General features: G+C 70.5%; 91 protein-coding genes and 5 pseudogenes (1 of these 96 running past the window's edge). 71 read left to right on the top strand and 25 right to left on the bottom strand.

The window, feature by feature from the left end; genetic code table 11:
* Positions 1 to 45, bottom strand: the start of a protein-coding gene (locus LZ604_RS10955; protein ID WP_234514647.1) for a winged helix-turn-helix transcriptional regulator. Its footprint begins 342 nt before the window's first position; the window shows 45 of its 387 coding nt (coding positions 1–45); its start codon is at positions 43 to 45; its stop codon lies beyond the left edge, outside the window.
* Positions 46 to 204: 159 nt separating this feature from the next.
* On the opposite strand from LZ604_RS10955, the gene LZ604_RS10950 reads away from it, so the two are divergent.
* Entirely contained in the window at positions 205 to 789 is a 585-nt protein-coding gene (locus LZ604_RS10950) for a flavodoxin family protein (protein WP_234514645.1), read from the top strand.
* A 146-nt stretch (positions 790 to 935) separates the two neighbouring features.
* Here the strand turns inward: LZ604_RS10950 and LZ604_RS10945 are convergent, their stop codons facing one another.
* A complete protein-coding gene (locus LZ604_RS10945; RefSeq protein WP_234514643.1) occupies positions 936 to 1,472 on the bottom strand; it encodes a hypothetical protein in 537 nt (178 codons plus the stop codon).
* A 522-nt stretch (positions 1,473 to 1,994) separates the two neighbouring features.
* Entirely contained in the window at positions 1,995 to 3,023 is a 1,029-nt protein-coding gene (locus tag LZ604_RS10940) for a PP2C family protein-serine/threonine phosphatase (RefSeq protein ID WP_234514640.1), read from the bottom strand.
* A gap of 436 nt (positions 3,024 to 3,459) precedes the next feature.
* Between LZ604_RS10940 and LZ604_RS10935 the strand changes: the two are divergent.
* A pseudogene (locus LZ604_RS10935) lies at positions 3,460 to 4,122 on the top strand (tyrosine-type recombinase/integrase); the annotation flags it as partial.
* A gap of 20 nt (positions 4,123 to 4,142) precedes the next feature.
* Here the strand turns inward: LZ604_RS10935 and LZ604_RS10930 are convergent.
* Positions 4,143 to 5,117 carry a CAP domain-containing protein gene (locus LZ604_RS10930; protein ID WP_234514637.1) on the bottom strand — a complete coding sequence of 325 codons (975 nt, stop codon included), beginning with the start codon at positions 5,115 to 5,117 and terminating at the stop codon, positions 4,143 to 4,145.
* Between the two features lie 153 nt (positions 5,118 to 5,270).
* Between LZ604_RS10930 and LZ604_RS10925 the strand changes: the two genes are divergently transcribed.
* From LZ604_RS10925 to LZ604_RS10910, 4 genes are all read left to right on the top strand, one after another.
* A complete protein-coding gene (locus LZ604_RS10925; RefSeq protein ID WP_234514635.1) occupies positions 5,271 to 5,552 on the top strand; it encodes an acylphosphatase in 282 nt (93 codons plus the stop codon).
* A gap of 375 nt (positions 5,553 to 5,927) precedes the next feature.
* Entirely contained in the window at positions 5,928 to 6,131 is a 204-nt protein-coding gene (locus tag LZ604_RS10920) for a hypothetical protein (RefSeq protein ID WP_043444185.1), read from the top strand.
* Positions 6,132 to 6,353: 222 nt separating this feature from the next.
* Positions 6,354 to 10,181, top strand: coding sequence for an SMC hinge domain-related protein (locus LZ604_RS10915; protein ID WP_234514633.1), 3,828 nt, complete (start codon positions 6,354 to 6,356; stop codon positions 10,179 to 10,181).
* Between the two features lie 265 nt (positions 10,182 to 10,446).
* Positions 10,447 to 11,865 carry a sugar porter family MFS transporter gene (locus tag LZ604_RS10910; RefSeq protein WP_234514620.1) on the top strand — a complete coding sequence of 473 codons (1,419 nt, stop codon included), beginning with the start codon at positions 10,447 to 10,449 and terminating at the stop codon, positions 11,863 to 11,865.
* A 183-nt stretch (positions 11,866 to 12,048) separates the two neighbouring features.
* Here LZ604_RS10910 and LZ604_RS10905 read toward each other — a convergent pair whose 3' ends face one another.
* A complete protein-coding gene (locus tag LZ604_RS10905; protein WP_234514617.1) occupies positions 12,049 to 13,020 on the bottom strand; it encodes an LLM class flavin-dependent oxidoreductase in 972 nt (323 codons plus the stop codon).
* A 136-nt stretch (positions 13,021 to 13,156) separates the two neighbouring features.
* On the opposite strand from LZ604_RS10905, the gene ftsY reads away from it, so the two are divergent.
* Complete coding sequence (gene ftsY, locus LZ604_RS10900; protein ID WP_234514615.1) at positions 13,157 to 14,359, top strand: signal recognition particle-docking protein FtsY; 1,203 nt, start codon at positions 13,157 to 13,159, stop codon at positions 14,357 to 14,359.
* A gap of 209 nt (positions 14,360 to 14,568) precedes the next feature.
* Here the strand turns inward: ftsY and LZ604_RS10895 are convergent, their stop codons facing one another.
* On the bottom strand, positions 14,569 to 15,252 hold the full coding sequence (locus LZ604_RS10895) for a bifunctional DNA primase/polymerase (RefSeq protein ID WP_234514613.1): 684 nt from the start codon (positions 15,250 to 15,252) through the stop codon (positions 14,569 to 14,571).
* A 427-nt stretch (positions 15,253 to 15,679) separates the two neighbouring features.
* Between LZ604_RS10895 and nsdA the strand changes: the two genes are divergently transcribed.
* The 6 genes from nsdA (at position 15,680) to ftsH (ending at position 25,453) form a co-directional block, all read left to right on the top strand.
* A complete protein-coding gene (gene nsdA, locus LZ604_RS10890) occupies positions 15,680 to 17,155 on the top strand; it encodes a transcriptional repressor NsdA (protein WP_234514611.1) in 1,476 nt (491 codons plus the stop codon).
* A 437-nt stretch (positions 17,156 to 17,592) separates the two neighbouring features.
* Positions 17,593 to 18,933 carry an ammonium transporter gene (locus LZ604_RS10885; protein ID WP_234514598.1) on the top strand — a complete coding sequence of 447 codons (1,341 nt, stop codon included), beginning with the start codon at positions 17,593 to 17,595 and terminating at the stop codon, positions 18,931 to 18,933.
* Positions 18,930 to 19,268, top strand: a complete 339-nt coding sequence (locus tag LZ604_RS10880) for a P-II family nitrogen regulator (RefSeq protein WP_165263595.1) — start codon at positions 18,930 to 18,932, stop codon at positions 19,266 to 19,268. The genes LZ604_RS10885 and LZ604_RS10880 overlap by 4 nt, the downstream gene beginning before the upstream one ends.
* A gap of 26 nt (positions 19,269 to 19,294) precedes the next feature.
* Positions 19,295 to 21,739, top strand: coding sequence for a [protein-PII] uridylyltransferase (locus LZ604_RS10875; RefSeq protein ID WP_234514585.1), 2,445 nt, complete (start codon positions 19,295 to 19,297; stop codon positions 21,737 to 21,739).
* Positions 21,740 to 21,854: 115 nt separating this feature from the next.
* The gene (ffh, locus tag LZ604_RS10870) at positions 21,855 to 23,405 is read left to right on the top strand and encodes a signal recognition particle protein (RefSeq protein WP_234514583.1); all 1,551 of its coding nucleotides are present in this window, start codon (positions 21,855 to 21,857) and stop codon (positions 23,403 to 23,405) included.
* 116 nt (positions 23,406 to 23,521) lie between these two features.
* Positions 23,522 to 25,453: an ATP-dependent zinc metalloprotease FtsH gene (gene ftsH, locus LZ604_RS10865; protein WP_234514580.1), complete on the top strand. Its 1,932-nt coding sequence runs from the start codon at positions 23,522 to 23,524 to the stop codon at positions 25,451 to 25,453.
* 37 nt (positions 25,454 to 25,490) lie between these two features.
* On the opposite strand, the gene LZ604_RS10860 is transcribed toward ftsH, so the two are convergent.
* Positions 25,491 to 26,351 (bottom strand): class I SAM-dependent methyltransferase, encoded by an 861-nt coding sequence (locus tag LZ604_RS10860; RefSeq protein ID WP_234514577.1) that lies wholly within the window; start codon positions 26,349 to 26,351, stop codon positions 25,491 to 25,493.
* Positions 26,352 to 26,570: 219 nt separating this feature from the next.
* Here LZ604_RS10860 and LZ604_RS36020 point away from each other — a divergent pair.
* The 18 genes and pseudogenes from LZ604_RS36020 to LZ604_RS10770 all read left to right on the top strand — a co-directional run bounded on the left by LZ604_RS36020 (position 26,571) and on the right by LZ604_RS10770 (position 41,133).
* Positions 26,571 to 27,671, top strand: a pseudogene (locus tag LZ604_RS36020) (His/Gly/Thr/Pro-type tRNA ligase C-terminal domain-containing protein).
* A gap of 259 nt (positions 27,672 to 27,930) precedes the next feature.
* Positions 27,931 to 28,527 (top strand): hypothetical protein, encoded by a 597-nt coding sequence (locus LZ604_RS10850; protein WP_234514573.1) that lies wholly within the window; start codon positions 27,931 to 27,933, stop codon positions 28,525 to 28,527.
* A 307-nt stretch (positions 28,528 to 28,834) separates the two neighbouring features.
* On the top strand, positions 28,835 to 29,254 hold the full coding sequence (rpsP, locus tag LZ604_RS10845) for a 30S ribosomal protein S16 (RefSeq protein WP_234514571.1): 420 nt from the start codon (positions 28,835 to 28,837) through the stop codon (positions 29,252 to 29,254).
* Between the two features lie 2 nt (positions 29,255 to 29,256).
* Entirely contained in the window at positions 29,257 to 29,496 is a 240-nt protein-coding gene (locus LZ604_RS10840) for an RNA-binding protein (protein WP_003973401.1), read from the top strand.
* 83 nt (positions 29,497 to 29,579) lie between these two features.
* On the top strand, positions 29,580 to 30,122 hold the full coding sequence (gene rimM / locus LZ604_RS10835) for a ribosome maturation factor RimM (protein ID WP_234514567.1): 543 nt from the start codon (positions 29,580 to 29,582) through the stop codon (positions 30,120 to 30,122).
* Positions 30,122 to 30,955 carry a tRNA (guanosine(37)-N1)-methyltransferase TrmD gene (trmD, locus tag LZ604_RS10830; protein WP_234514927.1) on the top strand — a complete coding sequence of 278 codons (834 nt, stop codon included), beginning with the start codon at positions 30,122 to 30,124 and terminating at the stop codon, positions 30,953 to 30,955. The genes rimM and trmD overlap by 1 nt, the downstream gene beginning before the upstream one ends.
* Before the next feature lie 135 nt (positions 30,956 to 31,090).
* Positions 31,091 to 31,441 carry a 50S ribosomal protein L19 gene (rplS, locus tag LZ604_RS10825; RefSeq protein ID WP_234514565.1) on the top strand — a complete coding sequence of 117 codons (351 nt, stop codon included), beginning with the start codon at positions 31,091 to 31,093 and terminating at the stop codon, positions 31,439 to 31,441.
* Between the two features lie 45 nt (positions 31,442 to 31,486).
* Entirely contained in the window at positions 31,487 to 32,227 is a 741-nt protein-coding gene (lepB, locus tag LZ604_RS10820; protein WP_234514563.1) for a signal peptidase I, read from the top strand.
* The gene (gene lepB, locus LZ604_RS10815; protein WP_234514550.1) at positions 32,220 to 33,308 is read left to right on the top strand and encodes a signal peptidase I; all 1,089 of its coding nucleotides are present in this window, start codon (positions 32,220 to 32,222) and stop codon (positions 33,306 to 33,308) included. Before lepB (LZ604_RS10820) ends, lepB (LZ604_RS10815) begins: the two co-directional genes overlap by 8 nt.
* Complete coding sequence (lepB, locus tag LZ604_RS10810) at positions 33,193 to 34,149, top strand: signal peptidase I (protein ID WP_234514548.1); 957 nt, start codon at positions 33,193 to 33,195, stop codon at positions 34,147 to 34,149. The genes lepB (LZ604_RS10815) and lepB (LZ604_RS10810) overlap by 116 nt, the downstream gene beginning before the upstream one ends.
* A gap of 78 nt (positions 34,150 to 34,227) precedes the next feature.
* Positions 34,228 to 34,983, top strand: coding sequence for a signal peptidase I (gene lepB / locus LZ604_RS10805; RefSeq protein WP_234514545.1), 756 nt, complete (start codon positions 34,228 to 34,230; stop codon positions 34,981 to 34,983).
* A 157-nt stretch (positions 34,984 to 35,140) separates the two neighbouring features.
* The gene (locus LZ604_RS10800) at positions 35,141 to 35,635 is read left to right on the top strand and encodes an NUDIX hydrolase (RefSeq protein ID WP_234514926.1); all 495 of its coding nucleotides are present in this window, start codon (positions 35,141 to 35,143) and stop codon (positions 35,633 to 35,635) included.
* A gap of 56 nt (positions 35,636 to 35,691) precedes the next feature.
* A complete protein-coding gene (locus LZ604_RS10795; RefSeq protein WP_067395620.1) occupies positions 35,692 to 36,000 on the top strand; it encodes a DUF2469 domain-containing protein in 309 nt (102 codons plus the stop codon).
* A gap of 88 nt (positions 36,001 to 36,088) precedes the next feature.
* The gene (locus LZ604_RS10790) at positions 36,089 to 36,490 is read left to right on the top strand and encodes a YraN family protein (RefSeq protein ID WP_234514542.1); all 402 of its coding nucleotides are present in this window, start codon (positions 36,089 to 36,091) and stop codon (positions 36,488 to 36,490) included.
* Positions 36,490 to 38,115 (top strand): YifB family Mg chelatase-like AAA ATPase, encoded by a 1,626-nt coding sequence (locus LZ604_RS10785; RefSeq protein WP_234514540.1) that lies wholly within the window; start codon positions 36,490 to 36,492, stop codon positions 38,113 to 38,115. Before LZ604_RS10790 ends, LZ604_RS10785 begins: the two co-directional genes overlap by 1 nt.
* A pseudogene (gene dprA / locus LZ604_RS10780) lies at positions 38,112 to 39,273 on the top strand (DNA-processing protein DprA). The gene LZ604_RS10785 and the pseudogene dprA overlap by 4 nt, the downstream one beginning before the upstream one ends.
* 269 nt (positions 39,274 to 39,542) lie before the next feature.
* Positions 39,543 to 40,385, top strand: a complete 843-nt coding sequence (whiG, locus tag LZ604_RS10775; RefSeq protein ID WP_234514528.1) for an RNA polymerase sigma factor WhiG — start codon at positions 39,543 to 39,545, stop codon at positions 40,383 to 40,385.
* A 190-nt stretch (positions 40,386 to 40,575) separates the two neighbouring features.
* Complete coding sequence (locus tag LZ604_RS10770) at positions 40,576 to 41,133, top strand: TetR/AcrR family transcriptional regulator (protein ID WP_234514925.1); 558 nt, start codon at positions 40,576 to 40,578, stop codon at positions 41,131 to 41,133.
* A gap of 55 nt (positions 41,134 to 41,188) precedes the next feature.
* On the opposite strand, the gene LZ604_RS10765 is transcribed toward LZ604_RS10770, so the two are convergent.
* A complete protein-coding gene (locus LZ604_RS10765; protein WP_234514526.1) occupies positions 41,189 to 41,827 on the bottom strand; it encodes a murein hydrolase activator EnvC family protein in 639 nt (212 codons plus the stop codon).
* 273 nt (positions 41,828 to 42,100) lie between these two features.
* Here LZ604_RS10765 and rpsB point away from each other — a divergent pair, with 273 nt between their 5' ends.
* The 5 genes from rpsB (at position 42,101) to LZ604_RS10740 (ending at position 46,826) form a co-directional block, all read left to right on the top strand.
* Entirely contained in the window at positions 42,101 to 42,988 is an 888-nt protein-coding gene (rpsB, locus tag LZ604_RS10760; protein ID WP_234514512.1) for a 30S ribosomal protein S2, read from the top strand.
* A 186-nt stretch (positions 42,989 to 43,174) separates the two neighbouring features.
* On the top strand, positions 43,175 to 44,011 hold the full coding sequence (gene tsf / locus LZ604_RS10755; RefSeq protein ID WP_234514510.1) for a translation elongation factor Ts: 837 nt from the start codon (positions 43,175 to 43,177) through the stop codon (positions 44,009 to 44,011).
* A gap of 207 nt (positions 44,012 to 44,218) precedes the next feature.
* A complete protein-coding gene (gene pyrH, locus LZ604_RS10750; protein WP_234514508.1) occupies positions 44,219 to 44,977 on the top strand; it encodes a UMP kinase in 759 nt (252 codons plus the stop codon).
* A 167-nt stretch (positions 44,978 to 45,144) separates the two neighbouring features.
* Positions 45,145 to 45,702: a ribosome recycling factor gene (gene frr, locus LZ604_RS10745; protein WP_059129097.1), complete on the top strand. Its 558-nt coding sequence runs from the start codon at positions 45,145 to 45,147 to the stop codon at positions 45,700 to 45,702.
* Positions 45,702 to 46,826: a phosphatidate cytidylyltransferase gene (locus LZ604_RS10740; protein ID WP_234514506.1), complete on the top strand. Its 1,125-nt coding sequence runs from the start codon at positions 45,702 to 45,704 to the stop codon at positions 46,824 to 46,826. The genes frr and LZ604_RS10740 overlap by 1 nt, the downstream gene beginning before the upstream one ends.
* Before the next feature lie 255 nt (positions 46,827 to 47,081).
* Here the strand turns inward: LZ604_RS10740 and LZ604_RS10735 are convergent, their stop codons facing one another.
* Positions 47,082 to 47,537: a MarR family winged helix-turn-helix transcriptional regulator gene (locus LZ604_RS10735; protein ID WP_234514503.1), complete on the bottom strand. Its 456-nt coding sequence runs from the start codon at positions 47,535 to 47,537 to the stop codon at positions 47,082 to 47,084.
* Between the two features lie 107 nt (positions 47,538 to 47,644).
* Here LZ604_RS10735 and LZ604_RS10730 point away from each other — a divergent pair, with 107 nt between their 5' ends.
* Entirely contained in the window at positions 47,645 to 48,574 is a 930-nt protein-coding gene (locus LZ604_RS10730; RefSeq protein WP_234514501.1) for an alpha/beta hydrolase, read from the top strand.
* 196 nt (positions 48,575 to 48,770) lie between these two features.
* Here LZ604_RS10730 and LZ604_RS10725 read toward each other — a convergent pair whose 3' ends face one another.
* Positions 48,771 to 49,124, bottom strand: a complete 354-nt coding sequence (locus LZ604_RS10725; protein WP_234514499.1) for a DUF6233 domain-containing protein — start codon at positions 49,122 to 49,124, stop codon at positions 48,771 to 48,773.
* Positions 49,125 to 49,476: 352 nt separating this feature from the next.
* Here LZ604_RS10725 and rlmN point away from each other — a divergent pair, with 352 nt between their 5' ends.
* From rlmN to LZ604_RS10705, 4 genes are all read left to right on the top strand, one after another.
* Positions 49,477 to 50,583: a dual-specificity RNA methyltransferase RlmN gene (rlmN, locus tag LZ604_RS10720; protein WP_234514497.1), complete on the top strand. Its 1,107-nt coding sequence runs from the start codon at positions 49,477 to 49,479 to the stop codon at positions 50,581 to 50,583.
* A gap of 221 nt (positions 50,584 to 50,804) precedes the next feature.
* Entirely contained in the window at positions 50,805 to 51,926 is a 1,122-nt protein-coding gene (locus tag LZ604_RS10715) for a thiamine ABC transporter substrate-binding protein (RefSeq protein WP_234514488.1), read from the top strand.
* Positions 51,927 to 51,964: 38 nt separating this feature from the next.
* A complete protein-coding gene (locus tag LZ604_RS10710) occupies positions 51,965 to 53,566 on the top strand; it encodes an ABC transporter permease (RefSeq protein WP_234514486.1) in 1,602 nt (533 codons plus the stop codon).
* A 2-nt stretch (positions 53,567 to 53,568) separates the two neighbouring features.
* Positions 53,569 to 54,600 carry an ABC transporter ATP-binding protein gene (locus LZ604_RS10705; protein WP_234514483.1) on the top strand — a complete coding sequence of 344 codons (1,032 nt, stop codon included), beginning with the start codon at positions 53,569 to 53,571 and terminating at the stop codon, positions 54,598 to 54,600.
* Between the two features lie 86 nt (positions 54,601 to 54,686).
* Here LZ604_RS10705 and LZ604_RS10700 read toward each other — a convergent pair whose 3' ends face one another.
* From LZ604_RS10700 to LZ604_RS10675, 6 genes are all read right to left on the bottom strand, one after another.
* Entirely contained in the window at positions 54,687 to 55,373 is a 687-nt protein-coding gene (locus LZ604_RS10700; RefSeq protein WP_234514481.1) for an LAETG motif-containing sortase-dependent surface protein, read from the bottom strand.
* A 225-nt stretch (positions 55,374 to 55,598) separates the two neighbouring features.
* Positions 55,599 to 56,006, bottom strand: coding sequence for a VOC family protein (locus tag LZ604_RS10695; protein WP_234514479.1), 408 nt, complete (start codon positions 56,004 to 56,006; stop codon positions 55,599 to 55,601).
* Positions 56,007 to 56,181: 175 nt separating this feature from the next.
* On the bottom strand, positions 56,182 to 57,441 hold the full coding sequence (locus LZ604_RS10690) for a hypothetical protein (protein ID WP_234514477.1): 1,260 nt from the start codon (positions 57,439 to 57,441) through the stop codon (positions 56,182 to 56,184).
* Positions 57,423 to 58,160 (bottom strand): ABC transporter ATP-binding protein, encoded by a 738-nt coding sequence (locus LZ604_RS10685; protein ID WP_234514471.1) that lies wholly within the window; start codon positions 58,158 to 58,160, stop codon positions 57,423 to 57,425. The genes LZ604_RS10690 and LZ604_RS10685 overlap by 19 nt, the downstream gene beginning before the upstream one ends.
* A 238-nt stretch (positions 58,161 to 58,398) precedes the next feature.
* Positions 58,399 to 59,781: an aspartate aminotransferase family protein gene (locus LZ604_RS10680; RefSeq protein WP_234514468.1), complete on the bottom strand. Its 1,383-nt coding sequence runs from the start codon at positions 59,779 to 59,781 to the stop codon at positions 58,399 to 58,401.
* Complete coding sequence (locus LZ604_RS10675; RefSeq protein ID WP_234514466.1) at positions 59,766 to 60,281, bottom strand: Lrp/AsnC family transcriptional regulator; 516 nt, start codon at positions 60,279 to 60,281, stop codon at positions 59,766 to 59,768. The genes LZ604_RS10680 and LZ604_RS10675 overlap by 16 nt, the downstream gene beginning before the upstream one ends.
* Positions 60,282 to 60,446: 165 nt before the next feature.
* Between LZ604_RS10675 and LZ604_RS10670 the strand changes: the two genes are divergently transcribed.
* Together LZ604_RS10670 and LZ604_RS10665 are read left to right on the top strand one after the other, a co-directional pair.
* Positions 60,447 to 61,886 (top strand): gamma-aminobutyraldehyde dehydrogenase, encoded by a 1,440-nt coding sequence (locus LZ604_RS10670; RefSeq protein ID WP_234514463.1) that lies wholly within the window; start codon positions 60,447 to 60,449, stop codon positions 61,884 to 61,886.
* Positions 61,887 to 62,071: 185 nt separating this feature from the next.
* Positions 62,072 to 63,262, top strand: coding sequence for a polyamine ABC transporter substrate-binding protein (locus LZ604_RS10665; RefSeq protein ID WP_234514461.1), 1,191 nt, complete (start codon positions 62,072 to 62,074; stop codon positions 63,260 to 63,262).
* 91 nt (positions 63,263 to 63,353) lie between these two features.
* Here LZ604_RS10665 and LZ604_RS35685 read toward each other — a convergent pair whose 3' ends face one another.
* Complete coding sequence (locus LZ604_RS35685; RefSeq protein WP_267971210.1) at positions 63,354 to 67,346, bottom strand: LamG-like jellyroll fold domain-containing protein; 3,993 nt, start codon at positions 67,344 to 67,346, stop codon at positions 63,354 to 63,356.
* Positions 67,347 to 67,746: 400 nt separating this feature from the next.
* Here LZ604_RS35685 and LZ604_RS36015 point away from each other — a divergent pair, with 400 nt between their 5' ends.
* The 9 genes from LZ604_RS36015 (at position 67,747) to LZ604_RS10610 (ending at position 81,709) form a co-directional block, all read left to right on the top strand.
* On the top strand, positions 67,747 to 76,326 hold the full coding sequence (locus LZ604_RS36015; RefSeq protein WP_234514458.1) for a polymorphic toxin-type HINT domain-containing protein: 8,580 nt from the start codon (positions 67,747 to 67,749) through the stop codon (positions 76,324 to 76,326).
* Positions 76,327 to 76,375: 49 nt separating this feature from the next.
* Positions 76,376 to 76,993, top strand: a complete 618-nt coding sequence (locus LZ604_RS10645) for a DUF6000 family protein (protein ID WP_234514456.1) — start codon at positions 76,376 to 76,378, stop codon at positions 76,991 to 76,993.
* Between the two features lie 362 nt (positions 76,994 to 77,355).
* Positions 77,356 to 77,616, top strand: a complete 261-nt coding sequence (locus LZ604_RS10640) for a type B 50S ribosomal protein L31 (RefSeq protein ID WP_234514453.1) — start codon at positions 77,356 to 77,358, stop codon at positions 77,614 to 77,616.
* A gap of 34 nt (positions 77,617 to 77,650) precedes the next feature.
* Positions 77,651 to 77,773, top strand: a complete 123-nt coding sequence (gene ykgO, locus LZ604_RS10635) for a type B 50S ribosomal protein L36 (protein WP_234514451.1) — start codon at positions 77,651 to 77,653, stop codon at positions 77,771 to 77,773.
* A 451-nt stretch (positions 77,774 to 78,224) separates the two neighbouring features.
* Positions 78,225 to 79,709 carry a sensor histidine kinase gene (locus LZ604_RS10630; RefSeq protein WP_234514449.1) on the top strand — a complete coding sequence of 495 codons (1,485 nt, stop codon included), beginning with the start codon at positions 78,225 to 78,227 and terminating at the stop codon, positions 79,707 to 79,709.
* A 21-nt stretch (positions 79,710 to 79,730) separates the two neighbouring features.
* Complete coding sequence (locus LZ604_RS10625) at positions 79,731 to 80,138, top strand: roadblock/LC7 domain-containing protein (RefSeq protein ID WP_234514447.1); 408 nt, start codon at positions 79,731 to 79,733, stop codon at positions 80,136 to 80,138.
* Positions 80,139 to 80,141: 3 nt separating this feature from the next.
* Complete coding sequence (locus tag LZ604_RS10620) at positions 80,142 to 80,534, top strand: DUF742 domain-containing protein (RefSeq protein WP_234514444.1); 393 nt, start codon at positions 80,142 to 80,144, stop codon at positions 80,532 to 80,534.
* Positions 80,512 to 81,183, top strand: coding sequence for a GTP-binding protein (locus LZ604_RS10615; protein ID WP_234514442.1), 672 nt, complete (start codon positions 80,512 to 80,514; stop codon positions 81,181 to 81,183). Before LZ604_RS10620 ends, LZ604_RS10615 begins: the two co-directional genes overlap by 23 nt.
* Positions 81,098 to 81,709 carry a GAF domain-containing protein gene (locus LZ604_RS10610; RefSeq protein ID WP_234514440.1) on the top strand — a complete coding sequence of 204 codons (612 nt, stop codon included), beginning with the start codon at positions 81,098 to 81,100 and terminating at the stop codon, positions 81,707 to 81,709. The genes LZ604_RS10615 and LZ604_RS10610 overlap by 86 nt, the downstream gene beginning before the upstream one ends.
* 185 nt (positions 81,710 to 81,894) lie before the next feature.
* Here the strand turns inward: LZ604_RS10610 and LZ604_RS10605 are convergent, their stop codons facing one another.
* A complete protein-coding gene (locus tag LZ604_RS10605; protein WP_234514437.1) occupies positions 81,895 to 84,663 on the bottom strand; it encodes a helix-turn-helix transcriptional regulator in 2,769 nt (922 codons plus the stop codon).
* Between the two features lie 476 nt (positions 84,664 to 85,139).
* Between LZ604_RS10605 and LZ604_RS10600 the strand changes: the two genes are divergently transcribed.
* The 3 genes from LZ604_RS10600 to LZ604_RS10590 all read left to right on the top strand — a co-directional run bounded on the left by LZ604_RS10600 (position 85,140) and on the right by LZ604_RS10590 (position 87,723).
* Positions 85,140 to 86,336 (top strand): epoxide hydrolase family protein, encoded by a 1,197-nt coding sequence (locus LZ604_RS10600; protein WP_234514434.1) that lies wholly within the window; start codon positions 85,140 to 85,142, stop codon positions 86,334 to 86,336.
* Between the two features lie 292 nt (positions 86,337 to 86,628).
* A complete protein-coding gene (locus LZ604_RS10595; RefSeq protein ID WP_234514432.1) occupies positions 86,629 to 87,222 on the top strand; it encodes a sigma-70 family RNA polymerase sigma factor in 594 nt (197 codons plus the stop codon).
* Positions 87,223 to 87,351: 129 nt separating this feature from the next.
* Complete coding sequence (locus tag LZ604_RS10590; protein ID WP_234514430.1) at positions 87,352 to 87,723, top strand: ArsR/SmtB family transcription factor; 372 nt, start codon at positions 87,352 to 87,354, stop codon at positions 87,721 to 87,723.
* A gap of 75 nt (positions 87,724 to 87,798) precedes the next feature.
* Here the strand turns inward: LZ604_RS10590 and LZ604_RS10585 are convergent, their stop codons facing one another.
* From LZ604_RS10585 to LZ604_RS10575, 3 genes and pseudogenes are all read right to left on the bottom strand, one after another.
* The gene (locus LZ604_RS10585) at positions 87,799 to 89,304 is read right to left on the bottom strand and encodes an LCP family protein (RefSeq protein WP_234514427.1); all 1,506 of its coding nucleotides are present in this window, start codon (positions 89,302 to 89,304) and stop codon (positions 87,799 to 87,801) included.
* Positions 89,305 to 89,465: 161 nt separating this feature from the next.
* Positions 89,466 to 90,149: a glycerophosphodiester phosphodiesterase gene (locus LZ604_RS10580; RefSeq protein WP_234514425.1), complete on the bottom strand. Its 684-nt coding sequence runs from the start codon at positions 90,147 to 90,149 to the stop codon at positions 89,466 to 89,468.
* A gap of 20 nt (positions 90,150 to 90,169) precedes the next feature.
* Positions 90,170 to 91,295, bottom strand: a pseudogene (locus tag LZ604_RS10575) (adenosine deaminase).
* Positions 91,296 to 91,443: 148 nt separating this feature from the next.
* On the opposite strand from LZ604_RS10575, the gene LZ604_RS10570 reads away from it, so the two are divergent.
* Positions 91,444 to 92,097, top strand: a complete 654-nt coding sequence (locus LZ604_RS10570; protein ID WP_372482123.1) for a DUF4190 domain-containing protein — start codon at positions 91,444 to 91,446, stop codon at positions 92,095 to 92,097.
* Positions 92,098 to 92,176: 79 nt separating this feature from the next.
* Complete coding sequence (locus tag LZ604_RS10565; RefSeq protein ID WP_234514418.1) at positions 92,177 to 92,632, top strand: DUF4190 domain-containing protein; 456 nt, start codon at positions 92,177 to 92,179, stop codon at positions 92,630 to 92,632.
* Positions 92,633 to 92,701: 69 nt separating this feature from the next.
* Here LZ604_RS10565 and ybiA read toward each other — a convergent pair whose 3' ends face one another.
* Positions 92,702 to 93,262: a riboflavin biosynthesis intermediates N-glycosidase gene (gene ybiA, locus LZ604_RS10560; protein WP_234514395.1), complete on the bottom strand. Its 561-nt coding sequence runs from the start codon at positions 93,260 to 93,262 to the stop codon at positions 92,702 to 92,704.
* A gap of 210 nt (positions 93,263 to 93,472) precedes the next feature.
* On the opposite strand from ybiA, the gene LZ604_RS10555 reads away from it, so the two are divergent.
* Genes LZ604_RS10555 through LZ604_RS10530 form a run of 6 tightly spaced genes read left to right on the top strand, consistent with a single transcriptional unit; the run spans position 93,473 to position 100,668 of the window.
* Positions 93,473 to 95,026 carry a gamma-aminobutyraldehyde dehydrogenase gene (locus LZ604_RS10555; protein WP_234514393.1) on the top strand — a complete coding sequence of 518 codons (1,554 nt, stop codon included), beginning with the start codon at positions 93,473 to 93,475 and terminating at the stop codon, positions 95,024 to 95,026.
* 51 nt (positions 95,027 to 95,077) lie between these two features.
* Positions 95,078 to 96,325, top strand: coding sequence for a polyamine ABC transporter substrate-binding protein (locus LZ604_RS10550; protein WP_234514392.1), 1,248 nt, complete (start codon positions 95,078 to 95,080; stop codon positions 96,323 to 96,325).
* Between the two features lie 5 nt (positions 96,326 to 96,330).
* Positions 96,331 to 97,482, top strand: a complete 1,152-nt coding sequence (locus LZ604_RS10545) for an ABC transporter ATP-binding protein (protein ID WP_234514391.1) — start codon at positions 96,331 to 96,333, stop codon at positions 97,480 to 97,482.
* A complete protein-coding gene (locus LZ604_RS10540; RefSeq protein ID WP_234514390.1) occupies positions 97,482 to 98,411 on the top strand; it encodes an ABC transporter permease in 930 nt (309 codons plus the stop codon). Before LZ604_RS10545 ends, LZ604_RS10540 begins: the two co-directional genes overlap by 1 nt.
* Entirely contained in the window at positions 98,412 to 99,212 is an 801-nt protein-coding gene (locus tag LZ604_RS10535) for an ABC transporter permease (RefSeq protein WP_234514389.1), read from the top strand.
* Positions 99,213 to 99,249: 37 nt separating this feature from the next.
* Complete coding sequence (locus tag LZ604_RS10530; RefSeq protein ID WP_234514388.1) at positions 99,250 to 100,668, top strand: NAD(P)/FAD-dependent oxidoreductase; 1,419 nt, start codon at positions 99,250 to 99,252, stop codon at positions 100,666 to 100,668.
* A gap of 105 nt (positions 100,669 to 100,773) precedes the next feature.
* On the opposite strand, the pseudogene LZ604_RS10525 reads toward LZ604_RS10530, so the two are convergent.
* The 3 genes and pseudogenes from LZ604_RS10525 to gabT all read right to left on the bottom strand — a co-directional run.
* Positions 100,774 to 100,890: pseudogene (locus LZ604_RS10525) on the bottom strand (alkene reductase); the annotation flags it as partial.
* Between the two features lie 349 nt (positions 100,891 to 101,239).
* A complete protein-coding gene (locus LZ604_RS10515; protein WP_234514387.1) occupies positions 101,240 to 101,923 on the bottom strand; it encodes a phosphatase PAP2 family protein in 684 nt (227 codons plus the stop codon).
* 391 nt (positions 101,924 to 102,314) lie between these two features.
* The gene (gene gabT / locus LZ604_RS10510; RefSeq protein ID WP_234514386.1) at positions 102,315 to 103,649 is read right to left on the bottom strand and encodes a 4-aminobutyrate--2-oxoglutarate transaminase; all 1,335 of its coding nucleotides are present in this window, start codon (positions 103,647 to 103,649) and stop codon (positions 102,315 to 102,317) included.
* A gap of 305 nt (positions 103,650 to 103,954) precedes the next feature.
* On the opposite strand from gabT, the gene LZ604_RS10505 reads away from it, so the two are divergent.
* The 8 genes from LZ604_RS10505 to LZ604_RS10470 all read left to right on the top strand — a co-directional run.
* On the top strand, positions 103,955 to 106,084 hold the full coding sequence (locus LZ604_RS10505; protein WP_234514385.1) for an ATP-binding protein: 2,130 nt from the start codon (positions 103,955 to 103,957) through the stop codon (positions 106,082 to 106,084).
* A gap of 210 nt (positions 106,085 to 106,294) precedes the next feature.
* Positions 106,295 to 107,962 (top strand): PucR family transcriptional regulator, encoded by a 1,668-nt coding sequence (locus LZ604_RS10500; RefSeq protein WP_234514924.1) that lies wholly within the window; start codon positions 106,295 to 106,297, stop codon positions 107,960 to 107,962.
* A gap of 144 nt (positions 107,963 to 108,106) precedes the next feature.
* Positions 108,107 to 109,552 (top strand): aldehyde dehydrogenase family protein, encoded by a 1,446-nt coding sequence (locus LZ604_RS10495; RefSeq protein WP_234514384.1) that lies wholly within the window; start codon positions 108,107 to 108,109, stop codon positions 109,550 to 109,552.
* 145 nt (positions 109,553 to 109,697) lie between these two features.
* On the top strand, positions 109,698 to 110,156 hold the full coding sequence (locus LZ604_RS10490) for a hypothetical protein (RefSeq protein WP_234514383.1): 459 nt from the start codon (positions 109,698 to 109,700) through the stop codon (positions 110,154 to 110,156).
* A gap of 185 nt (positions 110,157 to 110,341) precedes the next feature.
* Entirely contained in the window at positions 110,342 to 112,288 is a 1,947-nt protein-coding gene (locus LZ604_RS10485; protein ID WP_234514382.1) for an acyl-CoA dehydrogenase family protein, read from the top strand.
* A 150-nt stretch (positions 112,289 to 112,438) separates the two neighbouring features.
* Positions 112,439 to 113,695, top strand: a complete 1,257-nt coding sequence (gene dxr, locus LZ604_RS10480) for a 1-deoxy-D-xylulose-5-phosphate reductoisomerase (protein WP_234514381.1) — start codon at positions 112,439 to 112,441, stop codon at positions 113,693 to 113,695.
* Positions 113,692 to 114,996: a M50 family metallopeptidase gene (locus LZ604_RS10475; RefSeq protein WP_234514380.1), complete on the top strand. Its 1,305-nt coding sequence runs from the start codon at positions 113,692 to 113,694 to the stop codon at positions 114,994 to 114,996. The genes dxr and LZ604_RS10475 overlap by 4 nt, the downstream gene beginning before the upstream one ends.
* Positions 114,997 to 115,164: 168 nt before the next feature.
* Positions 115,165 to 115,343, top strand: a 179-nt coding sequence (locus LZ604_RS10470) for a flavodoxin-dependent (E)-4-hydroxy-3-methylbut-2-enyl-diphosphate synthase (RefSeq protein WP_190151100.1), incomplete at its 3' end; no start/stop codon positions are given.

The following is a 115,343-nucleotide window of genomic DNA, read 5'->3' as shown; positions in this document are numbered from 1 at the left end:
GCAGAACACGTCGTACGGGAGGTTCTCCTCCTGCGTGGTCGTCATGACCGCAGCGTACTCCAGCACAGCGCTAACTCGCAGGTTGCGCTAACTGAAGGTTAGTGCTTTCCTTGGGTCATCGCCCGATCGAGGGGCGCCGCTGCGCCGCGGCCCTCGTCCCCGTCCCCTGCGGACGTCCTTCCGTTCCCATCAGGAGAACCCATCGTGACCACCCCTGTTGTCTCCATCGCCTACCACTCCGGCTACGGCCACACCGCCGTCCTCGCCGAGGCCGTGCGGGAGGGTGCCGCCGAGGCCGGCGCCCAGGTGCACCTGATCAAGGTCGACGAGATCACCGACGAGCAGTGGGCGGCCCTCGACGGCTCGGACGCGATCGTCTTCGGTTCGCCGACCTACATGGGCACCGCGTCCGCCGCGTTCCACGCCTTCGCCGAGGCCTCGTCGAAGCGCTGGTTCGGGCAGGACTGGAAGGACAAGCTGGCCGCCGGTTTCACGAACTCCGGATCCAAGAGCGGCGACAAGCTGCACACCCTGCAGTTCTTCCAGGTGCTGGCGGCGCAGCACGGTATGAACTGGGTCAGCCTCGGACTCCACCCGGGCTGGAACAACAGCGCCGGCTCCGAGAACGACCTCAACCGCCTCGGCGTCTTCCTGGGTGCCGCCGCGCAGACGAACGTCGACGAGGGCCCCGACGGCGTCCACAAGGCCGACCTGGAGACCGCCCGCCACCTCGGCCGCCGTGTCGCGGAGACGGCCCGGCTGTTCGCCCTGGGTCGCGCGGCGGCGTAGGCGCCGCACACGGCCCGTGCCCCCGACCGGGAGACCGGTCGGGGGCACGCGCGCAGGGCGAGGGGGCGTCGCAGGAGCCGAGGAACGGCCCAGCGACGGGCCGGAGCCGGTCCGGTCATGCGCGGCCTGGCCCGGTCATACGCGGCCTATGCACCCCGCAGGCCGAGGTCGGCGCCGCTGCGAAGATCCGGGAAGCCCTGGGCGATGAGTGCCGCGGGCTCGAGGCAGGCATGACGAGTTGACGCTTTGGCCGGGTTGCCGGCGCAGCCAAGCCGCTGGTACCTGGCGACAGCGGTCCGGAGCTTCTCCGCGACAGAACGCAGCGTGGCAAAGCCTTCGTGCCGCCCGATCTGCTCCAGGGCGATCGATGCATCCGCTCCTGTGGCTTCGGCCGCGGAGACGCACTCGGCAGTGAACATCCCCGCCGACGAGGTGGAGCAGGGCGACCCCGTTCCGGAACCGAACCGCGTCTCGCCGGGCGAGAGCCGGTCCTCCAGGATCGTCTTGACATGCTCGGCGACAGCCGCCTGGGACGACCGGGGAGCCTCCGCCCGGCCTGCCGACGCGGCCGGTGAAGCGGCGGCTCGGCCGGGTTTCGGCTCGGCGGGGGCAGCGCTGCACCCTGCCGCCAACGCCAGAGCCGTCATTCCACCGCAGGCCATCCAGATCAGCTGCCGCTTCACCAGGTCCCGCCCCTCACCTCGCATGTTCGGGGCGGGATCCCATCCGTGCCTTGGCCGCGTCCAGCCAAGGTCGCCCGGGCGGCGGCCCAGGGAGGTTCTCGAGCCTCTGGCCTGCGGTTGTCTGCGGTTGTCTCAGTAGCCGAAGAAGTGAAGGGCCGGGTCTATGACCTGCGGCCGTGTGATTGATCCACGCTGCGACCTGCGACTTAGCTGTCGGTGGTTGTCAGCGTTGGTCGTCGTTGAGCACCCCCGCACGGCCCAGAGACGGCCCGGGGGAAGGTGCCGCAGTGTGCCCCCTCGAAGCGAACTATGGGCAGGATGGTCATTGAGGTCAGGTGGGCTGGTCAACTGGTCGCCAAGGACCGTTGGCGGTCGGTGGCGGTCGTGGTGGTTGCTGTACTTCACTGCTGTACTGCACTGGGTCGTTCCCCCAGGTCAGAAGTGCTGCGTGACCGCATATCGAAGGACATCGAGACGCCGCACTCATCACAGGTCGATTGGTCAACCGATGGCGCTATGCCGTCAGCGGGTGATTGCGATCAAGGCGGCGTCGTCGTCGAGTCGGCCGCCGACGTGGTTGAGAAGGTCGCCGCGGAGGTGGTTAAGGAGTGCCGTGGGATGGCGGTGGTTCGGGTGGGTGAGTCGTTTGGCGAGCGGGTAGAACTCGCCGTCGGTATTGCGGGCTTCGATGGCACCGTCGGTGTAGAGGAGGAGGGTGTCTTTGGCGCGTAGGGCGAAGGTGTCGAGGTGATAGGTGGTTTGCGTCAATGCGCCCAGTCCCAGCGGGGGCGCGGGTTGGCCGGCTTCCAGGGTCACGACGTCGTGCGCTCGTAGGAGCAGCGGTGGGGGGTGTCCGCAGGTGACGCTCCGCACGAGGGGCTCGGCGTCGGGGATTTCGAGGAGAGTGGCGGTGACGAACGCCTCTTCGGTCTGTTCGGGGCTCACTGCTTCGGATGCGTCGCTGCGGATACTTGAATCCAGGTAGGCGGCGAGTTCCGGCAGCGTGGTCAGCCGGCGGGCGGCGTCGCGGAAGGTGCTGATGGTGTGGGCGGCGTTGCCGACCGCCGCCAGGCCTTTGCCTCGAACATCGCCGATGATCAACCGTGTCCCCGTGGGCGTGCGCACGGCGGCGTAGAGATCTCCGCCGATGCGCGCTTCATCCTCTGCCGCCAGGTACGTCGAGGCCAGGCGAAGCGGGCCGAGTCGGTGGGGGAGAGGAGGCAGTATGGCGCGTTGCGCGGCTTCGGCGACTGCGCGCAGCTGGACCAGCTTTCGCTGTCCGTGTTCCGTCAGGTACCGGGCGATCACGACGGCCACCGAGGTCGCAATGAGGGCAGCCGCCTGTGGCGGGTTCACCGATTGGCGGACCAGGTAGATGGCCATCAAAGCCGACACGGCCATGATGGCGACAAGTGAGGTCACCCGGGAGCTCGCGTACCAGGAAGTGAGTACAGGCACCATGATCAGCAAGTCGCCGAGATGAACTGAGTAAGGCACCTGAAGATCGATGAGTGTGATCGCGAGAATGAGCAGCAAGGCGATGGTCAGCATGGATCGTGGTTGCGGCAAGGTGCGCGAGTGAACGAGTGACGGCCTAGCTCGGTGATGCATCAGGTGTGGATCCTGCATGCAACCTGGAGCCGTATACGCACGGTCGAGGAACGTGAATGCCATGTGCTGCTCCGTCTCTAAGGGATCATATCCTCGGTTCTGATGATTCTATCAATCAAAACGGACATATGCGGGCATGCGGGGTCATGTGTGGCAGGTCACAAGTGCTGTGGATGCCGGCCGGGCTTGATCAGGGCGAGTCTCCGCGGCTGGGGTGACGACTGACCCGCCGTCCCTCGTGGTGCACGGTACCGAGCGGTCGGACTTTGGCCGGGAGCTGCTTTGGAGCGAGTGATCATGGCCCCGTAAGCTTCCGGCGCGTCGGGCAGTCTGTGGACCTGCCCGGTAAAGCACGACGTGGGGGCCATGATCTTCGAGGCTCGCCGCGGTTCGCTCGGAGCTGCCGGAGCGCTACCAGGCCCTCGTGAACGTGGCGGCCGGATGCGGCCTGCGTCAGGGCGAGGTCTTCGGCCTGGCCGTGGACGACGTGGACTTCCTCGGGGGAGTGGTGCACGTGGTCCGGCAGGTCAAGCTACTGCGGTTACATCGGCCAGTGTTCGCGCCACCGAAGGGCGGCAAGGAGCGTGATGTTCCTCTGCCTGAGTCCGTCGCCTTCGCGCTGGCTGGTCACCTGAAGCGCTACCCGGCCACAAGGATCACGTTGCCCTGGAAGACGCTCGACGGTCCGCCCGTCACCGCATCCTTGCTCTTCACCGGGCCCATGGACCTGGCTCTGGACCGGAACCGCTTCAACGACCGCGTATGGCGGCCGGCACTTCGGGCTGCTGACGTCGAGACCGGGCGGGACAACGGCATGCACGCGCTGAGGCACTTCTACGCCTCGGTGCTCCTGGACGCGGGGGAGAGCATCAAAGCCCTCAGCGAGTACCTGGGCCACCATGACCCCGGCTTCACGCTGCGCACCTACACGCACCTGATGCCGTCGAGTGAGACCCGAACCCGGGCCGCCGTTGATCGCGTCTTCCAGGGTGACGAGCCTGCGGATGACGGCCCCGAGACGGCCCAGGAAGGGTTCTAGGTCGCTGACCTGCGGTTATCTCAGTAGCCGAAGTCCTGGGTCCACCAGGGGCCACCGGCGCCGTGATGCACGCCGACGCCCAGCGTCTTGAAGTCGCAGTTCAGTATGTTCGCGCGGTGACCGGGGCTGTTCATCCAGGCGTCCATCACCTCCTGGGCGGTCGCCTGGCCGCGGGCTATGTTCTCGCCGCCCAGGTCCGTTATCCCCAGTGTGGCGGCCCGGTCCCAGGGGTCCTTGCCGTTCGGGTCGGTGTGGTCGAAGAAGTTCCGCGTGGCCATGTCATCACTGAACGCCTGGGCCAGCACCGTCAGCTCACTGCTCGGGGACACCGGGGTGCAGCCCACCTTGGCCCGCTCCTCGTTCACGAGAGCGAGCACCGCGGCCGTGGCCGAGGCCGGGGCGGACCTGGGCGGCGGAACGTGGGTCTTGGGATCCTTCGGGGGCTTCTTCGCAGGTGGAGCGGTCGTCGCCGTCTGCGTCTCGGCCGGGGACGGCGACTGCGACTGCGACTGCGACTGCGAGGGTTCGCGCGTCTGGCCGGTCGAGGACGCCGGAGCCGAGGGGGTCGCGGTCGGCGAGGTGGCACGCCCGCGGTCGTGGTCGCGGCTCGTGGACGTCGAGCCCCGCCCGTCGGCCGTGCCGCTCGTGCCGCCTTGCTGGGTGGCGAAACCCGACGGGGTGGTGCCGCCGGCCTGCACATCGCCGGCGTCGCCGCTCACCGTGAAGGTCTTGGCGCCGGGCAGAACGCCCGTCGCGACCGCCGCGGTGCCCAGCGCGACGGCCGCCGAGACGCCCAGCAGACCCGTGCGCACCGGGGTGGCGGCCTTCTTTCTGCGGTGCGAGCGTGTCGCCTGCCGCTCGGCCTCCAGGACCGCGGCGAAGCCGTAGAGGTTTTCCGGACCGTAGCGCTCCGTGGGGGTTTCGTTCTTCTGTGTCACCCCGGTCGCGCGGCCGGTGGTGGCGCGTCCGGCGGCGGAGCGTCGGTGGCGTCCCATCTGCTGGCCTTCCTGGTCTTGCGGTCAGCGCTACTCGATCGAAACTCCCTCGATCGAGGGAGTTTCACATGAGCTTCATATGGGTGGGGACGGTACAGCATGGCGCGTGGGGAGGAAGTGCCCACTGGGACATTGGCCGGTTAGCGTGCAGCCATGAACGACGATGCGCGGCTCGTCGCGTGGGTGCGCGGACGTGTCCAAGGTGTGGGTTTCCGCTGGTTCACCCGGGCCAAGGCGCTCGAGATCGGCGGCCTCAGCGGCTTTGCCCTGAATCTCGACGACGGGAGGGTCCAGGTGGTCGCCGAGGGTCCACGCAAGGACTGCGAGGGCCTGCTGGACTGGCTGCGGGGTGACGACACACCCGGGAGGGTGGACGGAGTCACTGAGATTTGGGACACGCCCCGCGGCGGCTACGACGGCTTCGCGATCCGCTGAGCCCGGGCCGCGGCTCCCCCGGCGGAAGCGGAATGACGTGCCACCGGCATCTGCCCCCAGCGGAAAGGCCCAGGTAGTTGCCAAGAACGGCCGGCCGTGGCAGGCTCCGCGGACAAGAATGATCGCCACGCCCTCCGGGGTCCGAGGGAGCCGCCGCGCCGCCCGCCGAGGGCCGCGTGCCCCGGGACACCGCCATTGCGGGGTGTGATCGTGTTGACCGTCAAACTTTTTGGTGAGACGCTGAAAGCCCCGCGCACCTTAGCTGTTTGGCATGTAAGAACGCCGAAGAACTGAAGATTGCCAAGCACCGCGGGTGCGAATCCCTCACGACCCACACCGCATCGGTCGGTCACTCAGTGTGGAGGACCATCCATCATGGCAAAGGCGCTTCTCGGTTACGTCGGCGGCTCCGACCCGCGACTCCTCGCCGAGATGCGACGGCTCCAGCAGCGCGTCCAGGAGCTCGAGTCCGAGCTCGTACGGATCCAGGCGGAGAACGACGCGCTGACGGCTGCCGCTTCTCACGACAGGATCATGGAGAGCATCGACGCACACCAGGCGGAGCCTGCGCTCACCTGATCACTGCATCGCTCCACAAGGCACAAGCAGTGGTTGGCTGCCCGTATCAACCGCTCAGCCGTCAGAGTTGCAAGGGACGCCCCCGGCGTCCCTTCTTTCTTGCCCCCGCCCATCCTTCCAGTCTCTTTAACGGATGGTGTGCCCTGCATGTTCAAGGGCGAAACCGCGGGGGGTGCCGCGGTTCATAGTGTGAGATACGGGCGGAAGGTAGAGTCCGGCGGCGTGCACCTCAAGGCCCTGACCCTCCGCGGGTTCAAGTCGTTCGCGTCGGCGACCACGCTCCGTTTCGAGCCGGGGATCACATGCGTGGTGGGGCCGAACGGCTCGGGCAAGTCCAATGTGGTGGACGCGCTCAGCTGGGTCATGGGCGAGCAGGGGGCCAAGTCGCTGCGCGGCGGCAAGATGGAGGACGTCATCTTCGCCGGCACCACCGGGCGCCCGCCGCTCGGCCGCGCCGAGGTCTCGCTGACCATCGACAACTCCGATGGAGCACTCCCGATCGAGTACTCCGAGGTCACCATCACGCGGATCATGTTCCGCAACGGCGGCAGCGAGTACCAGATCAACGGTGACACCTGCCGTCTCCTGGACATCCAGGAACTTCTCTCCGACTCCGGCATCGGCCGCGAGATGCACGTGATCGTCGGCCAGGGCCAGCTCGACTCGGTCCTGCACGCCGACCCCATGGGCCGCCGCGCCTTCATCGAGGAGGCCGCGGGAGTCCTCAAGCACCGCAAGCGCAAGGAGAAGGCCCTCCGCAAGCTGGACGCCATGCAGGCGAACCTCGCCCGCGTCCAGGACCTGACCGACGAGCTGCGCCGCCAACTCAAGCCGCTGGGACGGCAGGCCGCGGTCGCCCGCCGGGCCGCCGTCATCCAGGCCGACCTGAGGGACGCCCGGCTGCGCCTGCTCGCCGACGACCTCGTACGGCTGCGGCAGGCGCTGCGGGCCGAGATCGCGGACGAGGCCGCGCTCAAGGAGCGCAAGGAGGCCGCCGAGGCCGAACTGAAGAAGGCGCTTCAGCGGGAGGCGCTCCTCGAGGACGAGGTGCGCCGGCTGACGCCCCGTCTGCAGCGCGCACAGCAGACCTGGTACGAGCTGTCCCAGCTCGCGGAGCGCGTGCGCGGCACGATCTCGCTGGCCGAGGCCCGGGTCAAGAGCGCCACCTCCGCGCCCCCGGAAGAGCGGCGCGGACGCGACCCCGAGGACATGGAACGCGAGGCCGCCCGCATCCGCGAGCAGGAGGCAGAGCTGGAGGCCGCGCTGGAGGCGGCCGAGCGCGCGCTGGAGGACACCGTCGCGCACCGGGCCGAACTGGAGCGCGAATTGGCCCTGGAGGAGCGGCGCCTGAAGGACGCGGCGCGGGCCATCGCCGACCGCCGCGAGAGCCTGGCCCGGCTGAACGGACAGGTGGGCGCGGCCCGTTCCCGCGCGGCCTCCGCCCAGGCCGAGATCGACCGGCTCGCCGCGGCACGTGACGAGGCGCAGGAGCGCGCGGTCGCCGCGCAGGAGGAGTACGAGGCCCTCAAGGCCGAGGTCGACGGTCTCGACGCGGGCGACGCGGACCTGACCGAACAGCACGAGACGGCGAAGCGGGCCCTGGCCGAGGCCGAGGCGGCCCTGTCGGCCGCCCGTGAGGCGGCCACCGCGGCCGAACGCAAGCGCGCCGCGGTCGCGGCCCGCCACGAGGCGCTCGCCCTGGGGTTGCGCCGCAAGGACGGTACGGGCGTCCTGCTCGGGGCCCAGGACCGTCTCTCCGGCCTCCTGGGCCCGGCGGCCGAGCTGCTGACGGTGACGCCCGGGCACGAGGTGGCCCTGGCGGCGGCCTTCGGTGCCGCCGCGGACGCGATCGCCGTGACGGACGCCTCCTCGGCGGCCGAGGCGATCCGGTTGCTGCGCAAGCAGGACGCGGGACGGGCGGCACTGCTGCTGGCGGGTGCCCTGGGGGAGCCGGGCGACGAACCGCTCACGGACGGCCCGGGCCGGCGACCGGGACCGCTGGGCTGCTCGGGAGCCGACGGGCCGGGCGGGGACGCCGGCGAGCCGGACACGGCCCCGGCGGTGGTGGGCACGACCGGTCACGGCGGGCCGCCTCGCCCCGCCGGCACCGCTTCCGCCTCCTGGGGAGACGGGAACGCCCGGACGGGGGACCGCGAGAACGCCGGCGCTCCGGGCGCGGAGACCATCGGGGTGGGCAGTGACCTGGACGGTGACGCGGGGTGGGGTGCCCGGCAGAACTCTCCGGAGGGGCTTCCGTTCGCCGCCGACCTGGTCCGCGGTCCCGCGGCGCTGATGCCCGCCGTGCGGCGCCTGCTGCACGGCATCGTCGTCGTCGGCACGCTGGAGGACGCCGAGGAACTCGTGGTGGCGAGGCCCGACCTGACGGCCGTCACCGCCGAGGGCGACCTGCTCGGGGCGCACTTCGCGCACGGTGGTTCCGCCGGCGCCCCGAGCCTGCTCGAGGTGCAGGCATCGGTCGACGAGGCCGCCGCCGAGCTGGAGGAGCTCGCCGTCCTGTGCGAGCAGTCGGCCGAGGCGCAGCGGGTGGCGGGGGAGCGCCGCAAGGAGTGCGCGTCGCTCGTCGAGGACATGGGGGAGCGGCGGCGGGCCGCCGAGCGGGAGAAGTCCGCGGTCGCCCAGCAGCTGGGACGGCTCGCGGGGCAGGCGAGGGCCGCAGGCGGGGAGGCCGAGCGCTCCACCGCCGCCGCGACCCGGGCGCAGGAGGCGCTGGAGAAGGCCCTGCTGGAGGTCGAGGAACTCGCCGAGCGGCTCGCCGTCGCCGAGGAGATGCCGGTGGAGGAGGAGCCCGACACCTCCGTACGCGACCGGCTCGCCGCCGACGGGGCCAACGCCCGGCAGACCGAGATGGAGGCCCGGCTCCAGGTCCGTACCCACGAGGAGCGGGTCAAGGGACTGGCGGGGCGTGCCGACTCCCTGGACCGGGCCGCGCGCGCCGAACGCGAGGCACGCGCGCGTGCCGAGCAGCGGCGGGCCCGGCTGCGGCACGAGGCGGCCGTCGCGGAGGCCGTCGCCTCCGGTGCCCGCCAGCTGCTCGCGCATGTCGAGGTGTCCCTGGGCCGGGCGCAGGACGAGCGCACGGCCGCCGAGGCCGCCAAGGCGCGCCGCGAGGAGGAACTCGCCGCCGCCCGTGTCGAGGGCCGCGATCTCAAGACCGAGCTGGACAAGCTCACCGACTCCGTGCACCGCGGCGAGGTGCTCGGCGCGGAGAAGCGGCTGCGCATAGAGCAGCTGGAGGCCAAGGCGCTGGAGGAACTCGGCGTGGAGCCGGCGGGGCTGGTCGCCGAGTACGGCCCCGACCAGCCGGTGCCGCCCTCGCCGCCCGCCGAGGGCGAGGAACTGCCCGAGGACCCCGGGCATCCGCGCAACCGGCCGCGCCCGTTCGTGCGTGCCGAGCAGGAGAAGCGGCTCAAGGCGGCCGAGCGGGCCTACCAGCAGCTCGGCAAGGTCAACCCGCTCGCGCTGGAGGAGTTCGCGGCGCTGGAGGAGCGCCACAAGTTCCTCAGCGAGCAGCTGGAGGATCTGAAGAAGACCCGGGCCGACCTGCTCCAGGTGGTGAAGGAGGTCGACGAGCGCGTCGAGCAGGTGTTCACCGAGGCCTACCGGGACACGGCCCGTGAGTTCGAGGGCGTCTTCAGCCGGCTCTTCCCGGGCGGCGACGGAAGGCTCGTGCTGACCGACCCCGACAACATGCTCACCACGGGCGTCGACGTCGAGGCCCGGCCGCCCGGCAAGAAGGTCAAGCGGCTCTCCCTGCTCTCCGGTGGCGAGCGGTCGCTGACCGCCGTCGCGCTGCTCGTGTCCATCTTCAAGGCCCGGCCCAGCCCGTTCTATGTCATGGACGAGGTCGAGGCCGCCCTCGACGACACCAATCTCCAGCGGCTGATCCGCATCATGCAGGAGCTTCAGGAGGCCTCGCAGCTGATCGTGATCACGCACCAGAAGCGGACGATGGAGGTCGCCGACGCGCTGTACGGCGTCTCCATGCAGGGCGATGGTGTGTCGAAGGTCATCTCCCAGCGGCTCCGCTAGACGGGGACGCCTCCCGCCGTCCCTGACCTGCACTTCCTCGAAAATTCAACTTCTGAACACAAGCCCTTCACCGCCCGCAGCCCACCTGGCTTTGCAGGAGGTATTGACTTCGAGACTTGAAGACATAGTCTCTGCAGCGTTGTTTTTACCTTCAGGTGTGAGCGGCGTGAACCAGTGCTCTCCGGGTACCGGTAAGCCGCCCCCGCACCCGGAAGGGCTCGCCCCCCACCCCCGGCAGCGTTGCCGGTGGCCCGAGGAGTTATTCGTGACCAGCACAGCGCAGGCAGCCAAGTCAGGAGCCGGGACGGCTCACCCCGAACATCTGGGGCACGTCATCTTCATCGCGGCGGCGGCCGCGATGGGCGGTTTCCTGTTCGGCTACGACAGCTCCGTGATCAACGGCGCCGTCGAGGCCATCCGGGACCGCTACGACATCGGTTCCGCAGCGCTGGCCCAGGTCATCGCCGTCGCCCTGATCGGCTGTGCCGTCGGCGCCGCCACCGCCGGCCGAATAGCGGACCGCATCGGCCGCATCCGGTGCATGCAGATCGCGGCGGTCCTCTTCACCGTCAGCGCCGTCGGCTCCGCCCTGCCCTTCGCGCTGTGGGACCTCGCCCTGTGGCGCATCATCGGCGGCTTCGCCATCGGCATGGCCTCCGTGATCGGCCCCGCCTACATCGCCGAGGTCGCCCCGCCCGCCTACCGTGGCCGGCTCGGCTCCTTCCAGCAGGCGGCCATCGTCGTCGGCATCGCCATCTCGCAGCTGGTCAACTGGGGCCTGCTGAACGCCGCCGGCGGCGACCAGCGCGGCAAGCTGATGGGTCTCGAGGCCTGGCAGGTCATGCTCGGTGTCATGGTCGTCCCGGCCGTCCTGTACGGCCTGCTCTCCTTCGCCATCCCCGAGTCCCCGCGCTTCCTGATCTCCGTCGGCAAGCACGACCGCGCCCGCGAGATCCTCGCCGAGGTCGAGGGCAAGGGCGTCGACCTGGACGGCCGCGTCGCCGAGATCGAGCACGCCATGAAGAGCGAGCACAAGTCCAGCTTCAAGGACCTGCTCGGCGGCGGCTTCTTCTTCAAGCCGATCGTCTGGATCGGCATCGGCCTGTCGGTCTTCCAGCAGTTCGTCGGCATCAACGTCGCGTTCTACTACTCCTCGACGCTGTGGCAGTCGGTCGGCGTGGACCCGGCGGACTCCTTCTTCTACTCGTTCACGACGTCGATCATCAACATCGTCGGCACCGTGATCGCGATGATCTTCGTGGACCGCATCGGCCGCAAGCCGCTCGCGCTCATCGGTTCGGTCGGCATGGCCGTCGGCCTGGCGCTGGAGGCCTGGGCGTTCTCGTACCACCTGGTCGACGGCAGGCTGCCGAGCACCCAGGGCTGGGTCGCCCTGATCGCCGCCCACGTGTTCGTCCTCTTCTTCGCCCTGTCCTGGGGTGTGGTCGTCTGGGTCATGCTCGGCGAGATGTTCCCGAACAAGATCCGTGCCGCCGCCCTGGGTGTGGCCGCCGCCGCGCAGTGGGTCGCCAACTGGGCCATCACCGCGAGCTTCCCGTCGCTGGCCGACTGGAACCTCTCCGGTACCTACGTGATCTACACGGTCTTCGCCGCGCTCTCCATCCCGTTCGTCCTGAAGTTCGTGAAGGAGACGAAGGGCAAGGCCCTGGAGGAAATGGGCTGACCCGCCCACCCGGACTCGAGGAGAAGGCTCAAGTCCCCGCTGCCTCTCTCCTCGACCCCCGTCCGCCGCCCGGCCCGGTAACCGCCCGAGCCGGGCGGCGGCGCGTCTTCCTTCGCCTCGTTCGCCTCCGGGACGCGCTGCTGCGGCTCACTCGCGCCGCGCGGGTGTGCCGGCGCAGGAGGATCAGCCGTCGAGCCGGGGCAGCACCCGCTCGCAGAACAGGTGCAGACTGCGCCAGCCCTCGTCCAGCGGCATCCCGCCCGCGAGCGGGTGCAGGACGTGGCTGTCCAGGCCGAGGGCCAGGCACTCGTCGGGCGTCACCATGCGGTACACCCCCTCCGCGCGCAGTTCCCGCACCGTCGTGGCCGCCGACCTGACCGCCGAGCGGATGTCGCCGGACTGCCAGGAGGCGTACGTCCGCGCCTCGTGCAGGAAGTGCGCGCCGTACTCGGCCCACGCCCGGTCCGGGTCCTCCACGAGGTGCAGCAGCGGGGTCTCGGCGGCCGGCATCATGGTCCAGCCCTCGGTGCCGTACTCGACGAGCCGCTCCCGGTAGTACGCCTCCAGCTCCGGCAGATGGGCACTCGGGAAGAAGGGCAGACCCAGCCGGGCGGCGCGGCGGGCCGCCGCCTTGGAGGAGCCGCCCACCAGCAGCAGCGGGTGCGGCCGGGTGTACGGACGCGGGGTGAGGCGTACGGTACGGCCGCGATGGCGGAACTCCTCTCCGGTCCACGCCCGCAGCAGGGTCTCGAGAAGTTCGTCCTGAAGCTGTCCGCGCCGCTTCCACTCCACGTCGAAGAGGGCGTACTCCTCGGGCCGGTACCCGATGCCCGCGACGGTGACCAGCCGACCGCCGCTGAGCAGATCCAGTACGGCGATGTCCTCGGCCAGCCGCAGCGGGTCGTACAGCGGGCCGATGGCCGCCGAGACCGTGACCGTGAGCCGCCGGGTCGCCCCGAAGACCGCGCCGGCGAAGGCGAACGGCGACGGCAGCCAGTTGTCCGCCACCCCGTGGTGCTCCTCGGTCTGCACGGTGGTGACCCCGTGGTCGTCGGCGTACGCGGCCATCTCCAGGGCCGCCCGGTAGCGGGCGCCGAGCGAGGCGGGGGTCGCGCCGGGTTCGACGAGGTTGAGACGTACGACCGTGACGGCCATCGCAAGGCCTCCTTCACCTTCGCCGGGCGGGTGTGCACGAGGGACCGTAGCTGACGGGCCGTCAGACAACCAGGGTTCGACGCCCCGGAGCCGCCGCCGAACGGCCCGCAGGCCGGTCGCGCATACTGGACCCGTTATGGAATTCGTCATCCTTGCTGTAGTCATCGCCGTGGTCCTGCTCGGCGCGATCGGCGGGCTCATCGTCGGCAGCCGCAGAAAGAAGCCGCTGCCGCCGGCGCCCCCCACTACGCCCGACATCACCGCCCCTCCGGCCGAGCCGCACGTCGGCGACGAGGCCGAGACACCGCGCGACGAGGAGCGCCGGACGATCGAGGAGGTGGATCTTCCGGGGCCCTCCGCTCCCGTCGCCGTGGAGGAGCCGCCCACGGTCGAAGCGCCCCCGATCGAGATCCCCGAGCCCACCGCCGGCCGTCTGATCCGTCTGCGCGCCCGCCTGTCCCGCTCGCAGAACGCACTCGGCAAGGGGCTGCTCACCCTCCTGTCCCGCGAGCACCTCGACGACGAGACCTGGGAGGAGGTCGAGGACACGCTGCTCACCGCGGACGTCGGTGTGCAGCCCACCCAGGAACTGGTCGAGCGGCTGCGAGAGCGGGTCAAGGTGCTCGGCACCCGCACCCCCCGGGAGCTGCGCGGACTGTTGCGCGAGGAGCTGCTCACGCTGGTCGGTCCCGACATGGACCGTGTCGTACGGACGGAACCCGAGAGCACCAAGCCGGGCATCGTGATGGTCGTCGGCGTCAACGGCACCGGCAAGACCACCACCACGGGCAAGCTCGCCCGCGTCCTCGTGGCCGACGGCCGCACCGTCGTCCTCGGTGCCGCCGACACCTTCCGCGCCGCCGCCGCCGACCAGCTGCAGACCTGGGGCGAGCGGGTCGGCGCCCACACCGTGCGCGGGCCGGAGGCCGGCGACCCCGCCTCCGTCGCCTTCGACGCGGTGAAGGAGGCCAAGGAGATGGGCTTCGACGTGGTGCTCATCGACACCGCGGGACGCCTGCACACCAAGACCGGCCTCATGGACGAGCTGGGCAAGGTCAAGCGCGTCGTGGAGAAGCACGCGCCGCTGGACGAGGTGCTGCTGGTCCTCGACGCCACCACCGGGCAGAACGGCCTGGTCCAGGCGCGCGTCTTCGCCGAGGTCGTGGACATCACCGGCATCGTGCTCACCAAACTGGACGGAACGGCCAAGGGCGGCATCGTGGTCGCGGTCCAGCGTGAGCTGGGCGTGCCGGTGAAGCTGATCGGTCTCGGCGAGGGCCCCGACGACCTGGCGCCGTTCGATCCGGAGGCGTTCGTTGACGCCCTTATCGGAGAGTGACCACCCCCACGGGTCTCGACGCACGCCGACAAGCGCCCGCCCCCCACGGTGCACAGGGGGACGGGCGCTGTCTCTTCTGTTCCTCTGCCTCTACTCCGTCTTCTCCGGTCTTCTGCGCGTCCCCTCATGAACGTGTGTGCGCACAAGAAGGGCCCCCGCCGCATGGTGCAGATGCGGCAGGGGCCCTTCGCTGTCGCCGCCCGGCGCCCCTACGGGGTGTCGGGCACCGCCTGGGCCCGGGAGCGATGTGCCACGTAGGCCAGCGTGCCGATCAGCAGGCGCGCGGCCGGCGGTGTCGTCGCCGAGTCGAGGGCGGGGGAGCGCAGCCAGCGGACCGGGCCGAGACCGCCGCGGTCCGAGGGCGGAGCCGTGATGTACGTCCCCGGGCCCAGGGCGTGCAGATCGAGGTCCGCGTCGTCCCAGGCCATCCGGTACAGCAGCGAGGGAAGCTCGGCCGCGGAGCCCGGGGCGACGAAGAACTGGGCGCGGCCGTCGGGGGTCGCCGTGACCGGGCCGACCGGAATGCCCATGCGCTCCAGCCGGACCAGAGCGTGGCGTCCCGCCGCCTCGGCGACCTCGACCACGTCGAACGCGCCGCCCACGGGCAGCATCACCGCCGCGCCGGGCATCTCGGCCCAGGTCTCGGTCGCCTCGTCGAGCGTCGCACCGGCGCGCACCGCGGAGCCGAAGGACAGGGGATGGGCGCCGGGCGCGGCACAGTCCGTGTCGCCGCATGAGCACGCCCCCGCGGCCGCCCGCGCGCCGGGCACCACGTCCCAGCCCCACAGGCCCGTGTACTCGGCCACGGCGATCCAGTCCGACGAGCGGCCCCGGCGTCGGGCGCCGGAGCGGATCTCGCGGATGCTCCGCGTGCCGCCGATCGTGAAGCCCATGCCCCCTCCAACGGTTTCAGCGCCCCGATGGTTACGCGGTGGAATCGGAAAGTGACTCAGAGTCCGTATCCGGGGCGCGCCCAGCGGTGTGCGGGGTGGTGAGTTCCGTGGCGCGCGCCGGTGTATGCACCGCTCCATCCACTCCCTGCTGTCATGTGTCAAGTGAATCGCGCCGGGGTGGCGATGAGTTCATTCGAAGGGGTGGCGAATGGTGGCGCTTCTGGATTCGCCATGGCTGGGCGGGTGATCGTAGGACTACTGTGAGTGCACGGATCCTGGGGACGCACGCACTCGTGGGTATGCCGGAGGCAAGCCGGGTTTCCGTCCGACGGCCGAGAAGTGGCGGACGCCGGGCTGTGTCCACCGGCATTCTGGTAAGGTTTGGCGCACACAGCGCACAGGTGGATTCAGGGATGGGGGCGTTCCGGTGAGCGGCAACGGCGAAAGCGGTACGAACGCTGACAAGCGCCCCAATGAGCTGCTCGGCTCGTGGTTCGTGCGCAGCGGCTGGTCGAAAGGCGAGCTGGCGCGGCAAGTCAACCGCCGGGCCCGCCAGTTGGGGGCCAACCACATCTCCACGGACACCTCCCGGGTGCGCCGCTGGCTGGACGGGGAGAACCCGCGCGAGCCCATCCCGCGCATCCTGTCGGAGCTGTTCTCCGAGCGCTTCGGCTGTGTGGTCTCCGTCGAGGACCTGGGGTTGCGCACCGCCCACCAGTCACCCTCCGTGTCCGGCATCGACCTGCCCTGGACGGGCCCGCAGACGGTGGCGTTGATCAGCGAGTTCTCGCGCAGCGACCTGATGCTGGCGCGGCGCGGCTTCCTCGGGACCTCGCTGGCCCTGTCCGCGGGCCCGACCCTCATCGAGCCCATGCAGCGCTGGCTCGTGCCGAGCCCCGCGGCCCCTCGCGAGCAGCCCGAGCCCGCACCGTCCGGGCGCGGCCGCAGCCGGCTGTCCAGGCCCGAGCTGGACCTCCTCGAAACCACCACGGTGATGTTCCGGCGGTGGGACGCCCAGTGCGGGGGCGGCCTGCGGCGCAAGGCCGTCGTCGGCCAGCTGCACGAGGTGACCGACCTCCTCCAGGAACCACAGTCCGAGGCGGCCGCCAAATGCCTTTTCAAGGTCGCCGCCGAACTGGCCGAGCTGGCGGGCTGGATGAGCTACGACGTGGGACTCCAGCCCACCGCGCAGAAGTACTTCGTCCTCGCGCTGCACGCCGCCAAGGAGGCCGGCGACAAGCCGCTCGGCTCCTACATCCTCTCCAGCATGAGCCGCCAGATGATCCACCTGGGCCGGCCCGACGACGCCCTGGAACTGATCCACCTCGCCCAGTACGGCAGCCGGGACTGCGCGACCCCGCGCACCCAGGCGATGCTGTATGCCATGGAGGCCCGGGCCTACGCGAACATGGGCCAGCCGGGCAAGTGCAAGCGTGCCGTCAGGATGGCCGAGGACACCTTCGCCGACGCACTCGAGTTCGACGAGCCCGAGCCCGACTGGATCCGCTTCTTCTCCGAGGCGGAGCTGCACGCCGAGAACTCCCACTCCTACCGCGACCTCGCCTATGTCGCGGGCCGCAGCCCCAGCTACGCCTCCCTCGCCGAGCCGCTGATGCGCAAGGCCGTCGACGGCTTCTCCGAGGACCCCGAGCACCAGCGGTCGTACGCACTCAATCTCATCGGCATGGCCACCGTGCACCTCCTCCAGCGAGAACCGGAACAGAGCGCGGTGCTCGCCAGGCGTGCCATGGAAATCGCCAGAAAAGTGCGGTCCGAGCGGGTCAACACTCGTATTCGAAAGACCGTCGACACCGCCGTGCGCGATTTCGGTGATCTTGCCGAGGTCGTCGAATTGACCGATCACCTCTCCACCCATCTGCCCGAGACCGCCGAGGCGGTCTGAGCCCGGTCCCACCGGAGCGCAAGGGCCCCACGACCCCGGCCGCGGCCGCCATCCCGAACTGCCCGACTCGGCTCCCCCATGCCAGGTCATCGGATGGCTGTCGCGGCCGGATGCATGCTCTTTCCGCCCGAATGGGCGCGACTCCCGCGGGCCCTGTTGATCGTCGCGGAGGTTCCCCAAATGATGGCCGCGGTGTTCCCGCCGGGATGTCATTCCTCAAAGGTTGCGTCACGATAACGATCGACCAGGCCGGCATCCGGCAGTTCATCGACGCGTAACACGCCCGGCGCCTTCGTCACTGCGGCGAAACATCGAGGGGCGCCGACCGAAACCGCGCTGCGCCAATCTCATGGCGCATAACCGGCCCACCCCTCACGCCCTCACCGCTCTCAAGGCTTCGCCCGCACGGGGCCGTACCAACCGACGAGGAGACGCCGATGGCACCAGCCATCATGCTTGCGGCGGACGCACCCAAGCTGTCGTCCGCCAACACAGGCTTCATGCTCATCTGTTCCGCCCTGGTGATGCTCATGACCCCGGGCCTGGCCTTCTTCTACGGAGGCATGGTCCGCGTCAAGAGCACCCTGAACATGCTGATGATGAGCTTCATCAGCCTCGGCATCGTCACAATCCTGTGGGTGCTCTACGGCTTCTCCATGGCCTTCGGCACCGACAAGGGCTCGATCGTCGGCTGGACCTCCGACTTCGTCGGCTTCGGCGGCATCGGCAAGACGGACCTCTGGCCCGGCTACACCATCCCGGTCTTCGTCTTCGCCGTCTTCCAGCTGATGTTCGCGATCATCACACCGGCCCTGATAAGCGGCGCGCTCGCGGACCGGGTGAAGTTCACCGCCTGGTCCCTGTTCCTCGTGCTGTGGGTCACGATCGTCTACTTCCCGGTCGCCCACTGGGTCTGGGGCACCGGCGGCTGGGCCTATGAGCTCGGCGTCATCGACTTCGCCGGCGGTACTGCGGTCCACATCAACGCCGGTGCGGCGGCGCTCGGCGTGATCCTCGTCATCGGCAAGCGCGTCGGTTTCAAGAAGGACCCGATGCGTCCGCACAGCCTCCCGCTCGTCATGCTCGGCGCCGGCCTGCTGTGGTTCGGCTGGTTCGGTTTCAACGCCGGCTCCTGGCTCGGCAACGACGACGGCGTCGGCCCGCTGATGTTCGTCAACACGCAGGTCGCCACCGCCGCGGCCATGCTCGCCTGGCTCGCCTACGAGAAGATCCGCCACGGCGCGTTCACCACGCTGGGCGCCGCCTCCGGTGCGGTCGCCGGCCTGGTCGCGATCACCCCGTCCGGCGGCGCGGTCTCCCCGCTCGGCGCGATCGCCGTCGGCGCCATCGCCGGTGTCCTGTGCGCCATGGCCGTCGGCCTGAAGTACAAGCTCGGCTACGACGACTCCCTCGACGTCGTCGGCGTCCACATGGTCGGCGGTGTCGCCGGCTCCCTGCTCATCGGCTTCTTCGCCAGCGGCAAGGGCCAGTCGAACGTCAAGGGCGTCTTCTACGGCGGCGGCTTCGACCAGCTCTGGAAGCAGTGCGCCGGTGTCTTCGCGGTCCTCGCCTACTCGCTGATCGCCTCCGCGATCCTCGCCTTCGTCCTCGACAAGACCATCGGCATGCGGGTCCCCGAGGACGAGGAGATCTCCGGCATCGACCAGGCCGAGCACGCTGAGACCGCATACGACTTCAGCGGCGCGGGCGGCGGCGTCATCGGCACCACCGCCGCTCCGGCCATGGCCGCCCCGCAGAGCAAGAAGGTGGACGCATGAAGCTCATCACCGCCGTCGTGAAGCCCCACCGGCTGGACGAGATCAAGGAGGCCCTCCAGGCCTTCGGAGTGCACGGTCTGACGGTCACCGAGGCGAGCGGCTACGGTCGGCAGAGGGGACACACCGAGGTCTACCGGGGCGCCGAGTACACAGTCGACCTCGTCCCCAAGATCCGCATCGAGGTGCTGGCCGAGGACGACGACGCCGAGCAGCTGGTCGACGTCATCGTCAAGGCGGCCCGCACCGGCAAGATCGGAGACGGCAAGGTCTGGTCCATCCCGGTCGAGACGGCCGTCCGGGTCCGGACCGGCGAGCGCGGACCGGACGCGCTGTAAGGCACCGACGGAACAGGAGTCGCCGGGTGGCGAGTACGGACGTACGTACGGAAGCAGAGGGCTCGGGACCCGGCGGCTACGCGGCGGCCCGGCTGCGTCTCCTCACGGAGGGGGCGCGGTCCGGGCCGCCGCGCCGTGCTGCCCTCGCCGAACTGACCGACGGCTGGCTCGCCGAGCTGTTCGGGGCGGGTGCCGAGGGTCTGCGCGGCGCCTCCCTGGTCGCCGTGGGCGGCTACGGCCGCGGGGAGCTGTCCCCGCGCAGCGACCTCGATCTGCTCCTGCTGCACGACGGCGGCGACAGCAAGGCGGTCGCGGCCCTGGCCGACCGCCTCTGGTACCCCGTCTGGGACCTCGGGCTCGCCCTCGACCACTCCGTCCGCACCCCGGCGGAGGCCCGCAAGACCGCGGGCGAGGACCTCAAGGTGCAGCTCGGCCTGCTGGACGCCCGGCATCTCGCGGGCGATCCGGGACTGACCGCGGGCCTGCGCGCGGCCGTCCTCGCCGACTGGCGGAACCAGGCGCCCAAGCGGCTCCCCGAGCTCCGGGAACTGTGCTCCGAGCGGGCCGCGCGCCACGGCGAACTGCAATATCTGCTGGAACCCGACCTCAAGGAGGCGCGGGGCGGGCTGCGCGACGCCACGGCACTGCGCGCGGTGGCCGCGTCCTGGCTTGCCGACGCCCCCAGGGAGGGGCTCGCGGAGGCCCGGGGTGGGCTCCTGGACGTCCGGGACGCGCTGCATCTGGCCACCGGGCGCGCCACCGACCGCCTCGCGCTCCAGGAGCAGGACCAGGTCGCCGCCGAGCTCGGCCTGCTGGACGCCGACACGCTGCTGCGCCAGGTGTACGAGGCGGCGCGCGTCATCTCGTACGCCAGCGATGTCACCTGGCGCGAGGTGGGGCGTGTCCTGCGGTCACGCGGCGCCCGGCCCCGGCTGCGCGCCATGCTCGGCGGCAAGCCCGTCGCGGAGCGGTCCCCGCTGGCCGAGGGCGTGGTGGAGCAGGACGGCGAAGTGGTGCTGGCCCGGGCCGCGCGCCCGGAGCGAGACCCCGTACTGCCCCTGCGTGCCGCCGCGGCCGCAGCGCAGGCCGGCCTCCCGCTCTCCCTGCACGCCGTACGGCGCATGGCCGCCACCGCGCGCTCCCTGCCCACGCCCTGGCCCGCCGAGGCCCGCGAACAGCTTGTGACCCTGCTGGGCTCCGGCCGCCCGACCGTCGACGTCTGGGAGGCCCTCGAGGCCGAAGGGCTCATCACCCGTCTGCTGCCCGACTGGGAGCGCGTGCGCTGCCGCCCGCAGCGCAACGCCGTGCACGTGTGGACGGTCGACCGGCACCTGATCGAGACGGCCGTACGCGCCTCCGAACTGACCCGCCGGGTCGGCCGCCCCGACCTCCTCCTGGTCGCCGCCCTCCTGCACGACATCGGCAAGGGCTGGCCCGGGGACCACTCCGTCGCGGGCGAGATCATCGCCCGGGACGTGGCCGGCCGTATCGGCTTCGACCGCGACGACGCCGCCGTCCTCGCCACCCTGGTACGCCACCATCTGCTGCTCGTGGAGACGGCGACCCGGCGCGATCTGGAGGACCCGGCCACCGTGCGCTCGGTCGCCGAGGCCGTGGGCTCGCAGAGCACGCTCGAACTGCTGCACGCGCTGACCGAGGCGGACGCGCTGGCCACCGGGCCCGCCGCCTGGTCGTCCTGGCGGGGCGCGCTGGTCACCGACCTGGTCAAACGCGTCTCGGCGCTGCTGGCCGGCGACGAGCCCGGCCGCCCGCAGGCCGCCGCGCCCACCGCCGAGCAGGAACGGCTCGCCATCGAGGCGTTCCGCACGGGCGGCCCCGTGCTCGCGCTGCGCGCACAGACCGAGCCGCCCACCGGGAAACCGGCCGACGAGCCGGAACCCCTCGGCGTGGAACTGCTCGTCGCCGTGCCCGACCAGCCCGGCGTGCTGCCCGCGGTGGCGGGCGTCCTGGCCATGCACCGCCTCACCGTGCGCACGGCCGAGCTGCGGGCCCTGGAGCTGCCGGACGGCGTCCACGACGGCTCCGTCCTGCTGCTGGACTGGCGGGTCGCGGCGGAGTACGGCTCGCTGCCGCAGCCCGCACGGCTGCGCGCCGACCTCGTGCGGGCCCTGGAGGGCTCCCTGGACATCGCGGGACGGCTCGCCGAGAGGGACGCGGCCTACCCCCGCCGCCGGGGCGTGGTGGCGCCCCCGCCGCGCGTGACCGTCGCCCCGGCGGCCTCCCGGCACGCCACGGTGATCGAGGTGCGGGCCCAGGACGTGCCCGGGCTGCTGTTCCGTATCGGGCAGGCCCTGGACAAGGCGGGCGTGCGGATGCGCAGCGCGCATGTTTCGACGCTGGGGTCCAACGCCGTGGACGCCTTCTACGTGACCACCGGGGTGGGCGAGCCGCTGCCGGGGGAGGAGGCGGCCTCGGTGGCACGCACGCTGGAGGAGACGCTGCGGGCGTGACCTTGCCGACAGTCCCCCGCCCGTGCGGTGCGGCGGGCGGGGACGATTTGCTCGCCGGGCCGGATACCCTGGAGGGCAGCCCGAAACGACCCCGACTCCGAGGACCGACGCCGCCGTGTTCGATACCCTCTCCGACCGCCTCAGCGCGACTTTCAAAAGCCTCCGCGGGAAAGGCAGGCTCTCCGAGGCGGACATCGACGCCACCGCGCGCGAGATCCGCATCGCGCTCCTCGAAGCGGACGTGGCGCTGCCGGTGGTCCGGACCTTCATCAAGAACGTCAAGGAACGGGCGCTCGGCGCCGAGGTCTCCCGGGCCCTGAACCCGGCCCAGCAGGTCCTCAAGATCGTCAACGAGGAGCTGATCACGATCCTCGGCGGCGAGACCCGCCGCCTGCGCTTCGCCAAGCAGCCGCCGACCGTGATCATGCTCGCGGGTCTCCAGGGTGCCGGTAAGACCACCCTCGCGGGCAAGCTCGCCAAGTGGCTCAAGGAGCAGGGCCACTCCCCGCTCCTGGTCGCCGCCGACCTCCAGCGCCCCAACGCGGTGAACCAGCTGAGCGTCGTCGCCGACCGCGCGGGCGTGGCCGTCTACGCGCCCGAGCCGGGCAACGGCGTCGGGGACCCGGTCAAGGTCGCCCGGGACTCCATCGACTTCGCCAGGACCAAGGTCCACGACATCGTGATCGTGGACACCGCCGGCCGCCTCGGCATCGACCAGGAGATGATGCAGCAGGCCGCGGACATCCGCGACGCCGTGCGGCCGGACGAGATCCTGTTCGTCGTCGACGCGATGATCGGTCAGGACGCCGTCAACACCGCGGAGGCCTTCCGCGACGGCGTCGGCTTCGACGGCGTGGTCCTCTCCAAGCTCGACGGCGACGCCCGCGGCGGTGCCGCCCTGTCGATCGCCTCGGTCACCGGCAAGCCGATCATGTTCGCGTCGAACGGCGAGAAGCTCGACGACTTCGACGCCTTCCACCCGGACCGGATGGCCTCCCGCATCCTCGACATGGGTGACCTGCTCACCCTGATCGAGCAGGCGGAGAAGACGTTCAGCCAGGAAGAGGCCGAGAAGATGGCCTCCAAGCTGGCGTCCAAGAAGGGCCAGGACTTCACCCTGGACGACTTCCTGGCCCAGATGGAGCAGGTCAGGAAGATGGGCAGCATCAGCAAGCTGCTCGGGATGCTGCCCGGCATGGGCCAGATCAAGGACCAGATCAACAACCTCGACGAACGGGAGGTCGACCGCATCGCCGCGATGATCAAGTCGATGACCCCGGGCGAGCGCCAGGACCCGACGATCATCAACGGCTCGCGCCGCGCCCGTATCGCCAAGGGTTCCGGTGTCGAGGTCAGCGCGGTGAAGGGCCTGGTCGAGCGGTTCTTCGAGGCCCGCAAGATGATGTCCCGCATGGCCCAGGGCGGCGGCATGCCCGGCATGCCGGGGATCCCGGGCATGGGCGGCGGCCCCGGCCGCACCAAGAAGCAGCCGAAGAAGGCCAAGGGCAAGCAGCGCTCCGGCAACCCGATGAAGCGCAAGCAGCAGGAGCAGGAGGAGGCCGCGCGCCGCGCCGCCGCGGCCCAGGGCCAGGGCGCCTTCGGCCTGCCGCAGCAGGCCGGTCAGGACTTCGAGCTGCCGGACGAGTTCAAGAAGTTCATGGGCTGACCCGGACTCACCGGCCGGCCCGCACGAAGGCTCCGCCGCACGCGCTGAGGGCGCCCCCTTCCCGGGGGCGCCCTCAGCGCGTGCCGGGGCCGGCCGGGTGACGTACCGTCCGAGGTATGAGCAACGCCGCGCCACCACGCAAGACCCCCGAGAAACCGTGGCGCACCGAGGGCACGCCGGAGGAACCGACCAGGTGGCCGGGTGGCAGGAGGATGCGCGGCGGCTGGTGGGGCCTGGTCGTCGCCGCGGTGGTCGTCTTCTTCGTCGCCTACGCCTCGGTGTCCTACTACAACCGCGGCAACGAGCCGACGATCTCGTACACGGAGTTCAGCAGACAGATCAGCGACGGCAACGTCAAGACGATCTACTCCAAGGGCGACGCGATCCAGGGCCAGCTCAAGAACCCCCAGGCCAAACCCCACGACGGCGGCAAATACACCAAGTTCAAGACCCAGCGCCCCGCCTTCGCGGACGACAAGCTCTGGCAGAACCTGAGCAAGCACCATGTGACGGTCACCGCCCAGCCCGTGGTGCAGGAGCGGAGCTTGCTGTCCAACCTGCTGCTCTCGCTCGCACCGCTCGTGATCCTCGTGGCGCTGTGGGTCTTCTTCGCCCGGCGGATCGGGGCCGGTCTCACCGGCCCGGGCGGCATGCTCGGCCGCAAGACGCCGCCCAGACCGGTGGAGCTGCGGCCGGGCACCGAGCGCACCACGTTCGCCGACGTGGCCGGGATCGACGAGGTCAAGGGCGAGCTGGACGACGTCGTCGACTTCCTCGAGCACCCCGACGCCTACCGCAGGATGGGTGCGAAGGCGCCGCGCGGCGTGCTGCTCACGGGCCCGCCCGGCACCGGCAAGACGCTGCTGGCGCGGGCGGTGGCGGGCGAGGCCGACGTGCCGTTCTTCTCCGCCTCCGCCTCGGAGTTCATCGAGATGATCGTGGGCGTCGGCGCCTCCCGCGTACGCGAGCTGTTCGCCGAGGCCCGCAAGGTGGCCCCGTCCATCATCTTCATCGACGAGATCGACACGATCGGGCGGGCACGCGGCGCGGGCGCGTCGGTGAGCGGCCACGACGAGCGCGAGCAGACGCTGAACCAGATCCTCACCGAGATGGACGGCTTCTCCGGCTCCGAGGGCGTCATCGTGATCGCGGCGACCAACCGCGCCGACATCCTGGATCCGGCACTGACCCGGCCCGGCCGCTTCGACCGTGTCGTCCACGTCTCCCCGCCGGATCGCGCCGGGCGCGAGGCCATCCTCAGGATCCACACCCGGGACATCCCGCTCGCCCCCGATGTGGACCTGGCCCAGGTGGCCCGCACGACTCCCGGCATGACCGGTGCCGAGCTGGCCAACCTCGCCAACGAGGCGGCCCTGCTGGCGGTCAAGCGGAAGCAGGGCCGGGTGACGCGGGCGGACTTCTCGGAGGCCCTGGAGAAGGTGCAGCTGGGCGCCGAACGATCGCTCGTGATGCCGGAGGAGGAGCGGCGCAGGACCGCGTACCACGAGAGCGGGCACGCCCTGCTGGGCATGCTGCAGCCGGGCGCCGACCCGGTGCGCAAGGTCACCATCGTGCCGCGTGGCCGGGCACTCGGGGTGACGCTGTCGACCCCCGAGTCCGACAAGTACGCGTACACGGAGGAGTACCTGCGCGGCCGTGTCATCGGCGCGCTCGGCGGCATGGCCGCGGAACAGGTCGTCTACAAGGTCATCACCACGGGCTCCGAGAGCGACCTCGAACAGGTCACCAACATCGCCCGCGGCATGGTCGCCCGCTGGGGCATGAGCGAGCGGGTGGGCCGTCTGTCCGCCCTGCCCAGCGACGCACAGCAGGCGTACGGCCTCGCGGCGGCCCCGCAGACGCTGGACGTGATCGAGAACGAGATGCGGCGCATCGTGGACGAGTGCTACGAAGAGGCGTGCCGCAAACTCCGGGACCACCGGGACCAGTTGGACGCGCTGGCCGAGGCGCTGCTGGTCAACGAGACACTGGACGAGGCGGAGGCGTACCGCATCGCCGGCATCCTGCGTGTGAGGAAGGACGACTGAGCGATCCCGGGCCGTCGCCCCGGGGACGCCCGGTCCCCTACTGGACGCGTGCGATCAGATAGCGGAACACGTTCGGCATCCACACCGTCCCGTCCGCCCGCAGGTGCGGGTGCAGGGCCTCCGCCAGCTCCTTGCCGACCTGCTCCGGGTCCGTCGTGTCGATCGCGGCGTCGAACAGCCCCGTCGACAGCATCCCCCGTACCGCGCTGTCCAGGTCGGCGTACCCGAACGGGCAGGCGACCCGCCCCGATCCGTCCGGACGGAGCCCCGAGCGGCGTGCGGTGTCCTCCAGGTCGTCTCGCCCGGCGGGCCGCGGGCGAACCGCATCGCCTCCGTGGTCGGCCGGCCTGGTCGCGACGCGGAGCAACGACACGGTGCTGCACCGTTCCGGCGGACCCCATCCGGCGAGCACCACGGGGGCCCCGCGCCGGGCGAGCGGTGCCGCCGCCGCGAGCTGTCCGGCGAGGTGCTCGTCGTGGCCGGCCGCATATCCGGCCGGCCCGAAAGCGGTCAGCAGGGTGTACGCCCGCTCTCCGGGGGCGGGTGCCGCGTCCCGTGGGGAGCCGTCGACGATCCGTGAGTCCGCACGCGCGCGTGGCCACCGCGCCGTGGACCGCAGCCGCTCACGTGCCAGCGCCAGCCGTTCGTCCGCGCCGGAGTCGACACCGGTGACCGCGGCGCCCCGGGAGGCGGCCAGCAGCAGGGCGAGGCCCGTACCGCACCCGAGCGCCAGCAGCCGCGTCCCCACGCCCACGCCGAGCCGGTCGTAGACGGCCTCGTAGAGCGGGACGAGCATGCGCTCCTGTATCTCGGCCCAGTCACGCGCGCGTGCACGCCGGTCCACGCGGGCAGCCGCCCCCGCGCGGGGGAGGTGCTGCCCCGCGAGCGTAGGTGTCATCGAAAGCGCCCCAATCCGCCGTCGGTTGTCGCTGTGTCCGGTTCCGTGGCCCCCGTGACGTGCGCTCGCACTTTCCCCGTGCCCCCCCGTATGCCAGGTAACTCCGCGCCCGTCGTGGCGTCCAGGGGTTGCGACGCACTCCGTGTGAGCCGTCCGTGCGCCCCGGGCCACCCCTGGGCGGACGACTTCCCGCGCCGGTACCGGCCGGTGCGCGGCACCATGGTCATCCGGCCGTACGGGTACGGACTGTGGGAGCGGATGCAGACGGAGATGGACGCCCGCATCAAGGAAACGGGCACCCGGAAGGCGTACTTCCCGCTGCTGATCCCTCAGTCGTACCCCACCAGGGAGGCCGGGCACGCCGAGCGCTTCGCGCCCGAACCACCCGCCCCTGCCGGCCAACCAGTCGGTGAACGTGGTGCGTTGGGAGCTGCGGCCGCGCCCTTTCCTGCGCACCTCCGAGTTCCTGCGCCGGGAGGGGAACACCGCGCACGCCACGTACGAGGAGGCGCGCGACTTCGCCGCCCGCCCACATCCACCGCGAGGTCTACGAGGACTGCCTGCGGTCTGCGAGGACTGCCTGCGGTCTGCGAGGACTGCCTGCGCGGCGTCCTCGCGAGGGACGTCGTCCCCGGCGGCAGGACGGCCGGGGAACGCCTGGCGGGAGCCGTAGACCTCCTGGGGCTCGACCACCCGCATGATCGGCGCCCTGGTGACGGCGCACGGCGGCTACGACGGACTCCGTGTTCCACCGCGCCTCGCGCACATCAAGGCCGTGGTGCTCGCGATCAAGGGCGATGACACGGTTCTGGCCAAGGTCCGTGAGCTCGACGGCCGGCTGAAGGCGGCCGGGCTGCGCGTCCACGTGGACGACCGCACCGACATCCCCTTCGGCCGCCGCGCCCTGGACTGGGAGCTCAAGGGCGTGCCCGTGCGCATGGGGATCGGTCCGCGGGACCTGGGCAACGGCACGGGCGATGCCGGCCCGCCGCATCCCCGGGGGGGAAGGAGCCGGTGGCGGGCGACCGGCTGGTGAGCCTCCTGCCCGGGGATCCTCGAGGAGGACCAGGTCCTGCTGCTCGCGCGGGTCATGCGAGCGCCGCGAGTCCCGGACGGTGGACGTGCCGACGATCGAGGAGGCGATCGAGGCGGGCCACCGCCGGAGGCTGGGCGCGCATCCCGTGTCGGTGCTCGGCGAGGACGGCGAGAGACCGGGCTCGCCGGGCGTGCGGTGACCGTCGGTGTCCGGTGGCCGACGGGTCGATTCCCGAGGCCGGGGACGCTCCGGGTAACGTCGCGGCCGCCGCGCGCGCTTACTGAAGTACGAGCAGAAGCGGGAGAGCGACCGAAACGCCTCTTGCGCATCCGCAGTGCCCAGCCGCCCCGGCGCGCGGACTTCGTCTACGCGCCGGGCCGTACGTGTCACTACGCACCGGGTTGGTAGGAGCTGTGAGGCTTCTCCGCAGATCAGCGCACCCGCCCTCGTCAGGACGCATCAGCGGCAACTGACTGGTACGTGCAAATTATTTGGGATGCCCCGGAATAGGAACACGGGAGCCCCCAGGCTCGTTGTCATTACGTGAGCACGACACCACCTGTTCTCGCCGCAGAGCTGGCACAGGCGTGGGCCGACATTCAACGGCACCACCCCGAACTGCCGGATCTCGCCGCGCCCGAGTCCCTGATCGGAGAGTCGTCGTCCGCCTGCGGGCACGAACTCTCATTCGAGCGACTGCTTCATGAAGCAGTCCACGGCATCGCCGCCGCTCGCGGAGTACGCGACACCTCCCGCGCCGGCCGCTATCACAACCGCAGATTCCTCGCGATCGCCGAGGAGCTGGGCCTGGACCACCCCGAGGAGCCGCATCCGAGCAGCGGCTTCTCCCTGGTCACGCTCAGCCCCGAGGCGAAGCGGCGCTACCGTCCCACCATGGAGCGGCTCCAGCGCGCGCTGAAGGCCCATTCGGCGGCGACGGCCGCGGACACGGCCCGCACCTTCCGGGGCCCTGCCGCGCGGCACGGCTCCTCCGGAGGCGGCGTCCGGGTCAAGGCCGTCTGCGACTGCGGCCGCAATGTCCGCGTCGTCCCGTCGGTGCTGGCCCAGGCCCCGATCGTGTGCGGCGGCTGCGGCAAGCCGTTCCGCATCCCCGAGCCGGTGGGGGCGGCGGCGAGCTGAACGGACGGCTGCTCGTGGCAGCCGTGCTCGGCTCCGTCCGCAGCGACCAAGCACCCAGTGAGCGCCGGGTGGCGTGACCCACGCCCGGGGGCCCGGCGCCGGGTGCTCCTTCGGCATGCCCGCACGCGCCCCAGCCCCCTCGGCTCAGGACGCCCCGAATGGTGTGGCAGAATGGCTAGCTGTACTCGACAGCCGCACAGGACCCCTCTCTCCTCCGGCTGACGCGTCCATCGGGCACTCGGGTACCGCAGCCCCACGCGGCCGTCCCGCCGTGCCCCACCACGTCAATCCAGGAGAACCCACTCCCGTGGCAGTCAAGATCAAGCTGAAGCGTCTGGGCAAGATCCGTTCGCCTCACTACCGCATCGTCGTCGCCGACTCCCGTACCCGCCGTGACGGCCGGGCGATCGAGGAGATCGGCAAGTACCACCCGACGTACAACCCGTCGGTCATCGAGGTCGACGCCGAGCGCGTGGCGTACTGGCTCGGCGTCGGCGCCCAGCCGACCGAGCCCGTGCTCGCCATCCTGAAGAAGACCGGCGACTGGCAGAAGTTCAAGGGCGAGCCCGCCCCGGCGCCGCTGCTGGTGGCCGAGCCCAAGGCCGCCCGTCCGTCGTTCGAGGCCCTCAGCGGCGAGGACGAGGGCAAGGGTGAGGCGATCACCCAGAAGAAGAAGGCCGAGAAGAAGGACGAGGCCGCGGCTGAGTCCGAGTCGACCGAGGCCTGAGCATGCTCGAGGAGGCTCTCGAGCACCTCGTGAAGGGCATCGTCGACAACCCTGACGATGTGCAGGTGGCCTCGCGCAACCTGCGCCGCGGGCGAGTGCTCGAGGTCCGGGTCCACCCGGACGACCTCGGAAAGGTGATCGGCCGCAACGGCCGCACCGCACGCGCCCTGCGCACCGTCGTGGGCGCCATCGGCGGCCGCGGTGTCCGCGTCGACCTCGTCGACGTGGACCACGTCCGCTGAACGCAACGCAGCACCGGCTCGGGCCGGGGAGGGCCACTGGGCCGTCCCCGGCCCGTCGTCGTGACGACAGGAGATCTTCACAAGTGCAGCTGGTAGTCGCACGGATCGGCCGCGCCCACGGCATCAAGGGCGAGGTCACCGTGGAGGTACGTACCGACGAGCCGGAACTCAGGCTCGCGCCAGGCGCCGTGCTCGCCACCGATCCCGCCGCCGCGGGGCCGCTCACCATCGCATCCGGCCGGGTGCACAGCGGCAACCTGCTCCTGCGGTTCGAGGGCGTCGCCGACCGCAACGCCGCCGAAGCGCTCCGCAACATCCTCCTGATCGCCGAGGTCGACCCGGACGAGCTGCCCGAGGGCGAGGACGAGTACTACGACCACCAGCTGATCGACCTCGACGTCGTCACCGGGGACGGCGTGCCGGTGGGCCGCATCACCGAGGTCTCGCACCTGCCCTCGCAGGACCTGTTCGTGGTCGAGCGCGCGGACGGCACCGAGGTGCTGATCCCGTTCGTGGCGGAGATCGTCACCGAGATCGACCTGGATCAGCAGCGGGCGGTCATCGACCCGCCGCCCGGGCTGATCGACGACCGGGCCGAGATCGACGTTTCGGGAGACGAGGCGTGATGCGGCTGGACGTCGTCACGATCTTCCCCGAGTACCTGGAACCGCTGAACGTCTCCCTCGTCGGCAAGGCACGCGCGCGGGGACAGCTCGACGTGCACCTCCACGATCTGCGGTCCTGGACGTACGACCGGCACAACACCGTCGACGACACCCCCTACGGCGGCGGCCCCGGCATGGTCATGAAGACCGAGCCCTGGGGCGACGCCCTGGACTCCGTCCTGTGCGACGGCTACGAATCCGGCTCCCACGCTCCGGCGCTGATCGTCCCCACGCCCAGCGGCCGCCCCTTCACCCAGAAGCTCGCGGTCGAGCTGTCCGAGCGGCCGTGGCTGATCTTCACGCCCGCCCGCTACGAGGGCATCGACCGCCGCGTCATCGACGAGTACGCGACCCGCATACCCGTGTACGAGGTCTCCATCGGCGACTACGTCCTCGCCGGCGGCGAGGCGGCCGTCCTGGTCATCACCGAAGCGGTGGCCCGACTGCTGCCGGGCGTCCTCGGAAACGCCGAGTCCCACCGGGACGACTCCTTCGCGCCCGGCGCGATGGCGAACCTGCTGGAAGGGCCCGTCTACACCAAGCCGCCGGCCTGGCGCGGGCGCGGGATCCCCGACGTGCTGCTCAGCGGCCACCACGGCAGGATCGCCCGCTGGCGCCGGGACGAGGCCCTGAGGCGTACGACCGCCAACCGGCCCGATCTGATCGAGCGCTGCGAGCCCTCGGCCTTCGACAAGAAGGACCGCGAGATGCTCTCCATTCTGGGCTGGGCACCGGACCCGCAGGGCGCACCGCACGGCCGATTTTGGCGCAGGGCCACGGCCGTGGAAGAATAGGCGGCTGTTGCCCGAGGTCCGGCGTGCGCCCCTGCCACAGGGGGACACGACGCCCGCCCCGACCCGGTCGGCGACTTCCTACCGCAAACTACCTTCCGTCGATGACCTGTGGCATCGGCGAAGAAAGCAGACGAAATGTCTCACCTGCTCGACTCCGTCGACGCCGCGTCGCTGCGCACCGACCTCCCGGCCTTCCGCCCCGGTGACACGGTCAACGTCCACGTCCGCGTCATCGAGGGCAACCGCTCCCGTGTGCAGCAGTTCAAGGGCGTAGTGATCCGCCGCCAGGGCTCCGGTGTGCGCGAGACCTTCACGGTCCGCAAGGTCTCCTTCTCCGTCGGCGTCGAGCGCACCTTCCCGGTGCACACCCCGATCGTCGAGAAGATCGAGCTCGTCACCAAGGGCGACGTGCGCCGCGCCAAGCTGTACTACCTGCGCGAGCTGCGCGGCAAGGCGGCGAAGATCAAGGAGAAGCGCGAGAACTGAGCGCCTCCCGGGGTCCCCGACGGGGCCGGATAACATCTGGCCCCGATGGACACCGAGACACAGCACACGGAGCGCGGCCGCTCCTCCAGCCCGGAAGACCCCGAGGAGACCTCGGACACACCGGGTGCGGAGGGACGGTCGCGCTTCGCGTCGGTGTCCCGGATCGCCGACCGGCTGCCCGGCGGACGGATCACCCTGACCGTCCTTCTCTGCCTGCTCTTCCTGCTCACCCTCAGCACCTGGGTCGTACAGCCCTTCGACATTCCCAGCGGTTCGATGGAACGCGGATTGAGGGTTGGGGACCGCGTGCTCGTAAATAAGTTGGCGTACCGTTTCGGATCGAAACCGCAGCGGGGAGATGTCGTCGTGTTCGACGGCACCGGATACTTCGGGAACGCCGACTACATCAAGCGGGTAGTCGGTGTGGGGGGAGACCATGTGGTCTGCTGCGACAGGGAGGGGAGGCTCGACGTGAACGGCCGGTCGGTCGACGAGTCGGCGTTTCTGTACCCGGGGAACAGCCCATCCGACGTCCCCTTCGACGTCGTCGTGCCCGCCGGCACCCTCTTCGTGCTCGGCGACCACCGCAGCGACTCCAGTGACTCCCGTGACCACTTGGGCTCCCCGGGCGGCGGCATGATCCCGCTCGGCGCCGTGATCGGCAGGGCCGACTGGGTGATCTGGCCCGCTGCGGACCTCCGGCGACTGTCCCGCCCCGGCGCCTACACGCGCGTACCCGCCGCGGCGGCCGGCGCGCCGGAGAAGGCGGACGGTGCCCATGGGTAACCGCGGCAAACCGCGCGGCCTGCCGACCGACACCGCCACACAGAATCTCCTGCCCACCGGCGCACGGCGCGCAGCCGGCAGTGGCCCCACCGGACGCAGCCGCGCCGAGCGGCGCAAGCTCCAGCGCAAGGTCAAGCGCAAGAGAAGGCGTTCTGCGGCCAAGGAGATACCCCTCCTCGTCGGCGTCGCCGTCCTCATAGCCCTGGTCCTGAAGACCTTCCTGGTGCAGGCTTTCGTGATCCCGTCCGGCTCCATGGAGAACACGATCCAGATCGGCGACCGCGTCCTCGTGGACAAGTTCACCCCCTGGTTCGGCTCCAAGCCGCAGCGTGGCGACGTCGTCGTCTTCCGGGACCCCGGAAACTGGCTCGCGGGCGAGAAGACGACCAAGAAGAACGACCCGGTCGTCGTCAAGCAGATCAAGGAAGGTCTCACCTGGATCGGCCTGCTGCCCTCCGACAACGACAAGGACCTCATCAAGCGGGTCGTCGCGGTCGGCGGAGACACCGTCAAGTGCTGTGACGCGCAGGGCCGCGTCACCGTCAACGGCATGCCCCTCAACGAGCCGTACATTCACCCGGGAAACAAACCTTCGGACTTCGCCTTCTCCATGACCGTGCCCCCGGGCCGTCTGTGGGTCATGGGCGATCACCGGGCCAACTCGGCCGACTCGCGCTACCACCGCACGGAGAAGTACGGCGGGACCGTCTCGGAGAAGTCCGTCGTCGGGCGCGCCATGGTCATCGCCTGGCCCATCGGGCACTGGACACGTCTGAGGGAACCAGACACTTACGCGTCCGTGCCGAGCGGGTCGACCACCGCGCTCGGTCCGTCGCATAGGGTGGCCTCCGCGGATCGATACGGATTGATCCCCCTCCCGAGCCCTGCGGAACTCCCGCTCGTTATGGGAGTGGTGGGCCTGCGCCGACTCAGGCGCCGGCGGCGGTACGGAGTGAGGAGTGGATGTGGGGGAATTGGCGGTCGGCGCACGGTCCGGGCACGAAGGTCCCGAAGAGAGACCGCAACGACCCGACGACGCGGCTGCCCCGGCCGCGGACGACAACACCGGCTCCGGGAGTGACCCCTCGGACGGTGGCGTCGCCCAGGACGGCGGCGGACAGACCCGCCAGCCGCCGAAGCAGCGCTCCTTCTGGAAGGAACTTCCGCTCCTCATCGGCATCGCGCTGGTCCTTGCGCTGCTGATCAAGACGTTCCTGGTGCAGGCGTTCTCGATCCCCTCGGACTCCATGCAGAACACCCTCCAGCAGGGTGACCGCGTCCTCGTGGACAAGCTGACCCCCTGGTTCGGCTCTCAGCCCACCCGCGGCGAGGTCGTCGTCTTCCACGACCCGGACAACTGGCTGGCGGGTGAGCCCACCGCGACCCCCAACGCCCTGCAGACGGCCCTGAGCTGGATCGGCCTGATGCCGTCCGCGGAGGAGAAGGACCTCATCAAGCGGGTGGTCGGGGTCGCCGGCGACACCGTCGAGTGCAGGAACACCGGCCCCCTGATCGTCAACGGCAAGCCGCTCAACGAGCCGTATGTGTACCCGGGCAACACCCCGTGCAGCGTCGACGAACAGGGCGGCCAGTTCAAGGTCACGGTGCCTCCGGGCAAAATCTGGGTCATGGGCGACCACCGGCAGAACTCGCTGGACTCCCGCTACCACCAGCAGGACAAGTACCAGGGCTTCGTGCCGGTGGGGAACGTCGTGGGCCGCGCCATCGTCGTCGCCTGGCCGCCGACCCGCTGGAACACTCTGCCGATCCCGGACACCTTCGAGCAGGGCCTGGATGTGACGGCCCCCGCCGCCCTCGGCCTGACGGGCGCCCTTCCGCTGGTCCTGTGGCGCAGGCGCCGCCTCACCGCGCGCCTTACCGCCGGAAACCCTCGGGTTCCCGGCGGCGGTACCGCCGGGTAGGGTGCCGTCCCAGATCGCCGATCTCCCGTGGTCCCGGACGGCCGCGGGGATCGATTCTCCGACCTGGGGAGCACTGGCATGAGCGGGACTGGTCGTACTGGCCGTATGGAAGAGGGCCGCGGACGGCTCGGCAGCACGCTGTCGGGGCTGGCCGTGGCCTTCGGCTGTGTGCTCTTCCTCGGCGGGTTCGTCTGGGGCGCGATCGTCTACAAGCCCTACACCGTGCCGACCGACTCCATGTCGCCCACCATCGTCGCCGGTGACCGGGTGCTCGCCCAGCGCGTGGACGGCGCCGACGTCAAGCGCGGCGACGTCGTCGTCTTCCGGCAGAAGAGCTGGGGCGACCTGCCCCTGGTCAAGCGGGTCGTGGCCGTCGGCGGCGACACCGTCGCCTGCTGCACCGACGGCCGGCTGACCGTGAACGGCAAGGAGATCCACGAGTCGTACCTGGCCAAGGGCCAGGCCGCGGAGTTCCGGAACATCCCCACGATCACCGTTCCGAAGGACCGGCTGTTCATGCTCGGCGACGAGCGCAGCGGCTCCCTGGACTCCACGGCCCACCTGACGGAGGCCTTCAGCGGCACGGTGGGGCGTGAGGCGGTGGACGCCCGCGTGGACGCCGTGGTGTGGCCCCTGAACGGCATGCTGGCCCGCCCGACCGGCTTCGAGGAACTGGGCCCGCTCTCCTCTCCGGGGCCGCTGTCGCTGATCCTCGGCACGATCGCGGCGGGCGCGGTGCTGGTGATGGCGGGCGGCGCATACGGGCCGATCGCCCGCCGCGCGGCCCGCAAACGCTCCGGCGCGGTACGGGCGGAGCCGGCCGGTGTCCGCTGAGGCGCCGCCGCCCCTCTCCTCCCCGAGCGAGCCGCACGACCCGCGGGAGCCTTACGGGCCGGACGGCCCGGGGGAGCCCTGCGGGCCTCGCGAGCCCCACCGGCCGCACGGGCCCGACGCGGGCGAGGGCGGGGCGGGGAGGACCGGCGAGGACGGGCTGCGCAAGGTGGCCCGGGTGGTGCTCCTCGACCCCGAGGACCGCATCCTGCTGCTGCACGGGCACGAGCCGGACGATCCGGCCGACGACTGGTGGTTCACGCCCGGAGGCGGCGTGGAGGGCGAGGAGACCCGCGAGCAGGCCGCACTGCGCGAGCTGGCCGAGGAGACCGGCATCACGGATGTCGAGCTGGGCCCGGTGCTGTGGCGGCGCACCTGCTCCTTCCCGTTCGCCGGCCGCCGCTGGAACCAGGACGAGTGGTACTACCTGGCCCGCACGGCCCGGACCGCCACGGCCGCACCGGGCCTGATGGAGCCGCCGGGCCTGACGGAGCTGGAAAAGCGCAGCGTCGCCGGAGCACGGTGGTGGTCGTGCCGGGAACTGGCCGAGTCGCATGAGACGGTGTATCCGACGAGACTCGCCGAGCTGCTCCGCAGGCTGCTCGACGAAGGCCCCCCGGCCACTCCCGAAGTCCTCGACACCGAAATCGTCTAGGGGCTCACGGGACTGGCGCACAATGGTGGGACCGCACGGCTGAAGGGGAACATGCCATGAGCGCCGAGGACCTCGAGAAGTACGAGACCGAGATGGAGCTCAAGCTCTACCGGGAGTACCGCGATGTCGTCGGTCTGTTCAAATACGTGATCGAGACCGAGCGGCGCTTCTACCTCACCAACGACTACGAGATGCAGGTGCACTCGGTCCAGGGCGAGGTGTTCTTCGAGGTGTCCATGGCGGACGCCTGGGTGTGGGACATGTACAGGCCCGCACGCTTCGTGAAGCAGGTACGCGTCCTTACGTTCAAGGATGTGAACATCGAGGAGCTGAACAAGACCGATCTCGAGCTGCCCAGCGGGTGACGGACGGCACCACCTCACCCGCCCGGGTGACGGAGTTGTCCACAACCACCGGCCTGTCCACCAAGATCCACAGCGGGATGCCGCATGCGTGACGGTGGGCGCCGGAGGTGGTGCCGACATGAGCACACATCAGGCACGCAGCGCACGGGGCAGGTACGGCGAGGAACTGGCCGCCCGGCGCCTGTCCGAAGCCGGAATGACGGTCCTGGAGCGCAACTGGCGCTGCGGCCGCAGCGGTGAGATCGACATCGTCGCCCAAGACGGCGACGTGCTGGTGGTCTGCGAGGTCAAGACCCGCACAGGCGGCTCCTTCCAGCACCCCATGGCCGCCATCACACCCGCGAAAGCGGACCGGCTGCGCGGCCTCGCCGAGCGCTGGATCCAAGGCCACGGCGGCGCACCACCGGGCGGAGTCCGGGTCGACATCGTCGGCGTCCTGCTGCCCGAGCGCGGCGCCCCCGTGGTCGAGCACGCGCGGGGGGTGGCGTGATGGGCTTCGCACGCACATGCTCCGTCGCGCTGGTCGGCGTCGAAGGCGTGGTCGTCGAGGTCCAGGCCGACCTCGAACCCGGCGTCGCCGCGTTCACCCTGGTGGGCCTCCCCGACAAGAGCCTCACCGAGAGCCGCGACCGCGTACGGGCCGCGGTGGTGAACGCCGGCGCGCCCTGGCCGTCCAAAAAACTCACCGTGGGGCTCAGCCCGGCCTCCGTTCCGAAGGCCGGCAGCGGCTTCGACCTCGCCGTCGCCTGCGCGGTGCTCGGCGCCGCGGAGCGGATCGACCCGCGCGTACTCGCCGACATCGTGATGATCGGCGAGCTGGGACTGGACGGACGGGTCCGGCCCGTGCGGGGCATCCTCCCCGCCGTACTCGCCGCGGCGGACGCCGGGTACGAACAGGTGGTCGTACCCGAGTGCGCGGCCGCCGAGGCCTCACTCGTACCCGGTGTCTCCGTACTCGGCGTCCGCAGCCTGCGCCAGCTGATCGCGATCCTCGCGGACGAACCCGTACCCGAAGAAGAACCGGATGAACAGGGCCGCCCCGACCCGCTCCTCGCCGGCCTGCGCGTGCCCGGCACCGGCGCGGCCACGGGCATGCACAGCCTGCGCGCCGCCCAGCACGACCAGGACCACGATCTGGCCGACGTCGTCGGCCAGATCTCCGCACGCACCGCAGTGGAAGTCGCAGCGGCCGGCGGACACCACCTGTTCCTCGAAGGACCACCCGGCGCCGGAAAGACCATGCTCGCGGAACGACTGCCCGCCCTCCTGCCCAAACTCACCAGGCAGGAATCGCTGGAAGTCACGGCGGTGCACTCGGTGGCCGGACTGCTCCCCCCGGGCAAGCCCCTCATCGACACACCCCCCTACTGCGCCCCGCACCACTCGGCCACCATGCAGGCGCTCGTAGGCGGCGGACCCGGCGTCGCCCGCCCCGGCGCCGTGTCGCTCTCCCACCGGGGCATCCTCTTCCTCGACGAGACACCCGAGTTCAACAGCCAGGCCCTCGACGCACTCCGCCAGCCCCTGGAAGCGGGACACGTCGTGATCGCCCGCAGCGCCGGTGTCGTACGGTTCCCCGCGAAATTCCTGATGGTGCTCGCGGCCAACCCGTGCCCCTGCGGCCGCTTCTCCCTACGCGACACCCTCTGCGAATGCCCGCCCTCGGCGATCCGCCGCTACCAGGCCCGGCTCTCCGGCCCACTCCTGGACCGCGTCGACCTCCGCGTCGAGGTGGATCCGGTCACCCGCGCCGAACTCACCGGGCGCCGCGCCCCCGGTGAATCCACCGCGACAGTGGCCGCCCGGGTCCACGACGCCCGGCAGCGAGCGGCGGCCCGCCTGGCGGACACCCCCTGGCGAACCAACAGCGAGATCCCGGGCCGAGAGCTGCGCAACCGCTGGCACGCCGCCGGCGGCGCCATGGACCAGGCCGAGCGCAGTCTCGAACGCGGGACGCTGACCGCCCGAGGGCTGGACCGGGTGCTGCGCGTCGCCTGGACCGTCGCCGACCTCGCGGGGCACCCCCGTCCCGACGCTGCCGACGTCGCCTTGGCCCTCCAACTGCGCACCGGCGTTCCACGGGGTGTACCGATGGCCATCGGAGCCTCCGCATGAGCCGGGACGACACCCCGGACGGTGAACGCCTCGCCCGGATCTTCCTCACCCGCGTCCTCGAGCCCGGCGACGAGACGGCAGGCCGGTGGATCCGCGAGTACGGGGCCGAGGAGGTGGCCCGACGGCTGAGGGGTACACGGGCACGGCTGCCGGGAGTACCGGAAAAGCGATGGGCGGGACTGCGGGCGCGCGCCGAGAGAGCCGAGCCGGAGCGCGACTGGACCGCCGCCCGGGAGACGGGAATGCGATTCCTGTGCCCCGGCGGCCCCGAGTGGCCGGCACAACTCGACGACCTCGGGGACGCCCGCCCCATCGGGCTGTGGGTGCGCGGCCGCCCCGCCCTGCGACTGTGGGCCCTGCGGTCCGTCGCGGTCGTCGGCGCCCGTGCCTGCACCGAGTACGGCGCCCACATGGCGGCCACCCTCGCCGCAGGCCTCGCCGAGTGCGGATGGGTCGTGGTGTCGGGCGGCGCCTACGGCGTCGACGGAGCGGCCCACCGCGGAGCCCTCGGCGCCGGCGGCTCCACCGCCGCCGTACTGGCCTGCGGAGTCGACCGGCCCTACCCACGCGGCCACACAGGGCTGATCACCAGAATCGCCGAGCAGGGCCTCGTGATCGGAGAACTGCCCCCCCGGCGATCACCCGACACCCAGCAGATTCATCGTGCGGAACCGCGTCATCGCGGCGCTCACCCGCGGCACCGTCGTCGTCGAGGCCGCCCACCGCAGTGGCTCCCTGGTCACGGCGCGTGCCGCACAGCGACTCGGCCGCCACACCATGGGCGTGCCCGGGCCGGCCACCAGCAGGCTGTCCGCAGGAGTCCACGAACTGCTGCGCGGCGAAGCGGTGCTGGTCACGGACGCCGCCGAAATCGTCGAACTCGTCGGAGGCATGGGAGAGCTCGCTCCGGACCGGCGCGGCCCCGTGCTCCCCCGCGACCTGCTGGAACCGGCCGCCCGGCGCGTACTGGCAGCGCTGCCCGGGCGCGGCACGGCGGCGGCGGGCGAGATCGCCCGCGGTGCCCAGACCAGCGAGGACGACGCGGTCGGGAGACTGTACGAACTCCGATCACTTGGATTCGTCGAACGACACGGCGACGGCTGGAAGTTGACACGCCAGGCGGTGACCTCCGTCCGACAAGATCACGGTCAGTGTTGACCCAGCGTGTTCGGCCGTCCGGGCGACCCCCGACGCCCTTGGCAATTCCACCAGTTGACCCTTTCCGGCGATCACTCAGGGCGACGGCCATCACCGCGGCAGACGTCCCACCACACCCCTTCGCGCACGGGTGACGCCTCGCCCTTCGCACACTGCGACACCGCAGTCACGCTACGCTCACGAGGATCCCGACTCAGAAGGCCCTCGACATCAGACCGACAGCTCACCCAGGCATCCCCAGTCCACGGCAGAACGGCACAAGGCGACGAATGCCCCAGCACACCTCCGGGTCCGACCGGGCGGCGCACCCCCCAGCCGCCCGTGACGGCGGCAGCGTGCGCCCGCCCGCTCCCTCGACGCTCGACGAGTTGTGGCGGTCGTACAAGGAGACGGGAGACGAGCGGCTGCGGGAGCAGCTGATCCTGCACTACTCGCCGTTGGTGAAGTACGTGGCGGGGCGCGTGAGCGTAGGCCTGCCGGCCAATGTGGAACAGGCGGACTTCGTGTCGTCCGGAGTCTTCGGGCTGATCGACGCGATCGAGAAGTTCGACATCGACCGGGAGATCAAGTTCGAGACGTACGCGATCACCCGGATCCGGGGCGCGATGATCGACGAGCTGCGGGCGCTGGACTGGATCCCCCGGTCGGTGCGGCAGAAGGCGCGCAGCGTGGAACGGGCGTACGCGACCCTGGAGGCGCGGCTGCGACGCACCCCCACCGAAGGCGAGGTCGCGGCCGAGATGGGCATCGGCGTCGAGGAACTCCACGCCGTCTTCAGCCAGCTGTCGCTGGCGAACGTGGTGGCCCTGGAGGAGCTGCTGCACGTCGGCGGCGAGGGAGGCGACCGGCTCAGCCTCATGGACACCCTCGAGGACACCGCCGCGGACAACCCCGTGGAGGTGGCCGAGGACCGGGAGCTTCGACGCTTCCTCGCCCGGGCGATCAACACGCTGCCCGACCGGGAGAAGACCGTGGTGACGCTCTACTACTACGAAGGACTCACACTCGCCGAGATCGGCAATGTGCTCGGCGTCACCGAGAGCCGCGTGAGCCAGATCCACACGAAGTCGGTCCTCCAGCTACGGGCCAAGCTGGCCGGCTTCGGGCGCTGACCCGGGACGACGGCCGAGCACGACGGCCCGTGGCCGCCCGGACCGGCGGCACGCGCCGGGCGCACGTAGCCCAAAAGCCCGCACACGGCGCACGACTGGCCCAGGCGAGCGGCACACACGGGCCAGTGGCTCCCGCGGGCGGCGCTCCGTCCGTACAGTGGTTGACGTGCCAAGGATTCGAGCGGCCTCCGTGGCCGAGCACCGGTCGATGCAGCGAGCCGCCCTGCTGGACGCGGCCCGGTCCCTCCTGTCCGAGGGCGGTACGGACGCACTGACGTTCCCGGCCCTCGCCGAGCGGACCGGCCTGGCGCGCTCCTCCGTGTACGAGTACTTCCGCTCCCGCGCGGCCGTCGTCGAGGAACTGTGCGCGGTCGACTTCCCCGTCTGGGCCGCGGAGGTCGAGGCGGCCATGGCGGCGGCGGACGGTCCCGAGGCGAAGATCGAGGCGTATGTGCGGCAGCAGCTGGCGCTGGTGGGGGACCGCCGGCACCGGGCCGTGGTCGCCATCTCGGCGAGCGAACTGGACGCCGGGGCGCGCGAGAAGATCCGGGCCGCGCACGGCGGGCTCGTGACGATGATCGCCGACACGCTCGGCGCGATGGGGCATGACGAGCCCCGGCTCACGGCCATGCTGCTCCAGGGAGTGGTCGACGCGGCGGTACGGCGCATCGAGCTGGGAGCCGCGGAGGACCCGGCCGTCATCACCGAGGCGGCGGTCGCCATGGCCCTGCGGGGCGTCCGGGGCTGAGCTTCCCCTCGGGGGGCCCTCCCCCCTCCCCCTCCCTCCCACCCACAAGCCCCCGCTAAGGCAACGGCACCCCCTCCACCCGCAGCAGCCGCGACGGCCCCACACGCAGCAGCCAGGGCGGCAGCAGGGACAGCGGATTCAGATAGGTCTCGCCGCGGCGCAGCCCCCAGTGCAGACACGGTCCCGCGCAGTGGGCGGTCGGTGGTTCCAGTACTCCGAGTACCTCGCCCGGCCGGACGGTGTCTCCCGTGCGGACCGACGCGCGTACCGGCTCGTACGTCGTCCGCAGGGGTGGCGCGCCCGTTCCTGCCAGTTCCACGGAGACCACACCCCGGCCCGCCACCCGCCCGGCGAAGGTGACCCGGCCGGCCGCCACCGCCCGCACGAGGTCGCCCGGGGCCGCCGCCAGGTCGACGCCCCGGTGTCCCGGCCCGTACGGCGTAGCCGGAGGCTCCCAGCCCCGTACGACCGTCGGGTGGACGCCCACCGGCCACAGGCGGGCGGCGGCGGGCGTCGTCCGGTCGGGGACCGGCGTGCCGGCCGGGGCCGGGGCCGGGGCCGGATCCGGGCGGGGTGACACGCCCGCCCACGCGACGGGGGTCCGGGGGACCACCGACGCGACGGGCGTCGACACGCCCGCCGCCGTCAGCAGCAGCACCGCGGGCCACCACCGCACATTTCGTTCAGCTCGCATGCGGGTACCGTCTCGCACACCGGGCGATCATGGCCGAGATCTGTGGACAACCGTCCGGTTGTGGACAGGGGCGTCACCCGCCGCTCCGCGGGTCCCGTACACTTCTTGTGGCGATCCGGGTCACCGGGTCGACTTCGCACGCCCCGGCACCAGGCCCTCGATGAGGCCGGTGTCAGCGCTCCTCGGTCCTTTGCGGCACGGCGCATCGCGGGCGTCAGGCGCGGGTGCCATCCGGTGCCCGCGGCACAACCGAGAAACTCAAGGAGAACGGCCATGGCCGTCGTCACGATGCGGGAGCTGCTGGAGAGCGGCGTCCACTTCGGTCACCAGACCCGTCGCTGGAACCCGAAGATGAAGCGCTTCATCTTCACCGAGCGCAACGGCATCTACATCATCGACCTGCTCCAGTCGCTGTCGTACATCGACCGCGCCTACGAGTTCGTCAAGGAGACCGTCGCCCACGGCGGCACCGTCATGTTCGTCGGCACGAAGAAGCAGGCGCAGGAGGCCATCGCCGAGCAGGCCACCCGCGTCGGCATGCCGTACGTGAACCAGCGCTGGCTGGGCGGCATGCTCACCAACTTCTCGACCGTCTACAAGCGTCTGCAGCGCCTCAAGGAGCTGGAGCAGATCGACTTCGAGGACGTCGCCGCCTCCGGTCTGACCAAGAAGGAGCTCCTGGTCCTCTCCCGTGAGAAGGCCAAGCTGGAGAAGACCCTCGGTGGTATCCGCGAGATGCAGAAGGTGCCGAGCGCCGTCTGGATCGTGGACACCAAGAAGGAGCACATCGCGGTCGGCGAGGCCCGCAAGCTCAACATTCCGGTCGTCGCGATCCTCGACACCAACTGCGACCCCGACGAGGTCGACTACAAGATCCCGGGCAACGACGACGCGATCCGCTCCGTCACCCTGCTCACCCGTGTGATCGCCGACGCCGTGGCCGAGGGCCTCATCGCCCGCTCCGGTGCCGCCGCCGAGGGCAAGGGCGAGAAGGCCGCGGGCGAGCCGCTCGCCGAGTGGGAGCGCGACCTGCTCGAGGGCGAGAAGAAGGCCGACACCGAGGAGGCCGCCCCGGCCGCCGAAGCTCCGGCCGCCGAGGCTCCGGTCGCCGAGGCTCCGGCCACCGAGGCTCCGGCCGTCGCCGAGGGCGAGCAGGCCTGACCTCAGGCCCGTTCGGCTGATGTGAGGGCGAGTGGCGCCGGGCGCGCCACTCGCCGTTCACCTGCAGCCCTTAGATCTACGTAGCGCGTAGATCTTCGTAGCCCGTAGATCTTTGGCGGACCCGCGCCCGAGCCGCGGCGGCCGCCGACTTCGAGACTTCGAACTCCGAGAAGAGATTCACAGATCATGGCGAACTACACCGCCGCCGACGTCAAGAAGCTCCGTGAGCTCACCGGCGCCGGCATGATGGACTGCAAGAAGGCGCTGGACGAGGCCGAGGGCAACGTCGAGAAGGCCGTCGAGGCGCTCCGCATCAAGGGCCAGAAGGGCGTCGCCAAGCGCGAGGGCCGCTCCGCCGAGAACGGCGCCGTGGTCTCGATCATCGCCGACGACAACTCCTCCGGTGTCCTCGTCGAGCTGAAGTGCGAGACGGACTTCGTCGCCAAGGGTGAGAAGTTCCAGGCCGTCGCCAAGGCGATCGCCGAGCACGTCGCCAAGACCTCCCCGGCCGACATCGAGGCCCTGCTCGCCTCCGAGATCGAGGCCGGCAAGACGGTTCAGGCGTTCGTCGACGAGGCCAACGCCAACCTCGGCGAGAAGATCGTCCTGGACCGCTTCGCGCAGTTCTCCGACGGCTTCGTCACGGCGTACATGCACCGCACGATGCCGGACCTGCCGCCGCAGATCGGTGTCCTCGTCGAGTTCGACAAGCCCAACGCCGAGGTCGCCAAGGGCATCGCCCAGCACATCGCCGCCTTCGCGCCGAAGTACCTCTCCAAGGAGGACGTCCCGGCCGAGGTCGTCGAGTCCGAGCGTCGTGTCGCCGAGGAGACCACCCGCGCCGAGGGCAAGCCCGAGGCCGCGATCGCCAAGATCGTCGAGGGTCGCCTGAACGGCTTCTTCAAGGACGCCACGCTGCTCGGCCAGCCGTACGCCCTCGACAACAAGAAGTCCGTCCAGAAGGTTCTGGACGAGGCGGGTGTCACCCTGAAGCGCTTCACGCGCATCAAGGTCGGCATCTGAGTCCGTACCGCGATCGACGGGAGACCCGGATAGGGTCGACGGTCGAAAGCAGTCGTCCGCTTCAGGCGCGTGTGCCGTCCCGCACGCGCGCGTGACGGGCGACAGCAGATCTGACGAGGAGGCCATTGCCGCGCATGGGATGTGAAACACCCCCCATCGGCAATGGCCTTCTTCGTATGTGCGACACGTAAAAGAGGCGGGATCTCCATGACCACCAAGGCCGAGAAGAGCGACGACGGCAAAGTACGCGGCCGGTTTCTGCTGAAACTGTCCGGAGAGGCGTTCTCCGGCGGCACCGGACTCGGCGTCGACCCGGACGTGGTGCATGCCATCGCCCGTGAGATCGCGGCCGTGGTGCGCGACGGATCCCAGATCGCCGTCGTCATCGGTGGCGGCAACTTCTTCCGCGGAGCCGAACTCCAGCAGCGCGGGATGGACCGGGCCCGTTCCGACTACATGGGCATGCTCGGCACGGTCATGAACTGCCTTGCCCTCCAGGATTTCCTGGAGAAGGAGGGCATCGACTCGCGCGTGCAGACCGCCATCACCATGGGTCAGGTCGCCGAGCCGTATATTCCGCTGCGGGCGGTGCGCCACCTGGAGAAGGGCCGCGTGGTCATCTTCGGCGCCGGCATGGGCATGCCGTATTTCTCGACCGACACGACCGCCGCTCAGCGTGCCCTCGAGATCGACGCCGAGGCGCTGCTCATGGGCAAGAACGGTGTGGACGGAGTCTACGACTCCGATCCGAAGACCAACCCGGAGGCCGTCAAGTTCGACTCGCTCAGCTATGGCGAGGTCATCACCCGTGACCTCAAGGTCGCCGACATGACCGCCATCACGCTGTGCCGGGACAACAAGCTGCCCATTCTGGTCTTCGAGCTTCTGGCGGAAGGCAATATCGCGCGTGCCGTCAAGGGTGAGAAGATCGGCACACTCGTGGGTGACCAAGGCAGCCGGGACTGACCGGACGCCGACCCGTCCGGGGCGCCCGTCGGGGCGACGGACCCTGGCCGGGGGATGGACAATGACCTGCCGGTCCGGAACCGTGCAGGAAGAAGACGCGACGCAGCCGGCCGCGTGACCGACGAGTGACAGCTGCCGGGCCTACTCAAGACACGCAGGAGCAAGTGGTGATCGAAGAGACCCTCCTCGAGGCCGAGGAGAAGATGGAGAAGGCCGTCGTGGTCGCCAAGGAGGACTTCGCCGCGATCCGCACCGGCCGTGCGCACCCGGCGATGTTCAACAAGATCGTGGCCGACTACTACGGCGCACCGACGCCGATCAACCAGCTGGCCTCGTTCTCGGTGCCGGAGCCGCGCATGGCCGTGGTGACGCCGTTCGACAAGAGCGCGCTGCGCAACATCGAGCAGGCGATCCGCGACTCCGACCTGGGCGTCAACCCGAGCAATGACGGCAACATCATCCGCGTGGTGTTCCCGGAGCTCACCGAGGAGCGCCGCCGCGAGTACATCAAGGTCGCCAAGGGCAAGGGCGAGGACGCCAAGGTCGCGATCCGCTCCGTCCGCCGCAAGGCCAAGGACGCCATCGACAAGCTCGTCAAGGACGGCGAGGTCGGTGAGGACGAGGGCCGCCGTGCGGAGAAGGAGCTCGACGACACCACCGCGAAGTACGTCGCTCAGGTGGACGAGCTGCTCAAGCACAAGGAAGCGGAGCTGCTCGAGGTCTGATGAACGACTCTTCCTGGGGGGCGCCGCCACAGACCGGGTATTGGGGGCCCGCCGACGAGGGACCGGTCCGGGAGACCGGCCCGGCGGGTCCCGCGTACGATGCGCATGACGCCCAGCAGACTCGCCCCATGCCCATCGTGCCCGACGTGCCCGCGCAAGGCGGAGACCAGGATGACGACCGGGGGGCCGCTCGGCTGAGCGGCCCCTTGTTCCGCAACCAGACGCCGCAGGCGCCGTCCCACTGGGCGGCCTCGCAGAATCCGGAGCCCATGCCCGACGCCCCACAGCCGGCGCCCGCACCGCAGAAGAAGAGCGCGGGCCGTGATCTGGGTGCGGCCATAGGGGTCGGGGTCGGGCTCGGCGTTGTGATCGTCGTGTCGTTGTTCATCGTCAAGGCCGTGTTCGTGGGTGTCATAGCGGTCGCCGTCGTGGTGGGGCTGTGGGAGCTGACGAAGCGGCTGGAGGAGCGCAAGGGCATCAAGGCGCCCCTGGTGCCGCTCGCGGTCGGCGGTGCGGCGATGGTCGTCGCCGGGTATGTCCGGGGTGCCGAGGGTGCCTGGGTGGCGATGGCTCTGACCGCGCTCGCGGTGCTGGTGTGGCGCATGACGGAACCACCGGACGGCTATCTCAAGGACGTCACGGCGGGTGTCTTCGCGGCTTTCTACGTGCCGTTCCTGGCCACATTCGTCGCCATGATGCTGATGGCCGGCGACGGCCCGCAGCGCGTGCTGACCTTCCTGCTCCTGACGGTCGTCAGCGACACGGGTGCCTATGCGGTCGGCTGGCGGTTCGGGAAGCACAAGCTCGCCCCGCGCATCAGCCCCGGCAAGACCCGCGAGGGCCTGGTCGGTGCGGTGGCCTTCGCCATGGCGGCGGGCGCGCTGTGCATGCAGTATCTGATCGACGGCGGTTCGTGGTGGCAGGGCCTGCTGCTGGGCCTCGCGGTCGCGGCCAGCGCCACGCTGGGCGATCTGGGCGAGTCCATGATCAAGCGTGATCTGGGCATCAAGGACATGGGCACCCTGCTGCCGGGCCACGGCGGGATCATGGACCGTCTCGACTCGCTCCTTCCGACCGCTCCGGTGGTCTGGCTGCTGCTGGTGCTCTTCGTCGGGAGCAGCTGAGGGAGCGGCTGACGGACCGTCCCGCGCCGGGGATCCGCGGTCCGGTCGTGGCCGAGGGGCTCACCGTCCACGGGACGGTGAGCCCCTCGCTGCAGCTTGGCCTGTGGATCGAGGTGCCGAGCGACTCGGACTTGTCACTCGGAGTGGGACTTGGCATGCCCTGTCGGCCCGTTCTCTCCGTATCTCGTAGAGAGGTCAACGACGGCCGGTAGTCATTGAGGTCTTCTCAGAGCCAGGTCGGATGCCCTTCGCGGGTCATGTCCCCTCATTCCGGTCGGCCGTGGGGCCCGCCTCCAGGGTTGCGCGAAGGATGGCCAGGGTTGAGGCGATGCGGGCCAGGTCATCGGGGGGAACCGCCGCGGTCAGTGAGATGAGCTCGCTTTCGACAAGGGGGCGGGAAGCGGACAACTGCTTCTCACCCGCGGGTGTGAGGCGGAGGACGGACGAGCGGCGGTCCTGGGGGTGCGCGACCCGCAGGCACCAGCCCGCAGCCACCAGCCGGTCGACCGCCTTGCTGACGGCCCCCACGGTGATCGCCAGTTCGCCGACGATGTCGAGCACGCGGCACCCCGGCACGCGGTCGATGATCTCCAAAAGCTCGAACTGTCCCAGTCCCAGCCCTTGTTCGGCGCGCAACCGGGCGCTCACCGCGTTGTAGAGCCGGGTCTCGACGCGGACCAGATCGGTGAAGATCGGGGTGATGTGGCTCACATTAGCTCCAATGGATTCCCAGGAATCATCTTCCTTGGAATCCGGTTGGGGTCAGGTAGGTGGATTCCCAGGAATCCATCCTCGCACCCGACCCATGGAGGCCCCGCATGTCCCGACAGCAGCGCGACGCCCTGGACGCCCTACTCCGTTCCGTCCCTCGCAGCGAGATGCGGCCCACTCTCGAGGAGCAGCGCAGCGGTTTCGCCGCGGCTGTCACCCGCCCCGCGCCGGAGGGCGTGGTCACCCGCAGGGCCGTCCTGGGCGGGCGGCCGATACTGGAGCTGGAGCCGGTCGAAGCCTCCGGCCGCGGCCGACTGCTCTACCTGCACGGCGGCGGCTACGTCATCGGCTCACCGGACACCCACGCAGGGCTGGTCGGTGAACTGGCCCGCCGCGCCGGGCTGCGCGCGACGTCGGTGGATTACCGGCTGGCGCCCGAGCACCCTTTCCCCGCGGCTGTCGACGACGGGCTCGCGGCCTACCGTGAGCTGCTGGCGTCGGGCACCGACCCACGGGACCTCGTCATGGCCGGTGACTCCGCCGGTGGCGGATTGAGCATCGCCACGCTGCTCGCCGCCCGGGAGGCCGGGCTGCCGCAACCAGCCGCCGTGGTCGTCTTCTCCCCTTGGGCCGACCTCACCCTCGCTGGCGGAAGCATCCGTTCCAAGCAGAGCGCCGACCCCATTTTCACAGAGGCCGACGTGCACGCCTACGCCGATCTCTACGTCGGCGCAGGCGACAGGGCGCATCCCCTGGCCAGTCCGGTGTTCGCCGACCTCACCGGACTGCCCCCACTCCTCGTGCAGGTCGGGGCGAACGAGGTGCTCCTCGACGACGCGGTCCGGCTGGCCGGCCGCGCGGGAGCCGACGGCGTCGAGGTCACGCTCGAAGTCGGCCCCGGCCTCCCCCACGTCTTCCAGCACCACTACGGCCGCCTCGACGAGGCGGACGCCGCACTCGACCGCGCCGCCCGCTTCCTCACCGCCCACCTGAGCGCCGGGCGCCCGGGTGCCGACCATCTCGAACCGGTCCACTGACGCCGACCCGGCGGCCTACACGTGATGTCGGCGATGGCCGCAGGAGCGCCATCGCCGACATCACGGGTTCGATTTCAGTAAGTTCGATGTCTCTGCGGGATCAGGCGTGGACCACGATCTTCGCGCCGACCGGCGCGGTAGCGCTGTGCGGTGAACAGCCCTCTGGTTGTCGCGGTGGTCGAAGGATCCCGGGGGTCTACTCCATGAAGCCGAGCGCGGAATCCGCACGGCAGTGCGGGCACGCCGGCACCTGCCGGCGCAACGCATCCAGTGCCTGCACCCGCGAGACGCCGATGCACCGGCTGCTCTTACGTACCGTCCAGCAGTCGCCTACGTGCACCGCCACCAGGTTGTCCTTGTTCAGGCCCCGCTCGATCAGCCACTCAGGGGGAGGCGGGCGCATCTCCTGGGCTCGACGGTGCTCCGCCTCTCGGCGCTGTTCCTCGGTGATCCAACGGTCGAGCTGTGCCAGTGCCGCCGTCGCCTGCTGGACCACAACACGGCGCGCGAAGCGCAGCAGCTCCAGACGAGACGGCGGAGTGTCGTTCACATGTTCGATTCTAGGGGGTGCGCCTATGCGGGAGCATCATGGGCCCTGGTGTTCTGTGGCAGCGGAGGCTGAGCGTTGTCACCCAAGATCGGTGGCCGGTAGGTTCGTGACATCGAAGCTTGAGTTGCCTGCTCGGGAGGGCGCGGAGGTGGACGGCTGGGACTGATGACCGGCCCGCCTTGGACGCCACCGGGCCCGCCCAGCCTTTGACGGCACGCGCTCAGAGTTCCGTGGGCCGGGCCGTCTCCGGGCCGTCCGAGAAGGACCGCGACGGCCAGGGACGACCGACGGCGATCACCGCGTACGACTGAGGCCCAGGGCACACAGATGGATCTGCGACACTGATAAGGCCATGCCTAAGCCCGGAGAACTCACTTTCGTCGCGCCGCGCGGAGCCAAGACCCCGCCGCGGCATCTTGCCGATCTCACGCCCGCCGAGCGCAAGGAGGCGGTCGCCGCGATCGGTGAGAAGCCGTTCCGCGCCAAGCAGCTCTCGCAGCACTACTTCGCGCGGTTCTCGCACGACCCGGAGCAGTGGACCGACATTCCCGCCTCCTCGCGCGGCAGGCTCCAGGAGGCGCTGCTGCCGGAGCTGATGACGGTCGTACGGCATCTGTCGACCGACCAGGACACCACCCGGAAGACGCTGTGGCGGCTGTTCGACGGGACGCTGGTGGAGTCCGTGCTGATGCGCTACCCCGACCGGGTCACCATGTGCATCAGCTCCCAGGCGGGCTGCGGCATGAACTGCCCGTTCTGCGCCACCGGCCAGGCCGGCCTGGACCGCAACCTGTCCACCGCGGAGATCGTGCACCAGATCGTGGACGGCATGCGGGCGCTGCGCGACGGTGAGATCCCCGGCGGCCCGGCACGGCTGTCCAACATCGTGTTCATGGGCATGGGCGAGCCCCTCGCCAACTACAAGCGAGTCGTCGGCGCCATCCGCGCCCTCACCGACCCCGCGCCGGACGGGCTCGGGCTCTCACAGCGCGGGATCACCGTGTCGACCGTCGGGCTGGTGCCGGCCATCCACCGCTTCGCCGACGAGGGCTTCAAGTGCCGCCTCGCCATCTCCCTGCACGCGCCGGACGACGAGCTGCGCGACACCCTCGTGCCCGTCAACACGCGGTGGAAGGTGCGGGAGGTCCTCGACGCCGGGTTCGAGTACGTCGAGAAGTCGGGGCGTCGGCTGTCCATCGAGTACGCCCTGATCCGGGACATCAACGACCAGGCGTGGCGCGGCGATCGGCTCGGCCGACTGCTCAAGGGCAAGCCCGTCCACGTCAATCTGATCCCGCTCAATCCGACGCCCGGCTCCAAGTGGACCGCGTCACGGCCCGAGGACGAGAAGGCGTTCGTCGAGGCGATCGCCGCCCATGGGGTGCCGGTGACCGTCCGGGACACCCGGGGTCAGGAGATCGACGGAGCGTGTGGTCAGCTGGCGGCCACCGAGCGGTAGTCTGAAGGCCGTCCATATCATCACAGGTATATCTTCATATTCCGACAGGGGAGCGCCACAGCGCTGAGAGTGCGGGAGAGCCCGCAGACCCTCTGAACCTCGCCCAGGTCATTCTGGGTAGGAAGTTCGGTCTTCACTCGAGCTGTTGCGCCCTGCCCGGGACCCTTCGGGGCTCCCGGGCAGGGCCGCGTCTCTTCCTGGTCACCTCCAGGAGGAATTCAGTGAGCATCACCCGCAGGCAGTTGGCGGCCGTAGCCGTCGGGCTGGGCCTGATCACGCTGTCCGCATGCGGATCGTCCGGCTCCACCGGCGGCAGCGGTGGCGACCCGAAGACCGTGACCGTTGTCAGCCACGACGCGTGGGCCGCCTCCAAGAGCGTCATCGCGGCGTTCGAGAAGGAGTCCGGTTACCGGGTCAGGGTCCTCCCCGACGGCGACGCGGGACAGGCCGTCAACAAGGCGATCCTCACCAAGGACAATCCGCAGGGCGACGTCTTCTTCGGCGTCGACAACACGCTGCTGTCCCGGGCGCTCGACAACGGTCTGTTCCAGCCGTACACGGCCGAGGGACTGGACCGGGTCGGCGCGCAGTACCAGCTCGACAAGGACAAGCACCGCGTCACGCCCGTCGACTACGGCGACATCTGCGTCAACTACGACAAGAAGTACTTCGCCGACCACAAGCTCGCCCCGCCCGCCTCCTTCGACGACCTCACCAAGCCCGCCTACCGGAACCTTCTCGTCACCGAGAACGCCTCCACGTCCTCGCCGGGCCTCGGCTTCCTGCTGGGCACCGCCGCCCGCTACGGCGACGGGGCCACCTCCCGCTCGGGCGGAGCCGCAGGCGCGGGAGGCTGGCAGGGCTACTGGAAGAAGCTCAGGGACAACGGCGTCAAGGTGGTCGACGGCTGGCAGCAGGCCTACGAGCAGGAGTTCTCGGGTTCGGCCGCGGGCCGCAAGGCCGGGGGCGACCGGCCGCTCGTCGTCTCCTACGCCTCCTCGCCGCCCGCCGAGGTCGTCTACGCCAAACCGCGGCCCAAGACCGCGCCGACCGGCGTCGCCACCGGCACCTGCTTCCGCCAGATCGAGTTCGCGGGCCTGCTGAGCAACGCTCACAACCCCAAGGGCGCCAAGGCGTTCCTCGACTTCCTGATCAGCAGGACGTTCCAGGAGGACATGCCGTTCAACATGTACGTCTACCCGGTCGTGCAGGGCGCGCGGGTGCCCGCCGAATTCACCGAGTACGGGCCCGCGGCCGAGCACCCCGCGACCATGGCCCCGGCGAAGATCGCCGCCAACCGTGACCAGTGGGTCAGGTCGTGGACGTCGCTCGTACTGAAGTAGCCCCGAAGAGCCGCGGAGGTGCGGCGCGGTTCGGGCTCATGGCCCTGCCGGCCGTGTTCTTCGCGGTCTTCTTCGCCTATCCCGTCGCCGCGATCGTCACGCGCGGTCTGCGCGTCGACGGGGTGTGGCGCCTCGGCCGCCTCACACAGGTGCTCGCACAGCCCGACATCCGGCATGTGCTGTGGTTCACCACCTGGCAGGCGCTCGCCTCCACGGCCCTCACCCTGCTGGTGGCGATGCCCGGCGCCTACGTCTTCGCCCGCCTGGACTTCCCCGGCAAGCAGGTGCTGCGCGCGGTGGTCACCGTGCCGTTCGTGCTGCCCACGGTGGTCGTCGGCACGGCGTTCCTGGCACTCGTCGGCCGTGGCGGACTCCTCGACGACCTGTGGGGCGTCCGGCTCGACACGACCGTATGGGCCATCCTGCTCGCCCATGTCTTCTTCAACTACGCGGTCGTCGTCCGGACGGTCGGCGGCCTGTGGGCGCAGCTCGACCCGCGTCAGGAGGAGGCCGCACGCGTACTCGGAGCCTCCCGCGGCACCGCCTGGCGGAAGGTGACGCTGCCCGCTCTGGGCCCGGCCGTGGCCGCCGCCGCCCTCATGGTCTTCCTGTTCACGTTCACCTCGTTCGGGGTGGTGCAGATCCTGGGCGGCCCGGCCTTCTCCACCCTGGAGGTGGAGATCTACCGGCAGACCTCGGAGATCTTCGACCTGTCCACGGCCGCCGTGCTGACGATCGCCCAGTTCCTTGCGGTGGGCGGGATACTGGTGCTGCACGCCTGGACGGTGCGCCGCCGAGAGAGTGCGCTGCGGCTGGTCGACGCGTCCCGCACGGCGCGCAGACCGCGCGGTGCCGCCCAGTGGGCGCTGCTCGGCTCGGTCCTCGTCACCGTCGCCGTCCTGCTCGTCCTGCCGCTCGCCGTGCTGGTCGGGCGGTCACTCGACGCGCCCGGGTTCGCGTACTACGAGGCCCTGACGCACGCGGACGGCGGGACCTTCCTCGTCGCGCCGATCAACGCGATCGGCAACTCCCTCGCCTACGCCGTCGCCGCCACCGTCATCGCCGTGCTGATCGGCTCCCTCGCCGCCGCGGCCCTCGCCCGCCGGGACGCCGGCCGCCTGGTGAGGGGCTTCGACGCGCTGCTGATGCTGCCGCTGGGCGTGTCCGCCGTGACCGTCGGCTTCGGGTTCCTGATCTCGCTGGACAAGCCGCCGCTGGATCTGCGCGGTTCCTGGATCCTGGTACCGCTCGCGCAGGCGCTGGTGGGCGCCCCCTTCGTGGTACGCACCATGCTGCCCGTGCTGCGCGCCGTGGACGAGCGGCTGCGGGAGGCGGCCGCGGTGCTCGGAGCCTCGCCGTGGCGGGTGTGGCGCGAGGTCGACCTGCCGATCGTACGGCGGGCGCTGCTGATCGCGGCCGGGTTCGCGTTCGCCGTGTCGCTGGGCGAGTTCGGGGCGACCGTGTTCATCGCCCGGTCCGACAACCCGACGCTGCCGGTCGCCGTGGCGCGCCTGCTCGGACGGCCCGGCGACCTGAACTACGGCCAGGCGATGGCCCTTTCGACGATTCTCATGGTGGTGTGCGCGGTGGCGCTGCTGGTCCTGGAGCGGCTGCGGACCGATCGGACGGGGGAGTTCTGACGATGCTCAGGCTGGAGCGGACGACCGTACGCTACGGGGGCAGCACCGCGCTCGACGGAGTCGACCTCGAGGTCGCCGAGCACCAAGTGGTGTGCGTGCTCGGGCCCAGTGGCGGCGGCAAGTCGACGCTGCTGCGGACCGTGGCGGGGCTGCAACCGCTCGACTCGGGGCGGGTGTTCCTCGACGGCCGCGATCTGGCCGGGGTGCCCGCGCACCGGCGCGGGGTGGGGCTGATGTTCCAGGACCACCAGCTGTTCCCGCAGCGGGACGTGGGCGGGAACGTCGCCTTCGGGCTGCGGATGCAGCGGGTCCCGCGCGCCGAACGAGAGGACCGAATCGGGGAGTTGCTGGACCTGGTCGGGCTGCCCGGAGCCGCCCGGCGGGCCGTCGCCTCGCTCTCCGGCGGCGAGCAGCAGCGTGTCGCGCTCGCCCGCGCGCTCGCGCCCCGGCCACGGCTGCTGATGCTGGACGAGCCCCTGGGCCAGCTCGACCGGTCGCTGCGCGAGCGCCTGGTCGTCGAACTGCGCGAGCTGTTCGGGCGGTTGGGTACGACCGTCCTCGCGGTCACCCACGACCAGGGCGAGGCCTTCGCTCTCGCGGACCGCGTGGTCGTCATGCGGGACGGGCGGATCGCCCAGTCGGGTACGCCCCTTGAGGTCTGGCAGCGGCCCGCGGACACGTTCGTGGCGCGCTTCCTCGGCTTCGACAACGTGGTGGAGGCGACCGTTTCCGGGGAGGCCGCGGACACGCCCTGGGGCAAACTCCCCGTCCCCGAAGGCTCTTCACAGGGACCGGGTGCCCTGCTCGTCCGGCCCGCGGGCGTCCGCCTCGTGCCCGCGACCCAGGGCCTGCGCTGCACCGTGACCGCACGCACCTTCCGCGGCACCCATGTCGCCGTACGACTGCAACCCGAGGAGGCACCGGCGCTTGAGGCGGCGTGTCCGCTGCGGGCGGCACCCGAACCCGGGGACGAGACAGGAGTTGTGTTCGACGCGGCCGAGGTCGTCGTACTCGGGAACGCCTCCGGCGCCTAGCCGGGTACGACCGGCCGTCCGGACATGCACAGCGGCCCGCCCCGGCAGGGGGCGGGCCGCTTGCTCGTACGGTACCGGCGCGCGCGTCAGTTGTTCTTCGACGCGCCCCGGCGGCGCATGCCGAAGAAGACCGCGCCACCGCCGATGACGACCAGTCCGGCGGCGATGCCGGCGATCAGGGGCGTGCTGGAGCCGGCACCCGTCTCGGCCAGGTTGGAGCTGCCGGCCGCGGGCGAGGGGGAGTTGTCGCCGGGAGCGGCGGGAGCCGTGCCGCCCGACTCCGACGGGGTGGCCGTCGAGGACGGAGTGGCCGACGGCTTCGGGGTGTTCGAGGCCGGGGGAGTGGTGGCCGGCGCGGTGGTCTGAGAGGTCACGCAAGCCTTGCCCGGGGTGGTCAGTGCGGGCGAGATGTCCGCGTCGACCTGGCCGCCGTTGGCGTTGACGCGGATCCGGTACTGGGCATTCGGCGCCCAGTTCTCGGAGAACGTGACGGTCGCGCCGTCCTTGGAACCGGTGACCTTCTGCTCGCCGACCTTCCGCTCGTCGGCGCCGTTCGACTCGAGGTAGACAGTGACCGTCGCCTCCTTGCCGGAGGGGTCTATGTCCTTGACGGTGATGATGCCCTTCCCGGCCGAGTCGCAGGAGGCGACGGCCGAGAAGTCACGGATGCTGCAGGCGAGCGCGTTACCGGCGACGCCGAGCGTGAGCGCGGCGGCGGCGGAGGTGACGCCGAGGATGCGCACCGATCGTGCGGTGCGGGAGGATATGGACACGATTGCCCTTCACGTGATGCGCAACTGCGGGGGGTTACAGGGACGTTGCCCAACAACAGCGTCCTCGTGAGGCTCACAGGTTTATAAGCGGCGACTGAGCGGTGTCAACGCCGATGTCCGGCATGACCCCTCGTCTTTGCCCGGTCATTAACCGCCGGGACGTTTGAAACGCCGCCGGAGCAACCTCGATCCCCCGCAGTGGCACCCCTGTTCACCTGCGGGAGCTCAGCCCTGAACCGCCGCGGGGTCCATCCACATGACCTCCCAGGTGTGGCCGTCGAGGTCGTCGAAGGAACGGCCGTACATGAAGCCGTGATCCTGCGGCTCCCCGCCGACCGAGCCGCCCGCCGCGAGCGCCCGGTCCACCAACTCGTCCACCTTTTCCCGGCTTTCCGCGCTGAGGCACAGCAGCACCTCGCTGGTCCGCGTCGCGTCCGCGATCTCCTTCTTGGTGAAGTCGGCGTAGCGCTGCTTGCTGAGCAGCATCGCGATGATCGTGTCGCTGATGACGACACAGGCGCAGTCGTCCGTCGTGAACTGCGGGTTGATCGTGTAGCCCAGTTGCGTGAAGAACTTCCGCGACGCCTCGACGTCGACGACGGGCAGGTTCACGAAGATCATCTGCTGGTACATGAGCGGTCTCTCCCGGTGAGCTGCAGTCCGTACGGATGGTGGTCGGTACGGAGGGGTGGTGCATACGGGTCGCGGTCCGTACGCGTCCTGGTCGGTACGGAAGAAGAGACCGCGGGCGGCGGCGGAACTCATCGGCGCCGGCGAGAATTTTTTCCGGCAATTCTCGCGGGCCCGCTCAGCCCCTCAGCGGCATCGCCGCCAGCTCAGCGACCACCCAGGTCAGCGGCACGAACACCACGGCCAGGGCGCCCGCCCGGAGCAGCGCCGCGGTGCGCAGCAGCGTGGCCGGCGCGCCCAGCCGCACCAGAGCGGCGATCGCGCCGACGCGCGCCTGCCGCGCCTCGACCGCCGCGGTCGCCAGCGTCGCCAGCGCGCACCCCGCCACGAGCACCGCACCGAGCGTCGTGAGCGGCCCGAAGGCGAGTCGCGCGTCGGTGTACGGCGTCGTCATGGCGTAGGCCCCGGAGGCCACCGCGCACACCACGCCGAGCGGCCGGCCGATCCGCCGCGCCTCCTGTTGCAGACCACGCCCCGCGAGCAGCCGCACGACCCCCGGCTGCGCGGAGTCCAGCATCCGGCCGCACAGGTACGCGAGGGCGGGCCCGGCCAGTGCCAGCCCCAGCGCGGTCAGCGTCCAGCCCGTCAGAACCCCGGCGGGCCCGCCCGCCAGGCCGCCGGGCAGGTGGAAGCGCGGTGCTCCGCCCGCGTCACCGGCGTGCGCCTCCACCGCGAGCCCCGCGGCGATCGCGGCCACACCCCAGGGCAGTCCGCTCGGCGAGTGCCCGGCCGCGGGGCGCGGACCGGGCGCCGGGGCTTCGCCCGCGGGGCCGTCGGCCTGTTCCCCGGGCGTCCGTTCCTCGCAGGCGTCGCCGGCACCGGAGGCGGCCGCTGCCTGGGCGCGGCGCCCGGCGCGGCGCTGCCGTTTGTCCTTCGGCCGCAGGGCCACCGCGCTCGCCGCGGACGCCGCGAACGGCACCACCGTGAGCAGGGTGAGTGCCGCGGGCAGCGGCAGCGGCAGGTCCGCGGCGAGGAACCCGGCCACCTGGCCGTCGAACGGCGTTCCGGGCAGATCGCCGCGCAGATGGAGAAAGGCCAGCAACGCCAGCACCGAGCCCAGCGTGGTCGACAGGGCCGTGGTCAGTGCCGACAGGGCCATCAGCCGGGCCGGGCCGAGGCCGATGGCGGCCAGCCCGGACCGGGGGCGGGTGCCGGGGTCCGTGCGCGCGACGGCGACCGCGAGGTACACCGTGGCGGCGACGGGCCCGAGGCACCAGACCAGCCGCAGCGTCGCACCGGCGGACGCCTCCGGGTGCGCCATGGCGTACCCCAGCGTGGACAGCATCAGAAAGCCCGTGCCCGCCGAGGCCGCGGCGACCAGCAGCCGGCAGAGCTGGACCATCGGGTGGGCCCTACGGGCTAGGCGGAGAGCGAGCACGCCGCCCGGCCTTCCGTCTCCGGGACCGGCGGCAGCTGGAGCGTGGTCACGCGCCGCCCGTCGAGCAGGGACACCGTGCGGTCGGCGAGGGCCGCGACGTCCGGGTGAAGTGTGGCCAGGACGACCGTGATGCCGTGGGAGCGCGCCGCCGCGGTGAGCGTGCGCAGCACCTGGGCGCCGTCGGAGCGGTGCAGGGTGGCGGTCGGCTCGTCGGCGAAGAGCACGGTCGGGCACGCGGCGAGGGCCCGGGCCACGGTGAGCCGCTGCCGTTCGGCCGAGACCAGCTCGTCCGGGCGCTTGTGGGCACAGCCGCCGATGTCGAGCCGCTCCAGCCACTCCAGGGCAGCGGTCTTGGCCCTGCGGCGGCCGGTGCCGCGCAGCAGCAGCGGCAGCGCGGCGTTCTCCCAGACGTTCAGCTCGGGGACGAGGAGGGGCACCGGGTCGATCCAGCCGAAGCGGTCGCGGCGCAGCCGTTCACGGCGGAGCGAGCCCATGGTGTGCACCGGCGTGCTGTTGAACCAGACCTCGCCCCGCTGCACGGGCACCAGCCCGGCCAGGCACTGCAGGAGGGTCGTCTTGCCGCTCCCGCGCGGTCCGGTGACAGCCAGGATCTCGCCCTGGCGCACCCCCACGGAGACGCCGCAGAGAGCGGGTGAGCCATTGTGCTGAAAGCGCAGGGCGTGTGCCCAGAGCACGTCGTTGTCCGGCGGGGCCACCATCGCGTACCACCTCGGTTCTGATCCGTTGTCCCGTGCCGATCCCCGTCCGGGGGGACCCGTTCGGGTGAACGAAGGCCGGAGCGATCGGTCACATCGCACGCTAGGCAGACTGCGCCGGGAGCCGGGGACAGCGACGGCCCCGGACCGCCGTTTCTCACTCGAACGGGCGGCCCGGGGCCGTTCGTTGATCATCCGGACGGATGAATCATCCGGCCGGGCGATCGGAACCTCGGGTGGCTCAGAGCTTGGTCCACGCCTCCGTCAGCGTCGCGCGCAGGATCTGCTCGATCTCGTCGAACGTCCCCTGGTCGGAGATCAGCGGCGGGGCGAGCTGGACGACCGGGTCGCCGCGGTCGTCGGCACGGCAGTACAGGCCGTTGTCGTACAGCGCCTTGGACAGGAAGCCGTACAGGACGCGCTCGGTCTCCTCGTCGTTGAAGGACTCCTTGGTGTTCTTGTCCTTGACCAGCTCGATGCCGTAGAAGAAGCCGTTGCCGCGGACGTCGCCGACGATCGGCAGGTCGTGCAGCTTCTGCAGCGTGGACAGGAACGCGCCCTCGTTGTCGAGAACGTGCTGGTTGAGGTTCTCGCGCTCGAACAGGTCGAGGTTGGCCAGGCCCACCGCGGCCGACACGGGGTGGCCGCCGAAGGTGTAGCCGTGCAGGAAGGTGTTGTCACCCTGGTAGAAGGGCTCGGCCAGACGGTCGGAGACGATGCACGCGCCGATCGGGGAGTAGCCGGAGGTCATGCCCTTGGCGCAGGTGATCATGTCCGGGACGTAGCCGAACTTGTCGCAGGCGAACATGGTGCCCAGGCGGCCGAAGGCACAGATGACCTCGTCCGACACGAGCAGCACGTCGTACTGGTCGCAGATCTCGCGGACCCGCTGGAAGTAGCCGGGCGGCGGCGGGAAGCAGCCGCCCGCGTTCTGCACCGGCTCCAGGAAGACCGCGGCCACGGTCTCCGGGCCCTCGAAGAGGATCTGCTGCTCGATCTGGTCGGCGGCCCAGCGGCCGAAGGCCTCCGGGTCGTCGCCGTGGATCGGGGCGCGGTAGATGTTGGTGTTCGGGACCTTGTGCGCGCCCGGCACCAGCGGCTCGAAGGGGGCCTTCAGGCCCGGCAGGCCGGTGATGGACAGGGCGCCCTGCGGGGTGCCGTGGTAGGCGACCGCGCGCGAGATGACCTTGTACTTGGTGGGCTTGCCGACCAGCTTGAAGTACTGCTTGGCCAGCTTCCAGGCGGTCTCCACCGCCTCGCCGCCGCCGGTGGTGAAGAAGACCTTGTTCAGGTCGCCCGGCGCGTGGTGGGCGAGACGCTCCGCCAGCTCCACGGCCTTCGGGTGGGCGTAGGACCACACCGGGAAGAACGCCAGCTCCTGGGCCTGCTTGAACGCCGTCTCGGCCAGTTCGGTGCGGCCGTGGCCCGCCTGGACCACGAACAGACCGGCGAGACCGTCGAGGTAGCGCTTGCCCTTGTCGTCGTAGATGTAGGTGCCCTCGCCGCGCACGATGGTCGGCACGGGCGCGTTCTCGTACGAGGACATGCGGGTGAAGTGCATCCACAGGTGGTCGTACGCGGTCTTGCTGAGGTCCTTGGTACTCACGGCTATCGGGTTCCCCACATGTAGGTCTGCTTCTTGAGCTTGAGGTAGACGAAGCTCTCGGTGGAGCGCACTCCGGGGAGGGCCCGGATGCGTTTGTTGATGACGTCCAGCAGGTGGTCGTCGTCCTCGCAGACGATCTCCACCATCAGGTCGAACGAGCCTGCGGTCATCACCACGTACTCGCATTCGGACATGGCGGTCAGTGCGTCGGCGACGGACTCCACGTCGCCCTCGACGTTGATCCCGACCATCGCCTGCCGGCGGAAGCCCACGGTGAGCGGGTCCGTGACGGCGACGATCTGCATCACGCCCTGGTCGAGCAGCTTCTGGACGCGCTGGCGCACGGCCGCCTCGGACAGGCCGACGGCCTTGCCGATCGCGGCGTAGGGCCGGCGGCCGTCCTCCTGGAGCTGCTCGATGATGGCGAGGGAAACGGCGTCCAGCTGGGGGGTGCCGTTCCTGGACTCGCGGGAGTCCCTCTGATCTGCGCTTCGACTGGCCACGACCTCACTGTGCACGACGTCTCGACAGTTTCGCAAGGCTCGATCAATGAAATTCGTCGTTTACATGGCGGAACCCTGCGGATTTCGCAGCAGTGATGCGATCGGGACTGTTGAAAACGTGGGGCCACGGATTAGGGTGGGTGTCTCAGCGATTGGACACCCGAACTTGGAGGGCCGGCAGTGAGCACCGAGCTGCGTCGTCTGCGCAACTACATCGACGGCGAATTCCGTGACGCCGCCGACGGACGGACCACCGAGGTGGTCAACCCCGCGACCGGTGAGGCGTACGCGACCGCCCCGCTGTCCGGGCAGGCGGACGTCGACGCCGCGATGGCGGCCGCGGCCGCGGCCTTCCCGGCCTGGCGGGACACCACGCCCGCCGAGCGCCAGAAGGCCCTTCTCAAGATCGCTGACGCCTTCGAGGAGCGCGCCGAGGAACTGATCGCGGCGGAGGTGGAGAACACGGGCAAGCCGGCCGGCCTGACCCGCTCCGAGGAGATCCCGCCCATGGTCGACCAGATCCGCTTCTTCGCGGGAGCGGCCCGGATGCTCGAGGGCCGCTCGGCCGGCGAGTACATGGACGGCATGACCTCGATCATCCGCCGGGAGCCGGTCGGTGTCTGCGCGCAGGTCGCGCCCTGGAACTACCCGATGATGATGGCCGTGTGGAAGTTCGCCCCCGCGATCGCGGCGGGCAACACGGTCGTGCTGAAGCCGTCGGACACCACCCCGGCGTCCACGGTCCTGATCGCCGACATCCTCGGCTCGATCCTGCCCAAGGGCGTCTTCAACGTCATCTGCGGCGACCGCGACACGGGCCGCATGATGGTCGAGCACCCCACCCCGGCGATGGCGTCCATCACCGGTTCGGTCCGCGCCGGCATGTCCGTCGCCGAGTCCGCGTCCAAGGACGTCAAGCGCGTCCACCTGGAGCTGGGCGGCAAGGCGCCGGTCGTCGTCTTCGAGGACACCGACATCGCCAAGGCGGTCGAGGACATCTCGGTGGCCGGCTTCTTCAACGCCGGCCAGGACTGCACGGCCGCCACCCGGGTCCTCGTCCAGGAGTCCATCCACGACGAGTTCGTGGCCGCGCTCGCGAAGGCGGCCGCCGAGACCAAGACGGGCCAGCCGGACGACGAGGACGTGCTCTACGGGCCCCTCAACAACCCGAACCAGCTCAAGCAGGTCTCCGGCTTCATCGAGCGTCTGCCCGCGCACGCCAAGGTCGAGGCCGGCGGCCACCAGGTCGGCGACAAGGGCTACTTCTACGCCCCGACCGTCGTCTCGGGCCTCAAGCAGGACGACGAGATCGTCCAGAACGAGGTCTTCGGCCCGGTCATCACCGTCCAGTCCTTCAGCGACGAGACCCAGGCGATCGAGTACGCGAACGGTGTCGAGTACGCCCTCGCCTCCTCGGTGTGGACGAAGGACCACGCGCGTGCGATGCGTCTGTCCAAGGCGCTCGACTTCGGCTGTGTGTGGATCAACACGCACATCCCGCTGGTCGCGGAGATGCCGCACGGCGGCTTCAAGAAGTCCGGCTACGGCAAGGACCTGTCGGCGTACGGCTTCGACGACTACACCCGTATCAAGCACGTGATGACGTCGCTGGACGCGTAACACCGGTACGGCATCGGCGCGGCCCCGCACGGGAGTTGACCCGTGCGGGGCCGCCGCGTTCGCCCGCCGCGTGCCGCGGCACCGCCATCCGTCCCGACGGCCGATCGACAGGGTGTCGGGTTCCCGTGGGGCCGCTCGACGCGGCGTCGGTTGTCCGGCCACCAAGCGGGCGGCATGCTGCCGGAATGCCCCGGACTTCGAAGACCTCCCTGCTCACCCGGCGTTCCCTCCTGCGCACCCTCGGCGGGGGCGCGGTGCTCGGCGCACTCGCCGGCTGCGGAGTGCCCGCCGCCTACGTGGCACCCGGCGACCGGCCCGCCACCGACCTGTCCGCCCGGGACCGGCGGCTGACCTGGGCGAACTGGCCGCTGTACATCGACACGGACGACAAGGACCCGGGGCGGCGGCCGACGCTGGAGGCGTTCGAGAGGCGCACCGGCATCGCGGTCGACTACGTCGAGGAGATCAACGACAACGACGAGTTCTTCGGCAAGATCAGCCCGGCCCTGATGAACCACCAGCGGACCGGCCGCGATCTGATCGTCATCAGCGACTGGATGTGCGCGCGGTTCGTACGTCTCGGCTGGGTGCAGGAGATGGACCGGGCCCGCCAGCCGCATGTGACGCGCCACCTCGATCCCCTGCTGCGCACGCCCGCCTTCGATCCGGGGCGCAGGTTCACGGTGCCCTGGCAGTCCGGCATCACCGGTGTCGCGTACAACCGCCGGAAGCTCGGCCGCGAGATCAGGCACACGAAGGACCTGTGGGCGAGCGACCTCAGGGGCCGGGTCACCTTGCTGTCCGGTCTGGACGAGGCGTTCGCGCTGCTCATGCAGAGCGACGGGGTGGACGTCACCCGGTGGACCGCCGACGACTTCCACCGGGTCTGCGACCAGGTCGAACGGCTGGTGCGCGGCGGCCACATCCGCCGGTTCACCGGCAACGACTACACCAAGGACCTGGTCAGCGGCGATGTGCTGGCCTGTCAGGCGTACTCGGGCGACGTGATCCAGCTTCAGGCGGACAACCCCGACATCCACTTCGTCGTCCCCGAGGAGGGCGGCGAACTGTGGGCGGACTCGCTGATGATCCCCAACCGGGCCGGCCACAAGGCGAACGCCGAGCGGCTGATCGACCACTACTACCGGCCGGAGGTCGCCGCGACGCTCGCCGCCTGGGTGAACTACGTCTGCCCCGTCCCCGCCGCCCGCGACGTGCTGGCCGCCTCCCGGGACGAGGACACCGCCGCCCTCGCCGAGAATCCGCTGATCTTCCCGGACGCGACGATGCGCCGCCGCCTGGCGATCGCACGGGACATCACGTCGACGGAGCGAGTGGAGTTCGCGAGGCGGTGGAACAGGATCGTGGGGTTGTGAGCGGGCCGCGTGGCCGGGACCGGCGCAACGCGCCCGTTGTCCGCACCCGGAAGGTCCGGGTGCGGGCAACGGGGGAGTGCCGGCTGGGCCGTCAGCCGAGCTGGGCGACCTTGGGCAGGTCGGTGTCGGCCGCGGCGTCGGCGGGGGGAAGGGCGAAGGGGTAGGCGCGGACGTCGCTGATCGCGCCGTTGGTGTATTCGCCGTAGGTGCCGGAGGCGAGCTTCCGGCCGATCTGCACCGGACCGGTGGCGTTCCAGGGGGTGTACGTCCAGTCCCTGGTGCCCGTGAGCCTGCCGTTGACGTAGAGGCGTAGCTCCTTGGCCGTGGCGTCGTAGACGCCCACCAGATGGGTCCACTTGCCGACGGCGCCCTTGCTGCCGTAGGCGGCCCGCCAGGCGGCGTCGCTCCCGTCGGTGCTGTGCCGGCCGAAGGCCCAGGCCTGCGCGCCGGAGGAGTAGTACAGCTGGAAGCCGTTGTTGGTCGTGCCGTTCTGGGACAGGAAGGTGCTGTTGGCGGAGAGCGAGTTGAGCTTGACCCAGGCCGAGACCGTGAAGCTCTTGGAGGTGTCCACGGCGGGCCCGGTGGCGGAGCCGTACCCGGTGCTGCCGTTCAGGCCGAGGAACTGCCCGCGGGTGGTATCCGTGCCCCAGCTGTAGCCGCCGGACAGGGTGGCGTTCAGGGTGCCGGTGCCGTCGGCGGTGGTGCTGCCGGCGCCCTCGGCGAGCTTCCACCAGTGGGTGGCGGTGTCCGTAACCGAGCCCAGCGAGACTCCGGGGGCGAAGTCGTACCTGGGCGGGTACACGAGGTCGGGACTCTGCCGGTAGCCGTACTCGACGAGCTGGCCGAACCGGTCGACGGTGTACAGGTCGGGCAGACCGTCCGGGCCTCCGGTGCTGCTGGAGGTCGCGTCGATCGGGCTGTTGACATCGCCCGGCGAGGCGACCACCGGGAAGGCGGCCGGTGGCAGGGTGAGCGGCAGGGTGCCGTGCACGGTGGGGTGCAGCAGCGACGGCACCAGGGTGCCGGGGTCGACGGTGATCGAGTAGCTGTAGAGATCGCCGGTGGCGTTGTCACGGGACCACAGCACCGGCTTGCCCTTGAAAGTGCCCGCGGCGATCAGGGTCTGGCCCGTCCAGTCGCCGTCGCCGAGCAGGAGCGGGTTCTTCAGGTGGTATCCGCCGTCGGCCTGGTAGATCCACAGCTCCTTGTTCTCGACGGTGATGACGGCCGGGTAGCCGTTGGTGTTGCCGAAGACGTTCCCCGGGGTGATGAGCTGGCTGATGTTCCAGGTCTTGCTGTCGTAGTCGGTGCTGCGACAGCGGCTGTCGTCGGCGATCACGTCGGACGGAGCGCAGGCGTCCTTGGGGACGACGTCGAACCGCCGGCCGATGAAGCCGCCGAACGTGGACAGCGGGCTGCGCGGGAAGGACGAGTCGTCGACCGGGTCCAGGTCGTTCTTGACGACGTAGAGCTGGTTGTTCTTGTAGGCGAACAGGTCGTCGACGTCGCTCCCGTGCAGATTGCCGCGGTGGGCGATGAGGTAGGTGTTCCAGCCGGTGCCGTCGGGCGAGTCGGCCTTCGCGGCCACGGTGACCGGACCGGTGACGGCCGGCGGGGTGCCGGTGACCGGGCCGCTCTGGACCGGGGCGGCCTGCTGCGCCGGGTCGCGGTCGCCGGGGACCAGGTCGAGGTCGCCGGTCTTGGTGGTGGCGAGCAGGTCCGGCACACCGTCGCCGGAGATGTCACCGGGCTTGACCGGGGTGTCCGGGTTCCAGGGCACGGTGAACGTGTAGCTGTAGGGGCTGGTGGAGATGTTGCCGGCGTTGTCGACGCCGGCCACGTACAGGGTGTGCACACCCCAGTCCTGGATCGGCACGTGGATCGTGGCGGTCGACCGGCCCTGGGCGTCCGTGCCGCTGACCGCCACGCCATTGCCGGTGCCGGCGGTGGGCGGTGAGTCGAGCTGCCACAGGAAGGAGTCCATGCCGCTGGACTTGCAGGGGCCGGGGGCACAGGAGGTGTCGCTCGCCGGGCTGTCCGCGCCGGCCACGGTGAAGTCGGTGGTCTTGCCCGGGCCGGCGTAGACCACGGGGTCCGCGGGCCCGGAACCGACCGGCGGGAAGGACGAGTTGCCGGTCACCTCCGGGGTCTGCGGTGCGGTGAAGTCGGCGGTGAACCAGCAGTGGTCGGATATCGAGGACTTGAGGCCCTGGGACGAGTCGTCCTGGGCGTAGACGTCCCAGCCGTACTGGTGGCCGTCCTTCAATGTGGCGCCGATGCTCATGACCGCGTCGGTACCGGAGGCGAGGAACCTGCTGTCCGGGGTGGAGACGTCCGCGCCGCTGCCGTCGCCGTCGGGGTCGACCGTGCGGTCCCAGACGTGGTAGTGCGCCTGGACGTTCTCGCCCGACATCGGCGTGGTGACCGTGGAGTGGAGCTTGACGTTGCTGCCGGCGTCCGAGTAGGTGGTCGCGCCGATCCAGCCCGGGCCGCTGGTGGTGCACGGTGCCGAGGCGCCGGTGGGGGCCGGGGTGATGTGCAGGTCGGTGGGGACGTCCGGCGGAATGTCGAACTTCGTGGTGAGGGTCAGCGTGGTCGACATGCGCAGGTAGTCGTTGTTGCTCGACGACTCCGACTCGTTGCCGTACAGGCCGATGGTCCAGGTGTTGGTGCCGGCGCCGGACGTGCCGTCCGCGTCGTAGCCGTCGCCCTCCTGGTCGGCGATCTTCTGCACCTGGTCCTTGACGTGGAACGTGGCGGTGCTGTTGCTGCAGGAGCTGCCGGAGTTGGCACCACTGGGGACGGTGTCGGTCACCGGCGGGAACGCGATGTCGTGGGTGCCGGGCCGGGACAGCCAGTCGGTGCTGGAGCTGATCGCGTTCGTGGTGTGCAGTGTGAGCGGCTGGTTCTCGCTGCAGTTGTAACTCGCCGCGAACGTGGTCGAGATCTTGACGTATGCGTCGTCGACGACGAACGACGAGTGCAGTCCACTGGTGTTGATCGCCCAGTACGAGCGCTCCAGACCGACACCGCAGGGCCCGCCCCAGCGCTGGTAGCCCACACCTTGCCCGTTGGTCTGCGCCTTGTCGTACTGCGGTGCGTTGTCGCAGGCGGAGCTGGAGTAGATCTCGGTGAAGTGGCCGGCGGTGGAGGAGACCGGATTCGTGTACGGGTCGATGTACACCGGGTACGTCGTGTCCGGGTCGGTGAGCATGCCGGTGTCCGGCGTCAGGGTGAGCGCCTTGTCGGTGGCGGTCATGGCGACCGGTGCGGTGTCGGCGCCGGGCCCGGGCCCGGCCACGGAGGACACCGGCCCGGTCTCCTCGGTCTTGGCCGGGTTCGTGCCGGAGTCCCACATCAGCGGCTGGGGGCTGGTGTAGGCCAGGTCGCCGTCCGATGCGGTGGCCTTCATGGCGTCGGAATCCGTGGTCGCCAGACTGAGGCCGTCGGTGTGGGCGGCCAGGGTGAGCTTCTTCAGCCGGGGGTCGGCGGCCGCCTTGGCGTCGTGCACGATCAGGATGTCGCTGAAGCCGCCCTGGTCCGTGACGGACACCGACAGGTCGACGCCGGGCAGCACCGCCGGGTACAGGGCGGTGTCGCCGCTGACGCTGGGCTTGGGCAGGGTGAACGGCAGAGTCAGGGCCATGCTCGCCCCGTCGGCGTGGTCGAGCGTGACCAGGGGGCCGTCGCCGCCGCCGGAGAGCGTGACCCCGTTCGGAGTGGCCTTGGCCGTGTAGCCGCCGTTGCCGTCGGCCGTCAGGGTGCCGTCCACCGGAGTCCAGGCGCCGTCCCTGCGGATTCTTGTCGGCAGCACGCTGGTGGTGCTGCTGAAGCTGCCGTCCGGCAGCGCCTCGGTGGTGGACACCTCCGTGGTCAGGGCGTCCACGGGGACGGCCTCGCCGGTGGACACGGCCTGCGCCTGTGCGACCAGCAGCGGGTCTGACGGCGGGGCCGACGGGGCGTCCTCGGCGGCGGCGGGCAGCGCGGGTATGGCCATCAGCAGCCCGAGGGCGGCGGTGAACAGGGCCAGTCGGCGGGGCGGCGTGGCGGGTCTGCGGCGGGTGCGCGGGGATGGTGGGCTCATCGCGTGTCGGGCTTCCTTCGGTCGCGGGCGGGGACGGCTCGGTTCTCGCTCCCTGCCGGTTGGATGGGTCGGCAGTGCAACGGGGGTGTGGGGAAGCCCGGTTGACCACGCTCGTTGATCGTTTAGGCACAGAAAATACACATGATCTGTCAAGTCCGGGCACGCGTTTTCCATGTAATTGGCAAAGGGTATTGAGCCCGATCATGATCGTACTTAGCCTCCCGTCGATCACTCGCACGTGTGATCTATCGATATGACGGTCCCTCAGGGCCGTGCCCTGGGGGGTTGGTTACGCGTGAGTGGTAGACGTCGCTGGTTCGCCGGTGTGTGGCACCGGAGATTTCTTGGCGGACTCGGAATATGGACAATTCCCGTCGCACTTCTCGCGCTACTCATACCGGTGACGATCGCCGCAGGTCTGGGAACTCCGGGATTCTTCAACGGAGATACGGACGACGGTTTCGGGCACCACGGCGGCTTCCACTTCAACGGCGCGGTGTGGAATCCGAAGAGACTGCCCGTCACTCCGAGCGTGGGACACCATGCCCTGCAGGCGAAGCTCACCCAACACCCGAAGGGGTACAAGCCCCTGACGACCTACCGGGCGCAGGCGCCCGAGTGGCCGAAGGCCGGCACCGCGACGGTCGCCCTGGGCGCCACCGGCCGACCCGAGCCGGTCAAGGCCGGCTCACTGCCCGTCTGGGTGGCACCCGCCGGCCAAGGCCGCGGTGTCGGCCAGGTCCGTGTGCGGACGGCATCGCACACCCAGGCGCTCAGGGCGGGCGCCAACGGAATGCTTCTGGGCCTCACCCCGGCCGGTGCGGCCTCCGCGCGCGGCCGAGTGAAAGTGGTCATCGACTACTCCGCCATAGCCCAGGCCTACGGCGGCGGTTACGGCTCCCGGCTTCGGCTGGTGCAACTGCCGGGCTGTGCGCTCACCACACCAGAGCGCCCGGAATGCCAGAAGCGCATCCCGGTGACCTTCACCAACCGCCCCGCCGCCCACCAGCTCACGGCGACCATCACCGTGGGGCCGGCGCCCGCCGGCACTCAGGCGGAGGCCCACGGCTCGGACACGACCAAGCCCGCCAAGGACTCGAACACGCCCCGGCCGGCGGGGGGCAACGGCACCGCTGAGCCGACTCCGGGCGCCGACGGCTCCCCAGCGACGGCGAGCCCGAACAGCACGAACTCCCCCCACGCCTCGCAGACGAAGCCCTCGCAGGGAGCCGGCGGCCCGACCACGATGTCGGTGCGCACCGCGCCCATGTCCGTGAGCACCACAGGCACCACGGCGCTGGCCGTCACCTCCGGCACCTCCGGCTCCCAGGGTGACTACGGGGTTACGGAGCTGTCGGCGGCCGGTACCTGGCAGGCCTCGGCCACCGGCTCGTTCACCTACGCCTACCCGATCTCGGTGCCGTCCGCGATCGGCAGCAACGCGCCGTCCGTCGGCCTGAGTTACGACTCGCAGACCGTCGACGGCGAGACCACCGCCCGCAACTCCCAGGCCTCGTGGGTCGGAGACGGCTGGAGCTACCAGGTCGGTTCTGTGGAGCGGGCCTACCGCAAGTGCGACTCCCTCCTCGACTCCGGCGGAGACAAGATCCTCAAGGGCTCCGGCGACGAGTGCTGGGGCGGGGACAACGCCATGCTGTCCTTCGGCTCGCATTCCGGAGTGCTCGTGCCCGACGGGGTGGACTCGAGCGTGCCCGGGGAGATCAAGCAGTGGCGGCTGCAGGGTGACGACGGCACCCTCGTGCAGGAACTGTCCGGCGCCGACAACGGCCTGCACGACGGTGTCTACTACCGGGTCCTGACCACGGACGGCACCGCCGCCTACTTCGGCGCCGACCATTCCCCGAGCGGCGCGGGCACCGGTGCCACCATGTCCGCGAACCCCGCCGACCCCTCCACGCACTCCGCCTGGGGCGTCCCCGTCCTGCACCCGCGCTCGACGGACCCCTGCTACGACAGCACCAAGGGCAAGGCATCCCAGTGCGACAAGCCGGAGGGCTGGCGCTGGAACCTCGACTTCGTGGTGTCGCCGGCCGGATTCGTGCAGCGTTACGACTACACCACCGAATCCAATTACTACGACCTCGGCGGCGGCCAGGCGGCCGAGTCGACCGATCCGGACGACACCGGCACTCTGACCTCGTACACCCGTGGCGGCGCGCTGACGCTCATCTCGTACGGCTACACGCTGGCCGACGAGCAGGCCGGGCGCACCCCCGCCGCCGAGGTGGACTTCGGCCTGGCCCAGCGGTGCCAGACCACCAGCACCTTCACCGACTGCTCGGCTTCGAATCTCAAGGACAGCACCGCGACCCACTGGCCGGACGTGCCGTGGGACCTGCACTGCGACTCGACGGACAAGAACAAGCTCCCGGACGGCGCCACCACCGTCCCCGACGACGTGTGCATCACGTCGGGACCCAGCTTCTGGACCACCACCAGGCTGGCCTCCATCACCACCAAGGTCCATGTGAAGGCGACCGACCAGCTCACCGCGGTCGACTCCTACGAGCTGGGCCAGGTCTATTCGGACGCGGGCGGCACCGTCGACCCGGTCACCGGCACCACGGTGGACCCCAAGGACGCCGGGATGCTGCAGGCCGTGATGTGGCTGCAGTCGATCCAGCACACCGGCAAGGACACCTACGACAACGGCAACAGCGACATCACGCTGAACCAGGTGTCGTTCACCGGCACGGAGATCGACAACCGGGTCAACGACGACTCCCCGTCCGCACCGCCGCTGTACCGGCCGCGCATCTCCAGCGTGCAGACGGAGACCGGTGAGTCCATCGCGGTCGAGTACAACTCGGCTCCCTGTGCGGGCCTGACCCTCTCGATCTCCCAGGCAGACAGCAACGCCCACTCCTGCTACCCCGTCTACTGGACCGTTCCCGGCGCCTCGAAGCCGATTGCGGACTGGTTCAACAAGGTCACCGTGAACAGCGTGGCCGTGTCCGACCTGACCATTGCCGGCCAGTACAAGCCGGACGCCCAGAACATCCCGGCCGGCTCCGAGGCCCAGATCTCCCGCTACAGCTACGGCGGCCCGGCCTGGCACCGTGACGACTCGGCGCAGACCGACGACCAGTACCGCACCTGGGACCAGTTCCGCGGCTTCCGGACCGTTACCGTGCAGACCGGCCAGGCTCCGGAGCCGGTCACCCAGCAGACCACCACCTATCTGCAGGGCATGGACGGCGACTACAAGGCCGACGGCACCCGTCGCTCCGTCACCGTCGACGCCAAGGTCGGCGGCAACACGGTGCTGAGCCTGACCGACTCGGACCAGCTGTCCGGCACCGTGCTCGAGGACGAGACCTACACCAAGGCCGGCGGCACGGTCGACGCCGTCAGCGTCAACGGCCCGTTCGCCTTCACCACCACCGTCTCCGCAGGCCAGACGCCATGGACGGACTGGACGCAGGAGGACAATCCCGGTGAGACCGAGCCGGCCCTGTCCACCCTGCCCGATCTCACCGCGCAACGGATCAAGTCCAGCAGCTCCCTGAAGTACCAGCTCCTCTCCAACGGGACCTGGCGGCACACCAAGACCGACAGCGCGTACGACAGCCAGGGCCGCCTGTCCACCCTGAACGAGCACGGTGACGGCGTCGACCCGGACCAGGAGAAGTGCGCCACCACTACCTACGCGACGCCGCCGTCCGGAAACTCGATGGCCCTCGCCTACCCGGATCAGGTCACCACCGTCAGCGGCCCGTGCGGCACCGCGCCGAGCGCCACCACGCTCCTGGCCGACAGGAAGCTCTACTACGACGGTGACGGCAGCCTCACGAATCTGGGAACCTTCGGGCAGCTCGAGCAGACCGGCAGCACGGCGATCGGTCGGGTCACCGCCGTGCGCACGGCCACCGGCTACAGCGGCAGCACGGAAAACTGGCAGACCAACTCGGCGATGAAGTACGACGGCGCCGGGCGGATCACCGACACGCTGGACGTCACCGGGCAGAACACCCATACGGACTTCACCCCGCCCTGGACCTCGGCAGGCGGCAACACCGACCCCACCGGCATCACCACCACCAACTCCAAGAACTGGACGGTCACTTCCTCGCTCGACCCGCTGCGCGGACTACCCATCGAGAACGTCGATGCCAACGGCCGCAAGACCGACATGACCTACGACGCGCTCGGCAGGCGCACCGCCGTGTGGCTGCCCGGCCGGGACAAGGCAGCCGGCCAGAGCGCGGACCGCACCTTCGAGTACTCCATCAACCCTGGCGCCGTACCCGCGCCCGGAGACACGATCACCCAGCCCGGCGCACCGACGTCGGTCACCTCCAAGACGCTGCGCGAGGACGGCACGTACGCCACCTCGATCACGATCTACGACGGCATGCTGCAGGCCCGGCAGGTGCAGTCCACCGCGTTGGGCGACTCGAACTCGGGCCGCATCATCTCGGACACCTTCTACGACTCGCACGGCTGGAAGGTCGCGGCCTACGCGCCGTACTCCGAGCCGAACAGCTTCCCCTCGACCACGCTGTACGCGGCGAACGAGAACCAGATCCCCTCGGAGACCACCACCACCTACGACGGCCAGGGCCGGCCCCTCGAGAAGACCCTCTGGCACCAGGCCGTCGAGCAGTGGCACGCCTCCACCAGCTACCCGGGGGCCGATGAGGTCGACAGCACGGCACCCGCCGGTGGCCGTTCCACCGCCTCGTTCACCAACGCCATCGGCCAGACCACCAGCACCGTGGTGAAGAACACCGGCTCCACGGTCACCCTGCCCGGCGGCTCGGTGATTCCCTCGGGAACCTCGCTGACCTCCGACAGCGTGCGTCTGACGATGCAGGCGGACGGCAACCTCGTGCTCTCCGCCCTGGCGACCGGCGCCACCATCTGGTCCTCCGGCACCGGCGGTCACCCCGGCGCCTGGGCCAAGTTCGGCACCGACGGCAACCTGGTCGTCTACAGCACGGCCGCGGCCCAGCTGTGGACGACCGGCCTGACGGCCACCACCGGCGCCACCTTCCAGGTGCGCAACGACTCCACCGTGGCCGTCGTCGCCTCCGGCGGCGCCATGCCATGGAAGCAGGGCACCGCGGGCACCGTCCCGGCGGCCGACGCCACCACCCGCTATACGTACACCCCCGCGGGCCAGATCGAGTCGATCAAGGACAACGCGGGCAACACCTGGTCGTACACCTACAACCTGCTCGGCCAGAAGCTGTCCCAGACCGACCCCAACGCCGGCACCACCACGTTCGACAAGTACGACGTGGCCGGCAACCTGTTGCAGACCACCGACGCGCGCGGCCAGGCGCTGTCCTTCACCTATGACTGGGACAACCGCCTCACGGCCGAGTACGCCGCCGCCTGGTCGGCCACCCCGGACCCGACCAAGCTGCTGCTGTCCCATGTGTACGACACCCTGGAGAAGGGCTACGAGACCTCGGCCACCCGTTACGTCGGGGGCGCCTCGGGGTCGGCGTACACCCAGGCCGTCACCGGCTACAACACGGCCTACCAGCCGCTCGGAACCACGCTGACGATCCCGGCCACCGACGGCTTCGCCGCGGCCGGGCAGAGCAGCGCGCCGGCCACGGGCAACGTCACCTACACGTCCACCGCCCGCTACACCCCGAACGTCGGGCTGCTCTCCACCGCGCACTACCAGGCGGACGGAAACCTGCCCGCCGAGGACATCGACTACGGCTACACCCAGCAGGGCAACCTCGACGGCATCGGCGGCTTCATCAACTCCGCCAACACGCCCGCCTACCTGGACACCGCCGTGCACGACGCGTTCGGGCGGGTGCTGCAGGCCAACTACGGGCCCGTGGGCAAGGAGCTGGCGACCTTCGCCCAGTACGACGCCACCTCCGGGCGCGTCACCCAGACCAGCAGCATGGTGCAGACGTCGGCCACGGCCCTGGACGTCGTCAACCTGCGCTACAACCGGGCCGGCGAACTCACCGCGACCGACGACCTGCAGAACAACACCACGCACGACACCCAGTGCTTCGCCTACGACTCCTTCCAGCGGCTGACCGCCGCCTGGACGGACACGGCCGGCATCACCGACCCGAACTCGGCCACACCCGGCGCGATCGGCGGCTGCAACACCGGGCGGGTGCAGACCACCACCACGGCCCCCATCACGGCCACCACCGTCGGCGGTCCGGCCCCGTACTGGCAGACCTACACCTACGACCAGCTCGGCGACCGCACCGGCATGGTCAACCACGACACCACCGGCAACGCGCTCAGCGACATCACCCAGAGCGTCGCCTACCCCGGTGTGAACGGCACGGCGCCCGCGACGCTGCCCGACCAGGCGGGGACCGCCACCCTCGCCAACCCGGCCGGTACGGCGACCATCACGTCGTCGTACACCGACCCCGCCCACGGCAACGTGAACGCCGGCGACACCATCAGCCGGAAGGTGACCACCACCGGTCCGCTGACCAGCTCCTTCACCATCTCCGGCGGCGGCAAGCGGTGCATCGACGACGCGGGTGGCTCCACCACGGCCGGCACCAAGGTGCAGATCAACACCTGCAACGGGGCCACCAGCGAGAAGTGGACGATCGGCACCGACGGCACGGTGCGGGTCCTCGGCATGTGCCTGGACACCACGGGCAACGCGACCACCAGCGGCACTCTCGTGGTGATCGACACCTGCAAGACCGACGCCACCCAGAAGTGGAAGGTCACCACCACCGGCACCCTGGTCAGCAACGCCAACGGCGCGATGTGCCTGACCGACCCCGGAGCCTCCGGCACCACCGGCACCCAGCTGACCCTCGCCACCTGCGGCGGCAGTGGCCAGACCTGGACCAACGCCGCGAACGGCGCCGTCCCGGCCGGCCAGAGCCAGACGTTCACCTATGACGCCGAGGGCCGTACGGCCACCGTGGCCACGACGTCCGGCACCCACACCAACACGAGCAAGTACCTCTACGACGCTCAGGGCGGTCTGCTGGAACAGACCGCCGCGGTCGACGGCGTGGACAAGACCCGCATCCTCTACCTCTTCGGCGGCACCGAGCAGATCACCCTCAACGTCAGCGCCAAGACCTGGACCGGCCTGCGCAACATCGCCGGCCCGGACGGCACCACCGTCACCCGCTCCAGCACCGGCACGGTCAGCTATCAGGTCGCCAACGGCCAGGGCACCGCCCTGACCGCCGTCGACGCCGCCACGCTGGCCGCCACCCGCCGTTCCTTCGACCCCTGGGGCAACCCGCGCGGAACCAAGCCCGGTTCCTGGGTGGCACCGGACGAGAACCACGGCTTCCTCGGCCGGCCCGCCGATCCCGTCACCGGCCTCAACCTGCTGGGCGCCCGCAACTACGACCCCGTCGTGGGCCGCTTCCTCACCCCCGACCCGATCTTCCAGACCGGTGACCCCAACCAGATGGGCGGCTACACCTACGCCGCCGACAATCCCGCCAGCAGCAGCGATCCCACGGGTTACGACGACTGGTACAACGACCCGTCCATGAACAAGTGCGCCATCGACTGCGGTGGCGGAAAGAAGAAATCCCACGGTGGCGGCGGCACCAAGACCTCCAGCGGCTCCACCGGCGCATCGCCCGCACCGTCCACCACGCCGGCACCTCCCATGGGGCCGACCCCGACCTCCACGCAGACCCCGACACCGACGCTCGGTGAGACCCCTTGCCAGCCGGAGGACTTCGGCACGGACCGATGCGAGAGCTACGACGGCGGTCAGTTGATCTACACGGCCGTCGGGGTGGTGGCATTGCCGGTCGCCGCGTGGTGCATCGGTACCGGTGTCCTGGACTGTGTCGCGGGGGCGTTTACCGGTGCCGCGGATGCCGAGGCGGGAGGCAGCATGCTCCTCGGCGTCCGTGTCGTGGGCCTGGGGATGGGCGCCGCAAGGGCCTTGGAAGAGGGGGCAACGGGGGGCGCGGCAGCCGGCGCCGAAGCCAGCGCCGCGAACGAAGCCGCCGACGACGTGGCCGACATCGTCGCTGCGAAGCGCGCCAATGCGCAGGAGCATGCTGCGAAGGCGGAGGCGGAAGCGACGAGACCGAGCAAGCCGGCAGCAGGTAACGCGGGCACGAAGTCCGCGGAATCGACAACCCGCTGCAGCTTCTCCCCTGACACGCCCGTCCTCATGGCCAGCGGCAGGACCAAGACGATCGGCAAGATCAAGACCGGCGACAAGGTCGAGGCCGCCGACCAGAAGACCGGCAGACACACCGGCCCCCGCGAGGTCGTCGCGACGCTGGTCAACCATGACAAGGACCTGATCGACGTCAAGGTCCGCACCAGCCGCCACCACACGGCAACGCTCCATACGACCTCGAAGCACCCTTTCTGGGACGCGACCGCCCACGCCTGGGTCCCCGCGGGGAAGCTCAAGGCGGGACACGCGCTCACCACCGAGGACGGGCACCACATCTACGTCGCTCAGGTGCATGTGACCCCGGGGGAGGCCGATCGCTACAACCTGACGGTCCGAGAGCTCCACACGTACTATGTGGTGGCGGACGGCGTTCCGATCTTGGTGCACAACTCCTGCCCCAACTTCGACACGTCGGGTCTGGGAGAAGACAACCCCACTCCGCATGACGTCGTGGAAAGCGCCAAAGAACTGACCGGCACAGATGGCACCTACCTGTACCGAGGTGTCACCCACGACCACTGGAACTATGAAGACGCGGCTTCGGGAAGAGCCGTGCCGCGTGGAGGCCACGGGGACCCGGTCGCGCACAGCGGTGACGACACGGAGAGTGAAATGACTTCCTGGTCTCCTGATCCGGAGACTGCCCAAGAGTTCTCGAAGGACAGTGGATATGGCGCCAGGCCGAACCTGGTCCTGCGCATTCCCATCTCGGCGATCTCCGCAGATCGCATGATTGTCGCCGGAGAGCGCGGTCTCGATGAGCTGGAGATTCAAGTCTGGGGAGTCGTGGACGGGTGCGAGGTGAGCTGCAATGGAGGTCCGTTCTCGAAGCCATGACATGCTTGCCCCTCGGAGGCACGGACTCGGCGGGAGCTGAGGGGGATGCATGACTGCTGACGGTGGTGTGGCCGAGCCGGGGCGTATCGACGTGTTCAAGAGGTACGCCCTGGCCGGACGCAGGTACAAGCGGCTTCTCGGCGGCAACTTCATGCGTCTGCCCCCGGGTGAGCTTCGGGAGTTCGGTGAGCGACTGGCCGCCGATTCGCGCGAGATCACTCCCGGTGAATTGAACGAGCTCTTCAGCGGCGACTGGAGGGAGCGTCTCACGGGGGCTTGGCTTGCCGGGTTCGGCCTGCGGCTGGAGATGCGTGATGTGATCTCGCGGCTGCTTCTCGAGGGAAGTGACCGGCACGCCGGCAAGGGTTACTGCTTCGCCCTTGCGCGATTCGGATCGAGAGGTGATGCGGACACTCTTGCTCGCTATCTGAATCAGTCTCTCGGTCGGCTCGACCTACGCGCCGACCAGCCGTGGGCACTGGGCGCACTAATCGTCCTGGATGGGAATCTGGGGACGCAATACTCTTTGCAATTCATCCAGGGCGGGGGGGTGTGGGATCGCTGGGTTCAGGCCGGAGAATCGGCAACATATACTCCCGGTGAAATGAAGGCCGAGATCCAGTCATGGTGCTCATTTGCGGAGGCTTCCACTGGCGGCTCCTCGTGAATGCGGAACCGAAAAGGGCCCGGTCCGGTCCGGGGCTTCGGTGTAATTGCGCGACGACCGTTTCATGATCGTGTGAGTCCCAGGAGGGCGAGCGGCCGGCCGGCAACGCGGGCGTTGCCGGCCGGCGGATCTCAGCAGTGCGGCGGGGACACCGGCCTTCCTCGTCAGCGGACGCAGGCACCACAGGGCGTACGACATCGGGGCCTGCCGGCCGCGGTGCGGGCCGCCCGGGAGTGGGCTGCCGTGGCCGTCTGAGGGCCGGCGGCCCGGCCTCCCTGCCGAACCCGGGAATGCCGAGGACCGGGGGCGGCGTTGAAGAGGGCGTGGCTGGCATGCTCAGGCCACAGGAAGAAGGAAACATCATGAGGCCCGGCATCCACCCCCTCTCCCGGCCGGTCGTCTTCCGCGACCGGGCCGCGGACGTGGCGTTCCTGACCCGCTCGACCGCAGTCGCCTCGCAGACGATCGAGTGGGAGGACGGCAACACCTATCCGCTGATCGACGTCGAGATCTCGTCGGCCGGCCACCCGTTCTACACCGGCACCTCGCGGGTCCTGGACACCGCCGGCCGCGTGGAGCGCTTCGAGCGGCGCTACGGCCGCGCGGCATCGGCCCGCCGCTGACCCCGGACCGGAGTGCGAGCAGGAGGAGGAAGTCATGAAGGTGCGCAAGTCCCTGCGGTCGCTGAAGTCCATGCCCGGTGCGCAGGTGGTGCGCCGCCGGGGCGTGACCTATGTGATCAACAAGAAGGATCCGCGGTTCAAGGCCCGCCAGGGCTGAGTGCCCCCCTGTCCGCCGGTCGGCCCGGCCCCGCTATCCGCGGGGCCGGGCCGACCCGTGTGGGCGGCGGACCGGACCGCCGGGAGCCGGGCCGTGCTCTCGGCCCGCGGTCGGGCCCGGTTCCGGGCCGGTAAGGCGGTGGTCCGGCTTGTGTGCGGACCTCTCCGTCGGCGCCGAGGCCCGTCTCGCGGAGCGTGGTTGATGTCTTTGTCCGGTCATGTAACGGGCAATCCGTGCCCACGAGGTGACCAGTAGTGACGTGGAGTGCCGTTACCTGTAACGTGCATCGCACACTTCCGGCCGACTGGCCGGTATGCAACCCGGGACTGTGATGCAGGAGCCTGCGATGTCGCCCGTACACACCCCCCGGGAGACGACGGCGGTCGACTCCCGGACGTGGCATGGCCCACCAGTGGAAACGGCCGCGGGCGGTACGGCAGTCGGGCGCCCCATGGTGCTTCTCGCGGTGCTGCCCGCCGGGCTGGTCGCGGTCACCGGAGCCGTGGCCGCCGCTCTCCTGTTCACCGCAGGCGTGGGCCACGTGGACAAGACTCTCTCGTGGGGCCTGCTCACGGGCACCCTGGTGGTCGTGTGCGGGATCCTCGCGGGCGCAGGGCTGTACGCCTCCGCAAAGGCTCGGGCCCTGGGGCGCCGCTATGCCGAGCTGAGCGGCTCCGCGATCCGCGCCCGGGCCGAACTGGCGGAACTGCGGCTGCAACTCGAGCGCAGCCAGGAGCTGATCGAGCGCAGGCGACTCGAGGGCAGCCCCTTGCCGGACCGGGCGGTGGACGCGCTGGACCGGCTCGACGACGAGGTCGCCTCCGCCCGGCGCGCGGCCGAGACGATCGCGCGGGAGCCGGCCGTGCAGCCGCGCGGCGCCGAGCAGTTCGAGGTCTTCGCCAATATGGCCCGCAGGCTCGAGTCGCTGGTGCACCGTGAGATCGGGCTCCTGGACGACCTGGAGAACGAGGTCGAGGATCCGGAGCTGCTCAAGGGCCTGTTCCGGGTGGACCATCTGGCCACCCGAGTCCGGCGATACGCCGAGAATCTGGCCGTGCTCGGCGGTGCCGTCTCCCACCGCCTGTGGACCCAGCCGGTCAGCATGAGCGATGTGATGCGTTCCGCGGCCGCCGAGATCGAGCAGTACTCGCGGGTCAAGATGGTGCCCCCGGTGGAGGGGACGGTGCGTGGCCACGCGGTGGTCGATGTGGTCCACCTGCTGGCGGAGCTGGTGGAGAACGCCACGGTGTTCTCGCCTCCCCACACCCAGGTGCTGCTGCGCGCCGAGCACGTCACCGCCGGGCTGGCGATCGAGGTCGAGGACCGCGGCCTGGGCATGAACTCCGCCGAGCGGAACCGGATGAACTCCCTGCTCGACTCGCCCGACACCGTCACCCTGGGCGAACTGCTCAAGGACGGCCGGATCGGCCTGTACGTGGTCTCCGCGCTCGCCCGGCGGCACGGCATCGCCGTACGGCTCCAGAACAACGTCTACGGCGGTACCCAGGCGGTCGTCGTGCTGCCGCACGAACTGCTGGGTGGACAGGCGCAGTCGACCGAACCACAGCAGGAGCCGTCGGGCGTCACTTCCGGGGCTGCAAGGGAACGCGCGGAGGAACCGGCCGAGCGGACACCGGTGCCGGAGATCCCCGCCGCCCGGGCCCCGGTTTCCGCATCGACGGCCGAACCGCAGGCGGTCCCCGTCGCGGCCCCCGCGCCCGAAGACGACCGCCCGTCGCTGCCCAAGCGCCACCGTCAGGAACACCTCGCTCCCGAACTGCTCCAGGCCTCCACCACGGACGTGGCGGCGAAGGAGCCCGACCACGATCCGGGCCTGATGGCCGCCTTCCGCACCGGCGTCCGCCGTGCCGAGGAATACGAGGTGGCCGAAGAACCCGCGGAAGCCGCAGAGCTCGATCCCGACCCGGCCCCCTAGCAGTTTCACATCACTGAGGAGATGTACGCGATCGTGGTGAGCGAAGACCTTTCCTGGCTGTTGACCGGCCTTCTGCAGCGGGTGCCGCATACGCGCAGCGCGCTGCTGTTGTCCTCGGACGGCCTGGTGATGGCCGCGGACGGACTGGACACCGACGCGGCGGACCATCTGGCGGCCCTCTCCAGCGGGCTCTACTCCCTGGCCCGAAGTGCCGGCAAGCGATTCGACAACGGCGGTGGCGTGCAGCAGATCGTGACCGAGCTGAGCAGCTCGCTGCTCTTCGTCTCCGCGGCCGGGCAGGGTGCACTGCTGGCGGTGCTCGCCGGGCGGGACGCGGACGTGGCGGTGCTGGGATACGAGATGACCATGATGGTCAAGAGCGTCCGCAGTCACCTCGGGGCGGCTCCACGGCAGTCGGTGGGGCAGTGACAGATGCCGGAGGCCCCGGGTGATCCGGTCACGCCATTGCTCGACGACGCCGTCGGACGGATGGTCCGGCCCTACACCGTCAGCGAAGGACGCACCAAACCGACGTGCCACTTCGACCTGATGACCATGGTGGTGGCCACCGGTACCACGTCGCGGCGCAATCTCGGACTGGATCACACCCATGTCCTGGAGCTGTGCCGGACGCCGGTCACGGTGGCCGAGATCGCGGGGCTCACCCGCATGCCCGCGACGGTGATCAAGGTCTTGCTGTCCGACCTGGTCGAGCGCGGTGCGGTCGTCACACGGCCTTTCGACCTGGCAACGCAGGCGGCATCCGCTGCCCCCGATCTGGAACTATTGGAGGCCTTGCGGGATGGGCTCCTCAAACGACTCTGAGGCACCCGGCGCCGACTCCCTTCCCACGGGGATCAAGATCCTGGTCGCCGGCGGCTTCGGGGTGGGCAAGACCACCTTCGTGGGGGCGGTCAGCGAGATCGAGCCGCTGAACACGGAGGAGCTGCTGACCGAGGTCAGTGCCGCCACGGACCGGCTGGACGGGGTGGAGCACAAGGCCACCACCACGGTGGCCATGGACTTCGGGCGGATCACCATCAGCCCGCAGCACGTGCTCTATCTGTTCGGGACGCCCGGGCAGGAGCGCTTCTGGTTCATGTGGGACGAACTGTCCGCCGGTGCGCTGGGTGCGGTCGTGCTCGCCGACACCCGCCGGCTGGAGCACTGTTTCCCGGCGGTCGACTTCTTCGAAGCGCGTGGCATCGGCTTCGTCGTCGCGGTCAACGAGTTCGACGGCGCGCACCAGTACGAACCGGGAGAGGTACGGGCGGCGCTGGACCTCAGGCCCGAGGTGCCGGTGGTCCTGTGTGACGCCCGTCTGTCCAGCTCGGGTATCCGGGTTCTGCTTTCACTCGTGCAGCATCTGATCACTTCAAGGAGTGCCCATGACAGCGATGGTGCCCAGGACTCCCTTCGGAGGGGAGACCGGGATCGGCGTACGTCATCTGCTTCTTCCGCCGCAGGACCCTGAGGCACAGGCCCGGGCACGCCGGCTGCGGGAACTGGGGATCGAGGCCAAGCCGGTCCCCGAGTTCGACGACGTCGCCCGCGAACTGGCCCAGCGCACCGGGGGATGCTACGCGGGAGTCAACTTCTTCGTCGACGAGAACCGCCAGTACTTCGCCGGCCTGTACAGCGCGGCCTCGGACACGACCGTCGAGCTGGAGACCCCTCTGCTCGACGATCCCGTGCCGGGCCGGGTGATGCCTCGTGACCTCGACATCGGTTTCTGCCCCCACGTGGTCAGGCGGCGCAAGGCGCTGGTGCTGGACGACGTCCGCGACTTTCCGCGCTTCGCCGGCAATCACGTCGTCGATGCCATCGGAATCCACTCCTACCTGGGAGCTCCGCTGATCGACCACACCGGCATGGTGCTGGGCACGATCTGCGTGGTCGACCAGGATCCGCACCCCTGGGGTCACCAAGGACTGGAGACCATCAAGACGATGGCGGCCGAGCTTGTGGAGCGCATCGAAGGGCGGGAGCAGGGCCGGTGAACGAATGACCACCGGCGCGGCGTCCCCCGGCCGGCAGTCCTTGTCCGCGGCCCGACGCTGATCTCGCCATTGCATGGCTTTGCCCTTCGGTCCCCAGCCGGGGACCGTCGGCGGCACCGTCCGCGCGACGGGGCGGGGGCCGTCGCCGAGCGGGGCCACGGTCAGTCCCCGCCCCTAGACAGGTGTCACCGAGCATGCGCTGAGCGAAGCTGCCTTCGAGAGCTGACTCCGAGCTTGGTGAATACGTTGCCGAGGTGCCATTCCACCGTGCGCGGGCTGATGAAGAGCTGGGCAGCGATCTCCTGGTTGGTGTGCCCGTCCCTGGCCAGCCTGGTGATTTGGGATTCCTGGCTGGTGAGCGCGGCGTCGTTGCCGATCGTCCGCTTGCGTGCGGTTTCTCCGGTCGCCAAGAGCTCCTTGCGGGCGCGTTCGGTGAAGCCGTCGGCTCCGAACCGACTGAACGCCTCGTAGGCGGACCGTAGCTGGGCACGGCTCTCCTGACGGCGGTTCCGACGACGTAGCCACTCCCCGTAGAGCAGACGGGCGCGGCCCAGTTGGACGGCGATCCGGCAGTGACCGAGATGGTCGATCGCCTCACCGTAGAGGGCATCGGCAGCCTGGCCGTCGCTGAGTAGCGCGCGCGAGCAGGCCTGCACGCCCAGGGCCCACTCGGTTCCGCTCGCTCGTGTGCGTTCGGTGAGCTTGTCCAGCGCCTCCGCGGCGGCCTTCGGGTGACCACTGCGGACGGCCGCCTCGATCAGTTCGGCCAGTGCCCACCCGAAGAAGCCCAGATCCTCGTACTCGCATGCGCGCGTCGCGGCTGCGAACGCGGCATCGTAACGGCCGAGGCCGTTGTACAGCAGTGCGGTCGCGTACTCGGCAAGGTCGAGAGAGCGTCCCTCACCCCGGGTACGCACTTCCTTGACGGTGGTCTCGATGAGGTCCAGTGCCTCGGATTCCTGTGCTCGCCAGGCGGCGAGCATCAGCGACGTGTACATCATGGGTGCGCCGCCCGCTGCCTCCGAGATAGCCGTGGCCTCATCGATCAGAGCCGCTGCGGTATCGAATTCGCCGGCATGGACGTGGGAGCCCGCCTGGTAGGTCAGCGCCATGGGGAGGACGGCGAGCGCCCCTGCCTCGCGGGCGATGCCGACGGCTCCGGTCGCCAGCTCATGCCACGCGTCGTCGTCCCACAACTCCGGCGCCAGAGGCTCGGGGATCACCCGGAACGCGAGCCACAACCAGCGCCGGTCCACGTCCGTCACGCCTGATCTCTGCTCCTGCCGTACGACGTGCAGCGCATGCCTGAGAGGGCTCACGGCAGCGCTGTAGCCATCGATGACCCGGCTGACCATGCTGTCCAGAAGGATGTCCACCATCCGCGGCGGTGTCGGCGGCGAGGGTCCGGCGCGGGCCGCCTCAGCCACCTCCCGCAGCCCGGGTCCTTCGGTCAGGCGCCCGGCGAAGATCGCCGCGCCCGCCGCTTCCAGCAGGGTGTCACGGGCAAGGGTGGCGTCGACAGGCGCCAGCCGGTGTGCGGCGTCGAGCAGGAGCCGGGGCGCGTCGCCGCCCCGCACCTGGGAGAACACCAGCCGGGCCCGCAGCCTCTCGAGTCGGGCGCGCTGCAGGTCGTCGAGTGGACCGGCCTCCGCGGCCGCCAGCATGGAGCGGGCCTGGTCGGCTGCGCCGGCGTCGATGTGGACCTGAGCGGCGGCCAGTGCCCGGGTGGCACGCCGTGAGGGATCGGGCGTCAGTTGCGCCGCCCGCCACAGGAACGAGGCTGCCGCAGCGGCTCCTCCCCTGCTTCGGGCCCGGCCGGCTGAGCGCTCCAGGCCGACGGCGGTGCCCTCGTCGGGCCGGGTGGCGGCGAGAGCGCGATGCCACGCCCTGCGATCAGGGTCGAGGCCGGGATCGGTGGCTTCGGCCAGTGCCCCGTGCGCCGCCCGGCGATCCGGCGCACACGCCCTCTTGTAGATGGCCGAGCGCACCAATGGGTGGTGGAACCGCACCCTTGTACCGAACTCGACAAGTCCGGCGGCCTCGGCCGGCGCCGCGGCGTCCGCCGGAATCTCCTGCAGAGCGGCTGCGCGCCACAACAGACATGCGTCTCCGGTCGGCTCGGCCGCGGCAGTCAGCAAAAGACGCCGGCTGTCCGGTGGAAGGGATCGGAACTCCTGGTGAAAGGCGTTTTCGATACGGCTCCCCAAGGGGCGCCTGCCAGGAAGCCAGAAACCGCCCGCCAGTTCCGCGGCGGCGCGTGGCAGATGCAGCAGGGCCATCGGGTTACCGTGAGCTTCCGCAATGATCCGATCCCTTACGAGGGGATCGAGCGGCACGCGGACGGCCGACGCCAGCAGGGCACGCGCTTCGGGCTCGCTGAGGCCCTCGACGATCAGCTCCGGCAGACCGGCCAGCTCACGATCGTCAGCAGGCTCCCGCAGGGCGAAGATCAAAGCCATCGGTTCGGCCATCAACCGCCTGGCGACGAACGCCAGCACCTGCAGGGACCCCTCATCCAGCCACTGCGCATCATCGACGAGGCAAGCCAGCGGCTGAGCCTCGGCGGCACCAGCCAGCAGACTGAGCACAGCCAGGCCTACCAGGAAGCGATCCGGCGCCTCGCCCTCCCGGAGACCAAAGGCAACGGACAACGCATCACGCTGCGGTCCCGGCAACTCCGGAAGCCGACCCAGCAAGGGCGTGCAGAGCTGATGAAGGCTCGCGAACGGAAGTGCCATCTCCGACTCGATGCCTGAGATGTCGACGGTACGGAACCCGACAGCCCGATCGGCTGCGTGGTCCAGCAACGCTGTCTTGCCGATCCCTGCCTCGCCGCGGAGGACCAGGACCGCGCTGCTACCCGCCCGCGCTGTCGCCAGGGCCCGCTCCAGTGCGGCCAGCTCCCGGCCCCGCCCCAGAAGTCGGATGTGAGTGTCACTGGAGGGCAAGCCCATGGTCAATCTCCTGACCGGCTGCCGGGTGCGTTCCATCAGGTCGAGACGCCTGGCTTGCGTGCGTGAGCTCCGACGCGCCGACTCGACCTCACAGGCCTCGCGGCCGCTCGAAACGACCGGTCGGCCGAGCTTCCTTCAGGCGCCACCAAAACACCATTGCCACCATAGTTCGTTTCCGGATGCGGATTCACAGGAGCCCATGAGCGGTACGCCCATCGGGGCGTGCCGGGCTCTGACCATTGTTCGGCCCGCCGACGCCACCGTCGGCGCACCGGGTTCGCCCGCCGCTACGCACAGCGACTGTCCGCGCCCGTACGCGGCCCGAAGCTCCATCGCCTCCGCCGCCAGAGCACGAGGCCCCCGGGGTCAGCCGGGGGCGAATCCCCGGGGGTTTCCCGGGGGCGATGCACGCTCGTCCTCGGGAATGGTGGACCAGCCGGCGACACGAGGTCGCCGCCGATACCAAGGAGACTTACATGTCCATCACCCCCGGCACTCCGGAGATCCGGCCGTTCACGTTCGAGTTCCCCGACGCGGAGCTCGAGGAGTTGCGGGCTCGTGTCAAGGCGGCGCGGTGGCCCGAGAAGGAGACCGTCGCTGACCAGTCGCAGGGCACGCAGATGGAGACGATGAAGGAGCTCGCGCGGTACTGGGCGTCGGAGTACGACTGGCGCAAGGTCGAGACGAAGCTGAAGGCGCTACCGCATTTCATCACTGAGATCGACGGCCTGGACATCCACTTCATCCATGTTCGGTCGAAGCATGAGGATGCTCTGCCGCTGATCGTCACCCACGGGTGGCCAGGCTCGATCGTCGAGCAGCTGAAGATCATTGAGCCGCTGACCGACCCCACGGCCCACGGCGGGAGCGTCTCGGACGCCTTCCACGTGGTCATCCCGTCGATGCCCGGTTACGGCTTCTCGGGCAAGCCGACCTCAACCGGCTGGGGTCCCGAGCGCATCGCCCGTGCCTGGGGCGAGCTGATGCAGCGCCTCGGCTACACCAGGTATGTCGCACAGGGCGGCGACTGGGGTGCGATCATCGCGGACTTCATGGGTGTCCAGGAGCCCGAGGGCCTGGCCGGCATCCACACCAACATGGCCGGCGTGGTTCCGCCCGCCATCGACGCCGCGCTCATCGCGGGCAACCCGCTTCCTGCGGGCCTGTCACTCTCCGACGAGGAGAAGGCGGCGGTCGAACAGCTGGACTTCGTCTACCGGCACGTCTACTTCGCCTACATGATGGGGTCGCGTCCGCAGACGCTGACCGGGCTGGCGGATTCTCCGGTCGGCCTGGCGGCGTTCTTGCTCGACCATGACGCGGCCAGCCTGGCCATGATCTCCCGGGCCTTCGCCGGACAGACCGAAGGCCTCACCCGGGACGACGTCCTCGACAACGTCACGCTCTTCTGGCTGACCAACACGGCGATCTCTGCGGCTCGCCTCTACGCGGAGAACACGAACTCCTTCTTCGGTGTGAAGGGCGTCTCCCTCCCGGTCGCCGTGAGCGTCTTCCCCGACGAGATGTACCAGGCCCCGAAGAGCTGGGCGGAGCAGGCCTATCCGAACCTGGTCCACTACAACAGGCTCCCCAAGGGCGGTCACTTCGCGGCCTGGGAGCAGCCCGGGCTGCTCGTCGAGGAGATTCGCGCCGGCTTCCGGTCGCTCCGCTAGATGACCGCGACCGATTGCCTGGCCACGCTTTAGTGCCCCGAGGTTCGCCCCGCGGGGCGAAGTCGGCGGGAGGGGCACCGGCTGGGCGGGGTGGCCGAGGGGCTCGCAGTGGAGTCCCTCGGCCGCAATCCACGCGCACATACCCGGGGCGGAGTCCTTGACGCGGTCGCGGCCCAGGAGTTGCAGCCGTCGGCTTTCCGTCGCCGCACTGCCCGGTGACGCACGTCCCTCATTCCCCGGCAGTCCGTCCGATCTGCCACGTGAGTCGGTTTTCTTGATTATGGACAACGTCATGCCGCAATCCGCAGCCCCGGCCGCCGATGCACCGCGCTGCCCGGAACTCGCCGCTCGGTTCGAGCGTGAGGCCCTGCCCTTCCTCGACCGGCTGTACGCAGCCGCGGTTCAGCTGACCGGCGACCGCGCAGCCGCAGAACACCTGGTCCAGGACACGTGTCTTCGGGCTCTCGAGGCTTTCGGCGCGTTCACCGGCGACATGGGCCTCAAGGCCTGGCTGTTCCGCGTTCTGGCCGACACCGCCCTCGTCAGTCGCGGTGGCCGGCACCGTCCACCGCACCGGACCGCCTCGGCAGGTCGGTCGCAAGCCGCATCCCCGACGATCCCTGCACTCCGGACGCCCGCAGTGCAGGCCTTGAGCCGGCTGCCCGACCGTGAGGTGAAGGCCGCGATTGGCCAACTCCCCCGGAAAGTCGCGATCGTCGTGCATCTCGCCGACGTCGAGGAGTTCTCGTACTGCGAGATCGCGGAGATCCTGGGCGTTCCGCTGGAGACCGTGACGTCCCGGCTGTACCACGGACGACGGCAGATGCTCCGGCTGCTCACCGACGCGGCAAGCCGACGCGGCCTGCTCGACCCGGGACCGACATGACCTCGCACTTCGCCGTGTTACAGATGCGGCCTTCGGACACACTCTCCTCACCGCCGCCAGGTGACCGGACGCCTACACTGGGGCACCGCGCGTGCGGCGACAGTGATCGGGGCGGGACGGGAGCGGACAGTGCCGGAGAACGTCGGTGGCTTCGATGATCCGTCCGCCGGGGTCCTGGCGGAGGCGGCCGCCGCCTTCGGGCTGCTCGCCTCGGCGTCCCGTCTGCACCTCATGTGGGCCCTGGCCGAGGGCGAGAGCGACGTCACCCATCTCGCGGACCGGGTGGGCGGAGCCCTCCCCGCGGTCAGCCAGCATCTGACGAAGCTGAAGCTCGCCGGTCTCGTGGGCTCCCGCCGCGAGGGCCGACGCCAGGTGTACTACGTCGACGACGCGGACGTCGTCACCGTCGTCCGGCTCATGGTCGGCCAACTGGCCGCGCGCGCCGGCGAGGCAGCCGCAACCGGGACAGCCGCCACCGGGAGGGGAGCCACCGGGACCTGAGCCACCCGCCCGGCCCCCTCGCGCACCGGTCGGCCGGGCCGGGCTCACCTGTCGTCGGGGCGTCTCCCGCGGGCTCTAACCGCCCGATCCGTACGTGAGGTCGGAGCACGGGTCGTCGTCCGCCGACCGGGCGTTCCCAGCCACCGAGGAGGGGATGGCGGCGGGTGCCGGTGAGGCCGAGGTGTCCTGCGTCGCGTACGTCCGGCCGAGGACCACGTTGATGCCCGTGCCGGCGAGAGGGTTCAGCCGGGCGCCGGGGAAGAGTGCGGCGACCTTCTCCGCCTGGGCTTTCAGACCGGTGCCGTACTCGACGACCGTGGTGATGTGGTCCTGGCTGCTCGCGTTGGCGGTGCCGGTGACCGTGAAACCGTACGCGGTGAGGTGCGATGCGGCGCGGGAGGCCAGGCCGCCGGTCGTGGTGCCGTTGTAGACGGCCACGGTGACGCCCTTGCCGAAGGAACTGGTGCCGGGGCTCGGGACGGCGGAGGCGCTCGCCGTCGTCCGGCCCTTCCCACCGCCCGATCCCTTCCGGCCGCCGGCGTCCTTGCCGTCGATCGTCCGGTCGGCCTTGAGCGCGGCCCACAGCTCGGAGGCGTCCGGCTCGACGATCGCGACCCGCGAACCCTGGTAACGCCAGGGGATGGTGACGAACTTGGTGTTGTGCAGGTCGATGTTCTGCAACGACATGGCGAACGTGATCAGCCTGTTGGCCGTGGAGAGCTCCGGGTCGACGGTCATCGACTTCGTGGCGGCGTCGGCGAGCGGCAGCAACTTGGCCGGGGTGAACCCCTCGCTCTTCACCCTCTGAATCAGACCCGCCACGAACGCCTGCTGGCGCTTGATCCGGCCTATGTCGGAGCCGTCGCCGATCCCGTGCCGTATGCGCACGTAGTCCAGCGCCTTCTGCCCCGAGACGGTCTGCCGGCCCTTCTCGAAGAGCAGGGCGCCCCGGGTGGCGCGATTGGGGTTGAGGTCCTTCTGGTAGATGTTCTGCGGGAGGCACACCGGCACCCCGCCCACCACGTCCGTCAGCGCCGCGAAGCCCTTGAAGTCCACGACCACGGTGTGGTCCACGCGCAGACCGGTCAGGCTCTCCACCGTGTTCTGGGTGCAGGCGGGGTTGCCCTTGGCGGTGTTGCCGACGGAGTACGCCTCGTTGAACATCGCGCCGGTCTGCGGCCTGGTCCAGTTGCCGTCGGGCAGCTTGCAGGGCGGGATGGTCACCAGCGTGTCCCGCGGAATCGACACGGCCACGGCGTGCCTGTGATCGGCGTAGATGTGCATCAGGAACGCGGTGTCGGAGCGGCCCACGTCGCTGCTGTCGCCGCCGCCGAGCGCGCTGTTGCCATCGGTGCGCGCGTCCGAGCCGATGACGAGGACGTTCTCACCCTTCGACGAGCCCTCGGGGGGACGGTTCCGGGAGATACCTCCCGCGTCGAAGGTGTTGATGTTCCCGTTCAGCTTCAGGTAGATCCACCCCAGGCCGGCCGTCCCGAGCACCGCCACCGCCACGGCGACGAGAAACGCCGTGCGGAGCGGGCCGCGGGGGCGGCGCGGGTTGGCCTGGTGACTCGTCGGCATGGCTGCGCCCTCATCCGTCGGACTCATACGGAGGGGACGTCCGACCCCGCCCAATGGTTGTACGGTTGCGCAATGTAGCAATCATCGCGGGCGGGGCGGCGGCACGCCCGCCCGCTGCCGCGCAAGCGGTGCCCGTCGCCGCGGCCTTCGGGGCTGCACCCTCAGCGGCCGCGCACCGCATGCAGTGCGTCGAGCCGGTTCGTCGTGATCGAGTCCACTCCCAGGTCCAGGAGGCGCCGCATCGAGCGGCGGGTGTCGGGGGTCCACACGGACAGCAGATGACCGCCCCGGTGCACCCGGGCCGTCAGCTCCGCGCTCACCAGGGGGAAGCGGTAGTTGAGCCAGCGCGGGCGGACCGCGTCCAGCAGGGCGTGCCGTGGCGGGGCGAGGGTCGTCCAGGTCAGGGCGATCTCCGCCGCGGGGTCGGCGGCCCGGACCGCCAGCATGGTCTGGGCGCCCGCGCAGTAGTACACCCGTTCCTGGGCGGCGCACTCGCGCACGACGTCCACGATCCGGCGCACGGCACGGACCGAGGGCGCGCCCGGCAGATCGATCATCACCCGGCTGCCCTCGGTCGCCGTCAGCGCCTCCGCCAGGGCCGGCACTCCGCCCGCCGTCAGTCCCCGCACCTCGGCGAAGGAGAGCGCGGCGAGCGGACGGTCCCGCTCCCACAGCCGCTTCAGGGTCGCGTCGTGCAACAGCACGGGAACGCCGTCCCGGGTGAGCCGTACGTCGATCTCCACCGCGTCCGCGCCCTGTCGGAGCGCGGAACGCAGCGAGTCGATCGTGTTCTCACGGTGGCGGTAGGGGTCGCCGCGATGGGCCACGGCGGTCACGGTGCGCATGGGGCTCATTGTGGTGGCCGTCAGGGTGCGAGCCAGGCCGTGGTGTAGGTGTCGATCTCGGCCGCCAGTTTCGCCTTGCCGGCGTCGTCGAGGAAGGACGCCTCCACCGCGTTCTTGGCGAGGCCGGCGAGGCCCCGCTCGTCGAGGTCGAGCAGCCGTGCGGCGACCGCGTACTCGTTGTCGAGGTCCGTGCCGAACATGGGCGGGTCGTCCGAGTTGACGGTGACGAGGACACCGGCCCGCACGAACTCCCGGATGGGGTGTTCCTCGAGCGTGCGGACGGCGCGCGTCGCGATGTTGGAGGTCGGGCAGACCTCCAGCGCGATGCGGTGCTCGGCGAGGTGCGCCAGCAGCTTGGGGTCCCGGGCGGAACTGGTGCCGTGCCCGATGCGCTCGGCGCGCAGCTCGACGAGGGCGTCCCAGACCGTCTCCGGGCCGGTCGTCTCGCCGGCGTGCGGCACGGAGTGGAGGCCTGCCGCTATGGCGCGGTCGAAGTACGGCTTGAACTGCGGCCGGGGGACGCCGATCTCGGGTCCGCCGAGCCCGAACGAGACGAGCCCCTCGGGGCGCAGCCGGTCGTCGGTGGCCAGCCGGGTCGTCTCCTCCGCGGACTCCAGCCCCGCCTCGCCGGGGATGTCGAAGCACCAGCGCAGCACGGTCCCGAGGTCGGCCTCGGCCGCCTTGCGGGCGTCCTCGATCGCGTCCATGAACGCACGCTCGTCGATGCCGCGCCGGGTGGAGGAGAAGGGGGTGATGGTCAGCTCGGCGTAGCGGACCTGCTGCCGGGCCAGGTCGCGGGCGATCTCGTACGTCAGCAGGCGCACGTCCTCGGGGGTGCGCACGAGGTCGACGACGGACAGGTACACCTCGATGAAGTGGGCGAAGTCCGTGAAGGTGAAGTAGTCGGCCAGGGCCTCGGGGTCGGTGGGCACCTTGGAGTCGGGGTGGCGCGCGGCCAGTTCCGCGACGATGCGGGGGGAGGCGGAGCCGACGTGGTGCACGTGCAGTTCGGCCTTGGGAAGTCCGGCGATGAAGGCGTGCAGATCGCGCACGGCACCGGCGTCGCGGTGGTCGGTCAAGGTTCCTCCCCGGGAACGGCGTCCCGGCGCCGGGTTCGGGCGGGACGCGGGTGATCGGCTGATCGATGACTCGGGGACGATCCTAGGCATACGGTCGGGCCCCTGTGTCACGGGCCGAGCGCGAGCGCCCCCGGACCCCCGGGCCGTCCGTCCGGGGGCGGCCGGAGCGTCGTCGTGGGCCTGGCCTTAGCATGACGGTCCGAGGAACTAGGGGGATGGCCGTGGCGGACGAAGCACAGCGGGGACCGTACGACGCAGCGGGTGCGGACGACCCGTGGGCGCCGCCGGAGCGCAAGGTGTCGATGGACAAGCCTCCCGCGCCGCCGCGTCCCGGCGGCCCCTGGCAGGCGGGCGCCGCCCCCGGTCCGCAGCCGGGTGCCGCCCCCGGTCCCGGTGAGGGAGGCGTCCCCGTACCGCCGCCCCCGATGGCCCCCGCGGATCCCACGGCCGCCGCCTACGCCACCCCGGCCGGCTACGGCCACCCCGTGCCCCCGGGCTACGCCGGCTACGGCTGGCCGGGGATGCCGGCACCCCCGCGCAACGGACTCGGGGTCGCCGCGATGGTGCTGGGCATCCTCTCGGTGTGCCTGTTCTGCCTGTACGGCGTGGTCTCCGTGGTCCTCGGCATCCTCGCGGTGATCTTCGGGATCAAGGGCCGCAAGCGGGCGGAAGCGGGGGAGGCCGACAACCGCGGCCAGGCCCTCGCGGGCTTCATCCTCGGCATCGTCGGGCTCGTCCTCGGGGTGGCCGTGATCGTGCTGATGGTCATCGGGATCACGATGGCGATCAACCACCCCCCGCGCCCCGACGACCCCTACGTCGGAAGCGACGCGCTCGGCGTCTCGGCACCTGTCCTGTTCCACGGCTGACCCAGCCCGGTCCGGCGGGCATCCGGCGGGGGACAGGGCCACTACGATGCTTTGAGCGTCAACGGAGGGGAGACCAGTCATGTCCGACGCCAGTCCGGGGGCCGGTGGGTTCGGGCCACCGCAGCAACCGCCGCAGCCGACGCCCGGCTATGGATACTCGCAGTCCGGCCCGGGGTACGGCTACCCGCAGTCGGGACCGTCCTACCCGGCCGCGCCGCCCGTGGGGTACCCGGCGGGGCCCGGCTACGGCATGCCCGCGCAGCCGAGCAACGGCATGGGCACCACGGGGCTGGTGCTGGGCATCATCGGCCTGGTGTGCAGCCTGACCTTCTTCCTGTGGTTCTTCGGGGTCATCCTCGGCGTTCTCGCCATCATCTTCGGCGCGATCGGCCGGGGGAAGGCCAACCGCGGCGAGGCCACCAACAAGGGCGCTGCCACCGCCGGCCTGGTCTGCGGAATCGTGGCGACCGTGGTGCTGCCGCTGCTGGGCTTCGCGCTCTTCGCCAGCTTCCTGGGCAGCGCCAGCACGTTCTGAGCGGGGCCAGAGTCGCAGAAGGGGCCGGCCCGTCGGGGCGGCCCCTTCCTCATCCACGGCCGTGCCCGGTCACGTCCGTGCCCGCAGCCGCTCCCGTGCCTCCATCAGCGCGAACCCCAGCAGATTCGGCCCCCGCCAGCGCTCCGGATCCATCGCGGCCTCGTCCTCCGCGGCGAGCCCGATGCCCCACACCCGGTCCACCGGGCTCGCCTCGACGAGCACCCGGTCGCCCGTGCCCAGCAGGAACGCCCCCAGATCGGCGTGCGCCGCGAACTTGTGGACGCTGCCCTCGACCACGATGGCGAACCGCTCCCGCTCCCATATCGCCTCGTCGAAGCCGCGCACCAGCCGGCCCGCCTTCTTGGCGAGCGCCGGGTTCGGTGCCCGCAGCGTCGTGCGCTCCGCGTCGGCGTCGCCGAAGAGCCGTGCCTTCGACGCCATCATCCAGTGCTCCGCCGTCGCGTACTCGACGCCGTCCACGGTGAACGGCGACGGCCACCACTGGCTCAGACAGCTCGGCCCGATCTGTCCGTCCCGGCGTGGGCGGTGGCCCCAGAAATGCAGGTACCTGACCCTCGCCCCCGTGCGGACCGCCCTGACCAGGGCTTCCCGAGAATCGATCATCTCCATGCCACCCGAGTGTGGCAGGCACCACTGACACTCCGTCCTGCCTTTTCGGTGAGCGCTCGACACCTGGTCGACAGATTCCGTCGCGTAACCAAAAGGCAACAACGGAATCACTTGTTGGAGTCCACTCCCTCTGTCAGGATCGGCACTCAAATCGAGCCGGAGCTACGCCAGCCCCCGCGCGGACGCGGGCCGGCGGCGGAGGAGAGCGACATGCACAACCCGGGCAACGCCGACGACGCCGGCACCCGCCGCAGCGCGCGGGACGACGTACGGACACGTTTCGCGGACGGTGCCCAGTACATCGCGGGCCGGCCGGCCAAGGGCACGTCGGGCCGTACGCACGCGGTGGTCGACCCGTCGACGGGCGATGAGGTGTACACATACGAACTGGCCGGCGCGGAGGACGTCGACCGCGCCGTGGCCGCCGCGCGCGCCGCCTTCCCCGAGTGGTCGGGTGCCACTCCGGGCGAGCGCTCCGAGGCGCTGCACCGCTTCGCCGCCGTCCTCGCCGACCAGGCCGAGGACCTCGCCCGCTTCGAGTCCCTCCAGTGCGGCAAGCCCCTGAAGCTGACCCGCGAGTTCGACGTTCCGGGCACCATCGACAACACCGCCTTCTTCGCCGGTGCCGCCCGGCACCTCCAGGGGCAGTCGGCCGGTGAGTACTCCGGCGACCACACCTCCTACGTCCGCCGCGAGGCCATCGGTGTCGTCGGCTCCATCGCCCCCTGGAACTACCCCCTCCAGATGGCCGCCTGGAAGATCCTCCCGGCGATCGCCGCGGGCAACACCATCGTGCTGAAGCCCGCCGAGCTGACCCCGCTCACCTCGCTGCTGTTCGCCCGGGCGGCCACGGAGGCCGGGATCCCGGACGGAGTGATCAACGTCGTCACCGGTACCGGCAAGGAGGCCGGCGAGCGTCTCGTGGGCCACCCGGACGTGGCCATGACCTCGTTCACCGGGTCCACGGCCGTCGGCAGGCGCGTCGCCGAGATCGCCACCGCCACCGTCAAGCGGCTCCATCTGGAACTGGGCGGCAAGGCGCCCTTCGTCGTCTTCGACGACGCCGACCTGGAGGCCGCCGTGCACGGCGCCGTCGCGGGCGCGCTCATCAACACCGGCCAGGACTGCACGGCCGCCACGCGCGCATATGTGCAAAGGCCCCTCTACGAGGAGTTCGTCTCCAGGACGGCCGCCCTGATGGAGAGCGTCCGGCTCGGCGACCCGTTCGCCCCCGGCACCGACCTCGGCCCGCTGATCTCGCACGTCCAGCGGGACCGGGTGGCCGCCTTCGTGGACCGTGCGCGCTCCTACGCGCGTGTGGTCACCGGTGGCGAAGCACCGGGCGGCGACCTCGCCAAGGGCGCCTACTACCGGCCGACCCTGATCGCCGGTGCCGCGCAGGACAGCGAGGTCGTCCAGTCCGAGATCTTCGGCCCGGTCCTGGTCGTCCTGCCCTTCGACTCCGACGACGACGGCATCCGGCTCGCCAACGACACCCCCTACGGCCTCGCCGCCTCCGCCTGGAGCCGGGACGTCTACCGGGCGAACCGCGCCACCCGCGAGATCAGGGCGGGCTGTGTCTGGGTCAACGACCACATTCCGATCATCAGCGAGATGCCCCACGGCGGTTACCGGGCGTCCGGCTTCGGCAAGGACATGTCCGCGTACTCGTTCGAGGAGTACACGCAGATCAAGCACGTAATGTTCGACAACACCGCGGTGGCACGCAAGGACTGGCACCGCACGATCTTCGGGGACCGATAGACCGTTCCGGCCGTCGACCACGGCCCACCCTCCCGAAAGGGCACCACGCGCATGGACCAGTTCGAGCCCGACCGCCTCTCCCCGGCCCAAGTGGCCGCCATGCGGCGCAGTTTCCGCAACGGCAGGGCTTCCCTCACCCGCCGTTCGCTGCTGCGCGCCTCCGCGGGCGGCGCGCTCGCGGTCGGCGGTCTCGGAGCGCTGAGCGCCTGCGGGATCCCCGCGGCCGGCCAGACCCAGGGCGGCACCGCGGCCCAGGACCACTCGGCCAAGGAGAAGGTCGTCAACTTCTCCAACTGGCCCGAGTACATCGACGTCGACGACAGCGGCAAGCACCACCCGACGCTCGAGACGTTCGCCAGGCGGACCGGCATCGAGGTCAAGTACACCGAGGACATCAACGACAACAACGAGTTCTTCGGCAAGATCAAGCCGCAGCTCGCCGCCGGCCAGGACACCGGCCGGGACATCATCGTCCTCACGGACTGGCTGGCCGCCCGGGTGATCCGGCTGGGCTGGGCACAGAAGCTGGACCCCTCCAACCTGCCGCACGCCTACGCCAACCTGTCGGCGCAGTTCCGCAGCCCCGACTGGGACCCGGGGCGCGCGTACTCCTACCCCTGGCAGGGCATCTCGACCGTCATCGCCTTCAACAAGAAGGCGCTGGACGGCATCGAGGTGAAGTCGGTCTCCGACCTGCTCGACAACCCCAGGCTCAAGGGCCGGGTGGGCTTCCTGTCGGAGATGCGCGACAGCATCGGCATGACCCTGCTCGACATGGGCAAGGACCCGGCGAAGTTCACCGGCGACGACTTCGACGCGGTGATAGCCCGGCTGCAGAAGGCCGTCGACAAGGGCCAGATCCGCCGTTTCACCGGCAACGACTACACCTCCGACCTCACCAAGGGCGACCTGGCCGCCTGTGTGGCCTGGGGCGGTGACATCGTCCAGCTCAAGGCGGACAGCCCGGACGTCGACTTCGTCATCCCGGACAGCGGCTACATGACGTCGACCGACAACATGCTGATCCCCAACAAGGCGCGTCACAAGGCGAACGCCGAGCGGCTGATCGACTTCTACTACGAGCCCGAGCAGGCCGCCGCGCTCGCCGCCTACGTCAACTACGTCAGTCCCGTCGACGGGGTGAAGCCCTATCTGGAGAAGATCGACAAGGGCGCGGCGGACAATCCGCTGATCCTTCCCGACAAGGCCATGGCCGCGAAGTCACACGCCTTCCGCTCGCTGACGCAGAAGGAAGAGACGGCCTACGAAGAGAAGTTCGCGAAGCTCACAGGGGCGTGACGAAGATGACGACAGACAACAGCGGCGACGTCCGCCTCTCCGGTATCAGCAAGACCTACGGCGCCTTCACGGCCGTACACCCGCTGGACCTGACCGTGCCCCAGGGCTCCTTCTTCGCCCTGCTCGGCGCCTCCGGCTGCGGCAAGACCACCACCCTGCGCATGATCGCCGGGCTGGAGGAGCCCACGGCGGGCGCCGTGCGCCTCGGCGACCAGGACGTGACGCATCTGCCGCCGTACAAGCGGCCGGTGAACACGGTCTTCCAGTCCTACGCCCTCTTCCCGCACCTCGACATCTTCGAGAACGTCGCCTTCGGCCTGCGCCGGCGCGGCATCAAGTCGGTGAAGAAGCAGGTCGAGGAGATGCTCGACCTGGTGCAGCTCGGTGAGCAGGCCCGCAAGAAGCCGCACCAGCTCTCCGGTGGCCAGCAGCAGCGCGTCGCCGTCGCCCGCGCCCTGATCAACCACCCCAAGGTGCTCCTCCTGGACGAGCCCCTCGGCGCCCTGGACCTGAAGCTGCGCCGGCAGATGCAGCTGGAGCTCAAGCGCATCCAGACCGAGGTCGGCATCACCTTCATCCATGTCACGCACGACCAGGAGGAGGCCATGACCATGGCCGACACGGTCGCCGTGATGAACGCGGGCCGCGTCGAACAGCTCGGCTCGCCCACCGACCTCTACGAGAACCCGCAGACCACGTTCGTCGCGAACTTCCTCGGCACGTCCAACCTCATCGAAGCCGAGGTCGACTCCAGGAGCGGCGAGGACATCGTCCTCAGGGCGGGCGGCGGCAAGCTGTCGCTCCCCGGGGCACGCTGTTCGGCGCCGACGACCACGGGCGGCAAGGTGCTGGTCGGTGTCCGCCCGGAGAAGATATCCCTCACCCACGCCGACGACGCGGGCGAGATCCCAGAGGGCCGCAACCGCATCACCGGCAGGATCGTCGACTCCAGTTTCATCGGCGTCTCCACGCAGTACGTCATCGACAGCCCCGTCTGCCCCGAGTTCGAGGTCTACGCCCAGAACATCGACCGCGACGTCCGTCTCGTGCCGGGCGCCGAGGTGGTCCTGCACTGGAATCCGGCCCACACCTTCGGCCTGGACGCGGCCCAGGACATCGACGCGGGTGTGGAGACTGTCGAGGAGGACGCCGCCTGATGAGTGCCGTCACCGAGGCGCCGCCACCGCTCGCGCCCACCGCCCCCGAGAAGAAGCCCCCGCGCAGAAGGGGCCGCCTCACGCCGTACTGGCTGCTGCTGCCCGGCATCCTCTGGCTGGTCGTCTTCTTCGCGCTGCCGATGATCTACCAGGCGTCCACGTCCGTGCAGACCGGTTCCCTGGAACAGGGTTACAAGGTCACCTGGCACTTCGCGACCTACTGGGACGCGCTCGGCGAGTACTGGCCGCAGTTCGTCCGTTCGGTCCTCTACGCGGCCGCCGCGACCCTGCTGTGCCTGCTGCTCGGCTACCCGCTCGCGTACCTGATCGCCTTCCGCGCGGGCCGCTGGCGCAATCTCATCATGGTCCTGGTGATCGCCCCGTTCTTCACCAGCTTCCTGATCCGCACCCTCGCCTGGAAGACGATCCTCGCGGACTCGGGCCCGGTCGTCGGCGCCCTGAACACCCTGCACGTCCTGGACGTCACCAACTGGCTCGGCTGGACCCAGGGCGACCGCGTCCTCGCCACCCCGCTCGCGGTGGTGTGCGGTCTGACGTACAACTTCCTGCCCTTCATGATCCTGCCGCTGTACACCTCGCTGGAGCGCATCGACGGACGCCTCCACGAGGCGGCGGGCGACCTGTACGCCAAGCCGTTCACGACCTTCCGGAAGGTCACCTTCCCGCTCTCGATGCCGGGCGTCGTCTCCGGCACGCTGCTGACCTTCATCCCGGCGGCCGGTGACTACGTCAACGCCGATCTGCTCGGCTCCACGGACACCCGCATGGTCGGAAACGTCATCCAGACGCAGTTCCTGCGGATCCTGGACTATCCGACGGCCGCGGCGCTCTCCTTCATCCTCATGGCCGCGATCCTCATCATGGTCACGCTCTACATTCGCAGGTCCGGGACGGAGGATCTGGTCTAAATGGCCTTCGTACACTGGCTCAAGCGCAATCTCGTCGTCCTCGCGGGACTGCTCACGCTCGGATATCTCCTGCTGCCGAACGTCATCGTCACGGTGTTCTCCTTCAACAAGCCGAAGGGGCGCTTCAACTACGAGTGGCAGCAGTTCTCCACGGACGCCTGGAAGGACCCGTGCGGCGTCGCCGACATGTGCGGCTCGCTGTCGGTCAGCCTCCAGATCGCGGTGTGGGCGACGCTCGGCGCCACCATCCTGGGCACGATGATCGCGTTCGCGCTGGTGCGCTATCGCTTCCGCGCACGCGGCGCAGTCAACTCGCTGATCTTCCTGCCGATGGCGATGCCCGAGGTCGTCATGGCGGCCTCGCTGCTCACCCTGTTCCTCAACATGGGCGCGCAGCTCGGCTTCTGGACGATCCTGATCGCCCACATCATGTTCTGCCTCAGCTTCGTCGTCACCGCGGTCAAGGCGCGTGTGATGTCGATGGACCCGCGCCTGGAGCAGGCGGCCCAGGACCTCTACGCCGGTCCGGCGCAGACCTTCCTGCGGGTCACTCTGCCCATCGCGGCACCCGGAATCGCCGCGGGCGCGCTGCTCGCCTTCGCGCTCTCCTTCGACGATTTCATCATCACCAATTTCAATGCGGGTTCGACCGTCACCTTCCCCATGTTCGTCTGGGGCTCGGCACAGCGCGGAACGCCCGTTCAGATCAATGTCATCGGTACGGCCATGTTCATCGTCGCCGTACTGTTCGTCCTGGCCTCCATGGTCATCGGTAATCGCCGGAACCGCCGGAAGGCATAAAGCGCTCCGTGTAATGCACTGGTAGGGAGTTGAAATCATGGCCCCAAGCGCCATGACCCGTTGGACCACATCTCTTTCCGAAGCACAGCCGGTCCCGTACTGGCTGGAAGACCCCGGCAAGCCCCACCCCGAGCCCGCTCTCACCGGCGACGACACCTGCGACCTGCTGGTCGTCGGCGGCGGCTACAGCGGACTGTGGACCGCGCTCATCGCCAAGGAGCGCGACCCGCAGCGGGATGTGGTGCTGGTGGAGGGCCGCGAGGCGGGCTGGGCCGCCTCCGGCCGCAACGGAGGCTTCTGCGCCGCCTCCCTCACCCACGGCCTGGCCAACGGGCTCGCCCGCTGGCCGGACGAGATCCACAAGCTCCAGGAGCTGGGCGCCCGCAACCTGGACGAGATCGAGAAGGCGGTCGCCCGCCACGACCTCGACTGCGAATTCGAGCGCACCGGCGAGATCGACGTCGCCACCGAGACGTACCAGGCGTGGGAACTGCGCGACTGGTACGACGAGATGGAGCGCCGGGGCCTCGCCGAGGGCACCGAGTTCCTGGACGCGGAGGCGGTACGGGAGCAGGTCGGCTCGCCGACCTTCCTCGCCGGGCTGTACGACCGCCGGGGCGTGGCCATGCTGCATCCCGCCAAGCTCGCCTGGGGCCTCAAGCGCGCCTGCCTCCGGCTGGGCGTGCGGGTCTACGAGCACACGCCCGCGCTCAGCCTGCGGCCGTACGGCGCCGGCATGACCGTAGGCACCCCGTACGGGCAGGTCCGCGCGCGCCGGGTCGCGCTCGGCACGAACATCTTCCCCAGCCTGGTGCGGCGCGTGCGCTCGTACACCGTCCCGGTCTACGACTACGCGCTGATGACCGAGCCGCTCACCGACGAGCAGCTGGCGTCGGTCGGCTGGAGGAACCGCCAGGGACTCGGCGACTCCGCGAACCAGTTCCACTACTTCCGGCTCTCGGCCGACAACCGCATCCTGTGGGGCGGCTACGACGCCATCTACCCGTACGGCGGCCGGGTGCGCGCCGAGTACGACGACCGTCCCGAGACGTACGCCAAGCTCGCGGGGCACTTCTTCACCTGCTTCCCGCAGCTGGAGGGCATCCGCTTCACCCATGCGTGGGGCGGCGCGATCGACACCTGCTCGCGCTTCTCGGCGTTCTTCGGGACGGCCCACCACGGCAAGGTGGCCTATGCGGCGGGTTACACGGGGCTCGGGGTGGGTGCCACCCGCTTCGGCGCGGAGGTGATGCTGGACCTGCTGGCGGGGGAGCGCACGGAACGGACCGAGCTGGAGATGGTCCGCAAGAAGCCGCTGCCCTTCCCGCCGGAGCCCTTCGCCTGGACGGGCATCGCGCTCACCAAGTGGTCGCTGGCCCGGGCCGACGCCCATGGAGGACGGCGCAACCTGTGGCTGAGAACGATGGACCGGCTGGGGCTGGGCTTCGACAGCTGAACCCGGGGTCCGGCGGGCGGCCGGATTGCACCGGTCCCTTCCGGGGCCACCGGCCGGTCGCCGCGGGCACGGCCCGAAATCGGGCCGTGCCCGGTCGGTCGTCGATCAGTCCAGGGTGGGGTAGCCGGTGTAGCCGCGGTGGTCGCCGCCGTAGAAGGTGGCCGGGTCCGGGGTGTCGAACGGATCGCCGGCGGCCGGACGCCGGGGCAGGCCGGGGTTGGCTGGTGCGACTGCTGGACTCCGACGCCGCCACCATGACCCGTACCGTCCAGCGCCTGGAGCAGGCCGGACTCGTCCGCCGCCGGCCCTGGCCGACCGACAAGCGCGCGTCCCTCGTCGAACCAACGGCGGCCAGCCACGCCCTGCGCCGTGAGGTCGAGGGGGTCCGGAGCCGGCTCGAGGGCCTCGTGACCGCGGAGCTCTCCACCGACGAGCGGACCGCGGCCCTGCTCACCCCGGAACGCCTGGCGCACAACCTCGCACTGGCCGCCGCCGGTCCGGCGGACACGGACGCGGAGCGTTGGCCCCTCGATCGGCGGCGGAGGGCGACCGGGCCGCTGATGAGGAACCGTCAGCGGCGGGCGCCCGGCAGGAGGCCGAGGAGGAGCCGCAGCGCGCAGAGCGGCACCGCGCACAGGCACCAACTGCCCACCACGTCCAGGGGCCAGTGGTATCCATGGCGGACCAGGCCGTAGGCGACGCCTAGTTGGAGCACCGCGCAGACCGCGAGGAGCCCGCGGCGGGCGTACGCGGTGGTCAGCCACGGCCGCAGCACCAGGGCCGCCGCGCCATAGGCGAGCGCTGCCGTGGCGGTGTGCCCCGAGGGGTAGAAGCCCGTCGCCGAGCCCATGACCGGTGGGCCCGGACGGGCGATGGCCTCCTTCAGCGGGACGATCAGCGCCGGCAGGACCGCCATGAGGCCGGCCGCGGCGACGGCGGGCAGCCACCACCGGTGCGTTCCCGCGCGCCGGGCGCGCAGGGCCGCGTACCCGAGGACGACCGCCAGGACGGGCACGGCGACCGCGATGTTCCCCAGATCCGCGAGCAGTCCCGAGACGCGGTCCGGACGGACGGCGGCCCCGCCGATCCGCTTGTCCACCCGTGCGAGGGGCCCGTGGGCCACGACCTGCCAGGTGATCAGGAGGAAGAGAAAGCCCGCGGCGGCCGCCACCAGGGCCGGCCGCGCCGGAACACGCGGCCTGCCGCCGGACGGGTGCGGTGCGCGTCCGGGGACCTGCGCTCGGGGGGTCGACACGGGCACAGCTTCGCAGGCACGGGCTGCCGCGGGTGCGGGCGGGGTTCTCGCCGCGAAACGCAGGTCGGCCGCCTCGGAACCGGGGGGGTGGTTCGGAGGCGGCCGGCCGGATCGGGTGCCGCCCGCCCCGGGGGGTGTGGGGCGTGCGGCCGTCCGATCGTGAGGAGATCCGAAGCTGGAGGCTCCGGGCTGTGCGCGAGGGCACGACCGGGTCGAAGCTGGGGAGGCCACGGCCCGGTGCCGCCCACAGTCCCCTGTGAGCGGGGTGTTTCTCTCATCTCCTGAGAAACTACGGCAGGAAAATCCGTTCCGACAGCCGGATTCGCGTCCCGCCATCCACCTCCCACACCTTCTTCACACCCTCTGACCGCCGGTGCTCCGGCGGTCGGAATCAGATGCGCGTGAACGCCTGCTCGATGATGTCCAGACCCTCGTTCAGCAGGTCCTGGCCGATGACGAGCGGCGGCAGGAAACGCAGCACGTTGCCGTAGGTGCCACAGGTCAGGATCAGCAGGCCCTCCTGGTGGCAGGCCTTGGCGAGCGCGGCGGTCGCCTCCGGGTTCGGCTCCTTGGTGGTGCGGTCCTTGACCAGCTCGATCGCGATCATCGCGCCGCGGCCGCGGATGTCGCCGATCACGTCGAACTTCTCGGCCATCGCCGTGAGGCGGGCCTTCATGGTCGCCTCGATCTCCTTCGCGCGGGCGTTGAGGTCGAGCTCCTTCATCGTCTCGATCGCGCCGAGCGCACCCGCGCAGGCGACCGGGTTGCCGCCGTAAGTGCCGCCCAGGCCTCCCGCGTGCGCGGCGTCCATGATCTCGGCGCGGCCGGTCACGGCGGCCAGCGGCAGACCGCCGGCGATGCCCTTGGCGGTGGTGATCAGGTCCGGGACGATGCCCTCGTCCTCGCAGGCGAACCACTGGCCGGTGCGGCAGAAGCCGGACTGGATCTCGTCGGCGACGAAGACGATGCCGTTGTCCGTCGCGAACTGGCGGATCGCGGGCAGGAAGCCCTTGGCCGGCTCGATGAAGCCACCCTCGCCGAGCACCGGCTCGATGATGATCGCGGCCACGTTGTCCGGGCCGACCTGCTTGGTGATCTGGTCGATGGCCTGCGCGGCGGCCTCCGGGCCCGCGTTCTCCGGGCCGGTCGGCCAGCGGTAGGCGTAGGCCACCGGCACGCGGTAGACCTCCGGCGCGAACGGGCCGAAGCCGTGCTTGTACGGCATGTTCTTGGCCGTCAGCGCCATCGTCAGGTTGGTACGGCCGTGGTAGCCGTGGTCGAAGACGACGACCGCCTGGCGCTTGGTGTAGGCGCGGGCGATCTTGACCGCGTTCTCGACGGCCTCGGCGCCCGAGTTGAACAGCGCGGACTTCTTGGCGTGGTCACCCGGCGTGAGCTCGGCCAGCGCCTCGGCGACGGCCACATAGCCCTCGTAGGGGGTGACCATGAAACAGGTGTGGGTGAAGTCCGCGAGCTGGGCGGAGGCGCGGCGTACGACGGCCTCGGCGGAGGCGCCGACCGAGGTCACGGCGATACCGGAGCCGAAGTCGATCAGACGGTTGCCGTCGACGTCCTCGATGATCCCGCCGCCGGCGCGCGTGGTGAAGACCGGCAGCACGGAGCCCACGCCCTGCGCGACCGCGGCGGTACGGCGGGCCTGCAGCTCCTGCGACTTCGGGCCGGGGATGGCGGTGACGACGCGGCGCTCCTGCGGAAGTGCGGTCATGGGGGCTCCCTGATGATCATGCGAACCGAACCGGAGGGTTCCGGTGCACCGGTGGTCCGGTGGGGGTGGGCTCCGGCGGGGGTGTTTTTCGGACGCTTGCCTTCTTTTCTCGCAGGCTAAATGCGGTCGTGGGGGGTGGGCATGCTCCATGTGGGCGCTTTGCGCGCGGCTGCTTGTCCGCGGTGGACATAGCGGAGCGGGACACATCGCCGCGGGCCCGGCGCCGTGTGCGGTGAACTCCCCGTGCAGCGCGTTAGATTGACTCGCTGACGATGGACGCAGCGGCTGGTCAGGGGGCAACGGCGATGAACAGCGACGGGACGCAGGACGCGCGGGGCACACGGGCCACCCCCGTGCCGCGTCCGGCGGGGCCGCCGGAACGCTCCGCGGTGCCGCCGATGCCCTCGGTGGCGCCGGGGGTGCCCCCCCTGCCGGACGGCGGCGCCTTCCTCGCCTGGGTGCGAGGGCCGCGCCCCGCGGCCGCACCGGGCATCTGGCGCTTCGGTTACCGGCCCCGTCCCGACCAGGAGCCCGAGCAGATCCCCGCCCGGCAGCTGCTGAGCGGCGCGCTGATCGCGTTCCTGGCCGGCTGGCTGCTGTGGTCCCTGCTGTCCAACGGCTATCTCGGCGACTGGTGGATCCTGCCCCTGTACCTGCTGACACCGGACTCCTGGCGTCAGAGCGGCAACCACGGCGACGTCTTCAACCTCGTCCTCTGGGACGGCTACGACCTGCTCGTCGTGGTCGGGATCATGCTGGCGGTGGGCCGGCTCGGCCGCTGGGGCGAGGTGTGGCGCCGCTTCCTGGCGCCCCGCCTGAAGCGCCGCGAGCCCGAGCAGGCCCCGCCCGCCCCCGAGGAGGACCCCGCCCAGTGGAACCAGCTCCGGGCCGCGGGCGCCCATGACGCCGCCGACCGCCTCGCCGCCGAGGCGCGCGCCGGGCTCATGCGGGACGTCGACCACGCCCGGATCGCACGCGCCTGGCAGGGGGTCCTGAACGGCCGGCACAGCCTGGCCACGTTCACCGGCACCGTCCTCGCCGACGGCGCCGCCGCCTGTCTGCACCCTTCCGGGGCACGGGACCTGCCCACCCGGCTCGCCCGGCACGACCTGATCACCGGGCAGGTGCGGCTCGGCACCACGGTCGACGACCCGCGCAACCCCTACGGCTACCGCGGCACCGGCCTCGGCCTCGGCCCCGACCTGCTCGGCACCTCACTGGTCGCGGTCGGGCCGGCCGGCTCCGGCAAGACCGGATCGGTGGTCCGGCCGCTCGCCGAGTCGCTGTGCCTGCACGCCCTCGCCGGGCGGGCCGCCGTGGTCGTCGTCGGCGCGGCCGGTGCCGGTCTCGGCCCGGTGGACGCCTACGACGTCGTCGTACGCATCGGTCATCCCGAATCGGACTTCGACCTGGACCTGTACGGCGGGACCACCGACCCGGACGAGGCGGCGGCCGTGCTCGCCGAGGCCCTCGTGGGCGACCTCGCCGACCCCCAGCCCGGCGGCGACAGCCGCCGCTCCGCCACCGTTCTCGCCCAGCTCCTCGGGCCGTACCGGGCCGTCCACGGCCGCTTCCCCTCGGTGCCCGAGCTGCGGCAGCTCCTCGAGGGCGCGCCCGGCCCGCTCACGGCACTGCGCAAGGCGCTGGAGGACTCCGGGCGGGACTCGCTGCTGCGGGAGCTCGACGCGCGGGAGCGGCAGTCGCGGCATCCCGGTGACGTGGGCGGTGTCCTCGCCGACCGGGTCGCGCTGCTCGACCGGCCCGCCTTCGCGACCTTCTTCGACACCTCCGGGCAGTCCCGGCCCTTCTCGCTGCGCGCCCTCGACCACCCGGTGCGGGTCCGCATCGACCTGCCCGAGCGCGGCCACGCCGATGCCTCGCGCATCCTCGCCCGGCTGGTGCTCGCCCAGTTCACGGCCAGCGTCGCGGTGCGCGAGGACCGGTCGCTGTTCGCATGCATGGTGCTCGACGACGCGACCGGCGTGGTGACCCCGGAAGCCGTCCGCGCCATCCAGCGGCTGCGGTCCGCGCACGCCGGGGTCGTCCTCACCCTGCGCACCCTCGACGACGTGCCCCGGCCGCTGCGCGGGCCGCTGCTCGGCGCCACCGGGTGCCGGATGGCGCTGTCCGGGCTCACCCCCTGGGACGGGCAGGACTTCGCCGAGGTGTGGGGCAAGGAGTGGATCGAGGCCCGGGACGTCACCGACCGGCAGATCATCGCGGAGACTCCCGCGGGCAAGGCCCTGCACATGCTGCGCCGGGTGATCACCGGCCATGCGCCGACCGCGCGCGCCGTGACCGTCCGCCAGGTCGAGCGGGAACGGTGGTCCGCGTCGGAGCTGGCGCACGCCGTGCCGCCGGGGCACGCGGTGCTGTCCCTGACGAACGTGGAGGGCGAGAACGCGCCCCCGCTCCTGGTGAACCTGCGCGGCTGAGTCCCCGGGCGGGGTGTCCGGAAATCCCGGGCAGGAGGTCCGGATATATGGGCCCGGCACCACCGTACGGTGAGGCAGAATCGACATAGGTCGTTCATACGCGGCGGCCAAAGCATCACCCCGCTCACACCGTCCGTGACCCTTGCGGGTTCCGTGAAGAACTCCGTCACGGATCCCATGAGACTCCCGTCCGTGCACACCGAAGGCCCCATGCCCCCCACGCTCGCCTCGCTCGTCCACCACTCCGCGCTCAAGCTGACCGTGCGCGCGGGCGAGGACCGCCTCGACGTACCCGTCCGCTGGGCGCACGTCAGCGAACTCGCCGACCCCGTGCCCTACATGGAGGGCGGGGAGCTGCTGCTGATCACGGCGCTGAAGCTGGACGCCGAGGACCCCGAGGCCATGCGGCGCTATGTGAAGCGGCTGGTCGGCGCGGGTGTGGTCGGACTCGGTTTCGCCGTCGGCGTCAACTACGACGAGATCCCCAAGGCGCTCGTGGACGCGGCGCAGGGGGAGGGGCTGCCGCTCCTGGAGGTGCCCCGGCGCACGCCCTTCCTCGCCATCAGCAAGGCCGTCTCCGCGGCCATCGCCGCCGACCAGTACCGGGCTGTGACCGCGGGGTTCGCCGCCCAGCGGGAGCTGACGAAACAGGCCCTGAGCGACGGCCCCGAGGGGCTTCTCGCCGCGCTCGCCCAGCAGGTCGACGGCTGGGCCGCGCTGTACGACGCGTCCGGAGCCGTCGTCGCGGTCGCGCCCGAGTGGGCGGGGCGGCGGGCCGCACGGCTGACGGCCGAGGTGGAACGGCTGCGGGATCGGCCGGCGCCGGCGAGTTCCGTGATCGGCGGGCCGAGCGGCGAGGACCGCGTCGAGCTGCACTCCCTGGGGACGGGCCGGCGCCCGCGTGCCGCGCTCGCCGTGGGCACGGCCGCCGCTCCGGGCACCGCCGAGCGGTATGCGGTCCACTCCGCCATCGCCCTGCTGACCCTGACCACCGAGCGGTCCCGGTCCCTGCACGCCGCCGAGCAGCGGATCGGCACGGCCGTCCTGCGCATGCTGCTGGCCGGCGAGCCCGATCACGCCAGGGCGGTGGCCGGGGACCTGTACGGCGACCTGCTGGACGCGCCGTTCCGGCTGATCCTCGCGGAGTCCGCGTCCGCGTCCGCGTCCCGGGCGCACGCCGACGGGCACGCGCGCGTGGCGCCCGCGCCGCCGGCCGCCGCGGTGCTCGCCGCGGCCGAGACGGACGGCGATCCGCTGGACGGACTCGCCGAGACCGTGGAGTCCGCCGCCGCGCGCTCCGGGGAGTCCGTGCTGGTCGTGCCCGACTGGGAGCGGCTGGTCGTGCTCGCCGGGGACGGCGGTGCGGCCGTCGCCGCGTGCCAGGAGTACGCGCTGGCGGTGCAGGCGGCACGGGCCGCCACGCGCGAGCAGCCGGCCGCCGACGAGGACGAGCTGGTGGTGGGGGTGTCGGCGCCCGCGGGCCCGATCGCCGCCGCGGCCGCGTACAAGCAGGCCGAACAGGCCCTGTCGGTGGCCCGGCGACGTGGCCGGTCACTGGTCGAGCACGCCGAACTGGCGGCCGGATCGGTCCTGCCGCTGCTCCAGGACGACGCCGTACGGGCCTTCGCGGACGGCCTGCTGCGCGCACTGCGCGAGCACGACGCGACGGGCCGGGGAGACCTGGTCGCCTCGCTGCGGGCCTGGCTGTCACGGCACGGCCAGTGGGACGCGGCGGCGGCCGACCTCGGCGTCCACCGCCACACCCTGCGCTACCGGATGCGCCGCGTCGAGGAGATCCTGGGACGTTCGCTCGACGATCCGGACGTACGGATGGAGCTGTGGCTGGCCCTCAAGGCGACGGCGTCGGCGGGGGAGTGACGAGCGTCCGCCTGCGGCTGTACAACCCGTACTACCCCCGTCCCGCACTGCTCCTTGCCGGACAAACGACCCTTCGCCGCCCCGGCCCTACCGTGGACCACGCAGTTCAAGGAACACCAACCTCCGAAGGGCCGGGACCCGATCATGACCTCCACCCACGCCTTCTGGCTCGCCGGCCGCCAGGCCACCGGTGAGACCACCTTCGACGTCACCAACCCGTGGGACGGGCGGCTGGTCGCCAAGGTCAGCGTCCCGACCGAGGCCCAGGTCGAGGAGGCCGTGGCCGCCGCGTACGCCGTGCGGGACGAGTTCGCCGCGACCCCGGCCCACGTCCGCGCCGCCGCCCTCGACCACGTCTCCAAGCGGCTGGCCGAGCGCAGCGAGGAGATCGCGCAGCTGATCTCCGCCGAGAACGGCAAGCCCGTCAAGTGGGCGCGGGGTGAGGTCGGCCGTGCCGTCTCCGTCTTCCGCTTCGCGGCCGAGGAGGCCCGCCGCTTCAACGGCGGCGAGGCCCAGCGCCTGGACACCGACGCGGGCGGCCAGGGCCGTCTCGCGCTGACCCGCCGCTTCCCCAAGGGCGTCGTCCTCGGCATCGCGCCGTTCAACTTCCCGCTGAACCTGTGCGCCCACAAGGTCGCCCCCGCGATCGCCGCCGGCGCCCCGATCATCCTCAAGCCGGCCCCCGCCACCCCGCTGTCCGGCCTGATCCTCGGCGACCTGCTCGCCGAGACCGCCCTGCCCGCCGGTTCCTGGTCGATCCTCCCGGTCACCAACGACCGGATGCCCGCCCTGGTCCAGGACGAGCGCCTGCCCGTCATCTCCTTCACGGGCTCCGAGAAGGTCGGCTACGCGATCATGGACTCGGTGCCGCGCAAGCACTGCACCCTGGAGCTGGGCGGCAACGGCGCGGCGGTCGTCCTCGCCGACTTCGCGAGCGACGAGGACCTGGACTGGGCCGCGAACCGCATCGCCACCTTCTCCAACTACCAGGGCGGCCAGTCCTGCATCTCCGTGCAGCGCGTGATCGCCGACGCCTCCGTCTACGACCGGCTGCTGCCGCGCATCGTCGCCGCCGTCGAGGCCCAGGTCACCGGCGACCCGTCCGACGACGCGACGGACGTCGGCCCGCTGGTCAGCGAGGACGCGGCCAAGCGCGTGGAGTCGTGGGTCGACGAGGCGGTGGGGGCGGGCGCGAAGCTGCTGACCGGCGGCAAGCGGGACGGCGCCTCGTACGCGCCGACCGTCCTGACCGATGTGCCGGCCGATGTGACCCTCTCCTGCGAGGAGGTCTTCGGACCCGTCCTCACCGTGCAGAAGGTGGACGGCGAGGCCGAGGCGTTCGCCGCCGTCAACGAGTCCAAGTACGGCCTCCAGGCGGGCGTGTTCACGCACGACCTCCAGGTCGCCTTCCGCGCCCACCGGGCCCTTGAGGTCGGCGGCGTCGTCATCGGCGACGTGCCGTCCTACCGCGCCGACCAGATGCCCTACGGCGGCGCCAAGCTGTCCGGCGTCGGACGCGAGGGCGTGAAGTACGCGATGGACGACTACACCTACGAGCGTGTCCTGGTCCTGACCGGCCTGGCCCTCTGACCCACCCGGCACGCCGACGGCCGGAGCCCGCTGTGCGGGGGCTCCGGCCGTCGGCGTAGTGGCGGGCGTGTGCGCCGACCGGCCCCCGACGGGCTCGCCTCGACCGGCACGGAACCGGTCGTCCACGGACGCTGTCCGGTCAGGCGTGGGGTCTTTTCTCTTGCTGGTCCTGATGTTCGCGCCGTTCGTGACGCCGTTCGTGGTCATGGGCGCCGCCTGGGCACTCGCCGTGCGGGTGCGCCGCCGAAAGCCGGGCAGCGGGTGGCGCTTGCCGGACGCCGGGTCGTGTGCGCTGGTGACGGTCATGGCCGGCGCGGCGGGCCTCGGCGCGTACGCGTACGGCGTGATGTCCGGGTTCTACATCCTGGATCCGGACCAGATGTGTGCGGCTGCCGGCGCGGCCGGCGATCACGTCGTGACGCGGATGACGCTGCCCGTCAGCGTGCAGTGTGTCACGGAGCAGGGTGAGGGAACCGAGCTGGTGCCGAGCTGGGTGAACCCGGTCGTCTTCGGCGGTCTGGTGGTCTGTGTGCTCGCCCTCGGGGCGGGGGTCTCCTCCGGCATGCGTTCGGCGCGCCGACCCGTCGGGGAACGAAGCAGGTGAGGGCGGCCCGATTTGACACCCCCGCGTCCGCGGTGGACGTCGGCCGACGGAATTCGGTGGGCGTGCTGCTGCGCGAGGACTGGTGACCTCCCCCGGATTGGGGTACCAACGATCGAGTAGCACCGGTCGGTAACGTAGGCCCGGGCTGCGACCCACAAGCCCCGATTCGCGGCGAGGTGAGCCTCATGTCCGCACCAACAGCTCCCACACCCAAGCCCACCGTCACCGAGCGTGAGGCCCGCCAGGTGGCGGAGGCCGCGCGCGAGCAGGACTGGCGCAAACCCAGCTTCGCCAAGGAACTCTTCCTCGGCCGTCTCCGGCTGGACCTGATCCACCCCCACCCGCTGCCCGCCGAGGAGGACGTACAGCGCGGCGAGGAGTTCCTCGCCAAGCTGCGCGACTTCTGCGAGACGCAGATCGACTCCGCCCGCATCGAGCGCGAGGCGCGCATCCCCGACGAGACGATCAACGGGCTCAAGGAACTCGGCGCCCTCGGCATGAAGATCGACACGAAGTACGGCGGTCTCGGCCTCACCCAGGTGTACTACAACAAGGCACTCGCCATGGCCGGCACCGCGAGCGCCGCGATCGGCGCGCTGCTCTCCGCGCATCAGTCGATCGGAGTACCGCAGCCGCTGAAACTCTTCGGCACCCAGGAACAGAAGGAGACGTTCCTGCCGCGCTGCGCCCGTACCGACATCTCGGCGTTCCTGCTCACCGAGCCGGACGTCGGCTCCGACCCGGCCCGCCTGGCCACCACGGCCGTGCCCGACGGGGACGACTACGTCCTCGACGGGGTCAAGCTGTGGACCACCAACGGCGTGGTCGCCGATCTGCTCGTCGTCATGGCGCGGGTGCCGAGGTCCGAGGGCCACAAGGGCGGTATCACGGCGTTCGTCGTGGAGGCCGCGTCCGAGGGCGTCACCGTCGAGAACCGCAACGCCTTCATGGGCCTGCGCGGCCTGGAGAACGGCGTCACCCGCTTCCACCGGGTCCGGGTCCCGGCCGCCAACCGCATCGGCCCGGAGGGCGCGGGCCTGAAGATCGCGCTGACCACGCTGAACACCGGCCGTCTGTCGCTGCCCGCGATGTGCGTCGGCGCGGGCAAGTGGTGCCTGAAGATCGCCCGCGAGTGGTCGGGAGCCCGGGAGCAGTGGGGCAAGCCGGTCGCCCTGCACGAGGCGGTGGGCGCGAAGATCTCCTTCATCGCGGCGACCACCTTCGCCCTGGAGGCCGTGGTCGACCTGTCGTCGCAGATGGCCGACGAGAACCGCAACGACATCCGTATCGAGGCCGCCCTCGCCAAGCTCTACGGCTCGGAGATGGCCTGGCTGATGGCCGACGAACTGGTCCAGATACGCGGCGGGCGGGGCTTCGAGACCGCGGAGTCCCTGACGGCCCGCGGCGAGCGGGGGGTCCCCGCCGAGCAGATGCTGCGCGACCTGCGCATCAACCGCATCTTCGAGGGCTCCACGGAGATCATGCACCTGTTGATCGCCCGTGAGGCGGTGGACGCCCATCTGTCCGTGGCCGGTGACCTGATCGACCCGGACAAGTCCCTGGCCGACAAGGCGAAGGCGGGCGCGAACGCCGGCGTCTTCTACGCCAGGTGGCTGCCGAAGCTGCTGGCCGGGCAGGGCCAGATCCCCGGCGCCTACGGAGAGTTCCACCGGGAGGTCGACCTCTCCGGGCATCTGCGGTTCGTCGAGCGCAGCGCCCGCAAGCTCGCCCGGTCCACCTTCTACGGGATGTCCCGCTGGCAGGGCCGTATGGAGACCAAGCAGGGCTTCCTGGGCCGGATCGTGGACATCGGCGCCGAGCTGTTCGCGATGAGCGCGGCCTGTGTGCGCGCCGAGCACCTGCGCAGGAGCGGGGAGCACGGGCGTGAGGCGTACCAGCTCGCCGACGTCTTCTGCCGGCAGTCCCGTATCCGTGTCGAGGAACTGTTCGGACGGCTGTGGAGCAACACCGACGACCTTGACCACAAGGTGGTCAAGGGCGTCCTGACCGGTACCTACGCGTGGCTGGAGGAGGGGACCGTGGATCCGTCCGGCGACGGCCCCTGGATCGCGGACGCCCGTCCGGGTGAAAGCACCCGCAAGGACGTGCGCAGGAAGGTCCCGAAGAGCTGATCCCGCACGGCGCATGCGAAGGCCCGGCGGCGCCCGCCGCCGGGCCGAAGCGGCCGCCGGGCGCGCCCTCTCCCGGCCGGGGCGGGCCGTCGGCACGCCCCCGGGGGACACCCTGTCCACCCGGACGCGCGGTGCGGCAACAATGGAGGGATGAGCGACAGTCCAGCCCCTCTTGCCGACCCCCATCTCGTCTTCGACCCCGTGGACGGAGTACGGGACGTCGTGATCCTCGGCTCCACCGGCTCGATCGGCACCCAGGCCATCGACCTCGTGCTGCGCAACCCCGACCGGTTCAAGGTCACCGGGCTCTCCGCCAACGGCGGCCGGGTCGGACTGCTCGCCGAGCAGGCCCGCCGGCTGCGCGTGGGCACGGTCGCGGTCGCGCGCGAGGACGTCGTACCGGCCCTGCGGGAGGCCCTGAGCGCCCAGTACGGGCCCGGGGAGCCGCTCCCCGAGATCCTCGCCGGGCCCGACGCGGCCACGCACCTGGCCGCCTCCGACTGCCACACCGTCCTGAACGGCATCACCGGTTCCATCGGCCTCGCACCCACCCTCGCCGCCCTGGAGGCGGGCCGCACCCTCGCGCTCGCCAACAAGGAGTCGCTCATCGTCGGCGGCCCGCTGGTGAAGGCCCTGGCCAAGCCCGGACAGATCATCCCCGTCGACTCCGAGCACGCCGCGCTGTTCCAGGCCCTCGCCTCCGGCACCCGTGCGGACGTGCGCAGACTCGTCGTCACCGCCTCCGGCGGCCCGTTCCGCGGCCGGACCAGGGCCGAGCTGGCGCGTGTGACCCCCGAGGACGCGCTGGCCCACCCCACCTGGGCCATGGGCCCGGTGATCACGATCAACTCGTCGACCCTGGTGAACAAGGGCCTCGAGGTGATCGAGGCTCATCTGCTCTACGACATTCCCTTCGACCGCATTGAGGTCGTCGTGCATCCCCAGTCGTATGTCCACTCGATGGTGGAGTTCACGGATGGATCGACACTGGCCCAGGCGACGCCCCCCGACATGCGGGGGCCGATCGCCATCGGGCTCGGCTGGCCTGAGCGGGTACCCGACGCGGCGCCCGCCTTCGACTGGAGCACGGCATCGACCTGGGAGTTCTTCCCGCTGGACAACGAGGCGTTCCCGTCCGTCGGACTCGCCCGGCACGTGGGAGAGCTCGCGGGCACGGCCCCGGCGGTGTTCAATGCGGCCAATGAGGAGTGCGTCGACGCGTTCCTGAACGGCGCGCTTCCGTATCTCGGGATCATGGAGACGGTGACGCGGGTGGTGGAGGAGCACGGCACCCCCGGCACGGGAACTTCCCTCACCGTCGCGGACGTCCTCGAAGCGGAGACCTGGGCGCGCGCCCGGGCCAGGGAACTGACAGCGCAGACGGCAATCGCGGAGGCTCGTGCATGACGACCCTGATGATGATCCTCGGCATAGTCGTCTTCGTGGTCGGCCTGCTGATCTCGATCGCGTGGCACGAGCTGGGACATCTGTCGACTGCCAAGCTCTTCGGCATCCGTGTGCCGCAGTACATGGTCGGTTTCGGCCCGACCGTCTGGTCGCGCAGGAAGGGCGAGACCGAGTACGGGATCAAGGCCGTCCCGCTCGGCGGCTACATCCGCATGATCGGCATGTTCCCGCCGGGTCCCGACGGCCGGATCGAGGCCCGTTCCACCTCGCCGTGGCGCGGGATGATCGAGGACGCCCGGGCGCAGTCCTTCGAGGAGCTCCAGCCCGGTGACGAGGACCGTCTCTTCTACACGCGCAAGCCGTGGAAGCGGGTCATCGTCATGTTCGCGGGCCCGTTCATGAACCTGGTGCTCGCCGTCGCGGTCTTCCTCGGCGTGATGATGACCTTCGGCGTCCAGACCCAGACCACCACGGTCTCGAAGGTCTCCGACTGCGTCATCCAGCAGAGCGAGAACCGCACGAAGTGCGCGAAGAACGACCCGGACACGCCCGCCCAGGCCGCCGGGCTCAAGCCGGGCGACAAGATCGTCGCCTTCGACGGCAGGCAGGTGCCGGACTGGTCCGCCCTCCAGTCCGACATCCGCGCCAACCCCGGCAAGGACGTCACGATCACCGTCGAGCGCAAGGGCCGGCAGCTCGACCTGCACGCCCACCTGATCAAGAACCAGGTCAGCAAGACGGACGGCAACGGCGGCTATGTCGAGGGCAAGTACGTCTACGCCGGATTCCTGGGCTTCACACCCGCCACCGGCATCGTCCCGCAGTCCCTCGACCAGTCCGTGCAGCGCATGGGCGACATGATGCAGAACGGCGTCGAGTCGCTGGTCTCCCTGCCGGGCAAGATCCCCGCGCTGTGGGACGCGGCCTTCGGCGACGCCCCGCGCCAGCCGGACTCCCCGATGGGCGTGGTCGGCGCGGCCCGCGTCGGCGGCGAGGTCTTCACGCTGAACATCCCGCCGTCCCAGCAGATCGCGATGATGCTGCTGCTCGTCGCGGGCTTCAATCTGTCCCTGTTCCTGTTCAACATGCTTCCGCTGCTCCCGCTGGACGGCGGGCACATCGCGGGCGCCCTGTGGGAGTCGCTGCGCCGGTCCGTGGCCAAGGTGCTGCGCCGCCCCGACCCGGGCCCGTTCGACGTGGCGAAGCTGATGCCGGTGGCGTACGTGGTGGCCGGGATCTTCATCTGCTTCACCTTGCTCGTGCTGGTCGCGGACGTGGTTAACCCGGTGAAAATCTCCTAGCCACACGGCGTTGGCGGCGGCCGGGGAGCATGGCTTCCCGGCCGCCGCCCTTTGGGTGGGTTTACGGACGGTGATGTGCTGGCGTGCACGCGCGTGGCGTAATCTCGGGGCTTGGAGCCCGCCGATCCGGGACCGGACCTTGATCCACACTTTGGGGTTGCACAGCAGATGACTGCGATTTCACTCGGCATGCCGTCCGTTCCGACCAAGCTCGCCGAGCGCCGGAAGAGCCGGCAGATCCAGGTCGGATCCGTGGCGGTGGGCGGAGACGCCCCGGTGTCGGTGCAGTCGATGACGACGACGCGTACGTCGGACATCGGTGCCACGTTGCAGCAGATCGCGGAGCT

Source organism: Streptomyces glomeratus (assembly GCF_021462825.1).
GTDB classification, from domain to species: domain Bacteria; phylum Actinomycetota; class Actinomycetes; order Streptomycetales; family Streptomycetaceae; genus Streptomyces; species Streptomyces glomeratus.
Note: the sequence above shows the minus strand (reverse complement) of the source record. Positions and strands in the feature narration are given on the sequence as shown.

Excerpts from the sequence above, each read along its gene's own strand:
- LZ604_RS10940 (WP_234514640.1), bottom strand. The coding sequence starts at position 3,023 with ATGCTGACCATCGCCTTGCTGCTCATTCTCGCGATCACACTCATCGAT.
- LZ604_RS10930 (WP_234514637.1), bottom strand. The coding sequence starts at position 5,117 with ATGGGACGCCACCGACGCTCCGCCGCCGGACGCGCCACCACCGGCCGC.
- LZ604_RS10925 (WP_234514635.1), top strand. The coding sequence starts at position 5,271 with ATGAACGACGATGCGCGGCTCGTCGCGTGGGTGCGCGGACGTGTCCAA.
- LZ604_RS10920 (WP_043444185.1), top strand. The coding sequence starts at position 5,928 with ATGGCAAAGGCGCTTCTCGGTTACGTCGGCGGCTCCGACCCGCGACTC.
- LZ604_RS10905 (WP_234514617.1), bottom strand. The coding sequence starts at position 13,020 with ATGGCCGTCACGGTCGTACGTCTCAACCTCGTCGAACCCGGCGCGACC.
- ftsY (WP_234514615.1), top strand. The coding sequence starts at position 13,157 with ATGGAATTCGTCATCCTTGCTGTAGTCATCGCCGTGGTCCTGCTCGGC.
- LZ604_RS10895 (WP_234514613.1), bottom strand. The coding sequence starts at position 15,252 with ATGGGCTTCACGATCGGCGGCACGCGGAGCATCCGCGAGATCCGCTCC.
- LZ604_RS10885 (WP_234514598.1), top strand. The coding sequence starts at position 17,593 with ATGGCACCAGCCATCATGCTTGCGGCGGACGCACCCAAGCTGTCGTCC.
- LZ604_RS10880 (WP_165263595.1), top strand. The coding sequence starts at position 18,930 with ATGAAGCTCATCACCGCCGTCGTGAAGCCCCACCGGCTGGACGAGATC.
- ftsH (WP_234514580.1), top strand. The coding sequence starts at position 23,522 with ATGAGCAACGCCGCGCCACCACGCAAGACCCCCGAGAAACCGTGGCGC.
- LZ604_RS10860 (WP_234514577.1), bottom strand. The coding sequence starts at position 26,351 with ATGACACCTACGCTCGCGGGGCAGCACCTCCCCCGCGCGGGGGCGGCT.
- LZ604_RS10840 (WP_003973401.1), top strand. The coding sequence starts at position 29,257 with ATGCTCGAGGAGGCTCTCGAGCACCTCGTGAAGGGCATCGTCGACAAC.
- trmD (WP_234514927.1), top strand. The coding sequence starts at position 30,122 with ATGCGGCTGGACGTCGTCACGATCTTCCCCGAGTACCTGGAACCGCTG.
- rplS (WP_234514565.1), top strand. The coding sequence starts at position 31,091 with ATGTCTCACCTGCTCGACTCCGTCGACGCCGCGTCGCTGCGCACCGAC.
- lepB (WP_234514563.1), top strand. The coding sequence starts at position 31,487 with ATGGACACCGAGACACAGCACACGGAGCGCGGCCGCTCCTCCAGCCCG.
- lepB (WP_234514550.1), top strand. The coding sequence starts at position 32,220 with ATGGGTAACCGCGGCAAACCGCGCGGCCTGCCGACCGACACCGCCACA.
- lepB (WP_234514545.1), top strand. The coding sequence starts at position 34,228 with ATGAGCGGGACTGGTCGTACTGGCCGTATGGAAGAGGGCCGCGGACGG.
- LZ604_RS10795 (WP_067395620.1), top strand. The coding sequence starts at position 35,692 with ATGAGCGCCGAGGACCTCGAGAAGTACGAGACCGAGATGGAGCTCAAG.
- LZ604_RS10785 (WP_234514540.1), top strand. The coding sequence starts at position 36,490 with ATGGGCTTCGCACGCACATGCTCCGTCGCGCTGGTCGGCGTCGAAGGC.
- whiG (WP_234514528.1), top strand. The coding sequence starts at position 39,543 with ATGCCCCAGCACACCTCCGGGTCCGACCGGGCGGCGCACCCCCCAGCC.
- LZ604_RS10765 (WP_234514526.1), bottom strand. The coding sequence starts at position 41,827 with ATGCGAGCTGAACGAAATGTGCGGTGGTGGCCCGCGGTGCTGCTGCTG.
- rpsB (WP_234514512.1), top strand. The coding sequence starts at position 42,101 with ATGGCCGTCGTCACGATGCGGGAGCTGCTGGAGAGCGGCGTCCACTTC.
- tsf (WP_234514510.1), top strand. The coding sequence starts at position 43,175 with ATGGCGAACTACACCGCCGCCGACGTCAAGAAGCTCCGTGAGCTCACC.
- pyrH (WP_234514508.1), top strand. The coding sequence starts at position 44,219 with ATGACCACCAAGGCCGAGAAGAGCGACGACGGCAAAGTACGCGGCCGG.
- LZ604_RS10740 (WP_234514506.1), top strand. The coding sequence starts at position 45,702 with ATGAACGACTCTTCCTGGGGGGCGCCGCCACAGACCGGGTATTGGGGG.
- LZ604_RS10730 (WP_234514501.1), top strand. The coding sequence starts at position 47,645 with ATGTCCCGACAGCAGCGCGACGCCCTGGACGCCCTACTCCGTTCCGTC.
- rlmN (WP_234514497.1), top strand. The coding sequence starts at position 49,477 with ATGCCTAAGCCCGGAGAACTCACTTTCGTCGCGCCGCGCGGAGCCAAG.
- LZ604_RS10710 (WP_234514486.1), top strand. The coding sequence starts at position 51,965 with ATGGCCCTGCCGGCCGTGTTCTTCGCGGTCTTCTTCGCCTATCCCGTC.
- LZ604_RS10705 (WP_234514483.1), top strand. The coding sequence starts at position 53,569 with ATGCTCAGGCTGGAGCGGACGACCGTACGCTACGGGGGCAGCACCGCG.
- LZ604_RS10695 (WP_234514479.1), bottom strand. The coding sequence starts at position 56,006 with ATGTACCAGCAGATGATCTTCGTGAACCTGCCCGTCGTCGACGTCGAG.
- LZ604_RS10685 (WP_234514471.1), bottom strand. The coding sequence starts at position 58,160 with ATGGTGGCCCCGCCGGACAACGACGTGCTCTGGGCACACGCCCTGCGC.
- LZ604_RS10665 (WP_234514461.1), top strand. The coding sequence starts at position 62,072 with ATGCCCCGGACTTCGAAGACCTCCCTGCTCACCCGGCGTTCCCTCCTG.
- LZ604_RS35685 (WP_267971210.1), bottom strand. The coding sequence starts at position 67,346 with ATGAGCCCACCATCCCCGCGCACCCGCCGCAGACCCGCCACGCCGCCC.
- LZ604_RS10645 (WP_234514456.1), top strand. The coding sequence starts at position 76,376 with ATGACTGCTGACGGTGGTGTGGCCGAGCCGGGGCGTATCGACGTGTTC.
- LZ604_RS10640 (WP_234514453.1), top strand. The coding sequence starts at position 77,356 with ATGAGGCCCGGCATCCACCCCCTCTCCCGGCCGGTCGTCTTCCGCGAC.
- ykgO (WP_234514451.1), top strand. The coding sequence starts at position 77,651 with ATGAAGGTGCGCAAGTCCCTGCGGTCGCTGAAGTCCATGCCCGGTGCG.
- LZ604_RS10630 (WP_234514449.1), top strand. The coding sequence starts at position 78,225 with ATGGTGCTTCTCGCGGTGCTGCCCGCCGGGCTGGTCGCGGTCACCGGA.
- LZ604_RS10625 (WP_234514447.1), top strand. The coding sequence starts at position 79,731 with ATGTACGCGATCGTGGTGAGCGAAGACCTTTCCTGGCTGTTGACCGGC.
- LZ604_RS10620 (WP_234514444.1), top strand. The coding sequence starts at position 80,142 with ATGCCGGAGGCCCCGGGTGATCCGGTCACGCCATTGCTCGACGACGCC.
- LZ604_RS10615 (WP_234514442.1), top strand. The coding sequence starts at position 80,512 with ATGGGCTCCTCAAACGACTCTGAGGCACCCGGCGCCGACTCCCTTCCC.
- LZ604_RS10610 (WP_234514440.1), top strand. The coding sequence starts at position 81,098 with ATGACAGCGATGGTGCCCAGGACTCCCTTCGGAGGGGAGACCGGGATC.
- LZ604_RS10605 (WP_234514437.1), bottom strand. The coding sequence starts at position 84,663 with ATGGGCTTGCCCTCCAGTGACACTCACATCCGACTTCTGGGGCGGGGC.
- LZ604_RS10600 (WP_234514434.1), top strand. The coding sequence starts at position 85,140 with ATGTCCATCACCCCCGGCACTCCGGAGATCCGGCCGTTCACGTTCGAG.
- LZ604_RS10595 (WP_234514432.1), top strand. The coding sequence starts at position 86,629 with ATGCCGCAATCCGCAGCCCCGGCCGCCGATGCACCGCGCTGCCCGGAA.
- LZ604_RS10585 (WP_234514427.1), bottom strand. The coding sequence starts at position 89,304 with ATGCCGACGAGTCACCAGGCCAACCCGCGCCGCCCCCGCGGCCCGCTC.
- LZ604_RS10580 (WP_234514425.1), bottom strand. The coding sequence starts at position 90,149 with ATGCGCACCGTGACCGCCGTGGCCCATCGCGGCGACCCCTACCGCCAC.
- LZ604_RS10570 (WP_372482123.1), top strand. The coding sequence starts at position 91,444 with ATGGCCGTGGCGGACGAAGCACAGCGGGGACCGTACGACGCAGCGGGT.
- LZ604_RS10565 (WP_234514418.1), top strand. The coding sequence starts at position 92,177 with ATGTCCGACGCCAGTCCGGGGGCCGGTGGGTTCGGGCCACCGCAGCAA.
- ybiA (WP_234514395.1), bottom strand. The coding sequence starts at position 93,262 with ATGGAGATGATCGATTCTCGGGAAGCCCTGGTCAGGGCGGTCCGCACG.
- LZ604_RS10555 (WP_234514393.1), top strand. The coding sequence starts at position 93,473 with ATGCACAACCCGGGCAACGCCGACGACGCCGGCACCCGCCGCAGCGCG.
- LZ604_RS10550 (WP_234514392.1), top strand. The coding sequence starts at position 95,078 with ATGGACCAGTTCGAGCCCGACCGCCTCTCCCCGGCCCAAGTGGCCGCC.
- LZ604_RS10545 (WP_234514391.1), top strand. The coding sequence starts at position 96,331 with ATGACGACAGACAACAGCGGCGACGTCCGCCTCTCCGGTATCAGCAAG.
- LZ604_RS10540 (WP_234514390.1), top strand. The coding sequence starts at position 97,482 with ATGAGTGCCGTCACCGAGGCGCCGCCACCGCTCGCGCCCACCGCCCCC.
- LZ604_RS10535 (WP_234514389.1), top strand. The coding sequence starts at position 98,412 with ATGGCCTTCGTACACTGGCTCAAGCGCAATCTCGTCGTCCTCGCGGGA.
- LZ604_RS10530 (WP_234514388.1), top strand. The coding sequence starts at position 99,250 with ATGGCCCCAAGCGCCATGACCCGTTGGACCACATCTCTTTCCGAAGCA.
- gabT (WP_234514386.1), bottom strand. The coding sequence starts at position 103,649 with ATGACCGCACTTCCGCAGGAGCGCCGCGTCGTCACCGCCATCCCCGGC.
- LZ604_RS10505 (WP_234514385.1), top strand. The coding sequence starts at position 103,955 with ATGAACAGCGACGGGACGCAGGACGCGCGGGGCACACGGGCCACCCCC.
- LZ604_RS10500 (WP_234514924.1), top strand. The coding sequence starts at position 106,295 with ATGCCCCCCACGCTCGCCTCGCTCGTCCACCACTCCGCGCTCAAGCTG.
- LZ604_RS10495 (WP_234514384.1), top strand. The coding sequence starts at position 108,107 with ATGACCTCCACCCACGCCTTCTGGCTCGCCGGCCGCCAGGCCACCGGT.
- LZ604_RS10485 (WP_234514382.1), top strand. The coding sequence starts at position 110,342 with ATGTCCGCACCAACAGCTCCCACACCCAAGCCCACCGTCACCGAGCGT.
- dxr (WP_234514381.1), top strand. The coding sequence starts at position 112,439 with ATGAGCGACAGTCCAGCCCCTCTTGCCGACCCCCATCTCGTCTTCGAC.
- LZ604_RS10475 (WP_234514380.1), top strand. The coding sequence starts at position 113,692 with ATGACGACCCTGATGATGATCCTCGGCATAGTCGTCTTCGTGGTCGGC.